Annotated in this window: 65 protein-coding genes and 1 tRNA gene; 16 read left to right on the forward strand and 50 right to left on the reverse strand. The window is 32.6% G+C overall.

Annotated features, from left to right (window positions below; all coding sequences use genetic code 11):
- The 10 genes from ACJMLB_RS08140 to ACJMLB_RS08185 form a co-directional block, all read right to left on the reverse strand.
- Positions 1-141 (reverse strand): 40S ribosomal protein S19 (locus ACJMLB_RS08140; RefSeq protein WP_405325347.1); only part of this gene is annotated, 141 nt, incomplete at its 3' end.
- A gap of 81 nt (positions 142-222) precedes the next feature.
- Entirely contained in the window at positions 223-459 is a 237-nt protein-coding gene (locus ACJMLB_RS08145; protein WP_067148918.1) for a YhbY family RNA-binding protein, read from the reverse strand.
- Entirely contained in the window at positions 452-823 is a 372-nt protein-coding gene (locus ACJMLB_RS08150; protein WP_405325212.1) for a ribonuclease P protein component 4, read from the reverse strand. Before ACJMLB_RS08150 ends, ACJMLB_RS08145 begins: the two co-directional genes overlap by 8 nt.
- A 304-nt stretch (positions 824-1,127) precedes the next feature.
- Positions 1,128-1,709 (reverse strand): adenylate kinase family protein, encoded by a 582-nt coding sequence (locus tag ACJMLB_RS08155; RefSeq protein WP_405289226.1) that lies wholly within the window; start codon positions 1,707-1,709, stop codon positions 1,128-1,130.
- A gap of 16 nt (positions 1,710-1,725) precedes the next feature.
- Positions 1,726-2,820 (reverse strand): GTP-binding protein, encoded by a 1,095-nt coding sequence (locus ACJMLB_RS08160; RefSeq protein WP_295607069.1) that lies wholly within the window; start codon positions 2,818-2,820, stop codon positions 1,726-1,728.
- A gap of 344 nt (positions 2,821-3,164) precedes the next feature.
- A complete protein-coding gene (locus ACJMLB_RS08165; RefSeq protein WP_405325216.1) occupies positions 3,165-5,879 on the reverse strand; it encodes an STT3 domain-containing protein in 2,715 nt (904 codons plus the stop codon).
- Between the two features lie 514 nt (positions 5,880-6,393).
- A complete protein-coding gene (topA, locus tag ACJMLB_RS08170; RefSeq protein WP_405325219.1) occupies positions 6,394-8,577 on the reverse strand; it encodes a DNA topoisomerase I in 2,184 nt (727 codons plus the stop codon).
- 346 nt (positions 8,578-8,923) lie between these two features.
- Positions 8,924-9,106 carry a hypothetical protein gene (locus tag ACJMLB_RS08175; RefSeq protein ID WP_295608050.1) on the reverse strand — a complete coding sequence of 61 codons (183 nt, stop codon included), beginning with the start codon at positions 9,104-9,106 and terminating at the stop codon, positions 8,924-8,926.
- Positions 9,107-9,385: 279 nt separating this feature from the next.
- Positions 9,386-11,251, reverse strand: a complete 1,866-nt coding sequence (serB, locus tag ACJMLB_RS08180) for a phosphoserine phosphatase SerB (protein WP_405325222.1) — start codon at positions 11,249-11,251, stop codon at positions 9,386-9,388.
- 12 nt (positions 11,252-11,263) lie between these two features.
- On the reverse strand, positions 11,264-11,809 hold the full coding sequence (locus ACJMLB_RS08185) for a TATA-box-binding protein (protein ID WP_296855871.1): 546 nt from the start codon (positions 11,807-11,809) through the stop codon (positions 11,264-11,266).
- 360 nt (positions 11,810-12,169) lie between these two features.
- Between ACJMLB_RS08185 and cyaB the strand changes: the two genes are divergently transcribed.
- The 5 genes from cyaB (at position 12,170) to fen (ending at position 17,349) form a co-directional block, all read left to right on the forward strand.
- A complete protein-coding gene (gene cyaB, locus ACJMLB_RS08190) occupies positions 12,170-12,715 on the forward strand; it encodes a class IV adenylate cyclase (RefSeq protein WP_405325226.1) in 546 nt (181 codons plus the stop codon).
- 159 nt (positions 12,716-12,874) lie between these two features.
- Positions 12,875-14,053, forward strand: a complete 1,179-nt coding sequence (locus ACJMLB_RS08195; protein WP_405325229.1) for a homocitrate synthase family protein — start codon at positions 12,875-12,877, stop codon at positions 14,051-14,053.
- A 203-nt stretch (positions 14,054-14,256) separates the two neighbouring features.
- Positions 14,257-15,510 (forward strand): homoaconitase large subunit, encoded by a 1,254-nt coding sequence (gene hacA / locus ACJMLB_RS08200; protein WP_405325232.1) that lies wholly within the window; start codon positions 14,257-14,259, stop codon positions 15,508-15,510.
- Positions 15,511-15,601: 91 nt separating this feature from the next.
- The gene (locus ACJMLB_RS08205; RefSeq protein ID WP_405325235.1) at positions 15,602-16,168 is read left to right on the forward strand and encodes a chorismate--pyruvate lyase family protein; all 567 of its coding nucleotides are present in this window, start codon (positions 15,602-15,604) and stop codon (positions 16,166-16,168) included.
- A 194-nt stretch (positions 16,169-16,362) separates the two neighbouring features.
- Entirely contained in the window at positions 16,363-17,349 is a 987-nt protein-coding gene (gene fen / locus ACJMLB_RS08210; RefSeq protein ID WP_405325238.1) for a flap endonuclease-1, read from the forward strand.
- Between the two features lie 88 nt (positions 17,350-17,437).
- On the opposite strand, the gene ACJMLB_RS08215 is transcribed toward fen, so the two are convergent.
- Together ACJMLB_RS08215 and ahcY are read right to left on the reverse strand one after the other, a co-directional pair.
- The gene (locus tag ACJMLB_RS08215; RefSeq protein ID WP_405325241.1) at positions 17,438-18,103 is read right to left on the reverse strand and encodes a DUF2119 family protein; all 666 of its coding nucleotides are present in this window, start codon (positions 18,101-18,103) and stop codon (positions 17,438-17,440) included.
- A gap of 121 nt (positions 18,104-18,224) precedes the next feature.
- On the reverse strand, positions 18,225-19,475 hold the full coding sequence (gene ahcY / locus ACJMLB_RS08220; protein WP_405325244.1) for an adenosylhomocysteinase: 1,251 nt from the start codon (positions 19,473-19,475) through the stop codon (positions 18,225-18,227).
- Between the two features lie 254 nt (positions 19,476-19,729).
- Here ahcY and ACJMLB_RS08225 point away from each other — a divergent pair.
- The 5 genes from ACJMLB_RS08225 (at position 19,730) to ACJMLB_RS08245 (ending at position 25,838) form a co-directional block, all read left to right on the forward strand.
- Positions 19,730-19,839, forward strand: a tRNA-Met gene (locus ACJMLB_RS08225).
- A 245-nt stretch (positions 19,840-20,084) separates the two neighbouring features.
- Positions 20,085-21,254 carry an aldo/keto reductase gene (locus tag ACJMLB_RS08230; protein WP_405325247.1) on the forward strand — a complete coding sequence of 390 codons (1,170 nt, stop codon included), beginning with the start codon at positions 20,085-20,087 and terminating at the stop codon, positions 21,252-21,254.
- A gap of 180 nt (positions 21,255-21,434) precedes the next feature.
- Positions 21,435-22,187, forward strand: a complete 753-nt coding sequence (locus ACJMLB_RS08235) for a HesA/MoeB/ThiF family protein (RefSeq protein ID WP_405325249.1) — start codon at positions 21,435-21,437, stop codon at positions 22,185-22,187.
- A gap of 470 nt (positions 22,188-22,657) precedes the next feature.
- Entirely contained in the window at positions 22,658-24,001 is a 1,344-nt protein-coding gene (gene glnA, locus ACJMLB_RS08240) for a type I glutamate--ammonia ligase (protein ID WP_405325252.1), read from the forward strand.
- Positions 24,002-24,143: 142 nt separating this feature from the next.
- Complete coding sequence (locus ACJMLB_RS08245) at positions 24,144-25,838, forward strand: NrpR regulatory domain-containing protein (RefSeq protein ID WP_405325255.1); 1,695 nt, start codon at positions 24,144-24,146, stop codon at positions 25,836-25,838.
- 77 nt (positions 25,839-25,915) lie between these two features.
- On the opposite strand, the gene ACJMLB_RS08250 is transcribed toward ACJMLB_RS08245, so the two are convergent.
- The 20 genes from ACJMLB_RS08250 to ACJMLB_RS08345 form a co-directional block, all read right to left on the reverse strand.
- Positions 25,916-26,218, reverse strand: coding sequence for a DUF2097 domain-containing protein (locus tag ACJMLB_RS08250; protein ID WP_405325258.1), 303 nt, complete (start codon positions 26,216-26,218; stop codon positions 25,916-25,918).
- Positions 26,219-26,426: 208 nt separating this feature from the next.
- Positions 26,427-26,729 carry a DUF2097 domain-containing protein gene (locus ACJMLB_RS08255; RefSeq protein WP_405325261.1) on the reverse strand — a complete coding sequence of 101 codons (303 nt, stop codon included), beginning with the start codon at positions 26,727-26,729 and terminating at the stop codon, positions 26,427-26,429.
- Positions 26,730-26,982: 253 nt separating this feature from the next.
- Entirely contained in the window at positions 26,983-27,849 is an 867-nt protein-coding gene (locus ACJMLB_RS08260) for a formylmethanofuran dehydrogenase subunit C (RefSeq protein ID WP_296855912.1), read from the reverse strand.
- Between the two features lie 15 nt (positions 27,850-27,864).
- A complete protein-coding gene (locus ACJMLB_RS08265) occupies positions 27,865-29,583 on the reverse strand; it encodes a formylmethanofuran dehydrogenase subunit A (protein WP_296855914.1) in 1,719 nt (572 codons plus the stop codon).
- A 10-nt stretch (positions 29,584-29,593) separates the two neighbouring features.
- Positions 29,594-30,985 carry a formylmethanofuran dehydrogenase subunit B gene (locus ACJMLB_RS08270; protein ID WP_295608016.1) on the reverse strand — a complete coding sequence of 464 codons (1,392 nt, stop codon included), beginning with the start codon at positions 30,983-30,985 and terminating at the stop codon, positions 29,594-29,596.
- A complete protein-coding gene (locus ACJMLB_RS08275) occupies positions 30,975-31,547 on the reverse strand; it encodes a molybdopterin dinucleotide binding domain-containing protein (RefSeq protein ID WP_295608015.1) in 573 nt (190 codons plus the stop codon). Before ACJMLB_RS08275 ends, ACJMLB_RS08270 begins: the two co-directional genes overlap by 11 nt.
- Positions 31,548-31,557: 10 nt before the next feature.
- The gene (locus ACJMLB_RS08280; protein ID WP_012955149.1) at positions 31,558-31,788 is read right to left on the reverse strand and encodes a 4Fe-4S binding protein; all 231 of its coding nucleotides are present in this window, start codon (positions 31,786-31,788) and stop codon (positions 31,558-31,560) included.
- A gap of 18 nt (positions 31,789-31,806) precedes the next feature.
- Positions 31,807-32,907: a tungsten-dependent formylmethanofuran dehydrogenase subunit FwdF gene (fwdF, locus tag ACJMLB_RS08285; RefSeq protein ID WP_296869383.1), complete on the reverse strand. Its 1,101-nt coding sequence runs from the start codon at positions 32,905-32,907 to the stop codon at positions 31,807-31,809.
- Positions 32,900-33,358 carry a helix-turn-helix domain-containing protein gene (locus tag ACJMLB_RS08290; RefSeq protein ID WP_304087837.1) on the reverse strand — a complete coding sequence of 153 codons (459 nt, stop codon included), beginning with the start codon at positions 33,356-33,358 and terminating at the stop codon, positions 32,900-32,902. Before ACJMLB_RS08290 ends, fwdF begins: the two co-directional genes overlap by 8 nt.
- 625 nt (positions 33,359-33,983) lie before the next feature.
- On the reverse strand, positions 33,984-34,916 hold the full coding sequence (moaA, locus tag ACJMLB_RS08295) for a GTP 3',8-cyclase MoaA (RefSeq protein ID WP_405325268.1): 933 nt from the start codon (positions 34,914-34,916) through the stop codon (positions 33,984-33,986).
- Between the two features lie 78 nt (positions 34,917-34,994).
- A complete protein-coding gene (locus ACJMLB_RS08300) occupies positions 34,995-35,180 on the reverse strand; it encodes a hypothetical protein (RefSeq protein ID WP_304086800.1) in 186 nt (61 codons plus the stop codon).
- Between the two features lie 116 nt (positions 35,181-35,296).
- Positions 35,297-36,004: a molybdopterin-guanine dinucleotide biosynthesis protein B gene (mobB, locus tag ACJMLB_RS08305; RefSeq protein WP_405325271.1), complete on the reverse strand. Its 708-nt coding sequence runs from the start codon at positions 36,002-36,004 to the stop codon at positions 35,297-35,299.
- A 431-nt stretch (positions 36,005-36,435) separates the two neighbouring features.
- The gene (locus ACJMLB_RS08310; protein WP_295608005.1) at positions 36,436-37,644 is read right to left on the reverse strand and encodes a Coenzyme F420 hydrogenase/dehydrogenase, beta subunit C-terminal domain; all 1,209 of its coding nucleotides are present in this window, start codon (positions 37,642-37,644) and stop codon (positions 36,436-36,438) included.
- Positions 37,645-37,665: 21 nt separating this feature from the next.
- Positions 37,666-39,717, reverse strand: coding sequence for a formate dehydrogenase subunit alpha (gene fdhF, locus ACJMLB_RS08315; protein ID WP_296869382.1), 2,052 nt, complete (start codon positions 39,715-39,717; stop codon positions 37,666-37,668).
- 593 nt (positions 39,718-40,310) lie between these two features.
- The gene (locus tag ACJMLB_RS08320; protein ID WP_296855920.1) at positions 40,311-41,132 is read right to left on the reverse strand and encodes a formate/nitrite transporter family protein; all 822 of its coding nucleotides are present in this window, start codon (positions 41,130-41,132) and stop codon (positions 40,311-40,313) included.
- Between the two features lie 843 nt (positions 41,133-41,975).
- The gene (locus ACJMLB_RS08325) at positions 41,976-42,290 is read right to left on the reverse strand and encodes a DUF2149 domain-containing protein (RefSeq protein WP_405325276.1); all 315 of its coding nucleotides are present in this window, start codon (positions 42,288-42,290) and stop codon (positions 41,976-41,978) included.
- A gap of 44 nt (positions 42,291-42,334) precedes the next feature.
- Positions 42,335-42,976 carry a MotA/TolQ/ExbB proton channel family protein gene (locus ACJMLB_RS08330; RefSeq protein WP_405325279.1) on the reverse strand — a complete coding sequence of 214 codons (642 nt, stop codon included), beginning with the start codon at positions 42,974-42,976 and terminating at the stop codon, positions 42,335-42,337.
- 136 nt (positions 42,977-43,112) lie between these two features.
- A complete protein-coding gene (locus ACJMLB_RS08335) occupies positions 43,113-43,616 on the reverse strand; it encodes a hypothetical protein (RefSeq protein ID WP_405325282.1) in 504 nt (167 codons plus the stop codon).
- Between the two features lie 384 nt (positions 43,617-44,000).
- A complete protein-coding gene (locus ACJMLB_RS08340) occupies positions 44,001-46,229 on the reverse strand; it encodes a hypothetical protein (protein WP_405325285.1) in 2,229 nt (742 codons plus the stop codon).
- 266 nt (positions 46,230-46,495) lie between these two features.
- Entirely contained in the window at positions 46,496-48,445 is a 1,950-nt protein-coding gene (locus tag ACJMLB_RS08345; protein ID WP_405325288.1) for a right-handed parallel beta-helix repeat-containing protein, read from the reverse strand.
- A gap of 765 nt (positions 48,446-49,210) precedes the next feature.
- On the opposite strand from ACJMLB_RS08345, the gene ACJMLB_RS08350 reads away from it, so the two are divergent.
- Together ACJMLB_RS08350 and ACJMLB_RS08355 are read left to right on the forward strand one after the other, a co-directional pair.
- Positions 49,211-51,247: a right-handed parallel beta-helix repeat-containing protein gene (locus ACJMLB_RS08350; RefSeq protein ID WP_405325291.1), complete on the forward strand. Its 2,037-nt coding sequence runs from the start codon at positions 49,211-49,213 to the stop codon at positions 51,245-51,247.
- 288 nt (positions 51,248-51,535) lie between these two features.
- On the forward strand, positions 51,536-55,921 hold the full coding sequence (locus ACJMLB_RS08355) for an Ig-like domain-containing protein (protein ID WP_405325293.1): 4,386 nt from the start codon (positions 51,536-51,538) through the stop codon (positions 55,919-55,921).
- A gap of 259 nt (positions 55,922-56,180) precedes the next feature.
- Here ACJMLB_RS08355 and ACJMLB_RS08360 read toward each other — a convergent pair whose 3' ends face one another.
- The 7 genes from ACJMLB_RS08360 to hxlB all read right to left on the reverse strand — a co-directional run bounded on the left by ACJMLB_RS08360 (position 56,181) and on the right by hxlB (position 63,441).
- Complete coding sequence (locus ACJMLB_RS08360) at positions 56,181-57,701, reverse strand: hypothetical protein (RefSeq protein ID WP_405325296.1); 1,521 nt, start codon at positions 57,699-57,701, stop codon at positions 56,181-56,183.
- A gap of 370 nt (positions 57,702-58,071) precedes the next feature.
- Complete coding sequence (locus tag ACJMLB_RS08365; protein WP_405325299.1) at positions 58,072-58,683, reverse strand: class I SAM-dependent methyltransferase; 612 nt, start codon at positions 58,681-58,683, stop codon at positions 58,072-58,074.
- 95 nt (positions 58,684-58,778) lie between these two features.
- Entirely contained in the window at positions 58,779-59,351 is a 573-nt protein-coding gene (locus ACJMLB_RS08370) for an FmdE family protein (protein WP_292777702.1), read from the reverse strand.
- A gap of 77 nt (positions 59,352-59,428) precedes the next feature.
- Positions 59,429-60,262 carry an ABC transporter ATP-binding protein gene (locus tag ACJMLB_RS08375; RefSeq protein ID WP_405325302.1) on the reverse strand — a complete coding sequence of 278 codons (834 nt, stop codon included), beginning with the start codon at positions 60,260-60,262 and terminating at the stop codon, positions 59,429-59,431.
- A 21-nt stretch (positions 60,263-60,283) separates the two neighbouring features.
- Positions 60,284-61,309, reverse strand: a complete 1,026-nt coding sequence (locus ACJMLB_RS08380; RefSeq protein ID WP_292787595.1) for an iron ABC transporter permease — start codon at positions 61,307-61,309, stop codon at positions 60,284-60,286.
- Between the two features lie 74 nt (positions 61,310-61,383).
- Positions 61,384-62,490, reverse strand: a complete 1,107-nt coding sequence (locus ACJMLB_RS08385; protein WP_405325306.1) for an ABC transporter substrate-binding protein — start codon at positions 62,488-62,490, stop codon at positions 61,384-61,386.
- Between the two features lie 360 nt (positions 62,491-62,850).
- Entirely contained in the window at positions 62,851-63,441 is a 591-nt protein-coding gene (gene hxlB / locus ACJMLB_RS08390) for a 6-phospho-3-hexuloisomerase (RefSeq protein ID WP_405289242.1), read from the reverse strand.
- 238 nt (positions 63,442-63,679) lie between these two features.
- On the opposite strand from hxlB, the gene ACJMLB_RS08395 reads away from it, so the two are divergent.
- Positions 63,680-64,615, forward strand: coding sequence for a LysR family transcriptional regulator (locus ACJMLB_RS08395; RefSeq protein ID WP_405325309.1), 936 nt, complete (start codon positions 63,680-63,682; stop codon positions 64,613-64,615).
- Positions 64,616-64,718: 103 nt separating this feature from the next.
- Here ACJMLB_RS08395 and thiC read toward each other — a convergent pair whose 3' ends face one another.
- Together thiC and ACJMLB_RS08405 are read right to left on the reverse strand one after the other, a co-directional pair.
- Complete coding sequence (gene thiC / locus ACJMLB_RS08400) at positions 64,719-66,017, reverse strand: phosphomethylpyrimidine synthase (protein ID WP_405325312.1); 1,299 nt, start codon at positions 66,015-66,017, stop codon at positions 64,719-64,721.
- 471 nt (positions 66,018-66,488) lie between these two features.
- A complete protein-coding gene (locus tag ACJMLB_RS08405) occupies positions 66,489-67,409 on the reverse strand; it encodes a carbohydrate kinase family protein (protein ID WP_405325315.1) in 921 nt (306 codons plus the stop codon).
- Between the two features lie 650 nt (positions 67,410-68,059).
- Here ACJMLB_RS08405 and ACJMLB_RS08410 point away from each other — a divergent pair.
- Both ACJMLB_RS08410 and ACJMLB_RS08415 read left to right on the forward strand, forming a co-directional pair.
- The gene (locus tag ACJMLB_RS08410; RefSeq protein WP_405325318.1) at positions 68,060-70,423 is read left to right on the forward strand and encodes a peptidoglycan-binding protein; all 2,364 of its coding nucleotides are present in this window, start codon (positions 68,060-68,062) and stop codon (positions 70,421-70,423) included.
- A 238-nt stretch (positions 70,424-70,661) separates the two neighbouring features.
- On the forward strand, positions 70,662-71,477 hold the full coding sequence (locus ACJMLB_RS08415) for an acyltransferase (RefSeq protein WP_405325350.1): 816 nt from the start codon (positions 70,662-70,664) through the stop codon (positions 71,475-71,477).
- A gap of 287 nt (positions 71,478-71,764) precedes the next feature.
- On the opposite strand, the gene lysS is transcribed toward ACJMLB_RS08415, so the two are convergent.
- From lysS to ACJMLB_RS08445, 6 genes are all read right to left on the reverse strand, one after another.
- A complete protein-coding gene (gene lysS / locus ACJMLB_RS08420) occupies positions 71,765-73,351 on the reverse strand; it encodes a lysine--tRNA ligase (protein ID WP_405325321.1) in 1,587 nt (528 codons plus the stop codon).
- A gap of 491 nt (positions 73,352-73,842) precedes the next feature.
- The gene (nrdD, locus tag ACJMLB_RS08425) at positions 73,843-76,221 is read right to left on the reverse strand and encodes an anaerobic ribonucleoside-triphosphate reductase (protein ID WP_405325324.1); all 2,379 of its coding nucleotides are present in this window, start codon (positions 76,219-76,221) and stop codon (positions 73,843-73,845) included.
- A gap of 326 nt (positions 76,222-76,547) precedes the next feature.
- Positions 76,548-79,961: a DNA polymerase II large subunit gene (gene polC / locus ACJMLB_RS08430; RefSeq protein WP_405325327.1), complete on the reverse strand. Its 3,414-nt coding sequence runs from the start codon at positions 79,959-79,961 to the stop codon at positions 76,548-76,550.
- Positions 79,962-80,318: 357 nt separating this feature from the next.
- A complete protein-coding gene (locus ACJMLB_RS08435) occupies positions 80,319-80,480 on the reverse strand; it encodes a preprotein translocase subunit Sec61beta (protein ID WP_295607977.1) in 162 nt (53 codons plus the stop codon).
- A 202-nt stretch (positions 80,481-80,682) separates the two neighbouring features.
- Positions 80,683-81,288: a site-2 protease family protein gene (locus tag ACJMLB_RS08440; RefSeq protein WP_405325330.1), complete on the reverse strand. Its 606-nt coding sequence runs from the start codon at positions 81,286-81,288 to the stop codon at positions 80,683-80,685.
- Positions 81,289-81,401: 113 nt separating this feature from the next.
- Entirely contained in the window at positions 81,402-82,205 is an 804-nt protein-coding gene (locus ACJMLB_RS08445; protein ID WP_405325333.1) for a CPBP family intramembrane glutamic endopeptidase, read from the reverse strand.
- Between the two features lie 124 nt (positions 82,206-82,329).
- On the opposite strand from ACJMLB_RS08445, the gene ACJMLB_RS08450 reads away from it, so the two are divergent.
- Positions 82,330-82,713 (forward strand): hypothetical protein, encoded by a 384-nt coding sequence (locus ACJMLB_RS08450; RefSeq protein WP_405325336.1) that lies wholly within the window; start codon positions 82,330-82,332, stop codon positions 82,711-82,713.
- 79 nt (positions 82,714-82,792) lie between these two features.
- Here ACJMLB_RS08450 and ACJMLB_RS08455 read toward each other — a convergent pair whose 3' ends face one another.
- The 3 genes from ACJMLB_RS08455 to ACJMLB_RS08465 all read right to left on the reverse strand — a co-directional run.
- Positions 82,793-83,602 (reverse strand): hypothetical protein, encoded by an 810-nt coding sequence (locus ACJMLB_RS08455; RefSeq protein WP_405325339.1) that lies wholly within the window; start codon positions 83,600-83,602, stop codon positions 82,793-82,795.
- Positions 83,603-83,660: 58 nt separating this feature from the next.
- A complete protein-coding gene (locus tag ACJMLB_RS08460; RefSeq protein WP_405325341.1) occupies positions 83,661-84,524 on the reverse strand; it encodes a DUF4013 domain-containing protein in 864 nt (287 codons plus the stop codon).
- A gap of 82 nt (positions 84,525-84,606) precedes the next feature.
- Positions 84,607-85,329 (reverse strand): DUF4013 domain-containing protein (locus ACJMLB_RS08465; RefSeq protein WP_405325344.1); only part of this gene is annotated, 723 nt, incomplete at its 5' end.

Raw genomic sequence — 85,329 nt, forward strand, 5'->3', positions numbered from 1 at the left:
TTCTGGTTTTCTTTCTTTGTGAACACCAGTTTTAACAAGTTTTGTCCATTCAGGGGCAACAATTTTATCATTATTATCTCTAAATTCATCTGCAACAGTATTAATTAATAACTCTGCAGGAACATCAAATACAGTTGTCATATAATTTTCTCCAATTAATATGTTTCTAATCCAATTTTATTACTCACCTAAGACTGGTGTCTGTAACTCTAAGCGAATAATCTAATTAGATTGCTTTTTATAAATAACAGCAACATTTCCTCTAACGTCAATAAGTTGGGATTTAGTGCCTTCAACAATGTTGCTTATTAAATCATCTTTATTTCTTGCTACATTTTTAGCAAATCGTAATTTAATAATAGGATTGGATTTTAACTGACGTTTAATCTCTTCAATAACATTGTCATTAACACCAGCTTTTCCAATATTTATTGTCATAGCGGAACGAGCTTCATTCATAATCTCTTTTTTTGAAAGTGTAAGAGTCAATTTTAGCTCTCCTTTTTAACTTTTTTTCCCTGATGTAAGGAATTTTCATGATATGGCCACACTCGCCACAATAAATATTAATTTCATTATTAATTAGCCGGACAGCGCAGTTGTGACCGGGAACCAAAAACTTGTAACAATTTTTACAGTATCTTCGTCCCCAGACTTGAGGAATCTTTGCATTATACTTTTTGGAAATCTTTCGAGCAAGCTCAACATAACGATGAGATCTTTCAGAATGTTCTTTATATTCCTTTTCTGCACGATTAAAAAGAATATCCATCCTTTCTTGAGCTATCTCAATCATCCAATCAGGTTTTTTTCCTCTAGCCATAGATACTCCTCTCATACAACGTATAATCTCTTTAAAATAACTAATTGCCTAAATAAAAGTAGATTTTGATGAGAAATCACATTTTAAGCAATGTAAAAATAAAGTAATTAAATAAATATTCCTATAATATAATAGTACAAGAGGAATATTAAGATAAGATATGTTTTTTATTATATAAAAAGGTTTTCTATATTATATATAATATTATAAAAATAAGACAAAAATAGTATAAATAAATTAATTATTTTTAAAATTTTAAGGTTCAGGACATATGAAAATGAATATGGGAAGAACAATGAAAAAATTATTCCAAAAGCCATTCCATATAATCGATTGAACCAACAGGGCATTCCATTTTATCAGATGCAATAGCTATTATCAAATCACGAATCTCTTCAACAGACTTGTCACTTGCATCTATCTCATTGGTTTTATCCCCATAAATCTCATAAGCTTCTGCTGAACAGACTGCCAAAGCTTCTGCTTCAAGGTTTTCCTGAATTTTAGACTCTGAATAATTCCTTTCTTCAAGCCTATTTTTAAGAATGGATGGATTTAAACGAAGGACAATCATTTTATCTGCCCCTTCACAAAGATGAGACAAATGACCTTCCACTATTAAAACACAGTCACTGCTTTTATCGATTTCATCATTCAAAGATTCATTTAATCCATCAATGTCAATGATTTTATAAAGTTTATCGGGATCTTCACCTAAAACCAAGTCATTTTCAATTGCAAAATCATTTACCTTAATGAGTCTTGAATGAAATCCATTGCTGGACAGATAATCATTCAAATCACTTGCAACAGTTGTTTTACCAGTGCAAGGAGTGCCTGATATGAAAATAACTGTATCTTTGGACAAATCATTTAAAATAGACATGCTAAACACTGCAATATTATTTTTTAAGGATTATACGTAACACATCCTCATCTTCAAGGACATGGTCTGGACCTACCTTTTGACCTGGAAATTTTACTGAAGTTCCCCAAATCTTAGCATGCCTAAAGTTCTTAACAAACTCTCTGTGTAACTTTTCACATGCATCAATAACTGTAGAGCCTCTTCTGATAACCAAAGGATCTTCCATATCTGCTTTTCTACCTTGCGGCTTTAAATAAACCCTAATTAAATCCACACGATCGAATATTTCTTCTTTAAGTGCATCAATATTGAGTTTCTTATCTGCAGAAATAGGTATGAATTCAGGAATTTCCTTTTGAAGTTGCTTTAGATAATCAAGGTCAACCAAATCCACCTTATTCAATAGAATCATCATAGGAACATAGGATTTATTGTCTTCAATAACATCAATGAACTGGTCAATTGTTACATCATCCCTAAACAAGACATCTGCATTGTGGATTCCATACTCATTTATAATTGATCTGATGGTTTTTTCATCCAAATAGGTCAAAGGAACTGTTGTAGAAACATTAACTCCACCTTTACGTGTCTTTTTGATTCTAACATCCGGCTTGGTTTGATTTGGCCTTACACCTACATTATCAAGCTCCTTTAAGATAACATTCAAATGCTGTGGATTAAGTGTGTCCAATACAACTATAATCAAGTCTGCAGTTCTTGCAACTGATAGGATCTCTTTACCTCTACCTTTACCTCCAGCAGCACCAGTAATGATTCCAGGAATATCAAAGATTTGGATTTGGGCATTGTTATATTCCATAACCCCGGGAATGATTTCTAAAGTAGTAAATTGATAAGCTCCAACCTTACTTTCAGCATTGGTTAACTCATTAAGCAATGTAGATTTACCTACAGATGGGAAACCTACTAAAACCGCTGTAGCATCACCGCTTTTTTTAATGTGGAATCCTTCACCTTTAGATCCGCCACTACTTCTTTTAATCTGTTCTTCCTTAAGTTTAGAAATTTTAGCCTTTAATTTACCTATATGGTGAGAAGTAGCTTTATTATAAGGTGTCTTTTGAATTTCCTCTTCAATAGCTTTTATTTTTTCTTCTATAGACATAAACTCCCCAATAAATAATTTATTATGAAATATTAATTAATTTTGAAATAAAAATTAAATTTTAATAATCAATAAGTTAATGTTTTATGAAATTATACATTGAAAAATGTAAATATTTTATTATAATATAAATTTTGTATTTTTAACATATAAAATATGCGGTAAAATAGGAAATTAAATGGTAAAAATAGATAATGAATTAAAAAAGATATGCCCAATAAACTTATTTTAAAAAAATAAAAAAAGAAAAAGAAAAAAGTTATAAAAATCATAAGAAAAGCTCAATGGACAAGCTGACCTTATAATCTATAACTAAATTTAAATTTTATACATAAGCAAAACTGTTATGTCTCTGTTGTATTTGTATCTTGGCTATCAGAACTTGAAGATGCACCATTAATTGACCAGGTAGAAACTCCTTCTTGCATATTGGTTAAGGTAAATGTATCTTGGCCTGCACCACCCAATAGGAACAATCTAGTAAAGACAGAGTCTCTAAGTTCATTATCCATCAAGATAGCGGTATAGTCATTTCCAGAACCAATGAGATAAAGGGTATAATTACCTTCTTTGTCTAAGGTTTTGTTTACAGTCAAATAACCATCTTCAATAGCGATAAGATTGCTTGCTTTAAGAGGATTATATTCAGTACCGTTTAACTCTATTTTACTACCGTTTTTATCCCAAACAGCAGTCATTTGAGCAGTAGTTCCATTAGTACCATTAGATCCTCTTTTAACTATGGCATTGTATAAAATGCCACTGTCATTCAATACATTAATGCTACCTTGAGAGTTAGGATTAATAGTAGCATAATTTCCAGACATGTAATATTGATAGTTTGTACTGTCTAATGTATCAAAGTTCCATGATCCGAAGTAGGACCACCATCCAGCTTTTGAAATCATATCTGAACTTAAGACAAATGCAACATTATTTGGATTGGATGGGTGTGACTGCTTTACAACAGCGTTTGCTTGACTTTCAGTTAAATTATAATCACTAATTAAAGTTGATTTAGCATTTTCTCTACTCATACCTAAAGTTTTGTCCAATGCATCAACTGCAGTTACATTGCTTCCTGTGTAATTACATAATAAATCAGAAGCATTACTACCAGTAGTTCCCAACATCTGTAAGATTCCTTTAGATTGGGCTAAATCTGAAGTAGTCAATGCTTTACCTACCCAGTATGCACGGTCTCCTGTCTGAGAACCCCCATCGAAAGAAGTTGGATGATCAGATGCAATTTGGAATAGGTAACCGTAGTCCCACCAGGAAATGATAACTGTATCATTAGTAGTGTTTTCTTTAATATAGTCCATAGCATTCCACATAGGGTCACTTGACCCAGGAGCAGTAGCCGCAGTAGTTAAATAAGCTCCACAAACAGTTGGAGACACTAAAGCTAAAGTGATTAATACAACAACCAATGCCTTCTTAATAGATACATCTGAATCCCTAATAGATTTTCTAAGATATATGAATACTCCAGAAATAACTACAAGAGCAACGAATACAATAGAACCTATCATTAAAGCATTATCAAGACCATAATAAATTTGAGTAATTGGGAATGCAATCAAGAATGAACATACCAAAGCTATCAAGAATAAAGTTCTGTCATCATCAATGTTAGCTTTGACGTAATCAACTGCATAACCTACAAAAATACCTGCACAGATACCCATAGGAACAACCAATACCTGAATAAACCTTGTACCTTGAGTTACTGCTGCTGCAGACGCAAGAATCCATACAAGGAATAAGCTTAAGTAAAGCACATTTAAACGTTTGCTTTTATTGATTTCATCAGTTGAACCGAAAGACCCAATGTCTTTAAGGGAAATTCTGAACCTGTCTTGTTCCTTTCTAACAGAAGTAGCCTTACGTTTAGATTTATGAGGTTTTGAGGAGTCCCCTTTAATTTTTACAGATCTTAATCTAAACAATCTTTGAACAAATGTGAATAAGACCAATAAAACACCAAAGAAAGCAACTATTCCACCAACCCCGTTTATAATACCATTGGTATTAGCTAAGAATGCTCCAGGAAGACCACCCGCTAAAATATTTGGCCTTTGCAACTCTGCAACAGAAACAAATACGTTAGGCCATACATCATGTGATGCGGATAAAATTGAGAAACCTCCAGTAAGACCATTTATAGCTTCTAATATACCACTAATTCCAACAGTAAACAATAAGCTGATAGCACCCAAAACAACAATTAAAACTACTGAGAACAATTCTTTTTGATTCATCAACCAGTTTAACTTATTATCATATTTCTTAAATGGTTCCAATACTTCAATGTCCAGATAGAAACATAATATGAAGAACACTATCATCACAATTATCATTACTGCAGGATAAAACATATAACCGGACCATGAAATTGAAAAGAGCCCAATAGATAAAACAGACAATATAGCAAATATTACTCTATGAGCTAATTTATCACTTTTAACCGCTTCTACAAAGAAGAGTATGAAGAATAACGGCAAGGTTACGTTAAACATATCTGTATCAAAAAATCCTGCAAATGTGTGTGAAATATAGTTAGGACCTAAAGCTACGATTAATGCAGCAGCAATTGCCCCATAATCATTAGTGATTCTTCTTGTGAATATGTAAACAGGAATTACCGCAAATGATGAAATGAATGCGCCAGTCCAGAATGCAACTTCCTTAAGAGACATATCCTGGAACATGTTCACTATTCCATATAAGAATGATGTGACATATGCAATCATCGGCTGATAAGACCCAACGTCCCTTCCTGATGGATAGTAGGAATGCATATCCCAACCAGAACCATTTACTAAAGTATCACCAAAATATCCATGATCCATATAATCTTGAGTCATCCTTAAGTTAAAGTATGAGTCCATTTCACTGAAATAAGGAAGACCATCAGCATCCATATAATTTGCTTTAATTTCATTTGGAACTCCACCAATATCAGCGGCTTGAGCCCTAAGACCAAAAACCAAAACAAACAATATTGCTATGATAACCACAGATTTTAATATTGTTTTAACTTTCTGATTTTCCATAAAAAATCCTCGTACATTTTACAAATAATATTCGAATATATACTTTTAGCCATATTCAATCATCCCATGAAAGATAAAAGCGCTTAAATTATCTAATTTTCATAAAACAACAGTATACGACTTGTAAAACAAATAATTAAATATATTTTAAAATATATTGCAATAATTATTTTGAATTAAAATTATTAAACTTAAGACTTGAGGGATTGATATTAACCTAATGTTAATAAAAATCAATTTAAATTTAATAATAATTAAATATACATTTTATATACATATATAATTTTCTAATATACTATATAAAGGAAAAAATAGCCAATAAACATTTGAATATATACGAATAAAATTATTGGTTAAAAAATAAAAAAAATAGCTATTTAAAAAAATGAAAAAATGAAAAAATAAATTTATAATAATCCTTAAAAAATTAAAAAAAAGTATAAAAAATAGAAAATAAATTGAAAAAATAAAAATTGAATAAAGAAAATGATAAATTTTTATAATAATCCTTTAATCATTTACTTAATTCTTCTGATTTTTCTTGCAATACTTTGTCCAAATCCTTCAATTGGCAACTGAACCTGCATTGTGGGAAGCCACTGCATCCAACAAATTCACCAAATCTTCCAGAACGTTTCAATAAGTCTCTGCCACATTCTGGACATTTGCCAACAACTTCAGGAGCGCGCCTTTTGCTTACTTCCTTACCACAATTTGGATCAAGGCAAACGTGTTCCCTTCCCTTTTGGCCTTTTCTCTTAATTGAAATCATAGGCAATCCACATGTTGGACAAGTTGATTTTAAGATATTTGCACCTTTAGGAAGTGAGTAAGTATTTCTGCATTGAGGGAAATTGGAGCATCCTATAAATGTTTGCTTATTCCTTCTTGAATACTTTTTAAGCAGTTTACCGCCACATGGACAATCTCCAACGATATTTGATTCCTGATAGGATTCATAAAGCTTTGAACCAATTTCCTTTTGATTGTCATTAATATCCTTAAGAATTGATCTTACTTCCTTTTCACCATTTGCAAGAATCTCCTCTTTTGTAATTTTATCGGCAGATAAGCTATCCAACTCTTTTTCAAATTCACGAGTTAACTCCTCGCTAGTCAAGTTCTTACAGTATTGCTTTAATGTGTCGATAATATGAACACCTAATGGCTTAACTTCAATCTTTTTGCCATCAATATATTTCCTATCATACAATTTGGCAATGATGTCTGCACGAGTAGCCTTTGTACCAAGCTCTCTTTTCTCTAATTCCTTGATAAGAGACGCTTCATTGTATCTTGCAGGAGGTTTGGTTTCCTTTTCCTCTGAAATGATTTCATGAATCTTAAGGAAATCTCCTTTTTTAAGTGGAGGGAACTCATCCGCTTCTTGTTTCTTAAATGGATAGTGTTTTAACCATCCTTCATGAGAAACCCTTTTTCTTGAAAAGACAAATTCCTCATTGTTAACATTCAAGTCAACTTTCATGGTTTCCAATTTGGAATCCTCACTGAAGACACTTATGAACCTATAAACTATCAAACGATAAATCTTTTCCTCATCTGGAGATAAGTTAGATGGCAATACGCCAGTTGGGTGAATAGCTGGGTGTGCTGCATCTTCCTTCTTACCTTCATTTGGCTTTAATTTTGCTGGCAAATCAGCAATATGTTTTCTAAACTCTTCATCCCTAAGAAGACCTGCAAAAATCTCTTTAAATCCTAATGATTCAGGAAGTTTTTGGGATGAGGTACGTGGATAAGAAGTGTATCCTCCAACATATAGGTTCTGAGCTGCAACTTGAGTCCTTTTAGGGGAAAATCCAAATACAGTGTGGGCTTCAGATTGCAATCCTCCTAAATTGAATGGAATAGGAGGTTTTCTGATTGTTTCCTTAATATTTACATCAGTTACAGTTGCATCAGCCCCTTGACATTCATCAAATATTCTTTTAGCCCTTTCTTCATCAAAGATCTTATCTTCAACATGATTTGCTATAATGTCAAAATCAGACTTGGCCTTGATTTGCCAATAAGGTTCTGGAATGAATGATTGTATCTCCTTTTCCCTATCCACTAAAATGGATAATGTAGGAGTTTGCACACGTCCTGCAGATAAGCTTATGCGACTTGAAGATGCTGATCTAACAGCTTTCATCAAAGCTGAAGAGATATTCATACCAAAGTAATAGTCTAGCATATGTCTTGCAATACCACTATCCACTTGGTGTATGTCAATGTCAATCATATGGTCATATGCATCTACAATATCCTTTTTAGTCAATGTGGAAAATTTCATACGGGATGCTTTCGCTTCAGCATTGTTTCCACAGGCATATTTCAATGCATTATAACCAATTAATGTTCCTTCTACGTCGTAATCGCAAGCATGAACAAATTTATCTGCATCTTTAGAGAGTTTTTTAATAGCATAAACATAATCCCTAACATATCCGCTATTCTTTTCAACTTCATATGCTGGAACCCATTTTAAATCAAACCCTAATCTGTCTCTTGAAGTAGCGGATGTCAAAGAGTACAAGTGACCTACTGCAGACAAAACAGTGGTCCTTTTGCCATCTTCCTCAAATTCCCAATAGCTTATCTTCCTACCATATTTCTTCTTTTGGGCCTTTGAAGAGAGAGCCTTTGCTATCTTCTCAGCAGATTTCGGTTTTTCTGAAATAATCACTTCATGCATGTTATCACATAATAAATAAAAATTATAATTTAAAAATTTTAATACAATGATTAATAAAAATGTAAAAAATAGAATTCTATAAAAACTGCTTTTATAAAATCTAGGATATAAATTGAAAAGTTCCAATTTACAAAATTATCAAAATCATAAATACTTTATACATAACCATTATATTTAATATTTTCGTTTTTTGAACAATTAAAATTTCAAGACGATTATAATATTAAAATGACTAATAAAATTAGAATAGATGTGAAAAATTAATAGATATGAAAAATTAAAAAACTATTATTATATTTAATTAAATTGTAAAAAAATTGTGAAATAATAAAGAAATGATTGAAAATTATTTCTTATCCATCAAATCCTCTTTATAAAAACCAAAGAAATTGGTGCAGTATCCACACATCGGATATTTTCCATAGTGATAATGAGCGCCTTCATCGCTATTCATGTCAAATTCCTTTCCACAAGTATAACAAACTTCTATTTTTTCTCCCTTTTTATCATTATTCTCATTTTCTGCCATTGTATCCCCACAATATTATTTTTAAGATATTCCATCACAATTATAATAAAATTAGATTTAACTATTATATAAATTTACTTAACTATTATAATCCATTAAAAAATCGACTAAAATTAAGCGATGCAAAAATTATAAAAAATAAACTAAAATAAAAACTAGAATAAAATAAACTAAAATAAAATAATAAAAAAAGTAAATTAAAAAAATATAAAATAAACTAAATAAAAGAAAATAAAAAGAAATTAAAGAAAAAATTAAAATTAATTAAAAATAATTTAATTAATTAATATCGTATTTTTGCAAGAGTAAAAGCTCTTCGGTAGATAATTTCTTACCGTTTTTGAATTTATCAAAGATACTTTCAGCTCTTTCTTTTTCTTCACGATTTTTCTTATTGTTAGAAGAACCACCAGATTTATCAGATCTGCGTTTTCTGTTTTTGTTGCTTCCTAACTTTTTATTGATAACATGAATTTCACTTAAAATCATTTTAAATTCTTCATGTTTAGCAGAAGCATTCTTTCTAGCTTGGATGAATAACTTGTGTGCTTCATCAGCAGCAGTTCTGATTTCATCAGTTTTTCTGAAGTAAGAAAGCATTTGTTCATGAGCTTCTTGTGCTTGTTCTGAAAGTTCAACTACTTTAGCGTGGTATTCTTCAGATTTTTTCTTGAGTTCAGCAGCTTCTTCTTTGACTTTATCGTCTTCTTTGATTTCTGCAAGTTCTTTTCTTAAATCATTTGCATTTTTAACAAGCTGATTTTCTTTCTTGATGTCTAAAACTCTGGTTTCGATAATTTTATCAATCTTTTTGATTTCAGCTTCAATCCTGATTTTATCTTTTTTACCAGAAGACCATTCAAGACTTTTAATTTCATCATTGACTTGATTACGTGCTTTTTTATTTTCTTCAACTTGTTTGTTGATTTCATTACGTTGATCTCTGAACTCAATAGCTTTAGCTAAGTTTTCTTTTAATTCAGAATTTAATTCATCACGTATTTTACGTTGTTCTTTAGCTTCTCTGTTAAAGGCTTCTCTTTCATCAGCAACTTTAGCAATACGTTCTTCTCTTTCATCTTTTTGAGCTCTTACACCTTCAATGGTGTCAGCTAAATCAAAATCAGGTTCTGGAAGAGCGTTTTTCTTTTTGGATTTTTTAGGTTTTGCTTCTTTAACAGGTTTTTCTTCAGCTACTTCTTCTTCAGCTTCAGGAACTTCTTCCTCTTCAACTTCTTCAGCTTCTTCAGCTTCTTCAGCAGCTTCCTCTTCAGCTTCAGCAACTTCTTCTTCCACTGCTTCTTCTTCAGCCTCTTCAGCTTCTTCCTCAGCAGTTTCTTCTTCAGCTTCTTCAACAACTTCTTCTGTTTCTTCGATTTCTTCAACTACTTCTTCAGTTGCATCTGCAACTTGTTCTTCTTCTTGGTTTTCAACAACTACGTCAGTAGTTTCAACTACTTCAGTTTCTACAGCAACTTCTTTATCCACGTCAGCATCTCCTTCAGTGTTTTCAGAGTTTAAATTAATGATGACATTTAAAACGTCAGTTAAATCACGGGTTTCCACAATAATGTCTGCATTCTCCTTTAAAGCAGGTTTAGCATTAAAAGCAATTCCATATTTAGCAGATTCAATCATGGAAATATCATTTGCTCCATCTCCAACAGCAACACATTCATCTAAGGAATATCCTTTTTCTTCGATGAGCTCGGATAGAACATCTAATTTTGAACCAGATACCAATGGTCCAGTGACTTCACCAGTTAAGATCCCGTCTTCTTCAACTAATGAATTTGTGAATATGTTATCCACATCAAGTTTTCCCTTAATAGTATCGGCGATTATATCAAAACTACCGCTAATAATAGCTACATCAAAGCCATTTTCCTTTAAAGTGGAAACGGTTTCTTCAGCTCCTTTCATTAGAGGCATTTCATTAGCTAATGTTCTAATATCGTCAGTAGCAACTCCTTTAAGAAGCCCTACTCTTTTCTTAATGGATGTTTCGAAGTCAATATCACCTTGCATAGCCTGCTCAGTGATTGCTGCAATTTGATCTTCAATATTAATTAATTTTCCAATCTCGTCTATGCCCTCACCATCAATAATAACATTATCTAAGTCAAATACTACAAGTTTAATCAATAATATCACCAATTATATTAAGTCCAATTCGCTAAGTCTAGCTTTTGCATTTTCTACACCTAACCTAGCGTCTTTTTTGGTTTTAGCTCCAGTACAAACAACTTTTCCGGAACCGAATAATAATAATACAACTTTAGGATCAGATAAACGGTATACTAAACCAGGGAATTGTTCTGGTTCGTATTCAGTGTTTTCCAATTCCAAAGCAACTGCTTCTAAATTTAAAGTAGATTGTAAATTTGCAGAAGCAACAATGTTTTGAATTTTAATATCAAACTCATGAGGAATTTCAGTATCAATAGTTCTCATAAGATCGACAGTTTTTTTAATAGCTAATTTTGAATCATCGATTGATTTAGCGCCAGTACATACAAGTTTACCGGAACTAAAAATTAAAGCAGCAGTTTTAGGATCTTGAAGTTTAAATACTAATCCTGGGAACTGTTCTCTGTTAAAATCGACACCTTCTAACGCTTTTGCCACTTCGGTAAGAACAATGTCTTTCCCAATGCTTGCAGAAGCTACAATGTTTTCTATTTTTATATCAACATCGGTCAATTTATTACCTCCAAAATTATTTAAAAAAAGTAAGTAAATATTTTAAAAAATTAATATAATTTTAGTTTTGACAAATAAAGAAAATTGACAATAAAAATCAGTTAAAATTAATAATTTTTTGATTAAAATTTTTACTAATAAAATATATCATTTATATAGTATATAAACTTAATGTTTATAAAGCATATAAATGGTAATACATTTAATAATTAAAGTATTAATAAAAATTGAATAGGATAGTTTATAAGTGTATTTAAAACAAATATAAAAATTGAATTGAATATTAAAAAATGTTTAAAAGCAGTTTAGAAAATTGCTTAGAAAAGAGTTAGAAAATATTAATGATAGTGGGAAATTCCTATGATAGAAGTAGAAGTGAAAGCAAAAATAAGAAGCTTTGATGAAATGAGAAAAAGGCTTGATGAAATAAATGCCGTAAAGGTCAAAACTGAGCATCAGGAAGATAGATATTTCAATAGTCCGGTGCGTGACTTTGCACAAACCGATGAGGCATTGAGAATCAGAGAAACAAAATCAGATGATAAGCACAATTTGTTCATTACTTACAAAGGCCCTAAAATCGATGCAAAAAGCAAAACCAGAAAAGAGGTTGAAATGGAAATAGAAGATGCTGACAAAGCTTCTAAAATATTTGAGAATTTAGGGTTCAAGGAAGTCAGAACCGTTGTAAAGGATCGTGAATACTACCAATATGAAAACTATGAAATCAGCTTGGACAATGTCCATGGCCTTGAACCATATATGGAAATAGAAATAAGCTTAGAGGACAATTCTGACTATTCCAAGGCACAGGAAAGCATATTTGAACTCTTTGAAAAATTAGGAATTACAGACGGATTTGAGCGAACCTCCTACTTGGAATTATTAGAGGAACTGGATAATTAAATTCCAATCACTTGAAAAATTATAAAAAAGTTTATAAAACAAAAATACATAACTTATTATATTAAATTTAAACTAAAGAAATTTAAATATTAAATTTAAAAATATTTAAAAAACATAAAACTAACTAAAATACAAAAGACATAAAGAGTTGATAAAAAAATGCAATATTATACAAGTCCTTTCAACAAGGAAGAGGAATACAAATTCCCAAAGGATATTACTATTTATGATACAACTTTAAGAGACGGAGAGCAAACTCCTGGAGTGTGCTTTTCACAGGAAGACAAATTGGAAATAGCCAGAAAGCTTGACCAATTAAGAATCCATCAGATTGAAGCAGGTTTCCCAATTGTTTCATCCAGAGAAGCATCTACTGTAAAAGCAATAGCTAACGAAGGATTGGATGCTGAAATCATCTGTTTGGCAAGAACCAAAAAAGGAGACATTGACCGAGCTCTTGACTGTGATGTAGATGGAATCATTACATTTATGGGAACTTCTGACATCCATTTGGAACATAAGATGCATATCAAAAGACAGGAAGCATTGAATATCTGCATGAAATCCATTGAATATGCTAAAGACCATGGATTGTTTGTAGCATTTTCAGCAGAAGATGCAACAAGAACTGACTTGGACTTCTTGAAAAGAGTTTACTCAAAAGCGGAAAGCTATGGTGCTGACAGAGTGCACATTGCAGATACCGTTGGAGCTATCACTCCACAAGGAATAACTTTCTTAATCAAGGAACTTAGAAAAGTGACTGATGTTCAAATAGCTATGCACTGTCATAATGACTTTGGATTGGCTGTAATAAATTCAATTTATGGATTGCTTGCAGGAGGAAGTGCTGTTTCAACAACTGTTAATGGTATTGGAGAAAGAGCAGGAAACGCTTCCCTTGAAGAATTGATCATGTCTTTAAAATTATTGTATGGTAAGGACTTAGGCTTCAAGACCAAATACATCCAAGAGTTATCTGAATTGGTATCCAAGAAAACCGGATTGGAGATTCCATACAATAAGCCAATCGTAGGTAGAAATGTATTCAGACATGAATCTGGAATCCATGTGGATGCAGTTATTGAAGAGCCTCTTACATACGAACCATATTTACCTGAACTCGTTGGTCAAAGAAGACAATTGGTTTTAGGAAAACATTCCGGTTGCAGAGCTGTTAAGGCAAAACTTGATGAATGTGGATTTAAAGTAACCAATGACCAACTTTGCCAAATCGTGAAAAAGGTAAAGGAAAGCAGAGAAGAAGGAAAATACATTGATGATGATGTATTTAAAGACATTGTAAGAAGCATTGATTCAAATTATGTTGATTTATAAATAATCAACATTTTATTCTTTTTTTATTTTTTTTAATTACTTTCATTAAAAATTCTATTTTTAACTAAACCTACTTTTTAAACTATTTTTTAAAGCTATTAAAATTGAGATTAATATAAATAAATTTATAAATCAATAGATTAAATTATAAAAATAGATATAAAATAAATTAAAGATATTGATAAATTTTTAGGAGATTAAATTTGAATATTTCAGAAAAAATATTATCTCAGAAAATAGGTCGTGAAGTCATTCCTGGAGAAATAATCGAAGTGGATGTTGATTTGGCAATGTCACATGATGGAACTTCACCTCCTGCAATAAAAACCTTTGAAAAAATAAGTGATAAGGTTTGGGACAATGAAAAGATAGTCATTGTCTTTGACCATAATGTGCCTGCAAACACAATAGGATCTGCAGAGTTTCAAAAGGTAGCTAGAAACTTCATTAAAACTCAAGGAATTAAGAATCATTACATTCATGGAGAAGGAATCTGCCATCAGGTGCTTCCTGAAAAAGGACATGTTGAGCCTGGGAAAATCATAGTTGGTGCAGACTCACATACATGTACCTACGGAGCATTCGGAGCATTTTCCACTGGAATGGGTGCCACTGATTTGGCTATGGTATATGCCACTGGAAAGACATGGTTCATGGTTCCTGAATCCTTTAAGATAGAAGTTGAAGGAAAATTGAATCCAGGCATAACTTCAAAGGACTTGATTTTAAATATCATTGGAGAGATTGGAATAGCTGGAGCCACATATAAGACTGCAGAATTCTGTGGAGAGACCATCGACAATTTGGATGTTGAAAGCAGAATGACCATGACAAACATGGCAATAGAAATGGGTGCTAAAAACGGAATTATGGAACCTAACCAGTCCACAATTGAATATGTTTGCGAAAGAACCGGCAAAACAAAGGACCAATTGAATATCCTAAAATCCGATAAGGATTCCGTTTACGAAAAGGAATTCCTGTTTAATGTAGATGATATGGAAGCACAAATAGCTTGTCCTAATGATGTGGACAACGTAAAGCCATTGTCACAAGTAGCTGGAACTCACATTGACCAAGGATTCATTGGTTCATGTACAAATGGAAGATTATCAGACCTTGCACAAGCTGCGGCTGTACTTGAAGGAAAGCAAGTTCATGACGATGTGAGATTAATCATCATACCTGCTTCAAAGGAAATATACCAAAAGGCAATGGATTTGGGATACATAAAAACATTCTTGGATGCTGGAGCTATGGTATCCAACCCTGGTTGCGGACCATGTTTAGGTGGACATATGGGAGTATTATCCGAAGGGGAAACAAGCATTTCCTCTACAAACAGAAACTTCAAAGGAAGAATGGGAGATCCTAATTCATCTGTATATTTAGCTAATGCAGGAGTTGTGGCAGCATCTGCAATTTCAGGATTTATTGAAAATCCAGATAATTTATAAATTTATAATTTAATCCATTATTTAATCTAAAATTTAAATCTAAAATTTTTATTAAAAATAATAAAATCAACAATTAACTCGGAGACTGAATATGTCAAAAACTACTGACAACAACATTAATGTACGGTTAATTGAAAAAATCAGTGCTGTTGAAGAAAAATACAATAAGCAGTTTTCAAACACTCAAAAGATTCTATTGACAACTGATGGTTCAATTACAGCAATCCTTGATGTCCTATATGGAAAAATCGATTTGAAAACTTTAGAGCAACATTTTGAAGAGGCAACTGAAGAGAGTGCACCTTTGGTTAATGTTGATGTTGGAGATGAAGTGAATTATAGGGAAATCGTAATGCATAAGGACGATAATCCGTTAATTTATGCCGTTTCTTACATACCTCTAAAAAGATTGACAAAGGAAATCAAGGACGACTTAATCAGAGCAGACACTCCTATTGGAAGGATATTGAAAAACTACAATGTCGAATCCAGAAGAGAGATAAATGTTATTCAAATAGAAAAAGCATCAGATAAACTTAAAGAGCTTTATAATACTGAAGAGGATTTCCTAACACGAGATTACACTATAATAAACAATGGTGAAATCTTGATGTGGATTAAGGAATTCTTCCCAATAACTTACTTTACTGAAATATAATTATATAAAAATACTTATACTGAAAATAATTATGGAAAATATAATTATACTAAAATTAATTAAAATATAATTTAAACCATGAATAGTTAACTAATCATGAAAAATAGTTTTCAAATGCTCTATTTCATAAAATAGATATATTTACAATAGTTAAAATAAAAATAAAAGAATTTAAGAAAATTTAGGTGGATGATATGGGAGTAAAATTCAAGGACATAGTTTCCCCAGAGGAAATTAGCCTAAAAGATTTGGAAGGAAGAACTGTAGCAATTGACGCATACAACACAATTTACCAGTTTTTATCAGGCATTCGTCAAAGAGATGGAAGTCCTTTAATGGATCAAAACGGCAATGTAACCTCCCATTTAAGCGGAATCCTTTATAGAACTGCATCAATAGTTGACAAAGGAATCAAACCTATCTATGTTTTTGATGGAGACAGTTCAGAGCATAAGGCAAAAACCCTTGAACAGAGAAGGGCAATTAAGGAAGAGGCAATGGAAAAATGGGAAGAAGCTAAAGCTGCAGGAAACATTGAAGAAGCAAGGAAATTTGCAATAAGAACATCCAGAATGTCCCCTTACATCCTTGAATCCTCTAAAAAACTACTTGATTATATGGGAATCCCTTATGTGCAGGCTGAAGGAGAAGGTGAAGCACAAGGAGCATACATGGTAGAGCAAGGAGATGCATGGGCTGTAGCTTCACAGGATTATGACTGCCTATTGTTCGGTGCACCACGTATAGTCAGAAACCTTACATTAAGCGGAGGATTGTCAAACCTTGAATACTTGGAACTTGAAAAGGTCCTGAATGAAATAGACTTAACAAGGGAACAATTAATCGATGTGGCATTGATGGTTGGGACAGACTTCAATGAAGGAATTCATGGAATCGGTGCAAAGACTGGCCTTAAGTTAATCAGAAATAACAGTTTAGAAGACATTTTAGTTCAGAAAGGAATCACAGAAGTGGAAGTGGAACCTGATGAACTTAGGAATATCTTCCTAAAGCATGATGTGAACACAGATTATGAAATCAAGTTCAAAAGTGCAAAGAAAGACAAGCTTGTTGAATTCATGTGTGAAGAGCATGGATTTTCAGAAAGCAGAGTCCTTAATGTTACAGAAAAATTGAAAAAATTAAGTTCAACACAAAAAAGTTTAGAGGATTGGTTCTAAAACCAATCTCATCTATTATTTACTATTTTTATAAAATATGATAAAAAAATTTTGAATTTAAAATAAATTTATTTAAAAAAAGCTATTTTTAATAACGTGGAAAATCCAGCCCATAAATTATTTTTACATACTTTAACGCAAGATCCGCTTGTTTTTTATAATCCTTCAACACTCTTTTCTCAAAGTCATCCCTATTCCTGCTGAGTGTAATCAACCTTAAAAATGACATGTATTCATGAACTGAAGCATCATAATCATAATCATATTTTTCAAATAGCTCATCATCACTAAGCTTTAAGTCTTCACCTCTGAATGAAGGAAACTCCAAAGTTTGACAAATATTTTCCTTAGTAAAATGCTTTCTTCTTATCAAAGGGGAAACGGAACTGCATAAGACATATTGGCTGCAATCAATCAATGGAGGAATTCCATCCTTATCAAGTCTTTCCAAGCTTGTTAATCTATTAAAATGCTTAATATTGTAGGAGTGAAGTTCTGTATAAAAATCCGGCTTATGATAATCAATCAAATCCAATATTTTCTTCCCTTGCTCAGATTCGTAAAATTCCCTATGAATTGTGGAAACATATGGAGTCTTGTCGAAATTATAGATATAAATCTGTCCGTTTGAGAAATCCTCATTGGATAAAAGTTTGATTAAAGGCAATACATCTTTTCCCTCATCACCGTGAACTCCACCAATGAATAATTTTGTAGGGCCTTCTCCATTATCAATATAGCGAAAATAAGACATAATATCAGTTCAATAGTTAAATAGAAAATAAAATTTAAAAATTTAAAAAAAATAAATTAAAGTAAAATAAAGATTTAAAAAAATAATTTATATAAAAATAAAATAAAAGGATTAAAGAGAATTAGGTTCCTTCTCTCCAATCAGATAAGTAATCTTTTTGACGTTCTGACAAGTCATCGATTTCAATGCCCATAGCTTTAAGCTTTAATCTAGCAACATCATCATCAATGCTGTCAGGAGCCTTTTCAACACTTAAGGACAAGTCATTTTCAACGATGTATTTAGCAGATAATGCTTGAACAGCAAAACTCATATCCATGATTTCTGCAGGGTGTCCTTGGCCTCTTGCTGCTGCAAGGTTTACAAGCCTTCCATCCGCTAAAAGATAGATTTTTCTACCATCTTTCATGGTAAACATTTCAATACTTTCCCTTACCTCTTCACAGCTTACAGATTGAGCTTCAAGGTCTTGTCTGTTGATTTCCACATTGAAATGTCCTGAGTTGGATAACATACATCCGTCTTTCATGTACTTGAAGTCATCTCCATGGATAATGTCAATGTTACCTGTTACAGTGACAACAAGGTCAGCTATTTTTACAGCTTCTCTTATTTTCATTACTCTGTAACCATCCATTCTAGCTTCAAGTGCTCTGATTGGATCAACTTCAGTTACAATTACATTTGCACCAAGACCTGCAGCACGGGATGCAACTCCACGACCACACCAGCCGTAACCGCAAACAACTACATTCTTACCTGCAATCAACATGTTGGTGGTTCCCATAATTGCATCTAAAGAGGATTGGCCAGTACCATAACGGTTGTCAAACAAATATTTGGTATAAGCATCATTTACTGCGATGACTGGGAATTTAAGAGCCCCATCAGCATGCATAGCTTCCAATCTGTGAACTCCAGTGGTTGTTTCTTCACAAGCCCCTTTAATGTTTTCAAGGAGTTCCGGACGTTTTTCATGAAGGTACATGATCATATCAGCACCATCATCAATGATTACATCTGGCTTGTGGGATAATACATTGTCAATAGCTTCATAGTATTCCTCATCGGTTTGTTCTCTCCAACCATAGATATGCAATCCAAGAGCAGCTGCACCAGCTGCTGCATCATCATGGGTTGAAAGAGGGTTACAACCGGTCATAGCAACTTCAGCCCCACCTGCTTTTAAAGTCAAACCTAAATTGACTGTTTTAGGTTCCAAGTGTAAGCATGATCCAATGGTAATACCTTCAAAAGGCTTTTCTTCTTCAAATTGTTTTTTGATGTGTTCAAGAACAGGCATATGTTTTTGAACCCATTTAATCTTTCTAATCCCTTCATCAGCAAGGGACATATCTCTAACATTACTCATAAATATCACGTGAAAATTCATTAAATAAAATAAATAATAATAATTTTATAAAATAATTATTTTGAAAAATTTATCATAATAAGTAAATCATTAAATTAACCATTAAATTAATCATTATAATTATTCTTATAATTATTCATTATAATTTATTAATTTCAATATAAATATTAATTGTGTTTTTTATAATATAAGATTTACGAACAAACCAAAAATATATAAAGCATAAAAAACATAACTTTTAATACTTGTCTGATGCCGGGGTGGCTCAGCTGGTTAGAGCGCACGGCTCATAGGGTAACTAAGCGTGCTCTGACTTTTTTCCTGGGATACCGTGAGATCGCGGGTTCGAATCCCGCCCCCGGCATCCAATCCCAGGAATCATAACATCATAACTTTTTTTAACTATTTTTATTCAAATCAACGCAATTAGACAACTTAATAAACTACTTTTAACAATTTAAACTATTTTTCATCACATTTTCATTAATCTCCATTAAAAAATAATATTAATCAAAAAGACTAATATTAAAATATCTAATTAATATAAAAATATCTAATTAATATTAAAATTTCGAATATATTATTTTAAAAAAATTCATAGGTAACACAATGAAATATAGAACTTTAGGAAAAACAGGAGAGAAAGTTTCTATCTTAGGATTCGGAGCAATGAGATTGCCTCATTTTGAAAACAATAATCAAATTAATGTTGAAGAGTCCGATAAAATATTAAGTTATGGAATTGAAAATGGAATAAACCTTGTTGACACCGCTTATTCTTATCATGCAAATGATTTGTCTGGAAAAGGAAATTGTGAAGAGTATCTTGGAAACTTCTTTTATGAAAATTCATATAGGGATGACGTGCTTTTAAGTACAAAGCTTCCTAGTTGGCTCATTAAGTCCAAAGAGGATATGGAGAAGATATTCGAACAGCAATTAAAGGATTTGAAAACTGATTCCATTGATTTATACATGTTGCATAGCCTTAATGAGGATTATTGGAAAATGTTTAGGGAACTTGATGTCTTTGAATTCATGGATGATCTCTTAAGCTCTGGACGAGTAAAGCATATGGGATTTTCATCTCATACAGAGATGGATTGGATAGTGGATATTGTTGACGACTATGACAAGTTCGAATTTGGCCTTACACAATTGAACTATCTTGATGAAAGGTATCAATCAGGAAAGGAAGGAGTGGAATACTTGGCTTCCCACAACTTAGGAACCATGATTATGGAACCTTTAAGAGGCGGAAGATTAGTGCAGAATGTTCCTCAAGACATTATGGATTTATGGGACCTGGCTGAGGAAAAGAGAACACCATTGGAATGGGCATTCCAATACCTTTGGAATATGGAGGAAGTCAATACAGTCCTCAGTGGAATGAACTCCTTAGAGCAAGTTAAGGAAAATATAGAAATAGCTAACAAATCAGAAATAAATTCCATCAGTGAAAACGATATGGAACTTATTCATGAGGTTGCATGGGAATATAAGCAAAGAAAAGGAAATGACTGCACAGGTTGCGGTTACTGCATGCCATGCCCTAATGGAGTGGATGTTGCAGGTTGCTTTAGAGAATACAATGTGGCGAAAATGTTGAACAATCCTGCAGGAAGCGCAATGCATTATTTCTCACTTGATAGCGGCACAAGAGCAGACAGTTGCATACATTGCGATGACTGCTTAAACCACTGCCCTCAAATGATCAATATCTCTGAAGATTTAATGAAAGTGGAAGAGTTCTTTGGTAAGAAATACACTTATTTCTAATAATTTAAAAAAAGAAATCATAAATATGAAATGATATCAAAAATTCAAAAATTTTAAGGAAAATATGAAAAATAACAATTGTTATATACTATAAGATTTAATATTAAACTAGGGATTCAAAAAGATATAAAAATATAAAAGATAATTGATAATATATTATTAGAAGTGAAAGGTGGAAATATGCCAGAAAGATATAAAGGATTTGGATACTGGGATATAGCAACTCGTCAAATGAGTATTGTAACTAAAAGCCAACAAACAAGATTTAAAGACGCTAAAATAGGCATAGTTGGCTGTGGAGGAATAGGTGGAGCAACTATTATCATGCTTGCACGTATGGGACTTGGCGACTTAACAATTATAGACAAGGATGCATATGATCTGTCAAACTTAAACAGACAGGCAATCTCCAGTTTGGAAACAATAGGTGTAGACAAAACTGTTGCAACAAAGGAAAAAGTTAGAATAACAAACCCTTATACAAAAGTAAATGATTTTAATGAAGAATTGAATGCTGACAATATAGAAAAGGTATTCGGTGATAGGGATATTATCATAGATGCATTGGATAACCTATACACAAGAATCATTGTAAGCAGATTCGCTAGAGAAAATGATATTCCATTTGTTCATGGAGCTATTCATGGAACACAAGGGCAAGTGAGCGTATTCACTAAAGACACCCCATCCTATGAAGAATTGTTCTCCCTTCCATCCCTTGGAAAGGAATTGGGAGATGAAACTAAAAAGGAAATATCAAAATTAACAAAAGGAGTGCCCCCAGTTATTGGACCAGTTCCAAATATCGTTGGATGTTTAGAAGCATTTGAAGCTTATAAACTAGTAACTGGAATTGGAGAAGTTAACTACGCTCCAAAAATACTTAATTTCGATTTACTCAACTTAGAATCTTTTAAAGTTTTGGAATTATAAATTCCTTAACTACTACTTTTTTTATTTTTTCAAAAATTTTTAAATTTTTTTATACTCTATTTTTTATTAAGTTTTTATTCAATTTTTATTGATTTTAGCTTTATTTTAAATTATCTTAAATTATTTTAAATATTTTTAAATTATTCTTCCTATAAATTTTTAGATAATTTTCATCTATTTTTATCAAAAATCCATAAAAATATATGTCAAAATATACTTTTGTTCAATTTTTTATAATAAAAATAAAATATTTTTAAAATTTTAATAAAAAATTAGATATTCAAATGAAAAATATTAAAAAAAATAAACTATTGCACAAGGTTTAAAAACTATAAAATAGATAAAATAATATATTAAAATATATAAATATATTATTAGGTGGAAATCTATTTCCGAACTAATGATTAAGAAATAATTATTGAACTAATAATTATTATTATATTATTCCAAATCTAATGGAGAATGATTTAATGGAAGAAAGAATCAAAAATGTAATCGAAAGAATGAAAGCAGACAATATTAAGTTTATTAGACTCCAATTTGTTGATTTGCATGGAATTCCAAAAAATGTGTCTATCCCATGTGAATTAGAAAATATGGAAGATTTATTAACTGATGGTATCCTCTTTGATGGATCATCAATACCAGGTTTCGTAGGAATTGAAGGAAGTGACCTTGTATTGAAACCAGATATAAGCACCTATTCCGCTTTATCCTGGAGACCTGAAGAATCTGCATCATGCAGATTTATTTGTGACATTTACAAACCTAATGGAGAACCATTTGAAGGGGACCCAAGAGGTATCCTTAAAAAGGCATTAGCTAAAATCAAGGAAGAAGGCTACACCTACAACATAGGTCCAGAACCTGAATTCTTTATTGTAGACACTGATGATGACGGATACCCAATTCCTCACGATGATGCAGGATACTTTGATGTGGAGCCTGTTGATAAGGGAACCGATTTCAGAAGAGAAATTACCACTAACTTACAGGAATTAGGCTTTGAAGTTGAAGCAAGCCACCACGAAGTAGGTCCTGGTCAAAACGAAATTGCATTTAAATTTGATGACGCTTTAAAAACTGCAGATGCAGTTATTACATTTAAACAAGCAATTAAAGCTATTGTAGCAAACATGGCTGATTTCGATGGATTTGACTACAGAGTTACTTTCATGCCAAAACCATTCTTCGGAGAAAGCGGTAGTGGAATGCACTGTCACCAAAGTTTATTCAAGGACGGAGAAAACATCTTTTATGATGAAAACAGTGAAACCGGATTATCTCAAGAAGCCATGTGGTTCATTGGAGGATTGTTAAAACACTCTGCAGCAATCACAGCAGTTACCAACCCTATTGTAAACTCATACAAAAGATTAGTTCCAGGTTACGAAGCTCCTGTATACATTTCCTACGGTATTCAAAACAGATCCACTTTAATCAGAGTTCCAGCTGCACGTGGAAAAGCTACCCGTATTGAATACAGAAGCCCAGACCCAACCTGTAACCCTTACCTTGCATTTGCAGTAATGTTGGAAGCGGGTATGGATGGTATCAAAAACAAAATCGACCCTGGAGAAGCAATTGAATTTAACATTTATGAGTTAAGCGATGAAGAAAGGGAAGAAATGGGTATTGAATTATTGCCTTCCAGTTTATGGGAAGCATACCATACCTTTGAAGAAAGCGAAATCATGAAAGAAGCACTTGGAGACCACATATTCGATGCATTCTTAGCTGCAAAATACGAGGAATGGGACGAATACAGAGTCCAAGTATTCAATTACGAACATAAGAAATACTTAAACTTATAATTCAATCAATATTGAATTTAAGATTAAAGAATCTATAGCTATTTTAAATTAAATAGCTATTTTTATTTTATTTTTAAAAACTTGCTTTAATCAATCACAACACTTATTTTAAAAAATTCCAGTTTTGAAAGTAGGAGATTACATGTCAGAATCTGAACATAGAATGATAGAAATTCTAAGAATCCTTAATGTACAGGAAAAGCCAATCGGTTCAAAGGTAATAGCTGATGAACTTAAAACCAAAGGATACAACCTTGGTGAAAGAGCAGTGCGTTATCATATGCAAATTCTTGATGAAAAAGGATACACAGAAAGAAAAGGGTATTCTGGTAGAGTAATCACTGAACTTGGAAGAGCAAAACTTGAAAAAGGATTGATTTACGACCAAGTGGACTTCACATTTTCAAAATTTGAAGAAAGAATTTACTTAACTAATTTTGATTACAATAAAAAGTGTGGAAATGTAATCGTAAATACATCAAATATCCTAGAAAACAAGGCATTTGACATCATAAAGGAAGTCTTTGCTGCTGGAGTTTGCGTAAGCCCATTGATCAATGCCAAAAAAACTGAAATCAATGGCAAGAAGGGATATGTGATGAAAACCATCTGCGGTACAACAATTGATGGAGTATTCTTGAAAAATGGAATTCCATCCATCCCTCAATATGGAGGGCTTGTTGAAATTGAAGATTACTATCCTACCAAATTCTCAGAATTGATTTCCTACAAGAAAACTTCAATAACTCCATTAGATGCTTTTATAGCAAAAGACATGACTTCAGTTTTGGATGTTGCAGAACATGGGACCGGAACAATTCCTGCAAACTTTAGGATAATTCCTGGAACCAGTCTAGAAAAGGCAAAGGAAATTATCCAAAAGCTTGAAAATGTAGGAATTGGAGGAGTTTTGGAGATTGGAGAGACAAGTGAAAACGTTTTAGGAATTCCAGTCCCTGAAGGAATGGTTGGAATATCAATCATTGGAGGAATCACACCATTTTGTGCAGCTCAGGAAATGGATTATAAAGTTGATATCAAGACTGGAGAGGAATTCATTGATTACAATAAACTGAAAGAGCTTGAATCCTCTAAGCACAGGATTAAAAAAGCAAAGAAAATAGAGTATAAGAAAACACCTTTCATACTTACAAAATCATTGAACAGGATGAATCAGGTTGATTATGACATTGAAACCAATGAGGGAAATATTGTTGCAAACATATCCTACTTGAATAAGCAGGACCTTGATGATGCATTGGCAATCATGAAAAGAACATATAAGAGCCTTCCAAAATACATGAATCCACTATTCAATATTGTAGACCATCCAAGTGATGATAGCAAAGTTGGAATAGCTACAGTTTGCAGCTTGTCAATTGATGGCATTCTAATCAACAATGGAATCATGAGTACTCCAAGGTATGGTGGATTGTTGGAGCTCGGAAAGCCTCCACTGTTTGTAGAAATGATTTCATATGACGGTTCCTCAATAGACCCTCATAAAATATTCATCTTTAAAAATTTAACCCAAATAAGCAAAAGGAAAAATCCTAAGAAGATACTTGCTTCAATTAAAGAGGTCCCATACATAGCAAGACCTGAATGTGAAGAGATCTTGGATAAAATCAATGAAAATGGATTCCCAATCTTTAAAGTAGGTAAGCCAAGAGAATTGGTATACAATGCAAAAGTGGACAACTACAACTTTGGAATTGTTACAGGAAGCGGATTGAATTCAATAGCTGCAATTAAGGAAAAGGGAATAGCAATTGAAGCAAAGGCAGTTGAAACCATTTTGCCTATAGAGAATATGAATTTAATCTATGAACAATGATTAAAAAAATAGCATTTAAAAATTTGAATAAAAATAGTAAAAAATTATTAAAAAAATAAAAAAAGAGATAAAAAGATTTAGATTACTTCAATATAAACAGACTCTTTATTTTCGTCTTTAGGATAGTGATGTAATTCTATAATATCTTCCTTATATTCTTCAAAGTCAACTTCAATAGTATCAGAAATAATTTCACCATCTAAAGCAATCATCACTCTACAACTTGGTTTTCCTCTAAAGTCAGAAAGATCTACACCTAAGACATCTCCTTTAGCAGAAACACGGTTGTATGCAATATCAACTTTATCGAATTCTTTAAAATTATTCTTAATGTAATCGAGAACTTCATCAGAAGTCATTGTTAATTCCTTATCTACCATATTTTAGACCTCCTTAGAGATTAATTAAATTTTAGAAAATCAATTACTTATTTTATTATTAAATTTTATTATTTTAATTTACGATTATATTTTACGATTATATTTTACGATTAATAATATATCGTTTCTAATATATAAAATTATTTGTATTTATTAAAACTAATTAATGATTTATAAAAAAAATAATGAGAAAATGAAAAAATTGAAGCTATAAACTAGCTTCAACAATGATGAGCTTATCTTCATCTCCACCAGGCATATGACGGAATTCAATGATCTCATCCTTTACCTTATGCAAATCAATATCTACAGCTTGATTTAACAATTCACCATTGAGTTGAAGGGAAAGAATTAAACCTTCACCGGTTTCCTCATCTTCAGGAGTAAGTCCAAGTACAGTACCTGGAGCAAATACTCTATTGTATGACAATTCAAAAATATCATCAACTTTTACATTATTTCTTACATATTCTATAATATCATCCGGGTCCATCACTATCTCTTTGACCATATTTACACCTTTGATACATAATACCATTTAAATTAAAAATATGATTAATAATCTTATACTTAATATCAATAAATGATAATTTAATCAATTGAGAAATTAATTAAATAAAATGAAAATATCCATCAATTCATAATTGATTAAATTATGATTCACTAAGCATTCCTTTTTAAAAAAAAAATGCAAAATTTGGAAATTAAATTAAAAAAATAAAAAAATAAAAAAAGAAGAAAAATATAAGAAAAAGAGAAAGAGCTTATTGAGCTCTGTATTCTCTAATTGCGTTATATTCGTCGTCTTCTTCAATCCAAGTAGATAATCTATCTCTGTTTTTCTCAGCATCGATAATTAAGGTACCTTTACCGTTTAAAGCAATGTCCCCTTTGTATTCGATGTATCTACCAGGGTAAACAATACCATCTAATTCAGGATCGGTTACAATTCCTTGTTCTACGAAACCTTCGAGTAATCTTCCAACTTTTCCGTGAATTACAATGTTACCGTTTTTCATTTGTCCACCAGGCCAACGGTTTACGTTACCATCAATTTCAATGGTACCTTTGGTCATGTGGATACCTGCGAGAATATCACAGTCACCTAAAACGTGGATTTTACCACCGACTAAACATTCACCACATTGTTTACCAGCATTTCCGTGGATAATGATTTCTCCACCGGACATACCTCTCCATTCACCAATGTAGGATGCACCACAGAATTCTTTGGTATTACCCATAATTTCGAGTTTACCACCTTTCATTTCACGACCAGCGTGAGCTGCTACGTTACCGAATACAGTAACTACTCCACCAGACATTTCTGCACCAACGTGAAGGTCTGCATCACCGTTAACAACTACTTCACCAGCACTCATTTTACAACCGATGTATTTTACTCTGTTACAATCTCCGTTTAAAATCATTTTGACTTCAGCTGGAGATTCTGCTTCTCCTTCAACAGTGATGTCAAAGTAATCAGTGATTGGGAATCTGGAGTTTCCTACAGGTACTTTGTACTCTGCAAAGTCTTCTTCAGTCCAAGAGTAAATGTTATCAGTGATTAACTCATCAAATTCTAAAGCAATTGAAGAAGTTTTCTTTTGATCAAAAGTTATAGTTTTCATTAATAAACACTCTCCTTATTTAGCTTCTACGTCCACTCTAGTTGGGTTTGGTACATAGTGGTCGTGTACTTGATAGTTTTCCCATTTGACAGAATAGTATTGGGTAAAGAATGGCATTATACTGTCGATAATTTGTTTTTCTTCTTCTTCGTATCCTATGACGTTAGTCCAAATGGTGTGGCTTTGTTTAGTGGAAACAATGTCACCATCTTTAACAACGATTTGACCATCTTTGATAGTGTAGTAAGCGTTACTGAATGCTTTTTCAACACCTTCAGGATCTTTGGATGGGTCAAAGTCATTAGGGTTAATGTCATATACAGCAATATCTGCGTTGTAACCAGGGGTAAGTGCACCTCTGTCTTGGAATCCGTGGATTCTTGCAGGAGCTGCTCTGGAAATAGTAGCAATTTCGTAGAAGTCGTATTCTCTTTCGAGACCAGCTAAGCCAGTTCTTTTGGAAGCCCATTTGTGTACTTCACCATTGTCAATCATAGACATCCTTTTCTCAGCACTCATTAACCAGGAGATGATCTTTGGATATCTGATGAAAGGGCCTGCGTTAGGGTGGTCAGTGGTTAAACATACTTGCCATGGGTTCTTAATGTGCAAGAACAATTCAAGACCAATAGCCCATTGTAAGGTACTTACTGGAGTTTTTGGAGAGTAAATACATGGAATGATACCAGCTGCGGTTTCACATTCAATGTCTTTGTTAGCCCATTTTAATCCAGAAATTTTGAACAAGTCGTATTCCATAGGAGCGTCTGCAGTCATGGTTGTGGTTTCGTCGAAAGTTACTTGACCTACGTCACAAGTTACGTATGGGTTTTTGTTAATGAAGTCAGCAACTTCTTCTGCACCGGATGCTGCATCTTTCCAACTGTTACCAGTGTAAGAGTGGAATTGTGCGTGAGTACAGTGGATAGTTTGATCCCTTACGCCAGCAGATGCTTTAGTGGATTTTGCAATGTCTTTGATAGAGTCTAAAGTTGCAATAGTAGTTGGTACGTTTCCTGGGTGACCTAAATCATTAGGGTGGATGTGTATAGAGTGAGGAAGACCTAATTGTTCGTTAGCTTTTGCTAAAGCTCTTACAACTTCTCTGGAGGTTACGTCAAAGTAAGGTGCTTTGTCATCGTATCCGTGTACGTTCATACCCCAACCCCATGCTTCTGAACCACATGGGTTTACGATTTTTACACCGTATCCTTTAGATACTCTTAACATTGCTGCAATAAATGCTGCTAAGTCGTCAATTCTGTTTTCTCTTGCATATTCCATTACGAACCAGTTGTTACCAAATAATGGTAATGGGTTAATATCGATGTTTGGAATAGTGTTAATTTCTTCGTGTGTGTGTTTTGCTTCTAAAGGAGGCATAGCTGCTTCACAAACAGTACCGTATCCCATTCTTGAGTATCTGTATCCAGTGGTAGGACAACTTGGGATAGAGAAACCAGCTTCAGCTCTGGTTACTTTAGTTTTTTGAGCTACTCCTCTTCTTTCGTCTTCTGGTCTGTATAATCTACCTACAACCAATTTTGGTCCTGCAACGTGAGCGTGAGGGTCTACACCAGCAGGCATTACAATTTTATCAGTGACGTCTAATACTTCAGCGTCAGCGGATACATCTTCAACGATTTTACCATCTTTGAAGCAGATATCCATTTTTTCTCCGTTTACTTCATTAGCAGGGTCGTAAACAATACCATTTTTAAGTATATATTCCATTAAAATCACCTTACTTATCTAAAAGACATGCGAGACCTTCATTAGGAACGTATTCATCTGCTACGTTAGGTTCTTCTCTGAGTTTCATTACTCTTTCTTTCAATTCACGTACAATCCATTCGTCATCACGACAGGTTTCAGGTTTGTCGATAGCTTTTTTCATCCAGATAGGAACACCATCCATACGGTAACTGGTACCTCCACATTCTACAGAAATGAAGGATCCAGGAAGTACTACGTCAGCGAGTTCAGTAGATGGTCCCCAGTGAATATCGATTTGGATAACTGGAATGTTTGCTAAGTGTTGGTTTGCTCCGTTAGGGAAGTGAGCACCAGGGTCAGCTGCAATTACCATGAAACAGTCAGGTTCTTTTCTTACGAGTAAGTCAATAGTGTTGGTTTCACCCATCATATATCTTCCGTATCCTCTACAGAAGTCTACACCGAATGCCCAACCGGTTTCGTAAGCCATGAAAATGTTGAAACCGTTTACGTTAAAGTGACCTCTCATTGGAGTAAGTCCCCATTTACTGTTGGTGTTTAAGTCTTGTACTAATTTAATTGCGATGTCAATGTTTCTTTGTTTACCTAAGGTGTGGGTTAAACCTAAACCGAAGAAGAGAACACCGAATTCTGCAGCTTCCATTTCAGCAGCTAATTCATAAATGTCTTCAGCTGGAATACCGGAAACAGATTCAGATTGTAATTTTTTACCTTTTAATACAGCTCTTAAAGCGTTGTAGAAACCGTAGTCTCCGTTTTGTTCAAATCCAATCCATTTGTCAGACATTTTTGCAGTGTCTGAGAATTTTGGATCCATAGTAATAACGGTTCTGTCGAATCTACCTCTTTGTCTGAAGTATCCTCTAGGGAATGCTGCATATCTTGCTAAGTGTCTTGGGTGAGAGTTCATAGCGTTACTACCAGAGTATGCAATAACGTCAGCTCTGTTTTTAACTTCCCCTAAGGTTTGGATAGGGTAACCTGCGTTTTGCATAGCTTGTAAACTTGGACCGTGACAGATAGTTGCTTGGTTATCTAAAACAGCACCAATATATTCACCTAATTCTACACCTTCTTTCATACATTCAGTAGAAGTTTCAGACCAACCGTAGAATACTGGTCTAATAGAGTTTGCAATATATTCAGCTGCAGTGTCTAAAGCAGTATCCCAGTCTACTTCTTCAAGAACTCCTTCTTCGTTTCTTACCATTGGTACAAGTAATCTTTGGTCCATATCTTCCATAACTTTACTTGCACCTAATCTGCATGCGTGTCTTACAGCAACTACGTGACCGTCTTTTACTAAGAAGTCTAAGTCGTCACAGTTACATCCACAAAATGCACAAGTACAATTTTCTACAATGTGATCGTAATCAGTTACAGGTGGTTCATATGTCATGATCAATCAACTCCTCCCATTTACGTCCGTTATAAACTGGTCTTTCACCTAATGATTCCATGTTTTCTACAACATCATCATCTTCTTCGTCAACATATTTTTTGTATACCCATCTCATTAAGTCTGCCATTAATAAAACTTTTCTGTCAGTTTTTTCAACGGTAGCGTGGATACCTTTGTAAGTAGGGTCTGAACAACAGTAGGTTTCGTGGCTTACAATAGTGTTAGCCCATGGACCTTTACATACAAAAATGGTACCTTCGTGAGGAGCATCTCTGGATTTTGCTGCGTTTAAAACAACTTCACCGTAGTCAGTTTTTACAAGTACAGTGTCCCAGTTTTTTACACCTAATTTTACCATGTCACGAGGATCCATGTAACAGGTACCGGAAGCGTTTTTATATTCTTCTTTTAAGGTAGAACCTCTTTTCTTACAAGCTCCTTGATATATGTCAGAACCAGTGTTTAACATACATTTGAGTACTTTGGTAGTACCTTCTTGAGCTACGTTTTCTAAATCTCCAACTACTGGTCTTTCTAAATAAGTATTTGCGTAATGCATGTTATCACTCCTATTCTAACCATATAGCTTCAGTAGGACAGAACATTTGGCAAGTACCACATTTGTCACATTTGTCCACACTGAATAATTTAATAAATCCGTTTTCAACCATCATAATAGTTTCGGTTGTTTTGGAACCATGTCCACCAGCGTTTTCTGGGCTGATTGAAGCGTTTACAGGACATGCGATAACACATACTCCACAACCTAAACATTTATCTTGATCTACTTTAAGTTCCATAAATAATCACCAATCAAATTAATTTTTTAAAGCTTCGAATGCTGCAATCCAAGATTTAGAACTAGTTGGGGTGTAATCGATGTCAGTTCTAGTTACGGTTAATGCTCCGTTAGGACATGCTTTAGCACATGCACCACAGTGGATACAGTAATCTTCTTCTTTAACTAAGTGAGTTCCTCTGTCTCCAGGACCAGATGATTTAGGGAAGGATAAAACATTACATGGACATACATCAATACATGCACCACAGGTACCACATTTTTCTTCATCGATTTCGAGAGTACCTTTAAATGCTTGTTTTACAGTAGCTGCGTCTGCAGGACAGACTCCTTCACACCATCCACATTTAATACAGGTTTCTTTGTCAATAATTGCATTACCAGTAATAGCTGCTTTAGCAGGGTCGAGGTCATATTCACCGTAGGAACAGGATCTACATACTGCTTTAATAGCGTTAACAGGACATGCTTTTTTACATACGAGACAGTATACACATTTTTCTTTGTCAATAACAATGCTTTCTTCACCGGTGGTTTTGTCTACTACAATAGCTTCTGCAGGACATAATTCAGCACAAGCACCACAGTAAATACAGTCGTCTTCACATACTTCGATTTCACCAGTTACTAAGTCAGCTCTGTTAGGTAAAGTTCTGTCAATAGTGATGGAAGCTCTAGGACAAGCTGCTTCACATTTTTTACAGAATAAACATTTGTCTTCATCGATTTCAGCTGAAGCGATGAGAGTTGGATAAGCTTCATTTTCTTTAATAGAGACGCCACCAATAGTAAGGTCTAATGCGCCTGCTGGACATACTCCACTACACATACCACAGAGAACACATTTGTTTTCATCAATGCATAATTTTGCTTTGACTTCATTGTCGTTTTTGAAAAGAGCATAATTTTGAGCAATCTTTTCATGACCACTGAAATAGGTTTCTGTGTATTTACGTTCAATAGGAGCTACTTCATCAAGAGCAATAGCTTCTACAGGACAAGTTGCTTCACAAAGGCCGCAACCAATACAAACGTGATCTTTAAAGGACAAAATTCTGTCTTCTTCTGCTGATCTTTTTATATTGAAGTCTTTGCCTTCAATTTCTTTAACGTTAACCATTTTTTACCTCCAAAATTTCAATTGATTTTGTTGGGCAGTTCTCAACACACATAAGACAGCCACAACAATAACGGGGGTTTATCTTTGCTTTCAATGAATCTAAGTTAATAGTCTTCATCTCACACAAATCTACACACAATCCACAACCAATACATCCATCGTTAATCTGTGGGTCATAATGATTCATATTAAAAATAGTCACGATTTGACGAATTTCTTTATAATCTCCAAATAAAACTTTTGTAATTAATATAAAATCCTTAGGACTTAGTTCTAAAATAGCTTTAGCAAGTTCAATTGAATCCATAGAAATGTTCCTACCATTCAAGTAGTGAGAAATGGTTGATCTGTCTACACCGATTTGAGATGAAATCTCCTTTTGGGACAAACCTCTTTTTCTAAGTTCAACACTTTCTAAATATTTTAGTCCAGATACTATATGTTTTGGCATAAATTCACCATGTGTACATTATAATATATATTATATATACTTATAAAAGGCACATACTTAGACTCAAGTATAAAGATTTATATATTAGTGTGTGTTATTTACACATTTGTAAAAATATTAATTTTTAATTATATTAATTATTTTCAAAAAATAAGAATAAATAATAACTTTATATAAAATATTTAACTAAATAATTATTTATTCATTAAATAAATTGTTTTTTTAACCTAATTATAAAAATTAAACTAATTTTATTAAAATAAAAATAGTTAAAATTTAATCAAAAATAGCTAAATTATATCCCCAATATGTAAGCAAATTTACATCGAATTTATGAAAATTTTTTAAATTTTTAGGCCAAACAAAAAAATGTGTACTAAATACACATAATGCAGGTGTAGTAAGTACACATAATGATTTTTGAAGAAAAAAACTAATGAAAAAATGAGAAAATTTACTAAAAAATATGCAAAAAATTTATAAAAAAATTAATGAAAATGAAGATAAAGATTGATGAAAAATCTTAAAAAATTTATTAAAAATTATGAAAAAAAATATAAAAATAATCTATAAAAAAATAGTAAAATAATAATAAAAAAATAGAAAAATATGAAAAATTTTTTATCTATTCTTCCTTATAGAAAGGTTCCCTATTATGGATTCCTTCTAGGAATATTTTTACAAGTTCATCATCAGAGACCCCTTCCCTAATAAACTCAACTAAGTCTACAAGATTATCATTTCTAAGAAGACATGGTTTGATCTTTCCTTCAGGAGTGATTCTAAGTCTAGTACAATTCTTGCAGAAATTGGTATTGTCTACAGGGTGGACGACTTCAATCTCACCGCCATCAATGAAATATTTCTTACGATCCTGCATGAATTCCCTTACCTTGATCTCATCTGCAATTTCGGCAAGGTACTTTTCAAATTCTGCAAGTGGGTAATGGTACTTGGAGTTGAAGTCATTGTCATCACAGCTTTCAGACTCAATGATCTCAATGAGCTGCAAGATTACACCATGTTCTTTAGTGAATTCAAACATGTCCATAATCTCATCATTGTTGATATTATTCATAACTACCATATTTATCTTAACTGGATACATACCAACTTCACAAGATTTGACAATTCCATCCTTTACTCTTTGTAAAACGTTTTTCCCTACAATCATTTGATAGGTTTCTTCATCAAGTGTGTCTAAACTGACATTAACTCTGTCTAATCCTGCATCGACTAGATCTTGTGCAAATTTCTCCAAAAATATACCATTGGTTGTGATTGAAATATCCTTGAAATCAAGTGAATTAATTTTTTCAACAATTTCAACTATGTCTGGCCTAACTAAAGGTTCGCCTCCAGACAAACGTATTTTCTCAACACCTAATTTCTTTGCAATTCTGCAGATTTCATAAATTTCATCAGGAGTCATTTCTGAAGAGGATTCCAACATCCCATCATGGTGACAGTATATGCAATCTACATTGCAACGATTAGTGATTGAAATCCTAAGTGAAATAATTGGTCTTTCATAATCGTCTCTTACTTTATCCTTCATCCATAAACCCCAAAATAAAATTCATTCCAAAAAAATAATTATATTAATATGAACAATTTTAAAAAAATAATCTTAAGATTATTCATTATCAATGGAAATTTCAACATTCTTTACTTCATCTACACCATATTCAGAAGTTTTAATAGCTTTCAATAATCCGAGAATAGTTTCTTTTATGATATCATCTGTGAATTTGTTTAATTCAATATCATTTCCATTGATTACTAAACTAACTTTGTTTTCAAAATCTTTATTATCGCTCACATAATCACCTAAACCTAATTTATAATGCCATCACATATTTTAAATATTAATTATTTTTAAATATATTTATTTTTAAATATATGAATTATTTTTAAATATTTTTAAATATTATTATATTATTCTTTTTTATTTTTAATTGTTATGTCAATATCATCAAAGTTCTCTACACCATATTCCTTGATTTTAAGTGGAGTCAATACTCCCAATATGGTTTGCTTGAGATAATCGCTGACAAATCTATTCAATCCAATATTCACTCCATCAATAGCTAAATTGACTTCAGCTTGAGTTTCAGGATTGTAATCTAGCTTTCCTTGTGCAAAGGCCTGGCCTATAAGACTTGCATCATTATATCCGCATTCATTAACAAATAATGTTTCCAAAATGTCATAGGATCTTTCTTCAACAAGGTCGACCAATTCCAATAGCTCATCATCTGTGATTTCAAATGAATTCACCACTTTTATCGTATACTCGTCCTTGACTTCTTCACAAGTTGCTATTTTAGCATAAGGATAAGCTTTAAATCCTTCTATAACAACAAAATCAGGATTTTCAATAAGTTTTATTAAGAATAAAATACGTTCTAAATCAAACCTTTCATTAATATTGAAGTAAGTTCTTCCACCAATTCCTACAACAAAGCCAGAACCTGCTTCCATTTGCTTATATGTGTCGGTTCCCTCATGATCCATTTCCATCTGGTGATGAGAATGCTTAATGCTTGCTACCTTGAATTCCCTATTGGTTAATTCCTTAATGATCTTGCCTGTAAGGGATGTTTTGCCAGTGTTCTTTAAACCTACAATTGAAATAATTCTCATCTTTACACCAATTAAAAAAATTTTTAATTATTTTTAAATTAATTATTTGAATTAATTACTTAAATTAATTAAATTAATAAAAGTTTAATCTATTGTTAAATTTAATTTATCTAAATAAAACTTTTATCATCAATCATAGATTAGATTAACTATTAAATCAAGATTCATCATAAAAATAGACAGTAAAATTTCACTAAATAAATTAAATTTAAAAATAAATCAATAGCTATTTTTAAAAAAATAATTTAAAAAATAGTTTTTCATGGAAATGAGTGAATAAGAGGTGACTATTTTAAAAATTATTTAATTAAAAAGGAGAATAAAAATAGAAAATTGTAAAACGAATATAATAAGCAAAACGCTCATTACAAAGTTTTACAACAACTAATTTATTCTATCGTGTTTCACCATTTTGATTTAAATCTTCAATCCTAGTATTGTCTGTAGGATTTAGGACCAAATTCAGTGAATGGTAATGGTTCTTCGTTGTCTACACCACTGTAGTAACCGAAGATGTCTCTGACTTTTTGGTTTACAGTAGCCCATACTTTGGATACTGGAATTTCACAAGGACATACTTCAGAACATTGACCACAGTTAGTACATGCATCTACCATGTGCACCATACGGGTTAAGTGGAAGAATGGAGCTGCAGGGGTGTATCCACCAGGTACCCATTCAGGACCTTCAGCTTCGAGACAGCAGTCATCACAGAAACAGAGAGGACATGCTTCACGGCAACCGTAACATTTCATACATCTTGAGAATTCTTCTTTGTATTCTGCGAATACTTCTAAGATGTCACCAGAGGTTCCAGCAAAGTCTTTTTCTCTTTGTGCCATTGCTTGTTTTACCATGATGTTGTCGATGTTAGAACGGATTGTTACACCTTTTTCGATTGGTGCTTGGGTTTCAATTAATCCAGCATCAATTACTTTTCCTAAGATGTCTGCACCTTTTTCGGAGCATACTTCTACGAAGGTTGCTTTTCCAGCTAAGTCACCGATAACTCCCCAGTTACCTAAAGCTAAATCAGCGTTGGTAGGGATGTTCATGGTACATCTTTGACAGTTTTCTCTTCTACCCATTCCGTCTTCTTCGAGTTCATCGATGGAAATTGCTTTTTCACCATCAGCGGTTTCCATAATGAGTTTTCCTTTGGAAATTTCTTCTTTGATGACGTCAGCAGGGTCTAATTCGTAAACGTCTCTAATCATTTTCATGGTTGGTACAGGTGGCATGGTTCCTCCACAGTTTACACCAATCATGATTACGTTTTCTTCGATAACTTTTCTTTTTCTCATTAACTCTTTTAAGGTCATTGCGTCACATGGTTTTGTGGTAACTGCAATTTTCATATCTCTTGCACCGTCTAAGTATTTGGATACGAATTTTGCTAAGTTTAAGGTACCACAGTGAAGGGATCCTGCAGATTTGATTACATCTTCAGGGTCAGTGATGAGAATAGGTTTAGCATCGTATAAGTCAGCTGCTTCTTCTACAGCAACTACTGCATCAACAATACCTTCTTCGAGTAAGTATTTCATGATAGTAGTTACGACTCCACCGTATTCTCCTTTTTCTTTAATTGCTTCATTACCAGAGTATGCATAAAACATATCATTTACATTTACAGCCATATTATCTACTCCTTATTCACCTTATAATTTTTCTACTTGAATAGCACAAGCTTTTAATTCAACCATTTTACATTTAGGGTCGAAAGAATCGGAGTTGGTTAACATGTTAGCTGCACATTCGGTAAAGTGCATAGGAATGTTTACAATACCTTTCTTAATGTCGTCAGTTACACGAGCAGGAATTTCAATTTCTCCTCTTCTAGAGTATGCTTTTACTATTTCATTGTTAAGAATTCCTCTTTCTGCTGCATCTTCGGTGTTGATTTCGATGAATCCAGTAGGTACTTCTTTATCTAAGGTTTCACATCTTCTGGTCATAGCAGCGTGATAGTGGAACAAGATACGGGTAGTAGTTAAGAGTAATGGGTATTCATCATCAACAACTTCGACAGGACCTCTGTGTTCTAATGCTTGGAATACACCTAAACCGTCTGGGTGAGCGAATTTGTCTTTGTGCATTAAAGGTTCACAAGGATCTTCTGGGTCAAGACATGGCCAGTGGACACCTTCAGGTTTGAGTAATCTTTCGTGAGTAATACCATAGTAGGAAGGAGCGAGTTCTCTGATTTCTTCCCAAATTTCAGCAGCGTTTTCGTAGTGGAATAATTCTCTTGGTCTGCCCATTCTAACAGCAATTTCTTCCATGATCTTCCAGTCAAGCATAGCACCTTCAGGTGGTTCTTGAGCTTTACGTAACCATTGAACTCTTCTTTCACCAGAAGTGAAGGTACCTTCTTGTTCACCCCAACCTGCTGCAGGCAATACAACATCTGCTTCAGCAGCGGTATCGGTCATGAACAATTCTTGAACGATTAACATTTCTAAGTTTGCAATTGCTTCTTTGGTGTGTTTAATATCTGCATCGGAGAGTACAGGGTCTTCCCCGTGGATGTATAATACTTTTAAGTCACCAGCGTGAGCAGCGTTCATCATTTCGACTAAGGTTAAACCAGGAGTGGTTGGTAAGTCGATTTGGTAAGCTTCTGAGAATTTTTTGGTAATTTCAGGGTTTGCAACTTTTTGGTAACCTACATAGTCAGAAGGTAATGCACCCATATCACAAGCACCTTGTACGTTGTTTTGTCCTCTTAATGGGTTTACTCCTCCACCGATTTTACCTAAGTTACCGGTTAACATTGCTAAGTTAGCAGTGGACATTACGTTGTCTGCACCGTGAGAGTGTTCGGTAATACCTAAGGAGTATACAATAGCTGCGTTTTCAGCTTGTGCATATTCGATAGCTACACGTTCAATTTGTTCAGGGTCAGCTTCAGTAATTTCTGCTACTTTGTCAAGGTCGTATTTCATTGCAACTTCTTTCATTTCTTCGTAACCTTTGGTTCTGTTCTTAATGAACTCATCATCTTGTAAACCGTTTTCAATGATGATTTTGATCATACCGTTCATTAAAGCTACGTCAGTACCGGTTTTGAATTGCATGTATTCGTGTGCTAATTTTGCAGTAGGAGTGAATCTTGGGTCTGCTACTACTAATTTTGCACCGTTTTTAATAGCTCTGATAATTTTACGACCGAATAATGGGTGTGCTTCCATGTTGTTAGAACCAATACAGAAGATGAAATCAGCTTCTTCAATACTGTCATAACCGTTAGTGGATGCACCTGAACCGAAGGTGGTTGCAAGACCAGCTACAGTAGGACCGTGACAGATACGTGCACAGTGGTCTACGTTTTGAGTACCACATCCAGCTCTTGCTAATTTCTGGGTTATGTAAATGTTTTCGTTAGGAGATCTAGCACATGCGTAGAAACCTAATTTGTTAGGGTCAGTGTCAGCATATTTTTTAAGTGTGCTAGCTACTAAGTCTAAAGCTTCATCCCAGGAAGCTTCTCTGAATTCACCATTTTCTTTGATTAACGGAGTAGTTAATCTGTCTGGGTGGTTAATGAATTGCCATCCAAAGTTACCTTTTGGACAAACTTTTCCTTCATTAACAGGGTGTCTTTTCCATGGTTCGACACCAATGATTTTTCCATCTTTGACTACAAAGTTAATACCACAACCGGTACCACAGTAAGGACAAATAGATGGTACATATTTTATCTCAACCATTTTATAATCTCCATAATAAAATCAAGGTTTTATTTTTATATAGTTTACATATTGGCAAATTCAATTATTGACAAACAACTGAAATTTTAAACAATTATATATTTATTAAAACTTCTAGATATTGTGAATTGTGTCGAGTATTGTGAATTGTGTCTTATTTTAAAAATATAAATAATTTATTAAAATCTTTTAGGATTATTGTGAATTGTGTCGAGTATTGTGAATTGTGTCTATTGTTATAATCCAATAAAAGAATTGACAATAATATTCGAAGTACATAAATAATATAATATTATATTATCATGAAATGTGAATTTAGAACTTTAAAAAGATCTAAATGTGATTTAGAAGCCAAAATGCTTCTAAAAAGTTATTTCGGAATTTAAAATTCCTATATAAGTATGATTTTCATTCAAATGAAATTTTTAATGAAAAATTTCTAAAAACTTTAATAAATTATGTAAATACTTATTGATATTTGAATTAAATAGGTTTCGCTCAAATATTTCAATAAGTAAATACAAATTTAGGGATTTATAAAAATCCTTTGTGTTTGACTAATAGAATATTAGATCCAAACTGATTTTGTACATTTAGTCACGTAAGTATACGAACCAGTATGCACATGCTACAAATACTGCAGCACCAACGATGTTACCTAAGGTTACAGGTATTAAGTTGTTGATGAAGAATTGTGCCCAGGTTACTTCAGCACCTAAGAAGATACCTAATGGGATGAAGAACATGTTTGCGACACTGTGCTCAAATCCAATACATACAAACGCCATGATTGGGAACCAAATACCGAAGAATTTACCTACTACATCATCAGCTGCGTTAGCTAAGTATACTGCTAAACATACTAACCAGTTACAACCAATACCTCTAAGGAAACATTGTACCCAAGTTAAAGAAGCAGTTGATTTTCCAGCTGCCATAAAGGTTGCTCCACCTAAAGCTTTGGTGTTAGCAATGGTAATTGCACCGCCAGCGAATGCTTCAGGTACCATAATACCAGTTAAGTAAGCAAGTACGTAAGCAACAAAGAGACCACCGACTAAGTTGAATACCCAAGATCCAACCCAGTTTTTGAGTAATCCCATAATATCAGTTTTACCATCTAAAAGACCCATAGTCATAAACATTACGTCACCAGTGAATAATTCAGATCCACAGATAACAACCATAATTAAACCTACAGGGAACACTCCCCCGAAGATTAATTTAGAAATACCTATTGGTACGCCACCAGCTACTGCACCAGTGTTTGCTACTTCTGCAAGTAATCCACCGAATGCAATGTAAGCACCTGCTAAGAAACCTAAAACAGCAAGTTTTAAGATAGGCATTTCACCTTTTGCGGTAGCTGCAGATGCAATTGCTTTTGCAGTATCTGCAGGACTTTTAAAACTCATATATCTCAACCTCTTTTTTAAATTATCCCATATAATAATCAATACTCTCGAGGTTCATGTCAAACCTTACATAAAGAGAGCATTAATTATAATTATTTATCATACCTATAAAAAGACTTTGCTATTAAAGTTAAATAAAAAGATTTATATAGTGAGAATGTTCATTTTTACAAAGAGAAATTACATTCATAACGATAAAAAATCGAAAAAAAATTGAACAATATTTAAAATTTAAAAATTTTTATTGATTAATCAGAGCAAAAAATAAAAAATTAGCCACATATTTTCTAAATAAAAAATAAGGAATTTAATTCGATATAAAAATATATTCTTATTGATAAACCATGACAAATTAAAATAACTCCAAATAATCGTTTTAAAACAATGAAAAAGAGTTATAACAGTTTTTTAGATAACAGAGTTAACTTTCATATCATTGAAATTTAAGAATTTTTTTAACATACGAAAAAAATTGAAAAATTAACCATTAACACAACGATGAAAAAAGTCGAAAAAAATTTAATAAAATTTAATAGTTAACCGAATAAAATTCTACATACAGTAAAAAGAAAGGAAAATAACCCAACATGAACACTATTTATAAAACGATGCAAAAAATATTAAAAAAAAATAATTTCATCGAAGAAAATCTTATGATACAAATCATGATAAATCATGATAAATTATTAAAAAAATTGAGAAAAATATTATTAAAAATAAGAAAAAATGATGAAGAAAAATATAATGAGAAAAAAGAATAAGAATTGGAAATAAAAAATAAAATTAAAAAATAGAAAATGATCATAAAAATAACCATTAAGATATAATTTATAAAATCAATCGTCACTCCTGAACCATTACCAGCTTACCGGTATCAGGATCCCTATAGACCTTTCCGACTTCGGCATAACCTGATTGCTCAAGAGAAGATCCTGCACTTGCATTGCTTGTGAAGTCTTCCCCAGTGCTCACTTGAGAAGTGGCTTGCTTTGCCTGTGATTCATGTGTCTTAGCCATCATATCAGGATTGACTTGAAGAGCCATAATGGCAAATATCAAAAATCCTAACGCCAATACAAGCATTGCATCTGAAAGGTTTGAAATACCAGTCATAGGATCTTCATCATCATCACTAAAGCGTTTTCTTTTTCTTAACATATTATCACCAGTTTCACTGCCAATTTTCACTGCCCATAATCCTTTTAGAATCCATTTAATTTCTCTAGAATTGCCTCTGCAACAGTTTCAGTAGTGGTCAAGTCGCTTTCGTACCATTGCTTCCTATATTTGGAAATGACATATCCTATAGCCCCAATGGTCAAACCTGTAACTGTAGTGTCAAAAGCAATTGTCAAGGATTGTGCCAAGGTAGTGATGTCACCAGTACCCAAAGCAGAAAGTCCTGGCCCTAATGGTATTAAAGTACCAAGCAAACCGAAAATAGGGCCTAATCTTACTAAAATATCTGTTTTTGAAGTGAGCTTAAGCAAATTGCTCTCTTCCTCTTCAATCAATTTGCTTGCAAATGCCTTTCTTGCATCTGGACCTAAATTATAATTATTAGTTATTTTTACAAGAACGTCCTTTTGTTCCTTATACAATGCACTTGAATCAATAACCTCCTTCAATTCATCAGGATTAGTTGATTTTGATACATCCTGCAACAATGATTCCAAAGCGTCGGATTTCAATGGCTTCTTGGTAAACCATTCATTTAAAAATCCTCCTAAGCTTAAGATTGCATAAACAAGGAAAATAACTAAAATAATTACAACAGGTGCAAGCAAACTTTCTGAGATTATATGTATAAATGAAGTTAAAATTCCTGTACCTTGAAGTATCATTCTTCCCACCAATTATTAGTAAATAATAAATTAATTAATTAAATAATTAAAAAATTAAATAATTTTGAATATGTTTTTTGAAAAATTTCTTTAAAATTTTAAATTTGAAATCTTGATTGGAAACAATAAGATGCTATTATTTCCGTTTTAGCCTTTTTAAAATCCAATCACTATATAAAACACCTAAAACAAGGATAATGAGAATAACGATTATTGCATACATCACTTGGTAAGTAGGGGTTAGGATTAGAAAAGACTTGAAGATCGAGTAATCTAATTCTCTAACAGAACTAAAAGTCAAAGCCAAAATCAACAGGAATAAAAATTCCAAAAACATATATTCGCCGATTACAGCATAATATGGTCTTTTAGCCTTGTTGAATATTTTAGAAATTTTATAAACCAAAAGCATGACTATAATGGATAAAATAGCTAATTCCAATGAATTTAAAACTAGATTATCTGATTTTAAGCATAATGACAATGCAACAATTGATATTAATGAAGATAAAACAGTTCCATAGAACACAATCTTATCATTTTCAATGCCCTGATTCCTGCCAAAGCTAACAAAGCGTATTGCAAGTATTAGAACCAATAAGCTAACTAATCCTAAAACATATGGCATGAATGGAACCACATACCCCCCTAAGTTTAAGGAGGAAGATATGAATGATAAAACAAATACTATCGCACCATAAATCAAGGCAAATAGAATAAATTTATTTTTATTAAAATCGTACTTTTTAACTAAAAAGGCAATATTGGTAACGAATAATAAAATAAAAACAATTAGATATTCAAAAATCAAATCCATCATAGCATATCACATTTTAGTTTAATTAATAATATATTTTTAAATGTGATTATATAAACATATCGATATGGGAATTTAAGAGAAAAAATGAAAAAAAGAAAGGATTTGATAATGAATTTGCACTTATTAAAATAAAAAAATGAAAAAGAAAATGAAAAAGAAAATGAAAAGGAAATGGAAAGGAAATGGAAAAGAAATTGGGAAAATTTATTTCACAACTACTTTTCCCTTTACGCTAATTGCTTTAAAGGTATTGTCTCCTGCAAATTTGGCAGTGAATTTATAGCTTTTCCTTTTATTCAATTTAACTTTCACAGTAGCGATTCCTTTTGAATTGGTTTTTGCTGTGTAAGTTTTTCCATTGATCCTAAAGCTTATTTTTTTGCCTTTAATTGCCTTTCCCTTTGGACTTAGGAATTTGGCAGTTAAAGTCTTTTTCTTTGCTTTGAGCTTGAATTTCTTATTTGAGACTTTCAATTTGGCTTTAACCGGATTAACCTTAATCTTGCATGATTTAAATGATGCCTCATAATCATTATCCCCTAAGAAACAGGCTACAATAGCATAATTTCCCTTTTTAGCCAAATTGATTTGCAATTTAACATAACCGTTTTTATCAGTTGTCCTATAGTACTCCTTGCCATTGAAGTTAATGATAATCCTCTTATTTGATAAAGCTTTGGAATTGGAATCTGTTAATCTGAATGTGAAGTACTTACCGATCTTTCCATCCCTGCTGTAAACTGTTGTAGTTGTCATATCCTTAGAAACCAACGCAGTCTTATTTCTTGTAATTGTTACATTAGGAACTGCAGACCCATTGCCTTGAGAATCAGATTCCTTAATGATCATATTTATCCAGAAAGTAGGGGAGATATACTGCCCATTGGACTTGATTAGTTTCAATTGGATAAACTCATCAGGATTGCTTATATTGAATCCCCAATTGTTATTGTCTATACTTCCATCCCCAAATACAATAGCTTCAAATAAGGTGCCGGATGCAGAGTATAAAGTGAAATTATTGATTTCCAAATTGCATTCTTCCAAAGTTGAATCCTTTATCGCGTCAAGGAATTTTTCCAAGGTTTCATTTTCTATAATCAACTTAGGTCTTTCCAGTATGGAAGCAGACACTTGAAGATTGGAACCTAAATAATAAATGGAAGCATTTCCATAATTCTTTAAGAAACTGGAATTGAAGACAGACATGTTTTCAACGAATTTGCTTGCAAAAATAGCTCCCCCATAAGCATCATTTTGCATAAGGACCCCTCTTAATCCTAAAGCGACATTTTCTTCAAACTCGCAGTTGCTTATTTCCATATTGAAAACATTTTGACCTAAATAAATTGCTCCTCCGTCTCCAACGGCATAATTATTGATAAATTTGGAGTTGTTTATTGAGAAATTATTAACCGCCTTCAAGTAGATTGCTCCACCGTATGTATGTGCTATGCAATTAATGAAACTGCAATTATCAATCATTCCATTGTTTCCAACCCAATGAATAGCTCCCCCTAATCCATCAGCCAAAAATGTTTGCTCTTCACCATGCAATGTCCATGCAAATTTTGATATTGCTGAATTGTTGATGAAAATTGAATTTGAGAGGGAATTATTGGATCCTTTCAACCAAATAGCCCCTCCTGAAGATGCAGTTTCATAATTGTAACCTGTATTGTTTATGAAAGTGCAATTGTCTATTACCGCATTGTTGGCTATTAAGTAAATTGCTGGACCGTCAGTATGGTGACAGCTGGACTTATTAGCTATATTGTTTAAGAATTCTGTGTTTAGGATTTTAGCATTATCTCCAAAGCAACTTAATGCAGAGCCTAATTCCCCATTTATTGAGTTTTCAAAGATACAATTATCAATGGTTACATCTCCAGCATTGATTGAAACTGACATGCCATAGGAATTAGCAAATCTGATGTTTTTAATCAATACATTTGGAGACCTTATATCCAATATTTGAGTTAAGAACTTAGCGTCAAGTGTGGCACCAGAACCATCTCCAACAATATTTAGAGTCTTGTTGATGATTATTTTAGAATCACCTGAATAAAGTCCCTTGAGAATAACTGTATCATTTTCATTGGCTTGATCAATTAGATTTTGAATGTCTGTAAAATCAGTCCCACTATCTGAAGTGAGCATATCTTCAGAATGATGATTTGAACTTATTTCATCATTTAAGCCCTCATTCTGCAAATCTGAATCAGACACAGACCCAGAATGTGCAATTTCAGAAGTATAAACCGCACACAAATCTGAATCAGAAATTTCAGAATTTTCAACTATTGTATTGTCATCATAATTTATATCGATTAAATCATTAGAATTATTTGAAGCAGAAACTAATCCCAAACTTAAAATTAGAATGAAAATTAATGATATTGATAATAATAATCTATTAAAATTTATTTTCATGATTTCTCTACCCTATTTGTTAGTATAATTAGTATTAAATATATTTAAATCGATATATAAATTTTAGTTAATCGAAGAGGATTATAAAATTAAAAATTTTAAAAATACCCAAAAAATAGAAAGATCTGAAAAATATTAAAAAAAGCTAGAATAAATAAAATATTTTAAAAAAAGTAAAAAATTTAAAAAAACTAAAAATTAAAAAAAAGTAAAAAAGATTAAAAAATAAAAAAATAAAGGTGTTCAAAGCTTTTTACAAGCTTGAACTATTCTTTCATCATTTCCATAATATCTTCACGGTAGTATAATCCTATGACAAGTATTATTAAAAGAACTAATCCACCAACACCAATAACTCTGAATGTTTCATCATCAATGGATAATGTTTTGGCAGACGCACTTTCAGGGACATCGGAACTTGGTGATGGGCCTGCTGAGGATGATGCAGAAACACCTGCACTGCCTGAGCTTCCAGATAAGGCCCCATTGGAATTGATTGAATAATCCCCTGAAGATAGTCCAGAATCACCGGAACCTGATTGGTTTTGGGAATTAGCATGACTTGGATTATTTTGAGAATCTGCATTTGAATTGCTTTTTGAATTGGAACTCAAAGCTTTCAACAATTCATTATAGAAACTTTCATAATAATCCATTTCTTCAGAATCCACTTGGTCAAATTGACCCCACTGGTTGAATTGCCTATTATCTTCCCCTACATTAAGAGAGGAACTTGAGCTTCCCTTGCCTCCAGCACCGGAACCAATATCCAAATACGCAACAGAATTGATGAAATTAACTGTGTAGGAACGACCATTAACAGTTAGAACAGCTGAAAAATTAGGCAATCCAGAAACAGCATTGCCGTACCTGTCAACAACTGAGAAATAATATTTGCTTCCGCTTTGGCGAGAGCGAATGTTGAATCCATATTTCATTCCAACCCTATAACACCTATTCTTTGCAAAGTTCTTTCCAATGCTTACAGCTTTATCTCCTTTATTTTGCAAATCCAATACGCCATTATATGAGAAGAAATTGTTTTCCAAAGTGAAATTGCCCTTGGTTCCCATGAAATCATAATCAAACAAGACTCCCACTCGACTGTTGCCGGTTACAAGATTCTTGTTAAAGGTAAAGTCATTGATCCAACCTTGTATGATAACACCATCACCATTGTCGCTGATTGTGTTGTTTATAATTGTCACATTATTGACTGAGTAAGGGAAATCAATAGCAGTATACCATTTTCTTATTGTATTTCCTTTCACCAATACGTTGCAAGCATCCTTTCCGAAGTATATTGCAGTGCCTTCTACACGCCTATCATTGGAAATTATGTTGTTGTTTAGTATGCTGATTCCCTTTTTGCTGATAATGTCCTTTAAATTGATTCCAATATTATTTCCATGAATTGGTGTAATATTATTCTTGGAAATAGCTATTCCACCAGATTTGGAAATATCCATTGCAATTTTAAAGCTTGAAAAGACATTGCCGCTTATAGAAGAATCATAAACACCATCAAAAACTATCCCATTCCGTTTTGTAGATATTTTATTTCCAGAGATTCTAATTCCTGAAACATCACTTGCATCTACAAAGGAACCAACCAAATTAGTGGTAAAGCCACTGATGTTTGTTCCAGACCCTCCAGGCAATATAGTAAATACTGGAATGTTGAAGATGTTTTTTATTACTGTACCGGATTTACTTATAATGTTTAAAGGTTTTGAAATCTTCAAATAGATATTTTCATAGGAGGAACCTGTAAACTTGATAGTGCTTCCAGCTGTTGCATTATTGATAAGATCTTGAATATATTCATTGATGGAACTGTCATAGTAACTTGCATCTTTGATTATAATGGTTTGTGGACTTTTCAATAAAGAAGCAGAACTGTCAGATTGGGTTAATAAAACATCATTATTGATTTTGCTAGAATCGTCAGTTGAACTTAAGATATCCTTGGATTTCTTATTACTTGAATTTCCAGACACATCTGAAATCTCTACAATGGAATCATCCAAATCATCTATATTGGATTCATCCTTAATGGAATTATCCAAAATAGCACTATCAATCACATCATCTTGAGAACTGATAGAATCTGATGAAACATCTACAGACAAATCAGATAAATAAGACAAATCATTATCTTCAACTGCAACTGCAGATCCAAGACTTGTGAAGAATATTAAGATTAATAAAATCATTAATATTCTTTTCCTAATACATTTCACCTCCCACAAAAACTTAGCAATATTAACTGAATAATATTAATCTATTTTTAAATTTAACTGTCAGATACTGAATCAATATTCATATCATTAAAATATCAAGAAAAATTTTAAAATTGAAATGTAAATAATAACTTTTTTATTACTTGCAAATTTCGAAATATAAATTGATTATGAACAGTTATTTATTATTTAAAATATAAATAAGTTTCTAAAAATCAAGCAAATGCTAAATTTAAAAAGTATAAATTCATCGAATATTAATAAAATTCATAAATAGCTAAAAAATTGAAAAAATGATTATGTAAAAATTAAAAATTTAGTAAAAATCTAATAAGAAATTATAAAGTCAATATCAATAAGAAATCATATTTAATTCATTAAAATTCTTTAAAAAGTGTTAAAAACAAATATATTAAGAATAAATTAGAAAATATGTAATAAAATAACTTTTTTTAATAAAATAATTAATATTTATCAGAATTAAAGACCAAATATAAATAAATAATAAATAAAAAAATAACGATAAACTATATATTACATATCGACAATAAATATACATACTAATATGAAAATATTTTATTTGCAAAAACTATGTAAAGTTTAAAACTAAGCAAAAAAATTTTTGCAAATACAAATATCTATGTTATTTCTTAAAAAATTGAAAATGAAAAAACATGATATTAGTGCAATATTACTAAATTATTTTCTTTTTAAAAAGGAAAAATAAGGAGAAAAAATATGAATAGAAAGATAATCTTATCTCTTCTTGCAGTATTCATAGTGGCAATTTCTCTTTCCGCAGTATCCGCAGCAGATGATGTAGCTGTAGATGATGTTATAACTGATGCAGGAATAGACGAAGTTGCAGCTACCGATGATGTTGTATTAACAGACGGTGAAGAAAAAACCGGTGATGATATACAAACTTTAATCGATGATGCTGAAGACGGAGGAGAAGTAGACTTAGGTGTAGACCAAGTTTATAATGTAGCAGACGGAAAAATTTTCAACATAACTAAAAAAGTTACCGTAAAAGGTACCAATGTGGTCATTAAAGCAAGCGGTGCTTCCCAAGGTGGATCTGGTGCACTTTTCATTGCAAATATAGCTGGAACCGGATTTGACGGAATCACTTTCGTAAACACTGACGGTAAAAAAACATACGGTCAACAAGTTTCAGGTTATGCTATCCAATTAGCTATTGAAAACGGTACTGTAAACAACTGTAAATTCCTCGATTGGGGTAGCGGTGTTTACGGTAGAGGAGCAGCATTCTGTACCATTTCAAATTCATACTTCAACGGTTCTTCTGAAAAAGTAACCAATGGAGGAACAAAAGAATACGGTACCAAAGCAATTAACCTTATGGGTTCCCACGATATCACAGTAAAAGATTGTACCTTTGAAGGACAAGTTCTTGACGGTATTTCCATTGCAAGTAACTCCGGTAACAACATAATGACTGGAAACACTTTCATCGAAAACTGTTACGCTATCTACTTCGGTGGAGCTTCCACCCAAGGATGTGTAATTGCAAACAACACATTCACTAGATGTGGATGGTGTAAAGATGCAAGTGGAAACACAATCTTTAAAGATTTACCAGTAATTAGTACCCAAAAAGCAGCAAACGGATATGTCATTGCAGACAACACTATTGAAGCTACTGAAGGATCCATCTTCATGAAAGCTGAATCAGGTAACACTGCACACGGATACCCAAGTGCTATCGGTGACATTAACATCACTGGAAACACTTTAACCGTAGCTGAAGGTGCTAACCCAGCAACCATTACCTTCATGTATATTTTAAGTAACCAAGGACAATTAAGCCCATATGCACCTATTAACATTAGTGGAAACACTATTGCAGACGGCGTAACTCCTGTAACTGTATGGTATGCTGATTGGGGTAGTGAAACTAACCCTGTTTTCCCTGCAGCTGATCCAGTAGCTACTTCCATAATCATTAAAGACATTTCAACTGCAACCAAAAAAGTAACCATTGAATTGGTAGATGTAAACGGTGTAGCACAAGCTGGAAAAGAAATTAGCTACTCCATCAACGGTGGAGCAACTCAAACCGGTGAAACTGACGCAGATGGTCTTTTAACCATTGATGTAGCTGAAGATGGTGTAATTGCTCTTGCATTTGCTGGAGATGAAGAACTCAAAGCAGCAGAAACCAGCATTAACTTTGCAAGTACTGCAGTTAAAACTACTCCAACCATTACTGCAAGTGCAATGACTGCAACTGCAAAAATTGCTAAATACTACACAATTACCTTAAAAGATTCCACTGGTAAAGCATTAGCTGGTGAAAGCGTAACCTTCTACTTTAATGGAAAAACCACTACCGTTAAAACTGATGAAAACGGTAAAGCAAAACTTAGCATCAATGTTGCAACCAAAGGAAACTACCAAATTGCTGTATCTTACTTAGGTAATGATAAAAACAATGCAGTTGTAGCAGCTAAAAACATTAAAGTCAATGTACAAGCTACCAAAGCTACTTTTGCTAAAGCTACTTTAAAAGTGAAAAAAGCTAAAAGCGTAAAATTCACTCTTAAAGATTCCAAAGGTAAAGCTATTAGCGGCAAAAAAATCACCATTAAAGTAAATGGTAAAACATTCAGCGCTAAAACCAACGCTAAAGGTGTAGCTACCATTAAAGTTAAAGTTGCTAAAAAAGGTAAATTCACTGCTGTTGCTAAATTTGCAGGTGACAACACCTACAAAGCAATTAGTAAAAAAGCTGTATTTACTGTAAAATAAATTAACTGATTTTGAAAAGTAATATTATTACTTTTCTCTTTTTATTTTTTAATACATCCAAAAATTAATGACTCTTTTTAATAGATCTTATCTGATAATTAAAGCAGAAACAATTTCGAAAATTATAACAATTGTTAATTAAATTAAGAAAAAATTTATAAAAATGAAATGCACATACATTCATATAGATAGTTATATAATTAAAAATATTATCAAATAAATTAAAAAAAGCAAGATATTTATAAATCATAATATTAGTTTTTTAATCAAATAAAGTAGGGAAAGAGAATGAAAAGAAAGAATATAATATTAATTTCTTTATTTTTAATAATTGCATTGATTAACATAAGTATAGTCTCTGCAGAGGATTTTGAAGAGGTTAATATAAGCGATAGTTTAGATGAAAATTTAGAGATTATCGATAATAAAGATATTGATAATCAAAATTACATAAGCCAAGAAAATGCAATAGATGATGAAAGCATTTCAGATAATGGTGGTGGAGAGGAAATCTTAAAAAGCTCAAATACAGCAACAGATAATCTACAATCCACATCCTATGTAGACGGGAAAGCATATAACCAAATGTCAAATCCGACTATCCAAACTGCAATAAACAATGCAAAGGATGGTGATACAATAATCATCACAGGAACTGCATATGTTCACTGCCATTTTATAGTCAATAAGAAATTAACAATAATCAGCGAAGTGGGAACTACAATGAGCCCTTGCCCATCAAATACTGATGGGTCTGGTGCACATGGAATATTCTACATAAGCCCTGAAGCAAGTGGAACTGTAATAAAAGGATTCGAATTATTGGGAAATGATCAATATTCCAGAGAAAACGACTATGGAATCTATATTAAAGGAGCAAGCAATGTTCAAATAGTCAATTGTTCAATAAGCACTGAAATTGCAGACGGAATAAGACTGGCAAACGCTACAAATACACAGATTACAGATTCCATTATAAAGGACTCAAATATTGGAATAAACATTGTAGACAGCACTAAAACAATCATAAGGAACAATAATATCACAAACAATACCAAAACAGGTATCAATATCTCTGGCAGCACAAAAAACACAACAATTGATACAAACAACATTACCTATAACCAAGGTAGAGGAATAAGCATAACTACAGCAGATTACATTTACATATTGAATAACTTCATAGCATTTAACCAAAAAGATGGAAGCGGTGCTGGAGTCTATGTAAACTGCAATATAACAAAAATAGAGATATTAGGAAATTTATTTAGACAAAACGGCCAATATGGTGTTTTAAATGACTACCGTACAAGAAACATGGGCTGGCAGAATGGGGCTGAAAAGCTAGAAGTGGTCAACAACAACTATTTCATGGGCCATACTGAAAGAACTGTATACCATATTGAATTCAAATCATCCCCTGAAGGATCATTTAACTATGATAGCGGAACCGACACATACATATTTGTTGGTGAAGGAAATGGAAACTTTGATATTGACAAAACCGCGGTATACTTAGTATATGCATATCTTATAGATGAAACCATCTGCGGAGCTACCCTCTATAAAGCTCCTAATATCGCTTGGAATGATGAAAACCGCAACCTGCAAATAAGCGAAATCACCCAAGTCAAAAAGGGAACCTATCAAGTGTCCATAACAGATGCAAAAGGAAATGTTGCAACAGATTTAAGTTCAATTTATGTTACCTTCTACTTGAATAAAAACAATACCGAATCCCTACCTCAAGAAGGAGACATTTTTAAAACCGTTTTAATGAAAAATGGTGTTGCAACAGTCAGCTTTAGTGAGAAAGATTATCTTGAAAGCGGAAACGTATTGCTTGCAGTATTCCCTGGACTTGTTGGAAAGACAACTGTTGACCCTCATGCTAATTTCAATATAGCTGATGACCAGCTTCCTAAAGATAGCATAAACACTAAAATAACCGTTTCCAACATGAACACTTATCCAAACTCTGGAGCAAGCTTTACAGCTACAATAAGAGATGAATATGGAAACCCATTAGCAGGCAAAACAATCAAGATTAGCTTAAATGGAAACACATACACAAGAACTACAGATGCTAATGGAAAAGTGAGCATTCCAATTAAGCTATCCACTGAAAAAACTTACACTATAACTGTAAGCTTCAATGGAGATGATGAATACAATGTAAGCAGTGCAAAAGCAAGCATTGCAGTTAAAAGAACTGGCCAAAAAATAATCAGCTCAAACAAATCCTTTGCTCCAAATAAAGTCAGTTACTACACCTTTACCTTAAAGGACCAAAACAATAAGGCAATTGCAAATAAAAACGTCAAAGTAACAATTAACAAAAAAACATACACTGTAAAGACAAACAGCAAGGGAATAGCTAAAGTAAAAATCAAATTGGCTAAGAAGAAAACCTATAAGATCACTATAAAATCTGCAAAAACAAACAAGTATAAGGCTGTAACAAAAACAAACAAGATAACAATTAAAGTATTAAAGCAAAAAATAGTCAGCAAAAATGTAAAATATGCTCCAAAAACAGTGAATTACTATAGCATTACATTAAAGGATCAAAACAATATTGCAATAGCCAATAAGAAAATCACTGTAAAAATCGGAACAAAAACATACAATAAGAAAACCAATAAAAATGGAATAGTGAAAATCAAAATCAAGTATTCCAAGAAAAAAGCATATAAGGTAGTGATAAAGTCTCCAAAGACAAAACAGTACAAGGCTATTTCAAAAACAAATAAGATAACAATAACCAGTTTGAACCAAAAGATAATCAGTTCAAACAAGAAATACACTCCAAAGGCAGATGCATATTATAGCATTACCTTAAAGGACCAGAACAATAAGGCAATTGCAAATAAGAAAGTCAAATTCACCCTTAACTCAAAAACATACACTGTAAAGACAAACAGCAAGGGAATAGCTAAAATAAAGATTAACTTGACTGGAGATAAAGTATACACTTTAAAGATCAGTTCTCCTAAAACAAGCCAATATAAAGCTATTTCAAAAACCAATAAGATTACAGTGGAAAGGGGAACTCCTCAGCTTATCGCTTATGACAGAACATATTCCAATAATACAGATGGAGAATATTCTGTATATTTAAGTGACTATGCAGGAAAAGGATTGTCTGGTGAAAAAATAAGCTTTGAATTGGATTCTGAAAACTATACTGCTATTACAGATTCCAATGGTATGGCAAGGATTAATGTGAATATTGCAAATCCAGGAACCTATCAAATAATCAGCAAATTCTTGGGAAACACTCTTAATAAGGCAATCAGCCTTAGCAATATAATCACTATCAAAGATGCGGTCAATACAAAATATGTTGATAATGGCCTTCCTAATGCTGAAATCCAAAAGATCATTGACAATTCAAACAATGATGATACCATTGAATTCTTAGGAGAAAATTATAACAATATCAAATTGAATGTCAATAAGGAATTGAACATTAAATCTGAGGTTGGAACTATACTGAATGGAGCATCAGACAGCACAGTATTCAGCATAAACTCAAATAATGTCAATATTTCAAGCTTTATAATCAATCCTAAGGAATCTGATGGAATATTGATCAATGGCTCTAAAGACATCAATATATTGAACAATAGCATTGTCAATTCATTAAACCAATCCAAAATCAATGATTATAATAATGGAAGCACTTTGTTGCCTGGAATTGGAATAAAGATCCTAAACAGTTCAAATATTGTAGTTAAAAATAACCACATCAAATCATTTGAAAGCGGTTTATACAATGAATATTCAAACAATTTATCCATCAAAGACAATGAAATCAGCTTAAGCAATTATGGAATCACATATGGATATGGATCAACCAATACAGAAATCAGAAACAATCAAATCATCGATAACATTGGATGGTACATTATGGATGTTCCAGAAGGTCCAAGAGGATACGGAATATTCCTTAACAATTCTGCAGTAAACATTACAATTGACAGTAACAATATCAGCAATAACTATATAGGAATCTCACTTGATTCCAATTACAGTACTGGAATAGTCATTACAAGCAATCTAATTGCAGACAATTCACTTGAAGGAATTAGATTCAATGCAGGCTATGACTTAGCAGAAGATGCAATAGAGCCTATCGTTACCAGCAATGCAATTTACAGAAATGCAGAAGGACCAAGCATGATGATTCTTGGTGAAATGAGTGCAAATCCATTTGGAATCTATGGGCCTGGTGCTGAGGATGAAAACCTAAGGCTAAGAATCGGCCCTAACTGGTACGGTGTAAACAGCCTTAGGACATGGGATAACGATACTGGAATCACTGGTGTTGGAACAATGTGCCCAAGAATAAAGACAAGCGAAATCAAATTTGAAACACTCGAATCAGAAACTCCTGGAACTTACGTGATTAATTTTAAAAAGGACGGAGAACTTGATACAAATCTTGCAAGTTTTGACATTTACGCTACATTAAATAATGGTACTGATAAGGAAACAGAGGTTCATTTCTATGTAATTAATGGGACTGGAAGATTCAGTTTTGATAAGGAGAATTATTTAGACTCCGATAATAAAATTGAAATATCTGTTGGTTCCTTGATAAACATAGTGGATAGACTTTACTCTGTTGTCTACAAATATGATGTTCCAAAAAGCGAGATTCCAGTTTAAATAGCAATAATCGTTTAAAATTTAATATAAATAAAAAATATCTATTATTTTTTATTTTTTTTCTTTTTTTATCAAGCTTTAAATAATTACTTCGTTAGAATAACTATTTGTTTAACTATCCTGTTTTTAAAATAAAAATTGTAAAAATAATGAAAATAGTGAGAATAGTAAAAATAATAAAATAATAAAATAATTAAAAATAGAAAATAAAAAAATTTAGTCATTAAGACTAAAAAAAAATAAAAAATAAAAATTTAAATTAATTTGACCTATCTCTTTTTCTCAATAATCCAAATGCAAATATTAGCAAAACAATAATGAAAACTAATATGTATCGGATATCAAAAGATTTTTGACTAATAGGATTGTCTTCAAATAATTCAACCATTTTCTTATTATTGGAATTCTCACTAACAAATGTGGAATTCACTTCATCTGATTCAATAGCTGATTTGCTTAATGTGGCTTTTGATTGATTGTTCAATAAGTTACTGGATGCACCATTTGATTGGTTGTTGAATGAATCCTTCAAATCTGCTCCATTATTTGTTTTTCTATTGGAATTATCTGCATCGTTTTTATCATCAAATTTCAATCCGCTATCACTTGAATTGAAACGTTTGAAATGATCATCATAATCCCTGCCATAATAATCCTGCAAAACATCAGAGTATCTGTTGAGCAATGAAAAGTCCAATAGGTCAAATAAGCCCATATTTTGATTAGTTCTAGTTGGTTTTATCCTTTTTGAAACATTATTAGGATCCAAAATAGAGGAATCGGTTGGGTCTTCATCTCCCCAATTGTTATCATCAAACTTAGGGAACAAATACTTTGCATCAGGCCATTTAACAAATACCTCTTTTCCTAAAGGAGAGGAATTATTTGTTATGATGTTATCATGCACGTTTATGACTGTTGTAGCATTGAACATTGGCTGTTGGATATAGAATGACCCTCCAGTTTTACCAGCTGTATTATTTAAAATAATCGAATTTGTGAGGTTGAGATTTCCGGAAACCATTACAGCACCGCCATTGGTTCCTGCTGTATTGTTGATAAAGATGCATCTGTCAAGACTTGAGTTTCCAGCCCAACTGTAATAGGCACCAGCCCACTCATCTGCATGATTATACATAAAAATACAATCTTGAACATTACCATATCCAAAAATGCTCACACGGATAGCTCCACCATCACGACGAGCAGAATTATTTATGAATACAGAATTATAAATGTCTGAACTTGCATAACAGGTAGTTACTGCACCACCATCATGATCTGCATGATTGCCTATGAATAAAGAATTATTTACAAATAAGTAACTTCTATCTGTATCATTTCCATAATTTGAAATAGCTCCTCCATTAGTGACATTCAATGCAGTGTTATTAATGAAAATGCAATTGTCAACATAAGTATTACCTGTTTCAATGCAGATTCCACCACCGAAATTATATGTTTTCCCATTCATAATGGTTAAGTTATTAAACTTTGCAGTTATGCCAATGTCTTGAATGAAAAATATTGATGATAATCCTTCACCATCGATAATGACTTCACGTGGGTCTCCATTGCCTTGCAGAGAAATGTTTTTGGTGATGTTGATTCCATGAACCTTATATGTGCCAGGTTCAAGCAGGATTGTATCGCCATTGTTTGCATTTTCTATTCTGCTAATCAAATCCTGTGAAGATTCATCTGAATTCTGGAGAGAATTAGAGTCCTTAAGAGTTGAATCTGAACTAGAAATGATAGGAGATTCAGTTATAAAATCCAAATCATCTATCTCTAAATCAAAACTGTCTTCATAAGCTAAATCTTCATTAAGAATATTATCATCAATAGTTTCTGCATTAATTGAAGGAACAGTAATCAGAAAAATTAATAATAAGCTAAATGATATCCATTTAACTTTGTCTTTTATTTATACACCTCCCTACAAATCGATTATTCAAATTAAAATCAATTTAATTAAATTTTATCAATAGTATTATCTTTATTGTTTTTCAATATATAATATTTTTCATAACGATAATTTTAAAAAATGACCAAATAGAATAAGATAAAATAATAAAAAAAGAATAATAAAAGAAGAATTATAAAAAATAATTAAAAAATTAAAAAAAATAAAAAGGAAAATTATGCCATTATTTTTGGAAAACAATCAAATAATGGGATTTTCCTTGAGGAATGTCCTCACCGCAATCAGGATTTAAAGAGAACAAACTCATTCCATGTTCCTTAAAGACTTCTTCCAAGTCTTCAGGACTGCTTCTTACAGTAATAGGAGGACCATGTTTAGCTTCCTGTTTCTTATAATCCATGATAGCTATTTTTCCACCAGGTTTGAGAATTCTTTTAAGCTCTTCAATAGCTTCATCCATTCTTCTGGTTGCCTTGAATCCATGCCATACATTAATCAATAGAATAATGTCAACTACATCATCATCCAAGTCAATATGATCTGGAATATCTGCACAAATTGGAATTAGATTATCATAACCCTTTTCATCAGCTGCCTTTTGAAGGTCTTCAATGGAAGGTTCATAGATATCCACGCCATAGATTATAGCATCATCATCTAAAATCTCTACAGCTTCAAGTGCAGCATGCCCATCACCACATCCTGCATCCATAAAAACTTCATTGCCCTTAAGGCCTAATTCCATAATAATGTCATGAGCATTCAAAAATGACTCGCTTGACCTACCTTGAATACGATGTCCATTTGCAGGTAACATGCCTGTTGTATTTGCCATAAATAATCACCATTTAAATTAATAAGTTAATGTAAAAGTTATCGAATAATTGATCGTTTATTTAATTAAACTAATAATAAATTTGAACCCATTTATTATTCATCAATTATCTCGTAATATGCCCCTTCAGCACATGGTATGCATACCGGTTTTCCACCACGGTTCAAGTGACGGCCATCAGTGATCTTTTCACCACAGATTGAACAGTATGTGCTTGTGTGTGGTTTACCAGGCATTTGAGAAGGCTTTAATTCAACGTGAACCTTTTCCACATTGAAGAGTTCTTCAGCAGGAGTTCTTTTGAATCTTTCAATCATTTCATCTCTGGTTTCTCTAATCTTTTCCTGTTTGTTAGCATCTGCATCAGATACTCTAATGGCTTCACCAGTATCCATATTATAGAAAGTCACTGCAAACTTACCATAGTACATTTGCTTTAGGGATCTTTTACCCATGGTACATTTGGTTACTGATTGAACTGCATCTGCCATGCATCTGTCAATTTCCAAAAATACAATTAGGTTCTTATGACGTTTGTTCAATTCAAATCCCATTAATTCCATACCATACATTGCAAGCTTGGTACCAATAGCTATTCCACCACAGATTTCTCCGTGGAATTCCTTAGCTTTTGCCAATTGCTCTTCATAATCTTCAACACTTACCATTTTTTCACCTTTTTAAATTATTTCTCGTTCATTTGATTGATTTAAAATATTAAATGATTTTATGAATATGATTTTATTTATAATTTTTTAGAGTATTTCTTTGAATAGTTGCTCAAGACCAATTCCAAATTGGTCTTTTGAGGAACACAAATCTTTCTATTGTTCTCCAATTCAACAAGCTTAACATCAATCCCATATGCATTTTTCAAGTTCTCTTCAGTCAAGACATCATCAGGATTTCCAAAGTCAATGAATGACTTGTCTTTCATTATAGCCACCTTTGTAGCTACCAAAAATGCATGATCAGGATAATGTGAAGACATTATGACAGCAAGTCCAAGTTCAGACAACTGTTCGATTATTTCTAAAAGCTTGATTTGATTTCCAAAGTCCAAGTGATTGGTTGGTTCATCCAATATAAGCAAATCAGGCTCTTGAGCCAAGACTCTTGCTAAAAATACAAGCTGTCTTTCACCTCCACTTAGATTGGTATAGCTTTTATCCTTTAAATCTTCAATTCCAAGAGTTTTAAGTGCATTTAACGCTATTTCCTTATCTTCTTCTCTAGGAGATGCAGTTAAATTAATGTATGGAGACCTACCCATCAATACCACATCAAAGACACTGAAAGGAAAAGATGGAATATGCCCCTGAGGGATATAACCTACAGTCTTTGCAATATCATTAAATGATAGCTTGTCAATATTTTCACCATTTAAGAGAACTGTTCCTGAATTAACCTTATGCAGTCCATTTAAAGTTTTAATCAATGTGGTCTTTCCTGTCCCATTTGGTCCTAAAATACATAGGACATCTCCCTTTTCTATTGAAAAGCTAATGTTTTCAAATACGATTGGAGAATCCTTATCATAAGAAAAGGAAACATCTTTAACTTCAACTAATTTTGCCATGAAAACACCGATTACATAAAATTAATTCCACTCAGAATAACCTCTTCTAAGCAAGTAGAGGAATATTGGGACACCTATAACTGCTGTTAGGATACCAATTGGAATCTCAATAGAGATGAATGTTCTTGAAATGTTATCAATCAGAAGCAGGAAACTTGCACCAATGCTTAATGAAGCAGGAAGCAAGATCTTATGGTCCGGACCTACTATGATACGTGTCATATGAGGCACTACAAGTCCAATCCAACCAATGATTCCACTGATTGAAACAGCTGCAGATGTAACTAAAGTACATGCTACAATAATAATAAACCTTAATTTTCCAGGGTCCAATCCAAGAGATTGGGCCTCTTCATCCCCCATTGACAGAACATTCAAATGCCATCTTAAAATCATTATGACAGTTACGCCAATGAGAAGAGGAATGATAATCATTGACAATTTATTAAAATTAACTGCAGATAAACTGCCCATAAGCCAATAAGTGATTTGAGGCAATTTATCATAAGGATCTGCCATGAATTTGGTCCCTGAAATCAAAGCATTGAAGAATGCAGAAACTGCTGTACCTGAAAGAACAAGCAAAAGAATTCCTCCAGCCCTATATGATTTAGAGATTACATAGGTGATTGATACAGAGATTATTCCAAATATGAATGCTGACAACTGAATCAATGCATTTCCCATATTCGCTAAAATAGCAATAGCTGCACCAAAACCCGCTCCAGCAGATACCCCTAACAAATCTGGAGAAACAAGAGGGTTCTTGAATATTCCTTGAAATGAAGCTCCTGCTAATGACAAACAAGCACCAACAAGCAAAGCTGCAATTATACGGGGCAATCTAATAGTGAAAACTATTGAATTTAGCTCAGGAGATACAGCTAAAGATGGGAAAATAGGACTTAAAATAGTCTTTATTACATCTATAGGAGCTACTGGATATCTACCTAACATAAAAGACACAAAGAATAAAAAAATTGGAAGTGCAATCAGTAAAAGGTAAATAACCAAATTATCAATATTTAAAGAAGAATTCTCACTCATCAATACAAATCCTTAAAATTATTCAAAAAATTAATAAAAGAATAGGAAAATCCTATTCTCTTTAAACTATTCAACTATAAATCTGATTCATTAAGACCGGAAGAAGTTAAAATATCCTTAGCTTCATCATCACTTAAATCATAGTGATAGAAATTGCTGTAAAACTCTTTAGTTGCATCCACCATATTGATGTTGGAATACTTATCAGGATAAATTACCTTAGCGGTCCAAGGAACACCAATGATTATATTGGCACCTGGGGGCCTATCAAACCATTTGAATGGGGATTGCGGTGAAAGATAAACCTGATGATTCTTTACTGCCTTTACACTGGCCCATTTGGAATCGCTGTAAACGTTTCCGTAAAAGTCTTCATCAGTGGCAATTATCACATCAGGATTCCATTTCATTACCTGTTCAATGGAAACAGTCAATTCACTTCCACTGCCTTGAATTTCAGTATCAGCCACATTCTTTCCTCCAACAAGGGATATTAGTTGACCATGGGAAGCACCACTTGCATAAGTGGACAAACCATCCTCACCAGAAGCATAATAAACAGACTTCCTTTCAGATTCAGGAATGGAACTTGCAGTGGATTGGACTTCAGCCAAATACTTATCATTAAAGTCAATAAGCTGATTTGCCTTATCTTCTGCACCTAACAGCTTTCCTAAAAATTCAATGGTATTGTCTATCTTTGTAACATTGGTATTGTCAGTTACAGCAACAACAGGAAGTGATCCGAATTTCTCTTGTCTTTCTTCAACAGTTGACAAATCAACGCCCATGCCTTCATCAATGCCTTCTACAACCAAATTCGGTTCTGAAGCAATGAACTCCTCATAATTACCATCTTGGCTTCCAAACCATCCTCCTACAACTGGAAACTTTTCCTTGTATTGATCAGGAACATACTTAAGCTCCTCATCAGTCCATTGGAAGTTTACACCAGCTAACTTATCTGGAGCCAACATATACATGATTGTAGTCATTGGAGGGCTTGTAGCAACTACCCTATTAACATCACTTGGAATGTTCACTGTTCTGTTTGCCATATCAGTTATTGTTTGATTACCTGATGAATTCATTGAAGATGGAGAGCTGAATATGCTGATAGCAACTCCACAAATAACCAATGCAATTAGAACAAGCAATATTATTTTTGTTTTCTTTTCCATAGAATTACCTAAAAATTATATATAAACATGAAATATTTTTCATATCAATTATATAAATAATTTTCTAAAATATTTATAATAAGGTTTTTTTGAAAAAAATAAGTAAATTAAAGCTTTGACGATTAAGAAAAACATTTCATAATGATATTAAATTAAATTAAAATTTAAATAGAATTGTAAATCGAATATAAAATGGTTTAATAACACTTAAAAAATGGAAAAATTAATAAAAAAATTAATAAGAAAATTAATTAAAAAATCTGAGATATGAAATATAAAGAGTTAAAAAAATAGGAATTAAAAAAAGATTTTAAAAAAAATAAGAATATTAAAAAAATAAAAATAAAAAATATTTTAGAGTTATTCTAAAACAGTGTGTCTATTCTTCAAGTCCTCTTCGGTTTTTCCCATAGCTTCCATCAATTCAGAAACCAATCCGTCAAGGAAAACCAATGAAGTCAATTCAAAAGCAGTTCCAAGAGGAGTCAATGAAGTATAATTTCCTTTAATTTGTCTTTTAAGGTAATTTTCATCATCCACTTCAACTTTTGTTCTACCTTTAACATGAATTATACCATCTGCCAATTGACCTAAGCTGCTTTCTGGATAAGAGGTCAATGCCAATACTTTTGCTCCTCTTTTTTTAGAAATTCTAGCAGCAGTTACTATGGTATTTGTTTCTCCAGAACCTGAAATCGCTAAAATGCAATCTCCTGCATTTATTGCTGGAGAAATGGTTTCACCTACAACATAAGAGCTTAAGCCCAAATGCATCAATCTCATTGCAAATGCCTTAGCTGCAAGTCCAGATCTGCCTGCACCAGTTACAAAGATGTTGTCTGCAGTTGTAATGATTTCAATAAAATTTGCTATATCCTCTTCAACTAAATACTCTTCTGCATCACGAATATTGTCTAAAATTGCCTCAATTGCTGATAACATAAACTCCATTTAAATCTCTACCTAAACTTAATACATAATTTCAATAATTATTAAATTAACTTAAAAAGCATGAAAAGAAAAATAAAAAACAAAAATTTAACTAATAAATATTTTGAAATTAGATAATAATATTATATTCATTAAGATATTTAAAATTAATCAGTACTAAAAACAAAAACTTTTTTTAATATTTTAAATAAAAGAAAATATATATTTTCAAAATAAAAATGGGTTTTAGAGGAATTATATGCCAAGCAGTGAAAATCAAAATCAGGAAAATGTTGATAATAATGAAAATAACACCATTAAACCTGAAATTGGAATTGAAATAGATGGAATATCATTTAATTACAAATTCTTTGAAACCTTGGAATCATTGTCAAAAACATATTCCCAAAGAAAAACTGCTAAGGAATTGAAAGTGTCTCATTCTGTGCTTAACAGAAGAATCAAAAATGCTGAGGACAAACTTGGTGAGAAATTGGTCATTACAGTAGGTTCCGGTTCAGAATTAAGCGAAAAGGGATATGAACTCCTGGACATTTACTACAAATACAAAAATCGATTGGAGGATAGAAAAGAGATCATAATCGCCGGAGGCCACATCATTACAGGCCTGCTTCAGGCAATAAGTTATGACTTGCCATTCAATACATTGATTTACAGCAGTGATGACGAAAGTGCATATGAACTTGCAAAACAGGATTTGGTTGACATTTTAGCATTGGACGACCCATTGCTTGCTTTTGAAAATGACTTGAACTTTACAGCTATTGCCTATGACCATCTAGTACTGATTTCCCCAAATCATGGAAAAACAATTGAAAAGATAGAAGATTTGGAAGGATTGAAATTCATTGGAGTCAAAGGAAGTGCTCAAAGGTTAGCGTGGAGCACTTTAAGACAGGAAAACATTAATTTCACCATTGAAAGGGAAGTTAAATCACAATTTGATGCATTCAAGATTGTAAGAAACTCTGATGAATACTATACTTTCCTAAATGCAAGCTATTTCAACGGAAATGAAATCCTAAAAAATGAAACCCGCCACGTAATAAGTTTGGTTCAAATAAATGATACAAAAGATGACATTTATAATTTGATTGAATATTTACTTTTTGATGGACAAATAAAAATAGGGGAACAAGGATTTATACCAATGAAACCTTGGAAAACCAGATAAATATTAAATAAAAATAATAAAAAAATATATAAAAAATATATAAAAGAATAAAAAGCTAATAAAAAAAGAAAATAAGTTTCATTAAATGAAACTTAATGCCAACTTATTTTATTAAATCAGAATCAGATTGGTCTAACCATTGATTTACTATTTTTACAGCACAATAGTTACCGCACATTGTACAAGTGTCCTCTTCTTCAGGAGGTCTTTCATCTCTTTTTGCACGTGCAGCTTCTGGGAACATTGCACATTCGTATTGAGCTTCCCAATCTAATCTTTTTCTTGCTTCAGCCATAGCCAAGTCTTGTGAACCATCGATTTGACCGCTAGCCAAGTCACCTGCATATGCACCGATTCTGGTTGCAATTACACCTTCTTTTACATCTTCAGGAGATGGTAAAGCCAAGTGTTCTGCAGGAGTTACATAACAAATGAAGTCTGCTCCAGCTTTTGCAGAAGATGCTGCACCGATTGCGGAAACGATATGGTCGTAACCAGGTGCCACATCACATACAATAGGTCCTAACATATAGAAAGGAGCATTGGAACACATTTTCTTTTGAATCATTACATTGGTTGGAATCTCATTGATAGGAATGTGACCTGGACCTTCAATCATACATTGCACACCAGCATCACGGGATCTGTCAATCAATTCTCCTAAAATAATCAATTCTTGGATTTGAGCCCTATCGGTAGAGTCTGCAATGGAACCTGCTCTCATACCATTTGCAAGGGAAAGAACCACATCATGTTCCTTTGCAATTTCCAATACATAATCAAAGTTAGAGTATAATGGGTTTTCCTTTTCATTTTCTACAATCCAACCGGACATGAATGATCCTCCACGGGATACGAGTCCAGTTACACGGCCTTGTCTTTTAAGTCTTGTCAATGTTTCAATGTTGATACTGCTGTGAACAGCCATGAAGTCAATACCGTCTTTCGCTTGCTTTTCAATGGTGTTGAATAAGTCATCTTCATCCATATAGATTACAGAACCATGCTCTCTTATGCTTTCAATAGCAGCTTGGTATACCGGTACGGAACCTACAGGAAGTGGGGACATGTCTAAAACCCTGTTTCTTATTACATCCAAGTCTCCACCGATACTTAATTCCATCAAACAGTCTGCACCATGATCAATTGCAATCTGTGCTTTATATACCTCTTCATCAAAGTTTACGATATCTGTAGAGGTTCCTACAGTTGCATTTACTTTTGTTCTAAGGCCTGCACCAATACCTGCTGCTTCAATATCCCTGTTTACATTAGAAGGGATTACAATAGTACCGTTTGCTACAGACCTTAAGATAAAATCTTCGCTAACTCCTTCGATTTTAGCGACATGTTTCATTTCTTCTGTTAATATGCCTTTTTTTGCATCGCTTATTTGTGTCATCATCTATCTCCATTGTTTTGATTATGCTAGATTATCATAAAATCAAATTTTTATTAGAATCCTTTATTTCTTTAAATTATGTTGAGGAATCGTTTAATTTAAATTCAAATATATTTTATTAAAGTAAAGTTAAATTTAATTCTATTTGAGTTGATTTTATGATTTTATTTAATTATTTTATCTAATATAAAGATATCTATTTTATATGACCTTTATTCACAAAATAAAGCACTCACAAGCCTTTTTTATCAAATAGTTTTGATATATATCAAATACATTTTATTAAATTTTAAGTTTTTTTAAAAATTGATTAAAAAATTCTAAAAATCAAAAAACAATAAAGAAAATAAAATTCAATTAACAATCAAAATTAAGAAAAAAATTTAGAAAAAAGAATAATGAAAAATAATAAAAATTGTAAAAAATAGGGATAATAAAAAGAAAAATAAGAAAAATAATAGAAAAATAGAATTATTTGTAGAAATCCATCATTCTATTATATGCATCATCAAAAGTAGGCATGTTTGTTTGACATCCTTGCTTTTCAACAACAAATGATGAAACGGATGAAGCAAATTTAGCAGCTTCCTCTAATGAAGCGCCATAAATAAGTCTAGAAACGAATCCTGCCTTATAGGAGTCTCCTGCACCAGTAGGATCAACAGCAGGCCTATAAATAGACTCAACTTCTATTTTGCCTTCATCAGGACTATAGATGATACTTCCTTTAGAACCACAGGTCATTAGAACAACCTCTGGACCTAAATCCATCAAACCATTGATATCAACATTCATTGACTCTTGAATACGCTTGATTTCATGATGATTACCAAATAAGATGTTTACATTAGAGATGACTTCCTTCAATTTCTTAGGACTGTACATTCCTAAGTCTTGGCCTGGATCGAAGGATACCAATCTTTCCTCTTCCTTAGCAACGATTCCTGTTTTGCAATTGAAATGAGGATCTCCTGTTGCCAAATGAACCGCCTTAAATTCCTTTATCTTGTCTCTTGGAACTTCACTGTCATGGAACTCTTTTCCAGCACCCCAGTAGAAATAACTGATTTGATCTTGATTGTTGTTTGTCATGACAAATGCTGTTGGAGTACTCTCCTCTTGGGATATGATTAAAGCTTCAGTGTCAACACCCAACTTTTGCATATTCTTGTGATAATGAGAATCAATGAATTCACATCCTACAGCAGAAACCAATCCAGTTTTCATCCCTAAAGTCGCACCAATCATTGCAACGTTTGCTGCTGCACCACCATTCAAGTTTTTCATGGTTTTCATAGGTGCAGAATTATTTGCTTTAGGAAACTCATCAACTGTGATGATATAATCCAATGCAGTATGTCCCACCGCTAATAAATCTTTTTTTACACTCAAATAAATACAACCCTTTCACTCTTGTTTTTAACTGTTTAAACCGTTTTAACTGTTAATAAAAAAATCAATGAAAAAGCATGAAAAACTTTATCAATGACTTTTTTTAGATAAAATAAGATTAAATATGATTATTTTAAAAAAACAATGCAGATTATCATCTTATTAATAAATTAAATAATATTTACTGATTTAAATTTAGAAAAAATTCAATCAAAAAATATTATTGAATTGAAAAATTTTTTTCTAAAATTAGTACAATATTATTTTAGACTTCCCAATATTTAATGATTTTTATTAACATATGTATGTAAAATTTTTCGATAGAATCGAAACAAAAAATCATCAACATTTTAGTAATGAATATTTTATTTTTATAATAATTTTAACTTGCGATAGCATTTGAAAACTAATATTTTTAAATGCCTTCAACTTTACTAAATTAAAAATATTAAAAAAATTGTAGTAAATTAAAAAATTTAATTAAATTTCAATTTTTAAAAAGAAAAATATATAAAAACTAAACATTAAAATTAGAATTATATCACGAAGTGAATAATATTTATTTTTGATTATAAATTTTATAAAATGGGGGCTAAATTATTAGCAAGATTAATAAAATAAAAAGTGTTTTAACATTATTTCTTATTATTATGGCAATATTTTGTCTTATAAGTTCTATTAGTGCAGTAGAATTATCTGATAATGATATAAATCAAAATATTGATGATAATATAATCAATACTATCGAAACAAGTGAAGAAAACAATGCCATTGCAAACACAATTGAAACTGAAAGTCTGAATTCAGAAAGTATCCAAGATGAAACCTCTTTAAATCAACTTAAAGAGAGCAATTCCAATTCTATCTATGTTTCTACAGATGGAAATGATATAATTGGTGATGGAAGCAAAAATAAGCCATTTAAAACCATTAAACAAGGAATTGATAATAGCATAAATGGGTCAACAATATATCTATCTGAAGGAGAATTTGAGGGATTCAATCTTACAATAGATAAAACATTAACTATCGAAGGTAAGACAGATAAGACCATAATTGATGCTAAAAATATCGCTAGAATATTCATAATGAACTCCGATGCCAAATTAACATTGATAGGGTTAAACCTAATCAATGGAAACATTATTGCTGATGGTGCAGGAGTAGGAGGATCCATTTACAATAATGGAGGTGAATTGACTTTAATCAATTGTACAATTAAGGATTCCTATGCAGACCTGTATGGTGGAGCGATATTCAATAATAATGGAAAATTGACCATAATTAAATCAAATATAATAAATAACAGCGCAGTCCAATATGGAGGGGCAATCTACTCATCAGGAATAACAGAAATTGAAAAGTCCTACTTCAGCGAAAATCATATCACAGCTGAAAAAGGAGTGGGTGGAGCCATTGCATGTGGAGGAATTGCAAATATAGAAGACACAGCCTTCTTTAAAAATTATGCAATATATTCAGCAGGAGCAATACTCTCCTTAGCAAATACCACAATAAACAACTGCAGCTTTATTAATCAGACCACAGAATACACTGGAGGAGCAATAAGCAATCACAATTATATGATAATCAACAACAGCCAGTTTATAAATGGATATTCAAGATTTTATGCAGCTGCAATCCTTGCACCTCCAAGTGGACAGCATGTTGTAACTGAAGTTTACAATACTGTCTTTGATGGCAATCATGTAACCAATCATGCTGCAGTCTCAAACAACTTTAAGGACACCGAACTTAAAATGGAAAATTGTGCACTTGTAAACAATTACATCCTTACAATGGGTGTGAAACGTTATGGGGATGTTGCATTGGATGACAACGCTTCCTTATTATACTGCTGGTGGGGACAAAATGAAATAGGCAATTACTATTCACCACATAGTGAAGCTTGGGAAGCATGGAAAATAAATGCATCAAAATGGCTAATCATGACTTTCACTTCAAGCAATGAAATCATTGAACAAGAGAAAAGCAATATATTAACAGTTAGCTTACATCAATATTTTGATAATGAAACAAAAGAGATTTATGACTATGATGAAGACATCAACTTGCCATTGACTGTAAGATTCTATACTAGCACAGGAAAGACAATTGATAATGTAATCATGAAAAATGGTACTGCAATTCTAAATTATAAACCTGAGCTTAATGTAAGATACGTCTATGCAGAGTTAAACAACCAAACATTAACCATTCCGGTTAAAATGAAAAATGAATCCAATCTTACAGCTAATGATTTGACAAAATATTATAAGAGCACAAAGGACTTAAGCATTAAATTGACAGATGGGAACAAGAATCCCCTTGCCAATAAGGAAATAAGTATTACCATATCCGGAAAAGAGTATAAAATTAAAACCAATTCCAATGGAATAGCTAAATTAGCAATCAATCTTTATCCTGGAACTTATGACGCTGCTATAAATTTTGTCGATAGTGATTTTAGGAATCATAAGAAGACCATCAAGATTACTGTCCTAAAGAATAAAACTTCCATAATCGCTAAAGATCTTATCAAATACTATAAAAAAGGCAAAAAATTAACTGTGAAATTATTAGATAGCAATAATAAAGCTCTCAAGTCAAAAGTCATTAAGCTGAAAATTAATGGAAAGACTTATTCTACAAAAACCAATAGCAAAGGAATAGCCACTTTTGCGATTAATAATGAAGTTGGAACTTATAAAGCTACCATCATTTATCTCGGAAATAAAATCTATAAGAAATCAAGTAAAACTGTGAAAATAACAGTGAAAAATGGTTTCAAAACCGTTTGCAGAGGCAGCAAGGATACTCTAACTGTTAAAAAAATACAAAGAGCCTTGAAAAAGAATGGATACTACCTTAAATATAAGGGCCATTACTTAAAAATTGATGGAAAATTTGGATTTAATACTGAAAGAGCAGTTAAACAGTTCCAAAAAGCTAAAAAGCTAAAAGTTAACGGAAAAGTGGATTATGAAACCGCCATTAAGCTAAAAATAATCTAAATTTATAGTTCTCATATCTATAAATTTTAATAAACATTTATTAATGGAAAAAATCATAAAATAACTATATAATATTTAAAACTGTATAGTATTTAAAAAATATTATAATCGATTAAACGAATTTAGCTGTTAAAAAAAAATAATGGTTAAATTTGCAAGTAAACAAATTATGAAAAATAATTGATTGTCTGATATATATGACAATATACTGGATAATTGATAGCGGACGGTGGTTTTTATTTCCGAAGAAGAAATTGAAACTTTAAAAGAGAAATTAGCTAAAAAAGATGAGAAACTTAAAAATCAGGCAAGTGAATTGAATCATTTAACCAATGAAGTAATTCCTGATTTGAAAAAGGAGAATAAAGAATTAAAAGCACTGAAAACCGAACTTACTGAGGCATTGGAAACAAGCACAAAGAAATATTTTGATCAACTTGAAATTAATGCCGACTTAAGTGAAAGCGTTACAAAAAAAGGTGCTGGTCTTCAATTAGCTAAAGTCAGATTGGATGAGATTGAGAAACTTGTTGTCGAACTTGAAGAAAAAGCTAATGAAAAAGAGGCAGAAATTGCATCTGAAGAAGGATTAAGCGAAGATGAAAAATCAATAATTGATGAGCTTAACAAGGAAATCAAGGAATTGAACAAGGAATTGGATGCAAAAGACAGAGTCATTGACAACAAGGAAAAGGAAATCAAAAGAAAGCAAAATCAATTGAAAGACAAAAACGCTGAAATTGATGACTTGAAAGAAAATCTAATTCCAAAACTCAAGGCGGAATCAGCTGAACTTAATGCTAAAATCAAATCCAATCAAGCAGCATATGAAGCAGAAAAAGCAGGAGTTGGAGGAAAAATCGCTAAATTAGAAGCGGAAATAAAAAACCTTAACGAAAAATTAGATAATAAACAGAGAGATTACAATAAGTTAAGCACTGCAATGAATGCAAAAGACAAAACAATCAACTCTCTTAAAAACAAAAACCAACAATTATCTGAACAACTTAAAGAAGATAGCAAAGGATTCCTTAGCAAAATCAGAGGCAGATAATTGTATTTCGATTGATTAATTTTTATTAATTAATCCTTTTTTCTTTTTTTTTACAAATTTTATTTACTACACTATCTTTTAGACTAATTATTTTTTAGATAAAATTCTATTTTTAAAAATAAAGTTTGAATATAATCGAACGAATAAATCTTAGATTATTTTAGAAATAATGAAGAAATGAGAAATAAAAAATAAAAAAAATAGTAGATATTGAGAGTAGAAAATTACTCCCAACTATTGGAAAAAATTTTGGTCAAGGTTTTTGACCGAAGGTCAAAAAGCTTGGTCTAAGCTTCTTGTCTTAACCTTTTAACTACAAAGTCCTTATCTAAAGAGAGTAAGAATGAAGCTGCTCTTGGTCCTTGTTTTTGGCCAAGAATCATTTTATAGATAGCTTGGAAAGCCTTTTGTGGTTTCAATCCATGGCTTTCTAAAACTTCATACATAGCATCATGCAATTCTTCAGCAGATGAGAACTCTTTTTCTTCCATCAAATCAGCAAGGTCTTTCAAGAATGCAATTTGATCATCTGGAAGAGGCAATTTTGGAATGGAATCGTATTGAACTTGGAACTTGACAAATTTAGGAGCATATTTGTCTAACCAAACAATTACATTATCCACTCTTTCATCATATTGAGCCAATTCAAGTTCGCTTAAGTCACAGAAGTCTTTATCCTTAAAGCTTTTGGTTAATTGTGAATTCTTTTTCAAAATTCCAAAGATCTTTTCAAGGTCCTTTTCTCCAACAATTTGATAAGCATTTACCAAGAATCTGAAAGGAGGTCTGAATGGTAAAGGTGCATCAGCATTGATTTGAGCATTTTTGTAGATGCTTTTGAATTTTCTGCCTTCTTTTTCAGATGGTGCTTCCTCTTCATCGTAAAATACTCTTTCAACCTTATCAAAGGTGTCCATAAAGTCTAACCATGGCATTTTTGGAGAGAAGTCTTTGGATTTCATTGGTTTGCTTCTGAATAAGTAATAGTTAAGACTTTCTGCAGGTCCGATTTCCAACCATTGTTCTGGAGTGAAGAATACACCATGAGATTTACTCATTGCTTCACCATCCAATGTGATCCATTCGTATGGAACTGGATATGGTGCTGGGTAATCAAAGATCTCTTCAGAGATTACACTACTTACATCATAAGATCCACCAGCTGCTGCGTGGTCTTTTCCAAATGGTTCACAAGTGGTTCCAAAGATTTTCCATCTTGCTGCCCATTCAACTCTCCAGGTAAGTTTACCGTTACCGGATTTAATGTCCATTTCACCATCGTGACCGCACTCACATCTGTATTTTACAATGTCACCATCGAAGTCATATGCTTCAGTGGTGTTTACTCTTCCACATTTTTCACAGATTGGGTTGTAAGGTAACCAGTGGTCTGCGAGTGGCTCTCTTCTGTATTGGTCAAATATGGCTTTGATCTCATTGTGCTTTTCAAGGGATATTCTGATTGATTCAAGATAAGAACCATCCTTATACATCTCAAAACCAGATTTAGGGGTTATTTCAATACCATAAGCATCAAGAACTTTGAATAATGGTTTTTCAAAGTGTTCCACAAAGTTTTTACAGCATCCTTCAGGACATGGAATCATAGAGTATGGCATACCAAGGTATTTGTCATAAGATTCAGGAAGTGGAAAAGGAACTTTTCTAAGAGGGTCATGGTCATCTGCAATCCAGATGGTTTCTGCATCATTTCCTAATTCTCTTAAAGCTTTTCCTATTGCGTTAGCTATAAATACGTCACAAGAATTTCCAATATGTATAGAACCTGATATAGATGTACCACTTGCTATGACATGTTTTTCTACATCCATTTCATTTAATTCATCAGCGATTCTTTCAATCCAATGTTTCATTGTTTCACCATAATAATTATAAAAGCTGCTTTCAATTTAATGAGTTTTATATTCCAAACCGTATATGAAAGCCATAATGAAGTAATAAATTAATATAAATTCGATACTATTGATAATAAATATTCAATATAAATATCCAATAAAAATATCCTAATAATTTATTATATTATATATTTTTATTATCATCTTATAAAAAATTAATTACGAAAATTTGGAATTAATCAAAAAAATCATGATAAAAATTATATGAAAAAATAGATTTGGAAAATTTTTTAAAAATTTATAGAAATTTTATAAAAATAGCCATTAAAGGATGTAAATAGGATTCTTTTAAAGAACCCTATTAAGTGGAAAAATAGAGTCAAGCTCTATATAAAAATTAAATTTAAAAACAATAGGCAAAAAACAATGCCTATGAAAATAAATTAATAAATTGTAAATTAAACTTCAATGATCAATCAACAATGAATCAACAATTAGGTAGATTGAACTTATTGTTCAAATCTACGTCTGTCGATTAATTCTTGACGTTTACCTGCGTTCCATCCACCGTTTGCAGATTTAGCATGACCTACTTGTTGTACGTAACCAGTAATTCTGTCATACCATTCTACATCAGCAGTTTCACCACAGGAAGGACATTTGTTGCTTAATCCTTTCATTAAGGTTTTACAGTGTAAACAGAAACTGAATGCGGAACTGTAAGCCCAGAAACCAATATCGGATTTTCTTGCAATCTTATTGGTTAAGCTCATTAATGCATCAGGATCAGAGTATGATTCACCCATGAACGCATGGAAGATGTGTCCACCAGGAGTTAAGCTGTGATATTTGCCTTCAATTTTGACTTTGTCAGCAAAGGAAATGTCACTGTTAACAGGTACGTGTGAGGAGTTAGTGTAGTAGTTAGCTCCATTGTCCCCTTGTAAGATTGCTTTATCTCCGAATTGCTCTTTATCCAAGGTTGCAAATCTGTATGCAGTGGATTCTGCAGGAGTTTGCAATACAGACCATCTGAGTCCAGTTTCTTCTTGTAAGGATTTTGCTCTTGCATTGATGTATTCTAAACATTTGATACCGAATTTGTTTGCATCTGGGTTTTCGATACCTTCACCGAATAATGCAAGCAACATTTCATTAAGACCACAGAAACCAAAGGATAAGGTAGCGTTTTGGATTCTGTAATAGGTTTCACCATCAACTTTTTGATCTAAGAATGGTAAGATATCAAAGTTGTTTAAACAGTTAAGACCTTGGTTTCTTCTAATCATTAAGGTTTCAACAGCTAAATCCATATAGTTGTCTAAGTATTCGAATACATCGTTTTCATCTCTGGATTGGTATCCGATTCTTGGTAAGTTCAATGTTACGTAAGCTAAGTTACCTGTTCTTAAACAGTCTTGTTCCCAGTCACCGGTCCAGGTGTCTTGGAGACAGGTTCTGCAACCCATGTAGTTAGCCATTTGACCTCTGTATTTAGGTAACATGTTTACGAAGTAGGATGAACCGTATTTTGCAGAAAGTTCATGAACTAAACGTAAATCATCATCATAGTCACCTTTTAAGGTCTCTTCACGTAAAGTGTAAATTGTATTTGGGAATAAGTGAGGTTTACCTTCGGAATCTCCTTCAAGCAAGATTTCAGTGAATGCTCTTTGGATCATTCTGGTTTCATCTTCAAAGTCTGCGTAAGTTCCTACAACTTGTCCTTTTGGACCATATGCAGTAACATCTTGCAAGAATTTTGGAACTCCGAATTCTAATTGCATACTTGTAAATGGAACTTGGGAACCTCTTGCTGCATAAGCCATGTTCAAGTTGTAAACCAACATTTGAATGGATTGTTTTACTTCATCATAGCTTCTGCCAGTTGCAAATGGTGCAACAAATACGTTCCAGAGGGACATAGCTTGTCCACCAGACATGTTTTGCTGTGCTGCTAACATGATTTCTCCAGTATGGTTCATCAAGGTTTCCATATGGGAAGGAGGTGCAGCAACTGAAGTGTGATCTCCAGTACCGTCTACTTTAAGACCATGTTTGATGAATGCTCTTATATCATGTTGGAGACAGTTCAATGGTCTTCCAGCAAAGAATTCCAAGTCGTGAATGTGAATGTCACCAGACATGTGTGCATCAGCTAAGTGAGCTGGTAACATGTGTAAGAGAGCATATTGTTTTAATGCTTCATCAGCAACATACTTGTGAATGGATTCAGGGTTATGCATCATGTTTGCATTGTCTCTTGAACCGTTTTCAATTAAGGAAGTGATGTTGTAAACAGGAATACCTAAACGAGTGTATCTGCTTCTTAAATCTTCTAATCCGTATTCAACAAGTTTTGTGTTTACGATTTCCCTAATCATAGGAGCAGTAAGGTATTCGACATTGAGTTTTTTGAGTTCTTTCCAAACTTCAGTAGCAATTTCAAAAGCGGTTTCTTGGGAAGCACCAGTTTCTTCAACTAAGGTACTTGCAATTTTTGCCATGTCGAATGGTTCAATTTTATCTCTTGAAGAACGTACTTTTAAAGTAGTTTTTGCTAAGTATTTGTTAGCTGATTCAGAATCTACTTCTTCTAAGCATTCGTAAACAATCTTTTTGATCTCTTTAGTGCTGATTCCATCGTATAAGTTTTCAACAACAGTTGAAACAATTCTTTCAGATTCAAAGTATGGAGCATCTACCATCACTAAAGACTTTAACAATTTCTCATAACTGAAAGCTTCACAAACACCGTTGTTTTTCTTAACGGTGATTTTAGCTCTTCTAATATCGTTTTCTACATTATCGACTTTTTCCACTTTAACACCTTCATTTAAAATAAAAATCAAATAATAAATAATTAATTTAATAATTAATGTAATCATGAAAATTTAGATTAAACTTTCAATTTGATTACTAATAATTATGTACTTACATGTATAATATCCATTCGAGATTATACGAAAGTTTGTAACTATACAAAAAGTTAGTTACTTCACGAAATAATATATGTAATAAGATGTATATAAATCATTCGTTTTTATACGAACAAATTATAATGCAACAATTGTGATGATGGAAAATACTTAAAACAATAAAAAGAAAATACTTAAAAAATTAAAAAATTAAGGGATTAACCCTAATACTATCCTTAATCAATGAAATAACAATCCAATATAATCCATTACCCAATTGCGAACAAATCAAGCAATTATTTTCCAAAGAACACATCTAAGGAACTTTGCTTGGATTTGTCACTTTCAAATAATGAATTGATACCAAATTCCTGAATTTCCAATCTTTGTTCAAGGTAGTGTGATACAGGATATCTATTTACAAGGTTCTGTGAAATTTCAAGATACTTGACTACAGATCCCTTGGAAACGCTGAGAATCAAGTCTCCACCACATTTGCATTTACCTGTTAAAGGCATTCTCCTATACTTAGCACCGCATTTAGGACATCTTACTTTCTGTTTGGAGAAAGCTCTTGAGTTTCCCATAATGTCCGGCAAGAAGTGAGAAGACAATACACCCTCTACAACTCCCCTTTGGTCAACTGCCCTGATAAGTTCCGCTAAATTGATTTGAGCTTCCACCTTCTCCTTCATGGATCCTAAACGTTTGTATAAGCAAACTTTTGGCCCTGCATGAATGCTTGAAGTGTGATGTGAAAACATCAAATCGTGATACTGCCTGTCAGTACCTAAATGCTTAGCAACATTATCCACCAAATCCAACATGTCAGCAGGCTTTAAAGGTTCTTGAGACCTTTCAAAGAATTCAAGCGGGAATCTTTCAAAGATGTCCAGGTTATGGGATTCGTCATCTATCTCTTCTGGGTCTATACGAGTGGATAAAACCAAAGGAGCATCCATACTTCCTCCACGAGTGCTTGGCAAGTATGATTTTGAGAAATTGATCAATGCATCCAACAGCAACAGCACAGAATCCTCATCACTGTCACAGTTTCTCCTTTTTGCAGAATGGAAATAAGGGTGAGCATAACATCCTAAAGCCTTGGTGAACCCTACAATACGACCCAATACCCCTGCAGATGTGTGGGGAGCAAGCCCTGCAATAAGATGCCCAATCAAGTCATATTTGTCCTTTACATTATAGAACCTTTCCATTCCATAATATCTATCAAGCAAATCATCAACGAAATTAGCTACACCTACCAAATACTCACCGCAATTATCGGAAACTACAATATCCTGAACCTTAAGTTCAATAATTTGGTCTTCACTAACAATGTCTTCGCCATAGCAGTCTTTAGTATACCCCATTTCCAATAATTTAGGAACTGTTACTCCAATTTCTTTTGGAATAAAGTGAGTTAGCGGCAAGTCAGTGGAGTCATGACGGATAGTTCCTTCCTTAAATGTGAACACATTATTTTTAGCCCTTAAGATACCTTTTTCCAAAGGTTCAGGGAGCTTATCTTCAGAAATTAATCCAACAACCCCTTTAACTTCATCGACTTTACGAACTCCCACATTATTTGAAGCCTTGGAAAGCATATGGGCCAAATTAATATCTTTTTGGCCGGATTTCCCAATGACAGTAGGGGATCCGCAATGTGGACAAATGGCTTGGAATGAACTTAATCTGCAATCAGGATTTGTACATTCCCTTCTTGCAAATTCCACTTTAATCTTTTTCTTTTTAGCAGCTTCTGCAACCAAACGTCTGTTTCCACCATTGTTTCCAATAGGGAAGAGGACATGAGGAGCCGGCCTCATCAATCTTTCCTTGGATTTTTCAGGACGGCCAACCCTTGTACCGATATAACATGGAGCCTTATCCTTTATCTCGAAATCGATATTCTCATTGATGATATCAACTACTTTCATCTTGTAATACTCATCAGCGAGATATTTTGAATAATCTCCATTTATTGTCTTAAGTAAGCTAAAACCATGATTCTTGTCAATTATTACTTTTCCATCCTGAAGCTTGTGGCATAAGCCCATAACTTCCAAAATTCTTTTTTGATAGGACAAATCAAGTTCTAAATCCTCTCCATTTAGATATCCATTTTCCAAGTAGTCTCTTTTAGTATCCAACCACTGGCTTAAATCAACTAAATCCTTAATGGAGATGTCATTATAATAATAAGTGTATTCAGGATGCAAAGGCACATTAAACTCTTCAGTGATTTTAAATGCTTCTTCGACTGTGAATTTCTTGGTTTGCAATGAATTTAAATTGAATGCCTCTTTTTCCTCATCGGTGAATGATTGGTATTTTGCGCTATTTCTGATTGTTTCAATCCACCATTCTTCACACCAGCAAGCACCTAACATTGGCTGGTTATTCCTTAGGAATTCACCAAATGCAACAAGCATATCTCCGAGGAAAAGGATTTCAACAACTTTACCTTTAACCTTTCTTGCATCCTCAATTGAATCCAATCTGCGGACTTCACCGGATTTCAGTTTTACAGTTGGACCTTCAATGGAATCTACAGGAACTACACAGTTACCTTTTCCAGGCCTTTCGATTTTAAGCTGTGTTCCAACTGCCAAAAATTCCAATAACTCCATTGTTGCAGGATGAACACCCATAGTTGCAAGACCCGTGTTTCTGGAACGACCATATCTAAGCCTAAATCCACCCTTTTCAGAAGGATAACCTAAAACAGGCCTTCCACCAATGATATCATGAGCGTATTTGGAATGTTCAAAGAGTTCATCCTTATCAATTATATTGTCATCAATCTCTTCAATGACTTCTTCACTATCAGATTGGGAACTTTCTTCCTCCTTAGAGGAACCTACACCTTTAGCGTATTCAGCTAAAAATTCCCAACTGTCTAATTTAAGGGTGTGAGCATACTTTAAGATCTTTTTGGATTTCTGAATAACCCCTTCAACCATAGCAAGAAGAGCTCCACCTCTAATGTTATTTGTTTCTACACGAGGCAAGTCTCTGTGAGACACTTCCACTTGGTCTGTTGGCTCACCGCTGACTTCAACTGGAATGCTTCTTGCAGCTAACCTAACCTCTTCAGGAGTTGGAGAGTATTGCAAATTAGTGACCTCAGATTCATAAAGCTCCACTTCTTCCACATATCTTTCAATCTCATCATCAGTAGGCTTATAAATGTCAAGTCCAGTAGCTACACGTATCTTATCACCTAAAAGAACGGATAAAGCAGCTGCAGTACCTCCTGCACTACGAATAGGGCCTGCAAAATATACGGCAACATACTTGCTTCCATCAGAATTGCTTTTGATCTTTACTCCAGAAATCCCTTCCAAAGGAGCTGCTACAACCCCTTCTGTTAAAATAGCTAAAGCGGTTCTGAGTCCTTGATCTGCAAAAGCCTGTTTTTCAGCCTCTAATTTAGCCCCTGTTTCATTTGATTCCTGAGATGCAATTTCAGCAGCAATTTCAAATGCAACCTCTTCCCTAGACATATCCTTTTCCAATTCTTTGATACGCTTTGCAATGCCTTTAGGACCTACAAGCCCTTCCACTCTCTCTGCTAAGTCCTTTGCCAATGGAATTTCAGTCTCTAACTCAACATCAAACCCTTTTGATCTTGCCTCATTAGCTATCTCATAGAGCTTGAGAGTTTCACTTTCCAATCTTTCAAAATAATCCATTCCATCATCCATTATAATCACTGAAAATAATACTAATATTTGCAAACAATTTGATAAAAATTTTTGACTAAAAATTTAATTTTTTCCTTATTTTTTCTCTAATATTATTATATTCCTTATCATATTTAAAAATATTAAGAGAGCATTTAAAAACTAATAGGAAATTGAAAAAAATTTTAGAAAATTTAAAAAAAATTAGAAAAAATGGGATGAAGAATAATTAAAAAAATAGAATAAAAATAATTTAAAATTGATGAAAATAATTTAAAATTAAAATAAAAGTAAATTAATTAAAAAAAGAAACTAGCTAGAGCAAAATACTCACAACTAGTGAAAATAATTTCAATCAAACTTTTTTTAAAAGTTTGCTTATACAGAGAATCTTAAAATGAAACAGAAGATTCCTAAAATTACACTAAGTGCGATGACTATTTCTGGAGCGATTTTTGGACCTACACTTTCGTCATCGAAATATCTTACTAAACCTGCCCCGCTCATAGGCATGCTAATTTTATTATCTTTTTTTGCCATAAATATCACGTTAAAATAATTGAATAAATTTGAATTTTTTAATTGAATTTTAAATTTGATTAATTAATTAAACATCAATATACTATATCAATACACTATAATATTAATATAAATTTTATAAGTATTAACTATTTCTATCATTTCTTATATTAAAACTTTTAGTTTATAAAATTTTCATGCTAAAAATTCTAATTTAGAGGAATTATAAAAATCCTCCAAAAATTAAAACTAAAAGTGCAGCGATTGCAAATGTTATCAACCAAACAGGAACACTCCAAGCCATTACTTTAGAACCATCTAAAGGAGGTATCGGCAATAGGTTGAAAGCTGCCAAGAAGAAATTGATTCTTGTACCAAGAACGCAAGTCAATGCGACAAGATATCCGGTTTCAGTGTATGCGAAATCCCCAAGAGATACTAAAATAAGGAAGAAGATTAAACCTAAAATGATATTTACAATTGGTCCTGCAATGGAAATGATACCATTTGTTTTCTTTTCCATACCATTACTATAAATAACAACTGCTCCAGGAGCTGCAAATATGAATCCAAAGAATGAACTGACCAATGCAATAATGAGTCCTGTAGGCCATAATTCATATTCCGCATAATATCCATAATGCATTGCAACGAATTTGTGTCCTAATTCGTGGAAAATGAAACCTGCTCCCACTCCAATCATAACTATAGGGAAAACCAAGCCTATATTGCTGTAATCACCATTGGAGTAGAGAATGGTAAATCCTAAAGCAATCACTATAAAGGATATGATTAAATCTCTTATCTCTTTACCTGTAAATCTAAACATAACATAAATTATATTTTATAGTCATATAAAGTTTATGATTATATAAATCAATGAAAAAAATAAATGAAAAAGAAATTGGAAAAAATATGAAAAAAACAAAAGAAATTATCATATTATTCCATATCTTCAGGCCATTCACTGAAAATTGCCTTAAACAAGACAAAATTAGAAACAATAGCTAAAATGATTATCAAGATAATTATCATTGAATTGGACTGAATCAAATATTCAACTCCACTTAATGCTAAAAGGAATGATAATAGATTATTCAAAAAGTGAGCAAATATAGGCACCAATATGTTTTTAGACTTTATATAAAGAATTGAAACGCAAATACCAAATAGGATAGCACCTAAAATTCCTCCAAAATTATGGCAAACACCAAACAACACTGAAGAGATCAAAATAGCTAATGTCACATTCAATTCCTTATTGAATCTTCTTAAGAATAATCCTCTAAACAATAGCTCTTCTATAATCGGAGAGAGTATAACTACAGTGAAAAAGTAAAGAGCCAATATTGAAATGCTTAATGCTCTGAAATCTCCAAAAAGAGGAGAATTGAAGCTGATTATTGACAAATGGCTTAAATATCTCAAGATGAAATATATTGCTGAAACAAATAGGATATTTGCAATTACAATAAATGAAATATGATAAATGTCAGAAACCTTGAATATTGAATCGTATTCATTCCTTAAGGCATCTTTAAATGAGATTTCATTAAAATCAATTTTATTCAATTCATAAGCAAAAAAGAGCAGCATGATTCCATACAATATGAATTTGAAGAATAAACTTCCTAAATGAATCTTAGAGACCATAGGAATTAAGGTAAGAACTAATATAATCAATAAAAAGAAGGATAAAACCTTAATTATGGATAATCTATCTAAAAAATCATTTAATCGAATCATATAAGCTCACCTTTCAAAAATATATGAAAAATATCTATATTCATTTTAATTTTTAGTTTTATAATATATAAGTTTAAACGAACATATTTTTAATAAAAATAAGAAGATTTCAGGAAATCAAATCATGACAATCGACTACATTCCAGAAGAATTTGAGATCAATTACAAGCACGATTTAAATGGAACAAAATCCATTAAGCTATTGAACAATTCCCTTTTGGTAAACAATCCAAATCCAGAACTGATAGATATAAACAGAATAAGCAAGGATAAGTGGATTCAATTTTGGGAAGATGTAGAGAGAATAGGCCTTTGGGATCTTGAAGAGGAATATCAATCCTGCACTTTAGAGGGAGGATTCACTTGGAGTGTAAAGATCATTTGCAAATCCAAAGAGCTCAATAGTTATGGAGCGAATATGGAACCTAAAATAGTTATTGGAGATAAAATCTATTCCGTTTTGGAAGAGTTATACAAGTCAATTGAAGAACTGATTGACTTGGAATAAAAATAAGAAAATAAATTAAAATGAAAAAAAGAAAAAAATAAAGAGAAATAAAAAATAAAAACTAATTAAAAATATGATTTTAATTAGTAAAAGAAGCAGTTTCTGCAATTGATTTTAATAATTCCAAATCGTTACCAGCAATTACAATTACCTGATTGTTATCTGGACTTTCAATGCAAATAGCATAGTCTGCATTATCAACATTTGAAATAATATCTCCATCGAATGAAGAATTGACATCAACTGAACCTTCACCCTTTGAATCATTGACATTTACACCATCAGTTGAAATGGAAACATCATCCCCATTCGGATCTGAAACCGCAAATCCTTTAGTGCTTAATGAAACAGTGCTGTTGTCATCACCAACTATGTGAATTCCCTCATCTTTAGAAACCTTTACATCAGCATCTTCAGTTGTGACATTCACATTGGAATCATCTGAAAAGATTCCAGTAGCAAAGTTCCATATGGTGTCAATGTCATTTCCAATGCCAAGATTAAAGAAATCCCAATTATTTGCATCTTTGGTTTCTACAATGAAATAATTGTCATTTTCCTCTACGATAGGAGCGTCCTTTTTCAAATCATTTATCATATCTGAAATGATGCTTTGATCTTTAGAATCATCTTTCAAATACACAATAGCATTTACATCATTTGCATTTTCCCCATGGTTTGCAAAGACTTCCATATTCATAGCCACATCGCCAACATTCAAGTTAGTGGTTGCTTCCTCAGAAAAGTCACTGCCTGATGGAATGTCTATTGCAAAGTTAGAACTGTCTATACCATTGCTTACCAAATCAACTGCACCAACACTTGAAATTGCTATTGCAATGACAAAGAGTGCAGATAAAACAGTTAAAATTTTTGAATCGATTTTCAATTTATCACCCATTTTACAATTATTAGTTAAATCACCCATAGTTTCTAATTTTCTTATTTTAGATAGTTTCTAATTCAGTTTTAGTTGCTTCTTTGTAAATTGATCCATAAACTCTGCTTATTGCAATGCTGACATATGGATTGACAAGCAAGGAATTGAGAATCATATTAACTAGAGCCATAACAAATGCAGAACTCACTATAACGCTGATGATTCCAGCAATAGCTCCAAATATAAATCCGCAGAATACAGAGATAATCATAACTGCTATAACAGTAAAGAGTAAAATTCCTATGAATCTTCCCCAACCTAAGTTCTTTATCAATCCTAAGATTTCCTTAAATCTGAATGCAGCAGCAAATTCATCCTTATCAACCATATTGCATAATGCCATTACATTCACTAAAGAAACGAATATTGCAAATATGATAGCAACCAATAATATGATTCCCCCAATTGCATTGACAGAAGCACCTACAGATTCATTTACAGTTAACATCAATCCAAGGAAGAAAAGAATCATAGGCAAAATGGAATAAGCTAATCCAACAACGAATGAACGAAGACCTTTCACTAATAGTCCTTTAATGTCACTGAACTCTGGAAGTTCAGATCTTCCTTCTATACCATATTTAATTACATCATAAATGTATCCTGAAGCGAATACCATCAATACGAATGTTATAATCCATGACAAGACAATCAAAGCCATGCTGCTTGGAGGAATAGCAGAAAATGCTGCTTGAGCTGTATCAACAGGAGTCATGTTCGCTAAAATCCTCATATTGTCAAAGACCAAAAATTCCATTGCAAATGAGACAAGACTTGAAACAAGGAATATAATACCTAAAGTCAAAACCTTTTTTCCATCATTAAAAGGATATTTCAATCCTTCTTTAACTACATCAGTAATACTAGCCATAAAATCACCAATAAAGAAAATAATAAAATATAAATTAATAATTTTAATTTTAAAGATTTTTTATTTTAAAGCCTTTAATTAATTAATGAAGATTGTATAATAATCCGCTTACTCTTGATTGCATTATCATGGTGTAAGGACCTACAATAAACAACATTACGAAGTAAGCTATAAAGAATCCTGCAACAAATATTCCGCCAGCTGCCATAGCAAATCCTAAAGTTCCAGTAAATATTCCGAAGAATCCGAATACGAATAAGATCAAGAAGAAAACAACTGCATAAATTGCTGCACAAATAATGGTTAAACCAATGTAAGCTCCTAAACTTCTTGTAACACCAACAGATTTTATGATTTCAATTATTTCCTTATAATCAAATGCTTTAGATAATGAATCGCCATTATTTGCCATGTGTGCTACTCCAAACATGCTCATAACATAAGCGAATAAGATTAACACAACAGTGATAACAGCACCGATTGCCATTAATGCAGATTCACCATATCCTCCGATTGAGCTGGATACTGCTGCAAACAAGAAGAATATTATAAGTGGAACTAGCGCATAAATCAGATAGACCAGAACAACCTTTATACCATCTACAAACATGTCAATTATGTTATCAAATTCTGGCAATGGATCATTACCATTAATCATACCTTCTACAGAGATTTTGGTTACTCTGTATGAATAACCGTAAATCAGGAATATTGGAAGCAAAAGGAAACTTAAAAAGTAAGTTACTCCCAATATCAATAAAGTCTTTAAGTCTTTAGCAGAATATTCTAAAGAATCCTTATAAAT

Origin of the sequence: Methanobrevibacter sp. (genome assembly GCF_045114555.1) — an archaeon.
Lineage (GTDB): Archaea > Methanobacteriota > Methanobacteria > Methanobacteriales > Methanobacteriaceae > Methanobrevibacter.

Coding starts and splice junctions, on each gene's coding strand:
- ACJMLB_RS08145 (WP_067148918.1), bottom strand. CDS start 459: ATGAATGAAGCTCGTTCCGCTATGACAATAAATATTGGAAAAGCTGGT.
- ACJMLB_RS08150 (WP_405325212.1), bottom strand. CDS start 823: ATGGCTAGAGGAAAAAAACCTGATTGGATGATTGAGATAGCTCAAGAA.
- ACJMLB_RS08155 (WP_405289226.1), bottom strand. CDS start 1,709: ATGTCTATTTTAAATGATTTGTCCAAAGATACAGTTATTTTCATATCA.
- ACJMLB_RS08160 (WP_295607069.1), bottom strand. CDS start 2,820: ATGTCTATAGAAGAAAAAATAAAAGCTATTGAAGAGGAAATTCAAAAG.
- ACJMLB_RS08165 (WP_405325216.1), bottom strand. CDS start 5,879: ATGGAAAATCAGAAAGTTAAAACAATATTAAAATCTGTGGTTATCATA.
- topA (WP_405325219.1), bottom strand. CDS start 8,577: ATGCATGAAGTGATTATTTCAGAAAAACCGAAATCTGCTGAGAAGATA.
- ACJMLB_RS08175 (WP_295608050.1), bottom strand. CDS start 9,106: ATGGCAGAAAATGAGAATAATGATAAAAAGGGAGAAAAAATAGAAGTT.
- cyaB (WP_405325226.1), top strand. CDS start 12,170: ATGATAGAAGTAGAAGTGAAAGCAAAAATAAGAAGCTTTGATGAAATG.
- ACJMLB_RS08195 (WP_405325229.1), top strand. CDS start 12,875: ATGCAATATTATACAAGTCCTTTCAACAAGGAAGAGGAATACAAATTC.
- ACJMLB_RS08205 (WP_405325235.1), top strand. CDS start 15,602: ATGTCAAAAACTACTGACAACAACATTAATGTACGGTTAATTGAAAAA.
- fen (WP_405325238.1), top strand. CDS start 16,363: ATGGGAGTAAAATTCAAGGACATAGTTTCCCCAGAGGAAATTAGCCTA.
- ACJMLB_RS08215 (WP_405325241.1), bottom strand. CDS start 18,103: ATGTCTTATTTTCGCTATATTGATAATGGAGAAGGCCCTACAAAATTA.
- ahcY (WP_405325244.1), bottom strand. CDS start 19,475: ATGAGTAATGTTAGAGATATGTCCCTTGCTGATGAAGGGATTAGAAAG.
- ACJMLB_RS08230 (WP_405325247.1), top strand. CDS start 20,085: ATGAAATATAGAACTTTAGGAAAAACAGGAGAGAAAGTTTCTATCTTA.
- ACJMLB_RS08235 (WP_405325249.1), top strand. CDS start 21,435: ATGCCAGAAAGATATAAAGGATTTGGATACTGGGATATAGCAACTCGT.
- glnA (WP_405325252.1), top strand. CDS start 22,658: ATGGAAGAAAGAATCAAAAATGTAATCGAAAGAATGAAAGCAGACAAT.
- ACJMLB_RS08245 (WP_405325255.1), top strand. CDS start 24,144: ATGTCAGAATCTGAACATAGAATGATAGAAATTCTAAGAATCCTTAAT.
- ACJMLB_RS08250 (WP_405325258.1), bottom strand. CDS start 26,218: ATGGTAGATAAGGAATTAACAATGACTTCTGATGAAGTTCTCGATTAC.
- ACJMLB_RS08255 (WP_405325261.1), bottom strand. CDS start 26,729: ATGGTCAAAGAGATAGTGATGGACCCGGATGATATTATAGAATATGTA.
- ACJMLB_RS08260 (WP_296855912.1), bottom strand. CDS start 27,849: ATGAAAACTATAACTTTTGATCAAAAGAAAACTTCTTCAATTGCTTTA.
- ACJMLB_RS08265 (WP_296855914.1), bottom strand. CDS start 29,583: ATGGAATATATACTTAAAAATGGTATTGTTTACGACCCTGCTAATGAA.
- ACJMLB_RS08270 (WP_295608016.1), bottom strand. CDS start 30,985: ATGACATATGAACCACCTGTAACTGATTACGATCACATTGTAGAAAAT.
- ACJMLB_RS08275 (WP_295608015.1), bottom strand. CDS start 31,547: ATGCATTACGCAAATACTTATTTAGAAAGACCAGTAGTTGGAGATTTA.
- ACJMLB_RS08280 (WP_012955149.1), bottom strand. CDS start 31,788: ATGGAACTTAAAGTAGATCAAGATAAATGTTTAGGTTGTGGAGTATGT.
- fwdF (WP_296869383.1), bottom strand. CDS start 32,907: ATGGTTAACGTTAAAGAAATTGAAGGCAAAGACTTCAATATAAAAAGA.
- ACJMLB_RS08290 (WP_304087837.1), bottom strand. CDS start 33,358: ATGCCAAAACATATAGTATCTGGACTAAAATATTTAGAAAGTGTTGAA.
- moaA (WP_405325268.1), bottom strand. CDS start 34,916: ATGAAGGATAAAGTAAGAGACGATTATGAAAGACCAATTATTTCACTT.
- mobB (WP_405325271.1), bottom strand. CDS start 36,004: ATGAGAATTATTTCAATTGTAGGTTTAAAGAACACTGGCAAAACATCC.
- ACJMLB_RS08310 (WP_295608005.1), bottom strand. CDS start 37,644: ATGGCTGTAAATGTAAATGATATGTTTTATGCATACTCTGGTAATGAA.
- fdhF (WP_296869382.1), bottom strand. CDS start 39,717: ATGGTTGAGATAAAATATGTACCATCTATTTGTCCTTACTGTGGTACC.
- ACJMLB_RS08320 (WP_296855920.1), bottom strand. CDS start 41,132: ATGAGTTTTAAAAGTCCTGCAGATACTGCAAAAGCAATTGCATCTGCA.
- ACJMLB_RS08325 (WP_405325276.1), bottom strand. CDS start 42,290: ATGTTAAGAAAAAGAAAACGCTTTAGTGATGATGATGAAGATCCTATG.
- ACJMLB_RS08330 (WP_405325279.1), bottom strand. CDS start 42,976: ATGATACTTCAAGGTACAGGAATTTTAACTTCATTTATACATATAATC.
- ACJMLB_RS08340 (WP_405325285.1), bottom strand. CDS start 46,229: ATGAAAATAAATTTTAATAGATTATTATTATCAATATCATTAATTTTC.
- ACJMLB_RS08345 (WP_405325288.1), bottom strand. CDS start 48,445: ATGATTTTATTAATCTTAATATTCTTCACAAGTCTTGGATCTGCAGTT.
- ACJMLB_RS08350 (WP_405325291.1), top strand. CDS start 49,211: ATGAATAGAAAGATAATCTTATCTCTTCTTGCAGTATTCATAGTGGCA.
- ACJMLB_RS08355 (WP_405325293.1), top strand. CDS start 51,536: ATGAAAAGAAAGAATATAATATTAATTTCTTTATTTTTAATAATTGCA.
- ACJMLB_RS08365 (WP_405325299.1), bottom strand. CDS start 58,683: ATGGCAAATACAACAGGCATGTTACCTGCAAATGGACATCGTATTCAA.
- ACJMLB_RS08370 (WP_292777702.1), bottom strand. CDS start 59,351: ATGGTAAGTGTTGAAGATTATGAAGAGCAATTGGCAAAAGCTAAGGAA.
- ACJMLB_RS08375 (WP_405325302.1), bottom strand. CDS start 60,262: ATGGCAAAATTAGTTGAAGTTAAAGATGTTTCCTTTTCTTATGATAAG.
- ACJMLB_RS08380 (WP_292787595.1), bottom strand. CDS start 61,309: ATGAGTGAGAATTCTTCTTTAAATATTGATAATTTGGTTATTTACCTT.
- ACJMLB_RS08385 (WP_405325306.1), bottom strand. CDS start 62,490: ATGGAAAAGAAAACAAAAATAATATTGCTTGTTCTAATTGCATTGGTT.
- hxlB (WP_405289242.1), bottom strand. CDS start 63,441: ATGGAGTTTATGTTATCAGCAATTGAGGCAATTTTAGACAATATTCGT.
- ACJMLB_RS08395 (WP_405325309.1), top strand. CDS start 63,680: ATGCCAAGCAGTGAAAATCAAAATCAGGAAAATGTTGATAATAATGAA.
- thiC (WP_405325312.1), bottom strand. CDS start 66,017: ATGACACAAATAAGCGATGCAAAAAAAGGCATATTAACAGAAGAAATG.
- ACJMLB_RS08410 (WP_405325318.1), top strand. CDS start 68,060: ATGGCAATATTTTGTCTTATAAGTTCTATTAGTGCAGTAGAATTATCT.
- lysS (WP_405325321.1), bottom strand. CDS start 73,351: ATGAAACATTGGATTGAAAGAATCGCTGATGAATTAAATGAAATGGAT.
- nrdD (WP_405325324.1), bottom strand. CDS start 76,221: ATGATTACATTAATTATTAAATTAATTATTTATTATTTGATTTTTATT.
- polC (WP_405325327.1), bottom strand. CDS start 79,961: ATGGATGATGGAATGGATTATTTTGAAAGATTGGAAAGTGAAACTCTC.
- ACJMLB_RS08435 (WP_295607977.1), bottom strand. CDS start 80,480: ATGGCAAAAAAAGATAATAAAATTAGCATGCCTATGAGCGGGGCAGGT.
- ACJMLB_RS08440 (WP_405325330.1), bottom strand. CDS start 81,288: ATGTTTAGATTTACAGGTAAAGAGATAAGAGATTTAATCATATCCTTT.
- ACJMLB_RS08445 (WP_405325333.1), bottom strand. CDS start 82,205: ATGATTCGATTAAATGATTTTTTAGATAGATTATCCATAATTAAGGTT.
- ACJMLB_RS08450 (WP_405325336.1), top strand. CDS start 82,330: ATGACAATCGACTACATTCCAGAAGAATTTGAGATCAATTACAAGCAC.
- ACJMLB_RS08460 (WP_405325341.1), bottom strand. CDS start 84,524: ATGGCTAGTATTACTGATGTAGTTAAAGAAGGATTGAAATATCCTTTT.